The organism is Roseicella aerolata (assembly GCF_020523605.1).
GTDB classification, from domain to species: domain Bacteria; phylum Pseudomonadota; class Alphaproteobacteria; order Acetobacterales; family Acetobacteraceae; genus Paracraurococcus; species Paracraurococcus aerolatus.
Window position 1 is genome coordinate 1 of the sequence record NZ_JAJAQI010000010.1, and the last position, 110,470, is coordinate 110,470.

At 72.2% G+C, this 110,470-nt stretch carries 111 protein-coding genes and 2 pseudogenes (1 of these 113 cut by a window edge); 58 read left to right on the forward strand and 55 right to left on the reverse strand.

The features are described from left to right. Positions 1-60: 60 nt before the first annotated feature. The 4 genes from LHA35_RS08250 to LHA35_RS08265 form a co-directional block, all read right to left on the reverse strand. Positions 61-732 (reverse strand): PAS domain-containing protein, encoded by a 672-nt coding sequence (locus tag LHA35_RS08250; protein ID WP_226606879.1) that lies wholly within the window; start codon positions 730-732, stop codon positions 61-63. Positions 733-850: 118 nt separating this feature from the next. Continuing rightward, positions 851-2,464 (reverse strand): gamma-glutamyltransferase, encoded by a 1,614-nt coding sequence (locus LHA35_RS08255; RefSeq protein WP_226606881.1) that lies wholly within the window; start codon positions 2,462-2,464, stop codon positions 851-853. 37 nt (positions 2,465-2,501) lie between these two features. Further along, entirely contained in the window at positions 2,502-3,155 is a 654-nt protein-coding gene (locus LHA35_RS08260) for a GntR family transcriptional regulator (RefSeq protein ID WP_226606883.1), read from the reverse strand. Between the two features lie 422 nt (positions 3,156-3,577). Continuing rightward, positions 3,578-4,552: a Bug family tripartite tricarboxylate transporter substrate binding protein gene (locus LHA35_RS08265; RefSeq protein ID WP_226606885.1), complete on the reverse strand. Its 975-nt coding sequence runs from the start codon at positions 4,550-4,552 to the stop codon at positions 3,578-3,580. A gap of 204 nt (positions 4,553-4,756) precedes the next feature. Between LHA35_RS08265 and LHA35_RS08270 the strand changes: the two genes are divergently transcribed. After that, positions 4,757-5,206 carry an acyl-CoA thioesterase gene (locus LHA35_RS08270; RefSeq protein WP_226606886.1) on the forward strand — a complete coding sequence of 150 codons (450 nt, stop codon included), beginning with the start codon at positions 4,757-4,759 and terminating at the stop codon, positions 5,204-5,206. A 4-nt stretch (positions 5,207-5,210) separates the two neighbouring features. After that, positions 5,211-5,591, forward strand: coding sequence for a YkvA family protein (locus tag LHA35_RS08275; protein ID WP_226606888.1), 381 nt, complete (start codon positions 5,211-5,213; stop codon positions 5,589-5,591). Positions 5,592-5,636: 45 nt separating this feature from the next. Here LHA35_RS08275 and denD read toward each other — a convergent pair whose 3' ends face one another. Continuing rightward, the gene (gene denD / locus LHA35_RS08280) at positions 5,637-6,647 is read right to left on the reverse strand and encodes a D-erythronate dehydrogenase (RefSeq protein WP_226606890.1); all 1,011 of its coding nucleotides are present in this window, start codon (positions 6,645-6,647) and stop codon (positions 5,637-5,639) included. Positions 6,648-6,734: 87 nt separating this feature from the next. Here denD and LHA35_RS08285 point away from each other — a divergent pair, with 87 nt between their 5' ends. The 7 genes from LHA35_RS08285 (at position 6,735) to LHA35_RS08315 (ending at position 13,796) form a co-directional block, all read left to right on the forward strand. Beyond that, positions 6,735-7,898, forward strand: coding sequence for a diaminopropionate ammonia-lyase (locus LHA35_RS08285; RefSeq protein WP_226606892.1), 1,164 nt, complete (start codon positions 6,735-6,737; stop codon positions 7,896-7,898). A 125-nt stretch (positions 7,899-8,023) separates the two neighbouring features. Further along, positions 8,024-8,284, forward strand: a complete 261-nt coding sequence (locus LHA35_RS08290; protein ID WP_226606894.1) for a hypothetical protein — start codon at positions 8,024-8,026, stop codon at positions 8,282-8,284. Positions 8,285-8,465: 181 nt separating this feature from the next. Then, complete coding sequence (gene ugpB / locus LHA35_RS08295; protein WP_226606896.1) at positions 8,466-9,803, forward strand: sn-glycerol-3-phosphate ABC transporter substrate-binding protein UgpB; 1,338 nt, start codon at positions 8,466-8,468, stop codon at positions 9,801-9,803. Between the two features lie 116 nt (positions 9,804-9,919). Continuing rightward, entirely contained in the window at positions 9,920-10,801 is an 882-nt protein-coding gene (ugpA, locus tag LHA35_RS08300; RefSeq protein WP_226606898.1) for a sn-glycerol-3-phosphate ABC transporter permease UgpA, read from the forward strand. Further along, complete coding sequence (gene ugpE, locus LHA35_RS08305) at positions 10,788-11,675, forward strand: sn-glycerol-3-phosphate ABC transporter permease UgpE (RefSeq protein WP_456316075.1); 888 nt, start codon at positions 10,788-10,790, stop codon at positions 11,673-11,675. The genes ugpA and ugpE overlap by 14 nt, the downstream gene beginning before the upstream one ends. After that, a complete protein-coding gene (gene ugpC / locus LHA35_RS08310; RefSeq protein WP_226606900.1) occupies positions 11,675-12,754 on the forward strand; it encodes a sn-glycerol-3-phosphate ABC transporter ATP-binding protein UgpC in 1,080 nt (359 codons plus the stop codon). The genes ugpE and ugpC overlap by 1 nt, the downstream gene beginning before the upstream one ends. Positions 12,755-12,806: 52 nt before the next feature. Beyond that, positions 12,807-13,796, forward strand: a complete 990-nt coding sequence (locus tag LHA35_RS08315) for a Bug family tripartite tricarboxylate transporter substrate binding protein (RefSeq protein WP_226606904.1) — start codon at positions 12,807-12,809, stop codon at positions 13,794-13,796. Positions 13,797-13,849: 53 nt separating this feature from the next. On the opposite strand, the gene LHA35_RS08320 is transcribed toward LHA35_RS08315, so the two are convergent. Together LHA35_RS08320 and LHA35_RS08325 are read right to left on the reverse strand one after the other, a co-directional pair. Further along, the gene (locus tag LHA35_RS08320; RefSeq protein ID WP_226606906.1) at positions 13,850-15,052 is read right to left on the reverse strand and encodes a glycoside hydrolase family 108 protein; all 1,203 of its coding nucleotides are present in this window, start codon (positions 15,050-15,052) and stop codon (positions 13,850-13,852) included. Between the two features lie 269 nt (positions 15,053-15,321). After that, positions 15,322-16,557 (reverse strand): ABC transporter substrate-binding protein, encoded by a 1,236-nt coding sequence (locus LHA35_RS08325; RefSeq protein ID WP_226606909.1) that lies wholly within the window; start codon positions 16,555-16,557, stop codon positions 15,322-15,324. Positions 16,558-16,770: 213 nt separating this feature from the next. Here LHA35_RS08325 and LHA35_RS08330 point away from each other — a divergent pair, with 213 nt between their 5' ends. The 3 genes from LHA35_RS08330 (at position 16,771) to LHA35_RS08340 (ending at position 19,503) form a co-directional block, all read left to right on the forward strand. After that, the gene (locus LHA35_RS08330) at positions 16,771-17,778 is read left to right on the forward strand and encodes an NAD(P)H-quinone oxidoreductase (protein ID WP_226606912.1); all 1,008 of its coding nucleotides are present in this window, start codon (positions 16,771-16,773) and stop codon (positions 17,776-17,778) included. A gap of 3 nt (positions 17,779-17,781) precedes the next feature. Continuing rightward, complete coding sequence (locus LHA35_RS08335; RefSeq protein WP_226606914.1) at positions 17,782-18,675, forward strand: DMT family transporter; 894 nt, start codon at positions 17,782-17,784, stop codon at positions 18,673-18,675. Positions 18,676-18,738: 63 nt separating this feature from the next. Then, entirely contained in the window at positions 18,739-19,503 is a 765-nt protein-coding gene (locus LHA35_RS08340) for an alpha/beta fold hydrolase (protein WP_226606917.1), read from the forward strand. 126 nt (positions 19,504-19,629) lie between these two features. Here the strand turns inward: LHA35_RS08340 and LHA35_RS08345 are convergent, their stop codons facing one another. The 3 genes from LHA35_RS08345 to LHA35_RS08355 all read right to left on the reverse strand — a co-directional run bounded on the left by LHA35_RS08345 (position 19,630) and on the right by LHA35_RS08355 (position 23,075). After that, a complete protein-coding gene (locus LHA35_RS08345) occupies positions 19,630-20,589 on the reverse strand; it encodes a metallophosphoesterase (RefSeq protein WP_226606920.1) in 960 nt (319 codons plus the stop codon). 457 nt (positions 20,590-21,046) lie between these two features. Next, the gene (locus tag LHA35_RS08350) at positions 21,047-22,279 is read right to left on the reverse strand and encodes an ABC transporter substrate-binding protein (RefSeq protein WP_226606923.1); all 1,233 of its coding nucleotides are present in this window, start codon (positions 22,277-22,279) and stop codon (positions 21,047-21,049) included. Positions 22,280-22,397: 118 nt separating this feature from the next. After that, complete coding sequence (locus LHA35_RS08355; protein WP_408902313.1) at positions 22,398-23,075, reverse strand: DNA-3-methyladenine glycosylase family protein; 678 nt, start codon at positions 23,073-23,075, stop codon at positions 22,398-22,400. Positions 23,076-23,584: 509 nt separating this feature from the next. Here LHA35_RS08355 and LHA35_RS08360 point away from each other — a divergent pair. After that, positions 23,585-24,616: a M4 family metallopeptidase gene (locus tag LHA35_RS08360; protein ID WP_226606929.1), complete on the forward strand. Its 1,032-nt coding sequence runs from the start codon at positions 23,585-23,587 to the stop codon at positions 24,614-24,616. A 48-nt stretch (positions 24,617-24,664) separates the two neighbouring features. Next, on the forward strand, positions 24,665-25,078 hold the full coding sequence (locus LHA35_RS08365; RefSeq protein ID WP_226606931.1) for a protealysin inhibitor emfourin: 414 nt from the start codon (positions 24,665-24,667) through the stop codon (positions 25,076-25,078). Between the two features lie 94 nt (positions 25,079-25,172). Here LHA35_RS08365 and LHA35_RS08370 read toward each other — a convergent pair whose 3' ends face one another. Then, entirely contained in the window at positions 25,173-26,609 is a 1,437-nt protein-coding gene (locus LHA35_RS08370) for a hypothetical protein (protein ID WP_226606934.1), read from the reverse strand. Between the two features lie 47 nt (positions 26,610-26,656). Between LHA35_RS08370 and LHA35_RS08375 the strand changes: the two genes are divergently transcribed. Beyond that, complete coding sequence (locus LHA35_RS08375; protein WP_226606936.1) at positions 26,657-27,058, forward strand: gamma-glutamylcyclotransferase family protein; 402 nt, start codon at positions 26,657-26,659, stop codon at positions 27,056-27,058. 556 nt (positions 27,059-27,614) lie between these two features. Then, positions 27,615-28,157 carry a 2'-5' RNA ligase family protein gene (locus LHA35_RS08380; protein ID WP_226606939.1) on the forward strand — a complete coding sequence of 181 codons (543 nt, stop codon included), beginning with the start codon at positions 27,615-27,617 and terminating at the stop codon, positions 28,155-28,157. 53 nt (positions 28,158-28,210) lie between these two features. Here LHA35_RS08380 and LHA35_RS08385 read toward each other — a convergent pair whose 3' ends face one another. Next, entirely contained in the window at positions 28,211-29,344 is a 1,134-nt protein-coding gene (locus tag LHA35_RS08385; RefSeq protein ID WP_226606941.1) for a M20/M25/M40 family metallo-hydrolase, read from the reverse strand. Between the two features lie 110 nt (positions 29,345-29,454). On the opposite strand from LHA35_RS08385, the gene LHA35_RS08390 reads away from it, so the two are divergent. Further along, positions 29,455-30,414, forward strand: coding sequence for a TauD/TfdA family dioxygenase (locus LHA35_RS08390; protein WP_226606945.1), 960 nt, complete (start codon positions 29,455-29,457; stop codon positions 30,412-30,414). Between the two features lie 123 nt (positions 30,415-30,537). On the opposite strand, the gene LHA35_RS08395 is transcribed toward LHA35_RS08390, so the two are convergent. Continuing rightward, positions 30,538-31,320, reverse strand: a complete 783-nt coding sequence (locus LHA35_RS08395) for a M10 family metallopeptidase C-terminal domain-containing protein (protein ID WP_226606948.1) — start codon at positions 31,318-31,320, stop codon at positions 30,538-30,540. Between the two features lie 399 nt (positions 31,321-31,719). Here LHA35_RS08395 and LHA35_RS08400 point away from each other — a divergent pair, with 399 nt between their 5' ends. Continuing rightward, a complete protein-coding gene (locus LHA35_RS08400) occupies positions 31,720-32,454 on the forward strand; it encodes an aspartate/glutamate racemase family protein (RefSeq protein ID WP_226606952.1) in 735 nt (244 codons plus the stop codon). Positions 32,455-32,863: 409 nt separating this feature from the next. Further along, positions 32,864-34,186, forward strand: a complete 1,323-nt coding sequence (locus LHA35_RS08405; RefSeq protein ID WP_226606954.1) for an ArnT family glycosyltransferase — start codon at positions 32,864-32,866, stop codon at positions 34,184-34,186. 303 nt (positions 34,187-34,489) lie between these two features. Here the strand turns inward: LHA35_RS08405 and LHA35_RS08410 are convergent, their stop codons facing one another. From LHA35_RS08410 to LHA35_RS08430, 5 genes are all read right to left on the reverse strand, one after another. After that, complete coding sequence (locus LHA35_RS08410; RefSeq protein ID WP_226606958.1) at positions 34,490-35,476, reverse strand: Bug family tripartite tricarboxylate transporter substrate binding protein; 987 nt, start codon at positions 35,474-35,476, stop codon at positions 34,490-34,492. Between the two features lie 61 nt (positions 35,477-35,537). Next, on the reverse strand, positions 35,538-36,530 hold the full coding sequence (locus tag LHA35_RS08415; protein ID WP_226606961.1) for a Bug family tripartite tricarboxylate transporter substrate binding protein: 993 nt from the start codon (positions 36,528-36,530) through the stop codon (positions 35,538-35,540). Between the two features lie 4 nt (positions 36,531-36,534). Then, entirely contained in the window at positions 36,535-37,560 is a 1,026-nt protein-coding gene (locus tag LHA35_RS08420) for a Bug family tripartite tricarboxylate transporter substrate binding protein (protein WP_226606964.1), read from the reverse strand. Continuing rightward, positions 37,557-38,549: a Bug family tripartite tricarboxylate transporter substrate binding protein gene (locus tag LHA35_RS08425; protein WP_226606966.1), complete on the reverse strand. Its 993-nt coding sequence runs from the start codon at positions 38,547-38,549 to the stop codon at positions 37,557-37,559. The genes LHA35_RS08420 and LHA35_RS08425 overlap by 4 nt, the downstream gene beginning before the upstream one ends. Then, complete coding sequence (locus LHA35_RS08430; RefSeq protein ID WP_226606968.1) at positions 38,546-38,833, reverse strand: hypothetical protein; 288 nt, start codon at positions 38,831-38,833, stop codon at positions 38,546-38,548. The genes LHA35_RS08425 and LHA35_RS08430 overlap by 4 nt, the downstream gene beginning before the upstream one ends. Positions 38,834-39,026: 193 nt before the next feature. On the opposite strand from LHA35_RS08430, the gene LHA35_RS08435 reads away from it, so the two are divergent. The 6 genes from LHA35_RS08435 to LHA35_RS08460 all read left to right on the forward strand — a co-directional run bounded on the left by LHA35_RS08435 (position 39,027) and on the right by LHA35_RS08460 (position 44,920). Continuing rightward, positions 39,027-40,811 carry a glucan ABC transporter ATP-binding protein/ permease gene (locus LHA35_RS08435; protein WP_226606972.1) on the forward strand — a complete coding sequence of 595 codons (1,785 nt, stop codon included), beginning with the start codon at positions 39,027-39,029 and terminating at the stop codon, positions 40,809-40,811. A 138-nt stretch (positions 40,812-40,949) separates the two neighbouring features. Further along, entirely contained in the window at positions 40,950-41,387 is a 438-nt protein-coding gene (locus LHA35_RS08440; protein WP_226606974.1) for a CBS domain-containing protein, read from the forward strand. Positions 41,388-41,491: 104 nt separating this feature from the next. Further along, a complete protein-coding gene (locus LHA35_RS08445; RefSeq protein WP_226606976.1) occupies positions 41,492-41,758 on the forward strand; it encodes an OmpA family protein in 267 nt (88 codons plus the stop codon). A 120-nt stretch (positions 41,759-41,878) separates the two neighbouring features. Then, the gene (locus tag LHA35_RS08450; RefSeq protein WP_226606978.1) at positions 41,879-42,856 is read left to right on the forward strand and encodes a TRAP transporter substrate-binding protein; all 978 of its coding nucleotides are present in this window, start codon (positions 41,879-41,881) and stop codon (positions 42,854-42,856) included. Between the two features lie 222 nt (positions 42,857-43,078). Further along, positions 43,079-43,612, forward strand: a complete 534-nt coding sequence (locus LHA35_RS08455; protein WP_226606980.1) for a TRAP transporter small permease — start codon at positions 43,079-43,081, stop codon at positions 43,610-43,612. 3 nt (positions 43,613-43,615) lie between these two features. Further along, positions 43,616-44,920 (forward strand): TRAP transporter large permease, encoded by a 1,305-nt coding sequence (locus LHA35_RS08460; RefSeq protein ID WP_226606982.1) that lies wholly within the window; start codon positions 43,616-43,618, stop codon positions 44,918-44,920. 135 nt (positions 44,921-45,055) lie between these two features. Here LHA35_RS08460 and LHA35_RS08465 read toward each other — a convergent pair whose 3' ends face one another. From LHA35_RS08465 to LHA35_RS08505, 9 genes and pseudogenes are all read right to left on the reverse strand, one after another. After that, positions 45,056-45,340 carry a hypothetical protein gene (locus tag LHA35_RS08465; protein ID WP_226607260.1) on the reverse strand — a complete coding sequence of 95 codons (285 nt, stop codon included), beginning with the start codon at positions 45,338-45,340 and terminating at the stop codon, positions 45,056-45,058. Between the two features lie 83 nt (positions 45,341-45,423). Next, the gene (locus tag LHA35_RS08470) at positions 45,424-45,876 is read right to left on the reverse strand and encodes a peptidoglycan-binding domain-containing protein (RefSeq protein ID WP_226606984.1); all 453 of its coding nucleotides are present in this window, start codon (positions 45,874-45,876) and stop codon (positions 45,424-45,426) included. Positions 45,877-46,153: 277 nt separating this feature from the next. Next, positions 46,154-46,447: pseudogene (locus tag LHA35_RS08475) on the reverse strand (VOC family protein); the annotation flags it as partial. 165 nt (positions 46,448-46,612) lie between these two features. Next, positions 46,613-47,287, reverse strand: coding sequence for a CBS domain-containing protein (locus tag LHA35_RS08480; protein WP_226606986.1), 675 nt, complete (start codon positions 47,285-47,287; stop codon positions 46,613-46,615). Positions 47,288-47,455: 168 nt separating this feature from the next. Further along, entirely contained in the window at positions 47,456-47,614 is a 159-nt protein-coding gene (locus LHA35_RS08485) for a hypothetical protein (protein ID WP_226606989.1), read from the reverse strand. A gap of 27 nt (positions 47,615-47,641) precedes the next feature. After that, positions 47,642-47,968: an antibiotic biosynthesis monooxygenase family protein gene (locus LHA35_RS08490; protein WP_226606991.1), complete on the reverse strand. Its 327-nt coding sequence runs from the start codon at positions 47,966-47,968 to the stop codon at positions 47,642-47,644. A 20-nt stretch (positions 47,969-47,988) separates the two neighbouring features. Next, entirely contained in the window at positions 47,989-48,747 is a 759-nt protein-coding gene (locus tag LHA35_RS08495; RefSeq protein WP_226606995.1) for an SDR family NAD(P)-dependent oxidoreductase, read from the reverse strand. A gap of 108 nt (positions 48,748-48,855) precedes the next feature. Then, positions 48,856-50,355 carry a tripartite tricarboxylate transporter permease gene (locus LHA35_RS08500; protein WP_226606998.1) on the reverse strand — a complete coding sequence of 500 codons (1,500 nt, stop codon included), beginning with the start codon at positions 50,353-50,355 and terminating at the stop codon, positions 48,856-48,858. 31 nt (positions 50,356-50,386) lie between these two features. Continuing rightward, positions 50,387-50,989 carry a hypothetical protein gene (locus LHA35_RS08505; protein ID WP_226607002.1) on the reverse strand — a complete coding sequence of 201 codons (603 nt, stop codon included), beginning with the start codon at positions 50,987-50,989 and terminating at the stop codon, positions 50,387-50,389. Positions 50,990-52,195: 1,206 nt separating this feature from the next. Between LHA35_RS08505 and LHA35_RS08510 the strand changes: the two genes are divergently transcribed. From LHA35_RS08510 to LHA35_RS08535, 6 genes are all read left to right on the forward strand, one after another. Continuing rightward, on the forward strand, positions 52,196-53,392 hold the full coding sequence (locus LHA35_RS08510) for a M20 metallopeptidase family protein (protein ID WP_226607005.1): 1,197 nt from the start codon (positions 52,196-52,198) through the stop codon (positions 53,390-53,392). After that, entirely contained in the window at positions 53,389-54,234 is an 846-nt protein-coding gene (locus LHA35_RS08515) for a creatininase family protein (RefSeq protein WP_226607006.1), read from the forward strand. Before LHA35_RS08510 ends, LHA35_RS08515 begins: the two co-directional genes overlap by 4 nt. Continuing rightward, a complete protein-coding gene (locus tag LHA35_RS08520; protein ID WP_226607008.1) occupies positions 54,231-54,482 on the forward strand; it encodes a hypothetical protein in 252 nt (83 codons plus the stop codon). Before LHA35_RS08515 ends, LHA35_RS08520 begins: the two co-directional genes overlap by 4 nt. Further along, positions 54,479-55,468, forward strand: coding sequence for a ketopantoate reductase family protein (locus tag LHA35_RS08525; protein ID WP_226607011.1), 990 nt, complete (start codon positions 54,479-54,481; stop codon positions 55,466-55,468). Before LHA35_RS08520 ends, LHA35_RS08525 begins: the two co-directional genes overlap by 4 nt. Positions 55,469-55,471: 3 nt before the next feature. Then, positions 55,472-56,308 (forward strand): VOC family protein, encoded by an 837-nt coding sequence (locus tag LHA35_RS08530; RefSeq protein ID WP_226607013.1) that lies wholly within the window; start codon positions 55,472-55,474, stop codon positions 56,306-56,308. 129 nt (positions 56,309-56,437) lie between these two features. After that, on the forward strand, positions 56,438-56,650 hold the full coding sequence (locus LHA35_RS08535; protein WP_226607015.1) for a hypothetical protein: 213 nt from the start codon (positions 56,438-56,440) through the stop codon (positions 56,648-56,650). 104 nt (positions 56,651-56,754) lie between these two features. Here LHA35_RS08535 and LHA35_RS08540 read toward each other — a convergent pair whose 3' ends face one another. After that, positions 56,755-57,684: a hypothetical protein gene (locus LHA35_RS08540; protein WP_226607019.1), complete on the reverse strand. Its 930-nt coding sequence runs from the start codon at positions 57,682-57,684 to the stop codon at positions 56,755-56,757. 100 nt (positions 57,685-57,784) lie between these two features. On the opposite strand from LHA35_RS08540, the gene LHA35_RS08545 reads away from it, so the two are divergent. Next, the gene (locus LHA35_RS08545) at positions 57,785-58,357 is read left to right on the forward strand and encodes a cytochrome b (protein WP_226607022.1); all 573 of its coding nucleotides are present in this window, start codon (positions 57,785-57,787) and stop codon (positions 58,355-58,357) included. 171 nt (positions 58,358-58,528) lie between these two features. On the opposite strand, the gene LHA35_RS08550 is transcribed toward LHA35_RS08545, so the two are convergent. Continuing rightward, complete coding sequence (locus LHA35_RS08550) at positions 58,529-58,726, reverse strand: hypothetical protein (protein WP_226607024.1); 198 nt, start codon at positions 58,724-58,726, stop codon at positions 58,529-58,531. A 110-nt stretch (positions 58,727-58,836) separates the two neighbouring features. Between LHA35_RS08550 and LHA35_RS08555 the strand changes: the two genes are divergently transcribed. Both LHA35_RS08555 and LHA35_RS08560 read left to right on the forward strand, forming a co-directional pair. Next, positions 58,837-59,169: a DUF1491 family protein gene (locus LHA35_RS08555; protein WP_226607026.1), complete on the forward strand. Its 333-nt coding sequence runs from the start codon at positions 58,837-58,839 to the stop codon at positions 59,167-59,169. Positions 59,170-59,330: 161 nt separating this feature from the next. Further along, positions 59,331-60,041 carry a response regulator transcription factor gene (locus LHA35_RS08560; protein WP_226607028.1) on the forward strand — a complete coding sequence of 237 codons (711 nt, stop codon included), beginning with the start codon at positions 59,331-59,333 and terminating at the stop codon, positions 60,039-60,041. A gap of 344 nt (positions 60,042-60,385) precedes the next feature. On the opposite strand, the gene LHA35_RS08565 is transcribed toward LHA35_RS08560, so the two are convergent. From LHA35_RS08565 to efp, 5 genes are all read right to left on the reverse strand, one after another. Continuing rightward, positions 60,386-62,044 (reverse strand): peptidoglycan -binding protein, encoded by a 1,659-nt coding sequence (locus LHA35_RS08565; RefSeq protein WP_226607030.1) that lies wholly within the window; start codon positions 62,042-62,044, stop codon positions 60,386-60,388. Between the two features lie 83 nt (positions 62,045-62,127). Then, positions 62,128-63,276, reverse strand: a complete 1,149-nt coding sequence (locus LHA35_RS08570; RefSeq protein WP_226607032.1) for a flagellar motor protein MotA — start codon at positions 63,274-63,276, stop codon at positions 62,128-62,130. A gap of 31 nt (positions 63,277-63,307) precedes the next feature. Further along, on the reverse strand, positions 63,308-63,802 hold the full coding sequence (locus LHA35_RS08575) for an OmpA family protein (RefSeq protein WP_226607035.1): 495 nt from the start codon (positions 63,800-63,802) through the stop codon (positions 63,308-63,310). A 371-nt stretch (positions 63,803-64,173) separates the two neighbouring features. Next, complete coding sequence (locus tag LHA35_RS08580) at positions 64,174-65,043, reverse strand: inositol monophosphatase family protein (RefSeq protein WP_226607037.1); 870 nt, start codon at positions 65,041-65,043, stop codon at positions 64,174-64,176. A gap of 164 nt (positions 65,044-65,207) precedes the next feature. Next, complete coding sequence (gene efp, locus LHA35_RS08585; RefSeq protein WP_226607040.1) at positions 65,208-65,774, reverse strand: elongation factor P; 567 nt, start codon at positions 65,772-65,774, stop codon at positions 65,208-65,210. 1,020 nt (positions 65,775-66,794) lie between these two features. Between efp and LHA35_RS08590 the strand changes: the two genes are divergently transcribed. Beyond that, a complete protein-coding gene (locus LHA35_RS08590) occupies positions 66,795-67,190 on the forward strand; it encodes a hypothetical protein (RefSeq protein WP_226607044.1) in 396 nt (131 codons plus the stop codon). A 516-nt stretch (positions 67,191-67,706) separates the two neighbouring features. Here LHA35_RS08590 and serA read toward each other — a convergent pair. The 7 genes from serA to aroQ all read right to left on the reverse strand — a co-directional run bounded on the left by serA (position 67,707) and on the right by aroQ (position 73,714). Then, positions 67,707-68,954 carry a phosphoglycerate dehydrogenase gene (serA, locus tag LHA35_RS08595; protein WP_226607046.1) on the reverse strand — a complete coding sequence of 416 codons (1,248 nt, stop codon included), beginning with the start codon at positions 68,952-68,954 and terminating at the stop codon, positions 67,707-67,709. A 204-nt stretch (positions 68,955-69,158) separates the two neighbouring features. Then, entirely contained in the window at positions 69,159-70,025 is an 867-nt protein-coding gene (locus tag LHA35_RS08600; protein WP_226607048.1) for a hypothetical protein, read from the reverse strand. Next, positions 70,022-70,699, reverse strand: a complete 678-nt coding sequence (gene aat / locus LHA35_RS08605; protein WP_226607052.1) for a leucyl/phenylalanyl-tRNA--protein transferase — start codon at positions 70,697-70,699, stop codon at positions 70,022-70,024. The genes LHA35_RS08600 and aat overlap by 4 nt, the downstream gene beginning before the upstream one ends. Continuing rightward, entirely contained in the window at positions 70,696-71,070 is a 375-nt protein-coding gene (locus LHA35_RS08610) for a hypothetical protein (protein ID WP_226607054.1), read from the reverse strand. Before LHA35_RS08610 ends, aat begins: the two co-directional genes overlap by 4 nt. Positions 71,071-71,387: 317 nt before the next feature. Continuing rightward, on the reverse strand, positions 71,388-72,743 hold the full coding sequence (accC, locus tag LHA35_RS08615; protein ID WP_226607058.1) for an acetyl-CoA carboxylase biotin carboxylase subunit: 1,356 nt from the start codon (positions 72,741-72,743) through the stop codon (positions 71,388-71,390). A gap of 6 nt (positions 72,744-72,749) precedes the next feature. Beyond that, on the reverse strand, positions 72,750-73,253 hold the full coding sequence (gene accB, locus LHA35_RS08620; protein WP_226607061.1) for an acetyl-CoA carboxylase biotin carboxyl carrier protein: 504 nt from the start codon (positions 73,251-73,253) through the stop codon (positions 72,750-72,752). Further along, entirely contained in the window at positions 73,250-73,714 is a 465-nt protein-coding gene (aroQ, locus tag LHA35_RS08625) for a type II 3-dehydroquinate dehydratase (protein ID WP_226607063.1), read from the reverse strand. The genes accB and aroQ overlap by 4 nt, the downstream gene beginning before the upstream one ends. 151 nt (positions 73,715-73,865) lie before the next feature. Here aroQ and thiS point away from each other — a divergent pair, with 151 nt between their 5' ends. From thiS to LHA35_RS08670, 9 genes are all read left to right on the forward strand, one after another. Further along, positions 73,866-74,078, forward strand: a complete 213-nt coding sequence (gene thiS / locus LHA35_RS29170; RefSeq protein WP_226607065.1) for a sulfur carrier protein ThiS — start codon at positions 73,866-73,868, stop codon at positions 74,076-74,078. Between the two features lie 3 nt (positions 74,079-74,081). Then, positions 74,082-74,891, forward strand: coding sequence for a thiazole synthase (locus LHA35_RS08635; RefSeq protein WP_226607067.1), 810 nt, complete (start codon positions 74,082-74,084; stop codon positions 74,889-74,891). A gap of 172 nt (positions 74,892-75,063) precedes the next feature. Continuing rightward, entirely contained in the window at positions 75,064-76,248 is a 1,185-nt protein-coding gene (locus tag LHA35_RS08640; RefSeq protein ID WP_226607070.1) for a YeeE/YedE thiosulfate transporter family protein, read from the forward strand. Between the two features lie 108 nt (positions 76,249-76,356). Beyond that, positions 76,357-76,659 (forward strand): c-type cytochrome, encoded by a 303-nt coding sequence (locus tag LHA35_RS08645; RefSeq protein WP_226607072.1) that lies wholly within the window; start codon positions 76,357-76,359, stop codon positions 76,657-76,659. A 14-nt stretch (positions 76,660-76,673) separates the two neighbouring features. Then, on the forward strand, positions 76,674-77,960 hold the full coding sequence (locus LHA35_RS08650) for an FCSD flavin-binding domain-containing protein (protein WP_226607075.1): 1,287 nt from the start codon (positions 76,674-76,676) through the stop codon (positions 77,958-77,960). Next, entirely contained in the window at positions 77,957-78,382 is a 426-nt protein-coding gene (locus LHA35_RS08655; RefSeq protein WP_226607078.1) for a thiosulfate oxidation carrier protein SoxY, read from the forward strand. Before LHA35_RS08650 ends, LHA35_RS08655 begins: the two co-directional genes overlap by 4 nt. Positions 78,383-78,386: 4 nt before the next feature. Further along, entirely contained in the window at positions 78,387-78,713 is a 327-nt protein-coding gene (gene soxZ / locus LHA35_RS08660) for a thiosulfate oxidation carrier complex protein SoxZ (RefSeq protein WP_226607080.1), read from the forward strand. A gap of 575 nt (positions 78,714-79,288) precedes the next feature. Beyond that, the gene (locus tag LHA35_RS08665; RefSeq protein WP_226607083.1) at positions 79,289-80,419 is read left to right on the forward strand and encodes a type III PLP-dependent enzyme; all 1,131 of its coding nucleotides are present in this window, start codon (positions 79,289-79,291) and stop codon (positions 80,417-80,419) included. Between the two features lie 268 nt (positions 80,420-80,687). Next, positions 80,688-81,155: an Lrp/AsnC family transcriptional regulator gene (locus tag LHA35_RS08670; RefSeq protein WP_226607085.1), complete on the forward strand. Its 468-nt coding sequence runs from the start codon at positions 80,688-80,690 to the stop codon at positions 81,153-81,155. A gap of 146 nt (positions 81,156-81,301) precedes the next feature. On the opposite strand, the gene LHA35_RS08675 is transcribed toward LHA35_RS08670, so the two are convergent. After that, positions 81,302-82,891, reverse strand: coding sequence for an ABC transporter substrate-binding protein (locus LHA35_RS08675; RefSeq protein ID WP_226607088.1), 1,590 nt, complete (start codon positions 82,889-82,891; stop codon positions 81,302-81,304). A 220-nt stretch (positions 82,892-83,111) separates the two neighbouring features. Between LHA35_RS08675 and LHA35_RS08680 the strand changes: the two genes are divergently transcribed. From LHA35_RS08680 to LHA35_RS08700, 5 genes are read left to right on the forward strand one after another with little or no spacing between them, the layout of a single operon-like run. Then, the gene (locus LHA35_RS08680; RefSeq protein WP_226607090.1) at positions 83,112-84,710 is read left to right on the forward strand and encodes an ABC transporter substrate-binding protein; all 1,599 of its coding nucleotides are present in this window, start codon (positions 83,112-83,114) and stop codon (positions 84,708-84,710) included. Continuing rightward, positions 84,707-85,681 carry an ABC transporter permease gene (locus LHA35_RS08685; RefSeq protein ID WP_226607092.1) on the forward strand — a complete coding sequence of 325 codons (975 nt, stop codon included), beginning with the start codon at positions 84,707-84,709 and terminating at the stop codon, positions 85,679-85,681. The genes LHA35_RS08680 and LHA35_RS08685 overlap by 4 nt, the downstream gene beginning before the upstream one ends. Beyond that, positions 85,678-86,598: an ABC transporter permease gene (locus LHA35_RS08690; RefSeq protein ID WP_226607094.1), complete on the forward strand. Its 921-nt coding sequence runs from the start codon at positions 85,678-85,680 to the stop codon at positions 86,596-86,598. The genes LHA35_RS08685 and LHA35_RS08690 overlap by 4 nt, the downstream gene beginning before the upstream one ends. Further along, a complete protein-coding gene (locus tag LHA35_RS08695) occupies positions 86,595-87,575 on the forward strand; it encodes an ABC transporter ATP-binding protein (protein WP_226607096.1) in 981 nt (326 codons plus the stop codon). The genes LHA35_RS08690 and LHA35_RS08695 overlap by 4 nt, the downstream gene beginning before the upstream one ends. Then, entirely contained in the window at positions 87,572-88,609 is a 1,038-nt protein-coding gene (locus LHA35_RS08700; RefSeq protein ID WP_226607099.1) for an ABC transporter ATP-binding protein, read from the forward strand. The genes LHA35_RS08695 and LHA35_RS08700 overlap by 4 nt, the downstream gene beginning before the upstream one ends. Before the next feature lie 378 nt (positions 88,610-88,987). On the opposite strand, the gene LHA35_RS08705 is transcribed toward LHA35_RS08700, so the two are convergent. The 6 genes and pseudogenes from LHA35_RS08705 to LHA35_RS08730 form a co-directional block, all read right to left on the reverse strand. Continuing rightward, entirely contained in the window at positions 88,988-90,151 is a 1,164-nt protein-coding gene (locus LHA35_RS08705; protein ID WP_226607101.1) for an MFS transporter, read from the reverse strand. A 220-nt stretch (positions 90,152-90,371) separates the two neighbouring features. After that, positions 90,372-91,184 (reverse strand): NAD kinase, encoded by an 813-nt coding sequence (locus tag LHA35_RS08710; protein ID WP_226607250.1) that lies wholly within the window; start codon positions 91,182-91,184, stop codon positions 90,372-90,374. A gap of 175 nt (positions 91,185-91,359) precedes the next feature. Beyond that, a pseudogene (locus LHA35_RS08715) lies at positions 91,360-92,181 on the reverse strand (carbon-nitrogen hydrolase family protein); the annotation flags it as partial. An 86-nt stretch (positions 92,182-92,267) separates the two neighbouring features. After that, positions 92,268-92,657, reverse strand: a complete 390-nt coding sequence (locus LHA35_RS08720) for a hypothetical protein (protein WP_226607103.1) — start codon at positions 92,655-92,657, stop codon at positions 92,268-92,270. A gap of 88 nt (positions 92,658-92,745) precedes the next feature. Next, a complete protein-coding gene (moaA, locus tag LHA35_RS08725; RefSeq protein ID WP_226607105.1) occupies positions 92,746-93,738 on the reverse strand; it encodes a GTP 3',8-cyclase MoaA in 993 nt (330 codons plus the stop codon). A gap of 125 nt (positions 93,739-93,863) precedes the next feature. Continuing rightward, positions 93,864-94,040 carry a DUF3553 domain-containing protein gene (locus LHA35_RS08730; protein WP_226607108.1) on the reverse strand — a complete coding sequence of 59 codons (177 nt, stop codon included), beginning with the start codon at positions 94,038-94,040 and terminating at the stop codon, positions 93,864-93,866. Positions 94,041-94,230: 190 nt separating this feature from the next. On the opposite strand from LHA35_RS08730, the gene LHA35_RS08735 reads away from it, so the two are divergent. The 6 genes from LHA35_RS08735 (at position 94,231) to LHA35_RS08760 (ending at position 100,618) form a co-directional block, all read left to right on the forward strand. Beyond that, positions 94,231-94,842, forward strand: coding sequence for a histidine phosphotransferase family protein (locus tag LHA35_RS08735; protein WP_226607111.1), 612 nt, complete (start codon positions 94,231-94,233; stop codon positions 94,840-94,842). A gap of 143 nt (positions 94,843-94,985) precedes the next feature. Further along, on the forward strand, positions 94,986-97,568 hold the full coding sequence (locus tag LHA35_RS08740; protein WP_226607113.1) for a hybrid sensor histidine kinase/response regulator: 2,583 nt from the start codon (positions 94,986-94,988) through the stop codon (positions 97,566-97,568). A gap of 20 nt (positions 97,569-97,588) precedes the next feature. Next, the gene (locus LHA35_RS08745; RefSeq protein WP_226607116.1) at positions 97,589-98,080 is read left to right on the forward strand and encodes a chemotaxis protein CheW; all 492 of its coding nucleotides are present in this window, start codon (positions 97,589-97,591) and stop codon (positions 98,078-98,080) included. Further along, a complete protein-coding gene (locus LHA35_RS08750) occupies positions 98,077-98,478 on the forward strand; it encodes a response regulator (protein WP_226607119.1) in 402 nt (133 codons plus the stop codon). The genes LHA35_RS08745 and LHA35_RS08750 overlap by 4 nt, the downstream gene beginning before the upstream one ends. 230 nt (positions 98,479-98,708) lie before the next feature. Next, positions 98,709-99,794, forward strand: a complete 1,086-nt coding sequence (cheB, locus tag LHA35_RS08755; protein WP_226607123.1) for a chemotaxis-specific protein-glutamate methyltransferase CheB — start codon at positions 98,709-98,711, stop codon at positions 99,792-99,794. Continuing rightward, entirely contained in the window at positions 99,791-100,618 is an 828-nt protein-coding gene (locus tag LHA35_RS08760) for a CheR family methyltransferase (RefSeq protein ID WP_226607128.1), read from the forward strand. The genes cheB and LHA35_RS08760 overlap by 4 nt, the downstream gene beginning before the upstream one ends. A 186-nt stretch (positions 100,619-100,804) precedes the next feature. Here the strand turns inward: LHA35_RS08760 and ctrA are convergent, their stop codons facing one another. Next, positions 100,805-101,539 carry a response regulator transcription factor CtrA gene (ctrA, locus tag LHA35_RS08765; protein WP_226607131.1) on the reverse strand — a complete coding sequence of 245 codons (735 nt, stop codon included), beginning with the start codon at positions 101,537-101,539 and terminating at the stop codon, positions 100,805-100,807. 138 nt (positions 101,540-101,677) lie between these two features. On the opposite strand from ctrA, the gene LHA35_RS08770 reads away from it, so the two are divergent. Both LHA35_RS08770 and LHA35_RS08775 read left to right on the forward strand, forming a co-directional pair. Continuing rightward, positions 101,678-103,033 carry a FliI/YscN family ATPase gene (locus tag LHA35_RS08770; RefSeq protein WP_226607134.1) on the forward strand — a complete coding sequence of 452 codons (1,356 nt, stop codon included), beginning with the start codon at positions 101,678-101,680 and terminating at the stop codon, positions 103,031-103,033. Continuing rightward, positions 103,023-103,424 (forward strand): flagellar FliJ family protein, encoded by a 402-nt coding sequence (locus LHA35_RS08775; RefSeq protein WP_226607138.1) that lies wholly within the window; start codon positions 103,023-103,025, stop codon positions 103,422-103,424. The genes LHA35_RS08770 and LHA35_RS08775 overlap by 11 nt, the downstream gene beginning before the upstream one ends. Before the next feature lie 39 nt (positions 103,425-103,463). On the opposite strand, the gene hppD is transcribed toward LHA35_RS08775, so the two are convergent. Next, complete coding sequence (gene hppD / locus LHA35_RS08780) at positions 103,464-104,567, reverse strand: 4-hydroxyphenylpyruvate dioxygenase (protein WP_226607141.1); 1,104 nt, start codon at positions 104,565-104,567, stop codon at positions 103,464-103,466. 57 nt (positions 104,568-104,624) lie between these two features. Next, positions 104,625-105,461 carry a phenylalanine 4-monooxygenase gene (gene phhA, locus LHA35_RS08785; RefSeq protein ID WP_226607143.1) on the reverse strand — a complete coding sequence of 279 codons (837 nt, stop codon included), beginning with the start codon at positions 105,459-105,461 and terminating at the stop codon, positions 104,625-104,627. A 114-nt stretch (positions 105,462-105,575) separates the two neighbouring features. On the opposite strand from phhA, the gene LHA35_RS08790 reads away from it, so the two are divergent. After that, positions 105,576-106,049, forward strand: coding sequence for an Lrp/AsnC family transcriptional regulator (locus tag LHA35_RS08790; RefSeq protein ID WP_226607145.1), 474 nt, complete (start codon positions 105,576-105,578; stop codon positions 106,047-106,049). 11 nt (positions 106,050-106,060) lie between these two features. On the opposite strand, the gene LHA35_RS08795 is transcribed toward LHA35_RS08790, so the two are convergent. From LHA35_RS08795 to LHA35_RS08810, 4 genes are all read right to left on the reverse strand, one after another. Then, positions 106,061-107,539 (reverse strand): hypothetical protein, encoded by a 1,479-nt coding sequence (locus tag LHA35_RS08795; RefSeq protein WP_226607147.1) that lies wholly within the window; start codon positions 107,537-107,539, stop codon positions 106,061-106,063. Positions 107,540-107,546: 7 nt separating this feature from the next. Then, positions 107,547-108,512, reverse strand: a complete 966-nt coding sequence (locus LHA35_RS08800) for a DUF6384 family protein (protein ID WP_226607149.1) — start codon at positions 108,510-108,512, stop codon at positions 107,547-107,549. Then, positions 108,505-109,716, reverse strand: coding sequence for a hypothetical protein (locus LHA35_RS08805; RefSeq protein WP_226607151.1), 1,212 nt, complete (start codon positions 109,714-109,716; stop codon positions 108,505-108,507). The genes LHA35_RS08800 and LHA35_RS08805 overlap by 8 nt, the downstream gene beginning before the upstream one ends. Before the next feature lie 121 nt (positions 109,717-109,837). After that, positions 109,838-110,470, reverse strand: the 3' portion of a protein-coding gene (locus LHA35_RS08810; RefSeq protein WP_264185431.1) for a flavin-dependent oxidoreductase. The gene runs 612 nt beyond the window's last position; only the last 633 of its 1,245 coding nucleotides appear in the window; its start codon lies beyond the right edge, outside the window; it ends in the stop codon at positions 109,838-109,840.

The following is a 110,470-nucleotide window of genomic DNA, read 5'->3' on the forward strand; positions in this document are numbered from 1 at the left end:
GCGAAGACAGGTCGGGAAGCCGGTCCATCCCGAGCTTGAATCAAAAGCTCACGGCACACGTCAAGCACTTCCCCAGCGCCAAGCGGCAGGCCCATCGTCACCGGGGGATGAGCAGGTACGCATCCGGTCCTCATAGACCGTCCGCAGCGCACCGTTGCTGGCGGCCATGCCGGACATGCCGAGCCAGCCGATCAGGCCGACCGCCGCCAGGGTGACGGCGCCCGCCGCCATCAGGCGCCCGGTGACGCTGTTGGCGAGGTCCCGCAGCCGCCAGTGCCAGCCCGTTCGCACCAGCTCGCCATCGCGCAGGCCGAAGCTTCGCCCGCCCTCCCGCAGATGCGCATAGGCGGCCTCCGCCGCCGCGACCTCCTCCCGCGCCGGCCTGGTGCGGATGGAGACGTAGCCGGTGACCTGGCCGTTCTCGACCACCGGGGTGACGTTGGCGCGCACCCAGTAGAAATCGCCGCTCTTGCAGCGGTTCTTGACCAGCCCCTCCCAGGGGCGCCCGGCCTTGATGGTGGACCAGAGGTCGCGGAAGGCCGCCTGCGGCATGTGAGGGTGGCGCACAAGGTTGTGCGGCGCCCCCTCCAGCTCCGCCGCGGTGAAACCGCTCACCGCCACGAAGGCGGCATTGGCGAAGCGGATCCGCCCGGCGGTATCGGTTCCGGAAACAAGAACCGTGTCTTCCGGCACGACGACCTCGCGGTCGGTGATCGGCTCGTTCAGCCGCATGAGGCAAAGCTTCCCCGCGCTATGGGTTCCGGCGCGGAAAGCTTGCCGCGGAGCTTCCTAAGAGGCCGTTCACGCCGGCCCGCGTGGCGGCCCGCAACCGCCCGCCGGCCGGCGTCGCTCAGCCCGCCGCCACCGCCGCGCTCCAGGGGCTGGCCGCATCGCTGATGCCGGTCACGCCCTCCGGCCCGCGCCGGATCAGGTTGGGGCAGGCGAAGTTGATCGGCATGACGCCGTGCTCCACCAGCTCGACCTCGCCGGCGCCGCGCAGCGCCTCCAGCACCGCCTCCGGCAGCCGCAGATCGGCGCTGATCCCGCTCGGCCCCGAGACGTCGATCCGCGGATGATGCGCCGCCGCCTCCGGCGCCATGCCGAATTCCGAGACGAAGGAGAGAAGCTGGAAGACCGAGGCCATGATGCGCCGCCCGCCCGAGGCGCCGACCGCGATCTCCGGCTCCGTGCCGCTCGCCGCGATCACCGGGCACATGTTGTTCAGTGGGCGCTTGCCGGGGGCGATGGCGTTCGGCGTGCCCGGGGTCGGGTCGAACCACATGACGCCGTTGTTCATCATGATGCCGGTGCCCGGCAGCATGACGCGCGAGCCCATGGAGGAGAGCAGCGTCGTCGTCATCGCCACCATCAGCCCGTCCTTGTCGCAGACGGTGAGGTGGGTGGTGCAGGAATCCGCCCCCTTCGGCTCGGCATCGCCGAGGCCGGCCAGCCGCTCGGCATAGGCGTCCTGCATGACGCGGCCGAGCCTTGCATACCAGGCGGGGGAGGGCGCGCCGCCGGTCCAGTCGGCATCCGCCATCCCCTCGAGCACGCGCTTCAGGGTCGGCGCCGCGGTCAGGCCGTTGACCAGCATCAGCCTCCGCCCGCGCCAGGGCACGGCGACCGAAGGCAGCACCCGCGCCTTGCAGCCCCGGAGGTCGGCGGCCGAGAGTACGCCGCCCATCGCCTTCACATCGGCGGCGATCTGCGCCGCGATCTCGCCCTCGTAGAAGTCGCGCAGGCCCGCCTGCTGCAGCCGCTCCAGCGTCGCCGGCAACCGGCCGAGGGTGAAGAAGCCGGGGGATCCCTGATAGGGCGGCACCGGCGGCAGGCCGCCCGGCAGGTAGACCCGCGCGCTCTCGGGGTAGAGGCGCAGCACGGCCGCCGAATTGGCCACCTTCAGCGTGGTGTACCAGTCCTGCGGCAGGCCGCGCCTGGCCAGCGCCACGGCCGGGGCCAGCACCTCCCGGATCGGCAGGCGGCCATGCCTCTCATGCAGCAGGGCATAGCCGGCCACGGCAGAGGGGATGACGAAGGAGAGCGGGCCATGGACGTTCCGGTCCCCCTCCACCTCCGGCCAGGGAAAGAGGTCGCGCTTCATCCGCCCGGTCAGCGGGAAGGCCGCGGGATCGAGCCCGGCGGGGGAGACCGGGCCGAAATCGAAGGTCTCGGCCTCCGCCATGCCCGGCTTCATCGCCTGGGCGAAGCCGATGCCGCCGAGGCCGCTGTTCCAGGGCTCCACCGCCGCCAGGGCGAAGGCGGCCGCCACCGCCGCATCGGCCGCGCTGCCGCCCGCGTCGAGCATGGCGGCGCCGGCCTCGGCGGCCGCCTTCACCTGGGAGACGACCATGCCGCCCCGGCCCTGGGCCGCGGGTTTCCGCAACTGCCAGTGCTGGGTGACATGGGGGCTGGGGGAGAAACTCTCCGGCATCTCTCGGGCTCCGGCGAACGGGTTCGCCGACATGCTCCCGCCGCGCCGGGGCGGCGGCAAGCCCCCGTCTTCAGCCGAGCGGCTGCTGCCGGCGCCGCTCGGCGACCAGCGCCTCGAAGTCGAGCTTCGCATGCATCTCGACATGCGCGACGAGGGTCGCGACCGCCTCCACCTCGTCGCCGCGTTCCAGCGCATCGATCAGGGTGTAGTGGTCCTCGCTCTCGGGCGCGCAGTCGTGCAGGTGCAGCGCCAGGCCCCAGACCACGGCGAGCTGCCGGGCGAGGCTCTGCCAGAGCGCCAGCAGCGGGGCATTGCCGGAGGCGCGGCAGAGCTCGGCGTGGAACTCCTCCTCGGCCCGGACGCGCAGCGCCGGGTCATGCGCCCGAGTGGCCTCGGCGAAGGCATCGGCGGCGCGGCGCAGGCGGTCGAAGCGATCGCGCCCGCCGGGCTGCGCCAGGGCTTCCTTCACCGCCAGCGTCTCGAGCGTCAGGCGGACCCGCATCAGGGCGGCGACGCCCCGGTTGGTCACCTGCATCAGCCGCATGCCCTTGTAGGGCGTGCTGACCACGATCCCTTGGCTCTCCAGCAGGCGCAGCGCTTCCCGGACGGGAACGCGGCTGATGCCGAGGTCGCGGGCGATTTCCGCCTCGACCAGCCGGTCATCGGGCAGGAAGATGCCGCGGGCGGCCCCGGCCACGATGGCCTCCGCTGCCTGCTCGACCATGGTCCGTGGCTGCACCGGAACGAGCCGGCGGGCATCGGGCCCGCTTCCTGTAATCGCCACCGACGCGCCGGCACGCGCTCGGTGGTCCCGAACTGCCACAGACATAGCTCCTGTCCACCTCGCGAATGCGCGAAGTCTAAATTCAACTTCCTGGTTTGGGAAGCAATGCCGCGCCCGCGTCAGATCCGGGTTACAACCGGAGCTGCACACGCAACATTTGCTTTCGTCAGGGGAGCGGCAACTTCAGGTTGTAATGTGTAGAGGGGCTGTTAAGAAATCAGCAGCTTCACGCCTTCGCGATTAACTTTGGATACAGTATCGGGTCTATTCGGCACAACGCAGAGCTGTGAATGCCACCCTAGCGGCTACAGCAGAGGCTTGTGGCGGCTTTGCAACAGTGGGTCGGATTCGCCGACATGGCCTCACTCCCGCCAGGGCCGGCGGCCCCAGAGCGCCCGCAGCGCGCCCTCCATCTCCGCGATCATCCCGGCATAGGCGCCGCCGATCAGCGGCCGCAGCGGCATGCCCACGCGCTCCGCCTCCCGCAGGAAGGCCGGTTCGGCCAGCGCCGCCGCGAAGGCCGATTCGAGCCGGGCCCGAATCGGCGCCGGCAGGCCGGGCGTCGCGACGAAGCCGCGGCTCGCTCCGGCCACCAGGTCGAAGCCCTGCTCGCGGAAGGTGGGCACCGCCGGCAGCGGGGCGAAGCGGGCGGGGGCGGCGGTGCCGAGGGCCCGGATCCGCCCTTCCTGCTGCATGGCCAGGCTCTCGCTGATATTGCCGACCAGCAGGTCGATATGCCCGCCCAGCAGCGCCTGGGTCGCCGGCGCGCTGCCGGGGAAGGGCACATGCACCATGGGCGGCGTGCCGGCCCAGTCCTCGAAGGCCAGCATGGCGATATGGTCATCCCCGCCGACGCCGGTGCTGCCATAGGAGAGACGGCCCGGCCGGGCCCGCGCCGCGGCGACCAGGTCGGAGAGGCTCCGCAGCGGCGACTCGCCGGTGACGAAGAAGGCGTTCGGGTCCTCCACCACATTGGCCAGCCAGGTGAACTCCGCGGTGCGGTAGCGGACCGCGCGCTCGATCGGCAGGGCGGGCAGGGCGGGGGCGGTGATGGCGCCCAGCGTGTAGCCATCCGGCGCGGCGTTGAAGATCGCCTCGTTGCCGATCTGCGTGCCGGCGCCGGGGCGGGAGAGCACGACGAATTTCGCGCCGCCGCCGAGATGGGCGCAGACATGCGGCATGATCAGCCGCGCCATGGTGTCGAGCCCGCCGCCGGGCGGGACCGGCACCACGACCTCCAGCGGCCGCTCCCCCGGCCAGGCGGCCCCCTGGGCGCGGCCGAGGGCGGGCGCGGCGAGCAGGCCGAGGCTTGCGATCGTGGCGCGGCGGGTGACCATGGCGCTCCTCCCAGAGCTTCTTCCGGGCGAGCCTGCCCGCCGGCAGCGGCCCGGTTCAAGGAAAAGGCGCGGCACCCCCGGGCCCGGGCGGTCAGGCGCAGGGCGCGCCGGGCCTTGCACCAGGGCGGCGGAATCCGTCGCGTCCCGCCTTCCGGCCGGGCGCCGTCCGCGCGAGATTGCGCCCGACAGCTTCGGGAGAGGGCGATGACGCCGGCGGAACGCACGGAATTCGGGATCGAGGGCGAGTGGCCGGTGCTGCGGCGCCACCGCATCCGCTGGGCGGAATGCGACCAGTATGCCCATGTGAATCACGCGGCCTATCTGACCCTCTGCGAGGATCTCCGCGTCTCCCACTGGGTCGCGCTCGGCGGGAGCTTCGGCCCGGACCGGCCGGGCCCGGTCGTGGCGCAGCTGGAGGCGCGCTATCTCCGCTCCCTCGCCTTCGATGACGAGGTGGCGCTGACGCTCCGCCCCGGCAGCCTGCGGCGGACCAGCTTCACGCATGAATACGCCGTCTGGAAGCAGGGGCTGGTCTTCACCTGCCGGGCGGTGCTGGTGGTGGTACGCAACAACACGGGCGAGAAATTCCCGCTCTCCCCGGAGATGCGGGCGATGCTGATCGCCCAGGGGGCGAGGGAGGAAGGGGCGGCCTGACGCCATGCTGCGGCGGCTGAAGGACTGGGCGCGCATCGTCACGCGCGACGTGCATGCGCTCTGGATCGCGGCGCGGGACCGGCGCACGCCCCGGCTGGCGCGGCTGCTGGCGGTGGCGATCGCCGCCTATGCGCTCTCGCCCATCGACCTGATCCCGGACTTCATCCCGGTGCTCGGCCTGCTGGACGAGGCGGTGCTGCTGCCGCTGGCGATCCTGCTGGTGATCCGGCTGATCCCCCGGCCGCTGATGGCGGAGTTCCGGGCGGCGGCGCTGGCGGCGGAGGCGCGGCCGCGCAGCCGGGCCGGCGCCGCCTTCGTCGTGCTGGTCTGGGCAGCGGCCGCGGCGCTGCTGCTGTGGTGGTTCTGGCCGCGCGCAGCGGGCTGAGCGGCTACAGCGCCACGCTCGGGCCGGTACGGGCGATCTCCGGCATCAGAGCCCGCGCTCGGCCCGGGTCGCCGCCAGGTCGTCCTCGATGAAGCCCTGCACGATCTCCTCCAGGCTTTCCTGCTCGGAGAAGCCGAGCAGCCGGCGCGCCCGCTCGGCGGTGAAGCTCGCCGGCCAGGTGCCGACGATGGCCTCGATCGCCGGGTCGGGCGCGTGCCGCACCTTCGCCCGCGCCTCGGGGCCGGCCACCGCCTCCAGCGCGCTCAGCATCTTGCCGACCGTCGCGCTCCGCCCCGGCGGGTTGATGCCGCGGTCGAGGCCGAGCGGCTTCGTGTCCATCGTCATCGCATGCAGGAACCACTCCACCGCCCGGCGGGGGGAGCAGATCCAGACCGCGAACTCCTCCGGCACCGGCAGATCGGTCTCCAGCCCCAGCAGCGGCTCCCGCAGGATCGCCGAGACGAAGCTGGAAGCTGCCTTGTTCGGCCTTCCCGGGCGGATGATGACGGTGGGCAGGCGGATGTTCACCGCATCCAGGAAGCCCTTGCGGCTGGCATCCTGCAGCAGCAGCTCCCCGATTGCCTTCTCCGCGCCGTAGCTGTTGCCGGGAAGCTGGCGCGCATCATCCTCGAGCCGCGCATCCTGCCCGCCCGAGAAGCTGGCGACCGAGGAGGTGAAGACGACCCGAGGGGGCGCCGCGCCGGAGGCGCGCGGGCCTTGCGTCAGCGCCCGGCAGGCCTGCAGCACGGCCAGCGTGCCATGGACGTTCACGGTCAGGCCGAGATCGAAATCCGCCTCCGCCTGGGCGGAGACCACGGCGGCCAGGTGCACCACCACCTCGGTGCCGGCGGGAATGGCGGCCGTCACCGCCGCCGGATCGGCGATGTTCCCGCCGAGGCAGCGCACCGGGAAGGGCGCCTCGACCGGCGGCGGCGCCTGCAGGTCGAACAGGGTCAGGCCGGTGATCGCCCTGTCCCCCAGCGCGCCGTCCTTCGCCAGGCGGTGCGCCAGCCGGCGGCCGAGAAATCCCCCGCCGCCCAGGATCGTGATCTGCATGGCGTCCCTCCCTGCTCGCGCCGTGGCGCCGGACCCTCATGTCGCGCCTTGGCATCCTCCAGGCAACCGGGTCAAGGTCGCGTCGCCATGACGATTCCCCGCCGCTCCTACAAGCTGCTGCTCAACCGCCATGCCGGGACGCCCGGCGTGGTCGTCCTGCCCGAGGGCGGCTTCCGCCGCGCGAAGGAGGAGATCACCTCCTGGCCCGGCTATGCGCCGACGCCGCTGGTCCCGCTGCCGGAGCTGGCCCAGGCCGCCCGCATCGCCGCCATCCACTGGAAGGATGAGGGCGGCCGCTTCGGCCTCGGCAGCTTCAAGGCGCTGGGCGGGGCCTATGCGGTGATGAAGCTGCTGCAGGCGGAGCTGGCGAAGCGCGGCGTGGCGAATGCCGCGACCTCCGCCGAATTGGCCGAGGGGAGGTACAAGGAGGCGACCGGCGCCATCACCGTGACCTGCGCGACCGACGGCAACCATGGCCGCAGCGTCGCCTGGGGCGCACAGCGCTTCGGCGCGCGCTGCGTGATCTTCGTGCATGAGACGGTCAGCCAGGGCCGGCGCGACGCCATCGCGACATACGGCGCGGAGATCCGGGTGGTGCCGGGCACCTATGACGACGCGGTGCGGGCGGCGCAGAAGACCGCCGCGGCGGAGGGCTGGTTCGTCGTCTCCGACACCTCCTATGCCGGTTACACGGAAGTCCCGCGCGACGTCATGCAGGGCTACCGGCTGATGGCCGAGGAAGCGGCCGAGGCGCTGCCGGAGCCGCCGACCCATGTCTTCATCCAGGGCGGCGTGGGCGGCGCCGCCGCCGCCGTCTCGGTCCAGATGCGGGCGCGCTACGGCGCCAAGGCCCCGAAGCTGGTGGTGGTGGAGCCGGAGAAGGCCGCCTGCCTGCTGGCCAGCGCCGAGGCCGGCCAGCCCACCGCGATCGAGGGGGAGCTGGACACGCTGATGGCCGGCCTCGCCTGCGGCGAGCCGAGCCTGCTGGCCTGGCAGGAGCTGGAGCGGGCGGCCTTCGCCTGGATGGCAGTGCCGGACGAATCGGCGGTGGACTGCATGCGGCTGCTGGCCAGACGCCAGCCGAAGGTGGTGGCGGGGGAGAGCGCCGTTGCCGGCCTCGCCGGGCTGCTGCTGGCGGCGCGCGACCCCTTCGGGCGCTCCGTCCTGGGGCTGGAAGAGGGGAGCCGCGTCCTTCTCTTCGGCACGGAGGGCGCGACCGACCCGGAGCTCTACGCGAAGCTCACCGCCTGACATTCGGCGCTCGCGGCGGCCCGGCCGCGCGGCATGGGCCGCGGGCCAGGACGTCATGAGCCGGACATGAACCCCGCCCGGCCTGCACCGTTGGCCCTTCCCATCATGAGGGAAGGACCGGTGGCATGGCGGACGAGGACAGGCAGCGAATCCAGACCGACGAGGCCGCCAGCCGCGAAGGGGCCGGCGGGATCGGCGCCGCGAAGGGCGGGCGGAGCCCGGACGACCCGCCGAAGCACGGCACGGCCCGGAGCTTCGAGGAGGGCGGCCCGGCCGATCCCTGGGACCCCGACACCACCAGTGACGGCGCCATGGGCGGCGGCGGCGCCGGCGGCGCGGGTGGCGTCACCGGCGGCGCCAGCGGCCGGACCAACAGGCCCGGCTGAGGACCCGGCGGGGCCAGGGGTCTTCCGGCCCCTGGCCGAGGGGGCAGGGGCGGCGGCCCCTCGTCTCCGGGATGTTTGGCGCATCCCCCTTCATCGTTCCGTCTTTTTCCTGTCACATGGGTGAAACACCCGGCGGCTATCGGCCGTCCACCGCAGAACGATCGGGAGACACCACGCCGCCATGCAGCGCCGTACCCTTATGGCCGGGGCCGCCGCCCTCGGCCTCGCCGCGCCCGCGACCATCAAGGCCCAGGGCACCGGCCGCACCCAGATCGAGTTCTGGTACGGCCTCTCCGGCGCGCTCGGTGAGCGAGTCGCCGAGCAGGTGAAGCGCTTCAACGACAGCCAGCAGCGCTTCACGGTGAATGCCAGCTTCAAGGGCAGCTACATCGACACCATGACCGGCGCCATCGCCGCCTGGCGTGCCGGCAACCCGCCCCACATCGCCCAGGTCTTCGAGGTCGGCACCGCCACCATGATGGCCGCCGGCCCGGCGATCCGCCCGGTGCACCAGCTCCTGGCCGAGGCGGGCGTCGAGCTCGACCCGAAGCGCTACCTCGCCGGCGTGCGCGGCTACTACAGCGACACCCAGGGGCGGCTGATCTCCATGCCGCACAACTCCTCCTCGGCGATCATGTGGCTGAATCTCGACGCCTTCGAGAAGGCCGGGCTCTCCACCACCGAGCTGCCGCGCACCTGGCGGCAGGTCCGCGCGGCGGCGGAGAAGATCAAGGCGGCGAATGCGGCGCCCTCGGCCATCACCGGCACCTGGCCGACCTGGATCATGTTCGAGCAGATGGCGGCCATGCACGACATCCCCTTTGCCACCCGCGCGAACGGGTTCGAGGGGATGAACGCGGAACTGCAGCTCACCTCGTCCTTCTTCCAGAAGCACACCGAATTCCTGCTGGGCCTGCAGAAGGACGGTCTCTTCCGCTATGGCGGCCGCGACAACGCCGCCGACCCGCTCTTCCCCGCGGGCGAGGCGGCGATCAGCTTCAACTCCTCGGGCAACCGGGCGCGGGTGGAGCGGGAGGCCAGGTTCAAGTGGATCTCCGTCCCGCTGCCCTACCATGACGACGTGATCCAGGAGCCGAAGAATGGCGTCATCGGCGGCGCCAGCCTCTGGGTCCTCTCGGCCCGCAACCGCACGCCGGAGGAGTATCGCGGCGTCGCGGAGTTCTTCCGCTTCATCAGCGACGTGGACCAGGATCTCTGGTGGCACAAGAACACCGGCTACGTGCCGCTGACCACCGCGGCCTATGAGAAGGGCCGGGCCGAGGGCTACTACCAGCAGAATCCCGGCGCCGATGCCGCCATCCGCCAGCTCTCCCGCGCCGAGCCGACGCCGAACAGCCAGGGCTTCCGCCTGGGCGGCTTCGTCGAGATCCGCAACGTGATCCAGGAGGAGCTGGAGAAGGCGCTGCAGGGGCAGCAGAACGCGGCGCAGGCGCTGGAGAATGCCAACCGGCGCGGCAATGTGGTGCTGCGCAATTTCGAGCGGGCGAACCGGGCCTGAACACCCCCGGGGAGGGCATGCGGGCACCCCGTCGCGCTGGCGCGATGGGGTGCCGGCGCCCGCCCCGGATCCACCCACCAGGGGCCGAAGGGTCCCTGGAACGCGGGAGCTGATCCTTGGATCGCAAGGTCGTCTTCAAGCAACGCCTGCTGCCCTACCTGCTGCTCGCGCCGCAGCTCCTCATCACCATCGTCTTCTTCTTCTGGCCGGCCGGGCAGGCGGTGTGGTTCGCCTTCCTGCGGCAGGACGCCTTCGGCATCCGGACGACCTTCGTCGGCTTCGAGAATTTCGCCGAACTCCTCGCCGACCCGCTCTATCTCGAGACCATCCGCAACACGGCGGTATTCTGCATCGGCGTCACCGCCATCGCCCTGTCGGTCGCCCTGCTGCTGGCCGTGCTGGCGGACCGGCAGATCCGCGGCGCCGGCGGCTACCGGATATTGCTCATCTGGCCCTACGCCATCGCGCCCGCCGTCGCCGCCGTGCTCTGGATCTTCCTTTTCCACCCGCAGATCGGGCTGATCGGGCGGGCGCTGAACGGGGCGGGCATCGCCTGGGACTACAAGCTGAACGGGGACCAGGCGATGCTGATGGTCATCCTCGCCTCCGCCTGGAAGCAGGTCTCCTACAACTTCATCTTCTTCCTCGCGGGCCTGCAGAGCATCCCGAAATCGGTGCTGGAGGCCGCGGCGATCGACGGCGCGCGCTCGGTGCGGCGCTTCTGGACCATCACCTTCCCGCTGCTCTCGCCCACCACCTTCTTCCTGCTGGTGGTCAACCTGGTCTATGCCTTCTTCGACACCTTCGGCGTCATCGACGCGCTCACCAAGGGCGGCCCGGCCAAGGCGACGGAGACGCTGATCTACCGCGCCTATGTGGACGGGCGGGTCAACCTCGATCTCGGCATGTCCTCCGCCCAGTCGGTGGTGCTGATGCTGGTCGTCATCCTCCTCACCGCCATCCAGTTCCGGTTCATCGAGCGCCGTGTCCACTACTGAAGCCACGCAGGGCCTCGCCCTGCCCGCCGAGGCCGCGCCGCCCCGCCGCGCCGGCGGGAGCGACCGGGTGGCGCATGCCATCCTCCTCCTCGGCGTCGTCCTCTTCGCCCTGCCGCTCTGGATCGTCCTCATGGGCTCGACCCATGATGCCGCGACGATCGGCCGGGGCGAGGTGCCGCTGCTGCCCGGCGGCCATGCGGTCGAGAACTACACCGCCGCCTGGCAGCGCGGCGGGGCCGGCGTGCCGGGAGGCCGCATGCTGTGGAACAGCACCGTCATGGCGCTGTCCATCGCCCTCGGGAAGATCGCGATCTCCATCATCTCGGCCTATGCGGTGGTCTTCTTCCGCTTCCCCTTCCGCAAGGCCGCCTTCTGGTCGATCTTCATCACCCTGATGCTGCCCGTCGAGGTCCGCATCTTTCCCACCTTCAAGGTCGTCTCCGACCTCGGCATGGTGAACACCTATGCCGGGCTGATCATCCCCGTCATCGCTTCCGCCACCGCGACGCTGTTGTTCCGCCAGTTCTTCATGACCATCCCGGACGAGTTCGTGGAGGCGGCGAAGATGGACGGCGCCGGCCCCCTGCGCTTCTTCTGGGACGTCGTGCTGCCGCTGTCGCGCACCAACATGGCGGCGCTCTTCGTCATCCTCTTCGTCTATGGCTGGAACCAGTATCTCTGGCCCCTGCTGGTGGCGACCTCCGCCGATGTGGAGACGGTGGTGATCGGCATGGTGAAGATGATCGGTTCGGAAGCGAATACCGAGTGGAACATCGTCATGGCGACCTGCGTGCTGGCCCTGCTGCCGCCGGTTGCCGTGGTGATCCTGATGCAGCGCTGGTTCGTGAAGGGCCTGACGGAGACCGAGAAGTAATGGCAACCCTGGAACTCTCGGCCATCCGCAAGTCCTTCGGCCCGGTCGAGGTGCTGCACGGCGTCGACCTCGCGGTCGCGGATGGCGAGATGATCGTCATCGTCGGCGCCTCGGGCTGCGGCAAATCCACCCTGCTGCGCATCGCGGCGGGGCTGGAGATCCCGAGCCAGGGCCGCGTCCGCATCGCCGGCCGCGACGTCACGGCGCTGGAGCCGGCCGACCGCGACATCGCCATGGTCTTCCAGAACTATGCGCTCTACCCGCATATGTCGGTGGCGCAGAACATGGGCTACGGCCTCAAGATCCGCGGCCTGCCGCGCGCCGAGATCGACCGGCGGGTGCGGGAGGCGGCGGCGCTGCTCGGGATCGAGGCGCTGCTCGACCGCCGCCCGCGCCAGCTTTCGGGCGGGCAGCGCCAGCGCGTCGCCATGGGCCGCGCCATCGTGCGGGAGCCGAAGCTCTTCCTCTTCGATGAGCCGCTGTCCAACCTCGACGCCAAGCTGCGGGTGCAGATGCGCGCTGAGATCCGCCGGCTGCAGCGCCGGCTCGGCGTCACTTCGCTCTTCGTCACCCATGACCAGGTGGAGGCGATGACCCTCGGCGACCGGCTGGTGGTCATGCACCAGGGCCATGCGGCACAGGTGGCGACGCCGATGGAGATCTGGGCGAAGCCGGCCGACACCTATGTGGCGGGCTTCATCGGCAGCCCGGCGATGAACTTCCTGAAGGGGCGCCTGACGGAGGGCGGGCGGGCCGTGGCGCTGGAGGCCGGACCCACCATCCGCTTCGCCGATGGCCCGCGGCCGGGGCCGGAGGGATTGCCGCTGACGATCGGCATCCGGCCGGAGCATGTCCGTGCCGAGGCGGGCGGCCTCGCCCTCACCCTCACGCTCGACCTGGTGGAGCCGCTTGGCTCCGAGGCCGTGCTGCATGGAAGGCTGCCGAACGGGGAGGCGCTGGTGGTGAAGCTCGCCGGGCCCGGCCCGCGCGACGGCACGCTGCCGGTCGCCCTGCCGGCCGAGGCGCTGCACGTCTTTGTGGCGGAAGGCGGCAGGCGGCTCGATCCCGCCGGCGGTTGATCCCCGCCCGGGCTCTCCCATCTGCCCAGGCAACGAAACCGGGGAGAGGTCCATGCATCGCCGTTCGCTGCTGTCGCTTGCCGCTGCCGGGGGCGCCGCGGCGCTGCTGCCCGCCGGGGCGCGGGCCCAGGCCCAGCCCGCCTGGCCGACCCAGCCGGTTCGGCTGGTCGTCCCCTTCGCGGCCGGCGGGCCCACCGACGTCCCGGCGCGCCTCTTCGCGGATGAACTCTCGAAGGTCCTGCCGCAGCGCGTGGTGGTGGAGAACCGCACCGGCGCCGGCGTGGTGGTCGGGACCGAGGCGGTGGCGAAGGCACCAAAGGACGGCCACACCCTGCTCTACAACACCATCGCCCATTCGGTGCTGCGCGCGCTCTTCCCCCGCCTGCCCTTCGATCCCATCACGGATTTCCAGCCCGTGGCGCTGCTCGGCATCATCCCGATGGTGCTGCTGGTCAACAAGGACCTGCCGGCGCAGACCCTGCAGGAGCTGGTGGCGCTCTACCGCGCCAATCCCGGCCGCTACGACTATGGCAGCAGCGGCATCGGTGGCGCAGTGCACCTGGCGACCGAGCTTCTCCTCGCCCGCGCCGGCGGGCTGCAGGTGAACCACGTGCCCTATCGCGGATCGGCCGCCGGGATGCCCGACCTGCTCTCCGGGCGCCTTTCCATGTTCATCGATGTCGCGGCCGGCGGCCTGCCCTACCACCAGCGCGGGGAGGCCCGCGCGCTCGGCATCTCTGCCGACCGCCGCCTGCCGCAGGCGCCGGACATCCCGACCTTCGCCGAGGCCGGCATCACCGGCGCCGAAAGCTACACCTGGCACATGGTGCTGGCCCCCGCCGGCACGCCGGCGCCGGTGGTGCAGGCGATCAATGCCGCGTTCAACCAGGCGGCGGCGCAGGAGCATGTGCGCCGCCGCCTGACCGACCTGACCATGACCGTCCGCAGCGACACCACGCCGGAGACGGCGACGCGGTGGCTGATGGACGAGATCGAGAAATGGGAGGGAACGATCCGCCAGGCCGGCATCCGCGTCGAGTAGCCGGGGCCGAAGGGCGGCCGGGCGGGAGCCCGGCCATCCCCCCGGGGGCGCTGTCAACTGGCCGCCATCAGCAGCGCCTGCCGCCGCACCGCCTCGACGCGGCGGGTCCAGCCGCTGCCGAAGGTGCGGAAGTGCTCCAGCGCCTCGTAATGCGCCTGCCGCGCCCGGGCGAGCGCCTCGATCAGCGGCCGCGCCTCCGCCCGCCGCACCGCCTGCAGCGTGACGGGGCCCACCGCGCCATCTGCCGCGGCCCCGACCGCGCGCTGCAGCATCCGCACCGCGGTCGCCGGCCCGGCATTCACGCCGCAATCGAAGACCATCAGGTCGATGCCGCGCGGCAGGTCCTCGCAGCGCATGACGTTCCAGTAGAGCGCACGGTAGATCTCCTTCGCTTCCTCCCGCGTCAGCGCCCGCACCTCGGCCTCCGTCACCGGCCGGCCACGCCAGGCGGCGAGGCTGCGCTGGGTGATGCCCAGCATGGTCGCGCCGCCCGGATCCGCCGGATGGTTGGCGAAGCCGCCTTCCTTCTCCAGCACCACCTCCAGGCAGAGGTCGAATCGCGTCGGCTGGCCCGGCAGGGCAGGGGCGGCGGGCGCCGCGGCCGCGGGCGGGACCGGCGCCGGCCGGGGCGGGACCTCCGGCTCCGCCACCGGGCGGGGCGGCGCGCCTTGCAACGCGGCGACCAGCCGGTCCTTCTCGCGCGAGCCCTGGCTGGAGCCGAGCCAGAAATTCACCACCGCCGTGAAGCCCGCCACCAGCGCGCCGATCACCACGTTCAGCAGCGTCAGCGCCGTCGGGTCGGCGGTGCCGGGCGGGCTCTGCACCAGCCAGGCGGTGAAGAGGAAGAAGCCGAGCAGCACGATCGCGGAGAGCAGCACCGGGGTCAGCGCCACCACCCCGGCCGGCCAGCCCGGAGCATCGAGCGCCGCCACCATGGTGCCGGAGGCCCGCGCGCGGTCCTCGATCTCGGACCGCAGCCGTGCCAGCAGCGCCTGCCGCTCGGCCTCGGCATCCTGGAACTGGAGGGCGAGGTAGCGTTCCCGGATCTCCTCCAGCCGCTGCCGCAGCGCGCCGGCCTTGCCGGCATCCGCCTGCAGGGCACGGGCGGCGGCCTCCATGTCGTCGGTGCCGGTGATCTCCCGCACCACCTCGGCGACGCGCCCCGCCACCTCGCCGGCACGCCGGCCGCCGAGCAGGGTGGCAAGCTCGGGCACCAGGCTGCCGGCGAGGGAGATCAGCGGGATCAGGGGAAGCATGCGGCTCTCCGTCCGAGGCTGGCCCCGCCCAGGCGCGGAGGCCTTCCTGGGAAGGATTACCCAACCTCGGCGCGCAATTTCAAGGAAATTATTCCTTGTCGGTGGATCGAGAGATGGCGTCCAAGGCGGAACGCAATCCCCTGCGGCTCCGTGGTTTTCGGGCGGAGGCACGCGTCCGGGCGTTCGCGGCCTTCCGCAATCCGATGCAGATCCTTGTTTTCCGAGCAGATCCACGCTTCCGGGCGTTCACGCCCGGCGCGCGATACGCGCTAACCGACCGCCCCCATCTGCGCCCGCAGCGGCGCCATCGCCGCCTCGTTCGGCGCGACCGCCACCTGCTTCCCGCCCTGCCATTGCAGCAGCAGCGGCCGGGCGCGCTGGTTCTGGCCCTTCTCGTCGAAGCGGATGCCCCAGCCATTGGCGGTGCCGCCCTCCGGCAGGTCGGTCGCGGCGAGGGCGGCGCGGATGCGGTCCCGGTCGGGCGCCGCGGCGCGCTGGATGGCATCGAAGGCGGCGCGCGCGCCGACATAGTTGGCCAGGCTGTGGCCCGAGCGCGGCTCGCTGCCGTAGCGCTTGCGGTAGAGTTCGAGGAAGGGCTTCACCCCGGGCGCGAAGCGGTCATTCACCTCGAATTGCGGCACATCGACATTCAGCGTGCCCTCGAAATCCGGGCCGATCGCATGCGCCGTGTCGGTCAGGCTGTAGCCGGCGCCGGCGCCGATCACCATGCGCGGGCGCCAGGCGGCCTCCCGCAACCCGCGATACAGCAGCAGGATGTCGTTCTGGTAGCCGGCATGCAGCAGCACATCGGCGCCGATCCCGCGCAGCCGCTGGATGATCGGCGCCCATTCGGTGCTGCGCAGCGTGTAGCCGAGCTTCTCCGCGAGCGGCAGGCCGCGGGCCTTGAGATGCGCCTCCTCGGCCGTCGCCACCGACTGGCCATAGAGGCTGTCCTCATGCAGCAGGGCGATCTTCAGCGTCTCCGCGGGCAGCGCCCAGGCGGGGGCCAGCAGGTCGGCGATGGCGTCCACCGCCAGCCGCCCGACCTCCGAGGCGCGCGGGCCGGTGCGGAAGAGCAGACGGAAGCCCCGTTCCGTGATCGGGTCGGCGATCGCGCCCAACTCGATATAGGGGATGCCCTGCAGCTCCGCCGCCTGGCTGGCGGCGAAGGCGAGGGGGGAGGCGCAGGTGCCGAAGACGGCGATGCTCCGCTCCGGCCCCATCAGCCGCTTCACCTCCGCCTGGGCCTGGGCGGGATCCGCGGCATCGCCCTTCATCAGCCGGATCGGCCGGCCGAGCAGGCCGCCGATGGCGTTCCGCTCCTCCGCCGCCAGTTCCAGGCCGCGGAAATGCTCGTCCCCGAGCAGGGCGAGCGGGCCGGTGAAGGGAAACAGCGCGCCGAGGCGGGTGCTGTTGCCTTCCGCCTGCTGGGCGAGGGCCGGCCGGGTCGCGGCCGCCACAGCGGCAAGGCCGCCCAGCAGCCTGCGGCGGTCGATGCGGACCATGCCAGAATGCCTTCGCGCGGAGGAGTCGCGCGGATACTCCCTGCGCTGGCGTTGGGGCGCAAGCCCGCTTGGTGGCCTTCGGCGCCCGCTTTGCGATGCTTGACGTCAGGGAGCGGCGCGCGGAACCTCCGCGCCCATCTCTGCCGGTGGCCCGCCCGCCCCAGGCCTTGCCGCGGGAAGCCCGGCGGGCCACGCGCAACCAAGAGGAACGCCATGCCGCCCCTGCCCGAGACCATGACCCTGATCGACCACGGCGCGGGCGGCGCGCCCGAGGTGCTGGTGCCGAAGACCGGCCCGGTGCCGCAGCCCAAGGCCGATGAGGTGCTGATCCGCGTGCTGGCGACCGGCGTGAACCGCCCGGATGTGGCGCAGCGCAAGGGCGAGTACCCGCCGCCCCCGGGCGCGAGCCCGGTGATCGGGCTGGAGACGGCCGGCGAGGTGGTGGCGGCCGGGCCCGAGGCCGGTCCCTGGAAGGTCGGCGACAAGGTCTGCGCCCTGACGAATGGCGGCGCCTATGCCGAATACTGCACGGCGCCCGCGCCGCAATGCCTGCCCTGGCCGGCCGGCTACGATGCCATCAAGGCGGCCGCGCTGCCGGAGACCTTCTTCACCGTCTGGGCCAACCTCTTCGGCCATGGCCGGCTGCAGGCCGGCGAGACGACGCTGATCCATGGCGGCACCTCGGGCATCGGCGTCACCGCCATCCAGCTCGCCAAGGCCTTCGGCGCGACGGTGATCGCGACCGCCGGCAGCGCGGAGAAGTGCGAAGCGATGCGCAGGCTCGGCGCCGACCATGCGGTGAACTACCGAGAGCAGGATTTCGTCGAGGCGGTGAAGCAGGCGACCGGCGGCAGGCTGGCGGATGTGGTGCTGGACATGGTCGGCGCCGAGTATTTCGCGCGGAACCTGCGCTGCCTGGCGATGGACGGCCGCCTTGTCATCATCGCCTTCCTCGGCGGCTTCCAGGCGGAGAAGGTGGATCTCCGCCCGATCATGACGCGCCGCCTGACCGTGACGGGCAGCACCATGCGGCCGCGCACCACCGCGCAGAAGGGCGCGATCGCGGCCGCGCTGCGCGAGAAGGTCTGGCCGCTGCTGGAGGCCGGGACGGTCGCGCCGCCGATCTACAAGGTCTTCCCGCTGCGGGAGGCCGCGGCGGCGCATGCGCTGATGGAGAGCAGCCGGCATATCGGCAAGATCATGCTGAAGGTGGCGGACTGAGCCTTGGGGACCACGACCACCGCCGCGCCGCGCGCCGGCGTGGCGGCGGGGCTGCCCTATCTCGGCGTCTCGGTCTGCCTGTTCGGCGGCGTCTGGCCGGTCACCAAGGCGGCGCTCGTCCATGCGACGCCGCTCTGGTTCGCGCTGAACCGCGCGGGCATGGCGGCGGTCGCCACGGCGCTGCTGCTGGCGGCGCTCGGGCGGCTGCGCTGGCCGGTGCGGGCGGACCTGCCCTGCATTGCCGCCATTGGCCTGCTGCAACTCGGCGTCTTCTTCGCCCTCGCGCATCTCGCGCTCGGCTTCGTGCCGGCGGGGCGCACCGCCATCCTCGCCAATGTCACGGTGTTCTGGCTGATCCCGCTCTCGGTCTGGCTGCTGGGGGAGCGGGTGTCGCGCGGCCAGTGGCAGGCGGTGGTGGTTGGGCTGCTCGGCGTCGGCGTGCTGATGCAGCCCTGGGCCTGGGCAGCGCAGGGGCCGGGGGTGCTGCCGGGCTATCTCATGCTGCTCGCCGCCAGCCTGGCCTGGAGCCTGGCCATCCTCGTCACCCGCCGCCTTCCGCCGCGCCGCCCGGTGATGGAGTTGCTGCCCTGGTGCTTCGCCCTCGGCACGCTGCTGCTGCTGCCGCTGGCGCTGTGGCGGGAGCCGGCGGGCGGCATCGGCGCGGCCGCCTGGCCGCATGCCGCCTTCATCGGTGCCATCGCTGCGCCGGTCGGCACCTGGGCGACCATCGAGGCGGGGCGGCGGCTCTCCGGCATCATGGCCTCGGTCGGGTTCCTGGCCGTGCCGGCGCTCGGTGTCGCCATCTCGAACCTCTGGCTGGGCGAGGCGCTGGGCTGGGACGTGCTGCTGGGCGGGGCGCTGATCGCAGCGAGCGTCGTGCTGGCAGCGCGCGGATAAAGGCGTGCTGGCGGCGCGCGGATAGAGGTGTGCCGACGGCGCGCAGATGAGGGGAGCGTGGTGATGCGGCTGAACCTGGTGGAGGCGGGGGAGGGCGCGCCGCTCGTGCTGCTGCACGGGCTGTTCGGCTCGGCGGGCAATTGGGGCGCGATCCAGAAGCGGCTCTCGGCCACCCGCCGCGTCCTCGTGCTCGACCTGCGCAACCACGGATCCTCCGGCCGCGATGCCGCCATGGACTATGCCGCCATGGCGGAGGATGTCGCGGAGACGCTGCAGGCGCTCGGCGCCGCGCCGGCGGCGGTGCTCGGCCATTCCATGGGCGGCAAGGTGGCCATGGCGCTCGCCCTCACACGGCCCCGGGTCGTGGAGCGATTGGTCGTCGCCGACATCGCCCCGGTCACCTACCCGCCGGCGCTGCGCAGCTATGTCGCGGCCATGCAGGCGGTGGCGCTGCGGCCGGACCTCACCCGGCGGGACGCCGATGCGGCGCTCGCCGAGGCGGTTCCGGAAGCCGGCATCCGCGCCTTCCTCCTGCAGAATCTCCGCTTCGGGGAGGGCGGGCCGGCCTGGCGGCTCGGCCTGGCGGAGATTGCCGCGGCCATGCCGGTGATCGAGGGCTTCCCGGAATTCCCCGGCCGCTACGAAGGGCGCGTGCTGGTGCTGGCGGGCGAGCGGTCCGGCTACATCCGCCCGGCGCATCACGAGCGCATCCGGGCGCTCTTCCCATCGGCGGAATTCGCCACCGTGCCGGGGGCGGGCCACTGGGTGCATGCGGAGAACCCGCAGGGCTTCCTCGCCCTGGTCGAACCCTTCCTGGCGGAGGGATAGGGGCGCGGGGGCCGCTCCGCCCTCCGCCGCAGGCCGTTGTCTGTAGAGCAACCTCACGCTGCGGGGCGTTCACGCCCCTCCGCGATCCGCTCCGGCCGCCGGGCCGCGGGCCGGCCGGCGCGGCCCTCAGGCCTGCGGGCCGCCCAGTTCCACCATCGTCACCTCGGACGGCATGCCGAAGCGCACCGGCAGCATGGAATTCCCGATGCCGCCGGAGACGACGAGATGCCGGCCCTCCTCCTCCACGGCGCCATAGGCATAGCGGTTGCCGTAGCGGCTGGGGACGATCGGGGAGTAGCCGCGGATGCGCACCTGGCCCCCATGGGTATGGCCGGAGAGGGTGACGGCCACGCGGCCGGGCACCTGCGGGAAGATGTCGGGCTCATGCGCCAGCAGGATCGCCGGCGCATCATCGGTGAAGGCGGCGAGCGTCGCCGCCAGGTCATCGGCCCCGCGCAAGGCGCTGCGGTTGCGGTAGGCCCATTGGCTGCCGAGGCCACCCAGCCAGATCGGCCGCCCGTCATGGACCAGCCGCCGCGCCGCGTTGTGCAGGATGGGCAGGCCGGCGGCGGCGAAATCCGCGGCGGCTGCGGGCAGCGGGGCCTCGCCGGCCTGGGCCGCCGGGTCCTCCCACCAGTCATGGTTGCCGAGGACGGCATGCACGCCGAGTGGCGCCCGCAGCCCGGCCAGCACATCGGCCACCTCGCGGAAGCTCGGCCGGTCCGTGACGAAGCGATGATCGGCGAGGTAGTCGCCGAGCAGCACCACCAGATCCGGCTGCATGGCATTGGCCATGGCGACCGCCCGGGCCAGGCGCGGCAGGGGCGTGTGCGGCCCGCCGCAATGCGGGTCGGCGATCAGGGCGATGCTGAGCCGGAGATCGGCCGGCCAGTTGGCCGGCGCCAGCCGGTGCTGCACCACCCGCAGCGCGACGCCCGGCTCATAGCCGAAGGCATAGCCGCCGAGCCCGGCCCCGATTGCGCCGGCGCCGCCGGCCGCCCGCAGCAGGGTCCGCCGCTTCAGCCTGGCCCGCCATCCGATCCGGCTGCTTCCCCCGCGGGCGAAGGCCGCCACATCACCGTCCATGCCTGACCCCGTCTTGCCCATCCGCGCCGCCGGCCTGGAATGCCTGGCAAGCATCGCGCCACGCATGGGGCGCGGTGATGCGGAGGGGCGGAATTGCGACCTCGGGCCAGGGTGGCGCACCGCCATCCCCGGCCTGTCCCCCGCTCTACGCGATCCTTTGCTGCTGGAATCCGAACGGTCCGGACCGGCGCTGGCGAGAGGCGGAGCGCTTCATACAGGCGCCGGTCTCGCGGAGCCACCGGAAGGGCTGGCCGGAGCTGCGCAGGCGGCCTGGGCGGAATGCCGCCGGCGCGGGGTGGCGGCAAGGCATCCCGGCGGCCCCGGGCAGGTCGCGCGGCAACCGAGCGGGGGTGGCGCCTCATGCCTCAGACGCCGGCGGCTCCCCGGGCCTCTGCTTCGCGGCAGGTGCCGCGGCGCGCCTTCGCGCGCCGCAGGTGGAAACCTGATGAGCCAGGCATCATCCCAGCGTGCAGCCGCCCTCGGACAGCGGCCGGAAGGCCTGTTCCGGCGGGGTGGTGGCGACCAGCCTGTAGTAGTCGAAGGGCGCCTGCGACTCCTGCGGCCGCTTGACCTCGAACAGATAGGCGGGGTGGAGCTTGCGGCCATCCACCCGGATGCTGCCGGGGCCGAAGCAGTCGTCATCCGTTGGCATGGCCTTCATCCGCGCCACAGTGTCGCGGCCGCTCTCCTTCGCGCGTGCCGCGCCCATATCGGCGCAGGCCTTCAGGTAGTGCAGCGTCGCGGCATAGCCGCCGGCATTCATCTGGTTCGGGCAGAAGGCGCCGGTCTTGCCCTTCACCCGGTTCCAGAAGGCGCGGGTGCGGTCGTTCAGGTCCCAGTAGAAGCTCTCGGTCAGCCGCAGCCCCTGCGCGGTCTGCAGTCCCATGGTGTGGATGTCGGTGAGATAGGCGAGCATCAGCGCGATCCGCATGCCGCGCCGGCCGAGGCCGAATTCCTGCGCCTGCTTCACCGAGTTCACCGTATCCGCCCCGGCATTGGCGAGGCCGAGCACCTTCGCGCCGCTCGCCTGCGCCTGCAGCAGCAGGCCACCAAAATCCGTGGTCTGCGGGAAGGGATAGCGGACGGCGCCCAGCACCTTGCCGCCGGCCTGCTCGATGAACTGGCGCGCCTCGCGCTCGATCTGGTGGCCGAAGGCGTAGTCGGCGGTGATGAAGAACCAGCTTTCGCCGCCATCCCGCACCATCGCCTGGCTGGTCGCCTTGGCCAGCATGTAGGTGTCGTAGGTCCAGTGGACGGTGTTGGGCGTGCATTGCGCGCCGGTGAGCGCCGCGGTGGAGGCGCCGGAGGCGAGGAAGACCTTGTTCTTCTCCCGTGCGATGCCGGCCACCGCGAGCCCGACCGCCGAGTTGTTGCAGTCCACCACGGCATCCACGTCGCGCTGGTCGAACCATTGCCGGACGGTGTTGACGCCGACATCGGTCTTGTTCTGGTGGTCGGCCTGCAGGATCTCGACGCGCAGCCCGGGCTGGGACTGGCGCATCTCCTCCACCGCCTGCTGCACGCAGGCGAGCGTCGTGGGGCCGGACCAGTCGCGATAGGGGCCGGAGAAATCGGACAACACGCCGAGCCGGATGACGGGCGAGGCCTGCGCGCGGCCGCGCGCGGCGGGCAGGGCGGCCAGGCCGGCGCCGGCCGCGACCAGGCCGCGGCGGGTGAGGGGGTGCTGCATGGACGTGCTCCTCGGGCTTGTTCCGGGCGCGGGCAGGTCCGCGGCCGGCTCTTCTTGGCCCCGAGCATGCGGAACCTCGCCGGGTTTGGGAACCCTGCGCGCCGGTCCCGCCCCGGCCCTATTGCGGCTTGAAGCTGCTGCGCTTCGCGGCATCCGCCGCGCGCCAGAGATACCAGGCGGCGACGCTGCGCCAGGGTGCCCAAGCCTCGCCGATCGTGGCCAGGGCTTTCGGCTTCGGCTGCTCCTCCAGCCCCGCCGCCACCTTCCAGCCCTCCCGCACGCCGAAATCGTCGACCGGCAGCACATCCGGCCGGCCCAGGGTGAAGATCAGCAGCATCTCCACCGTCCAGCGCCCGACGCCGCGGATCGCCACCAGCCGCTCGATCAGCGCCGCGTCGGAGAGGCGGGCGCAGCCCTCCCGCGTCGGCACCAGGCCGCCCACGGCCTTCTCCGCAATGTCGCGGATCGCGGCGATCTTCGCCTGGGAGAAGCCGCAGGCGCGCATCGCCTCGGCCTGCGTTGCCAGCACCGCCTCGGGCGGCGGGAAGGCATGGCCGGGATGCAGCGCAAGGAAGCGGCCGAGGATCGCCTCCGCCGCGCGGCCATGCACCTGCTGGTGGGCAATGGCGCGTACCAGCGCCTCATAGGGTTCGCGCTGCACCGGCGCCAGCGTGCAGGGGCCGATCCGGCGGATCACCGGCTTCAGCACCGGGTCGCGCCGCAGGTGGCGTTCCGCCTTCGCCCAGGCGCCGCTGGCCGGCGCCGGGGGCGCGCCGTTGCCGACGATCTCCACCATCAGCGGCGCTCCGCCCGGCCCGGACATGCGGATTCTCCTGCCGGTGCGGCGCCGGTGGTCGTCATGCGGTGCTCCCCCTCCTCCATCATGCGGCGATCACAGCCTGTCCGGGCGCCGGGCGCCAGCGGCGCGGCGCGCCAGGGCCGGGGCGCGTCACATCCGCTGGAAGGGTGAATGCATGCTTGAGAAGGTAACTTCGGCGGTGCGACACTGCGGAACAACCGTTCCCGGCCCCCCGGCACGGCCAGAGTTTCCGGCCGAAGCGCCGCGGCCCATGACCGGCAAGCCCGGGAGTCCGGCCTGCCATCCGGACCATGGGCCGGAACACGGCGTGGAAGCATGTGCATTCATCAGGGTGACATCGCTTCGCAGATCGGCCCGGGCGAGGGGCCGCTGGTTTCCGGGTTGCCCTCGCGCGGCCACCATGTCACGGCACGATCGGAGGCTCCATGAGCGCCGCCTGCACATGCCACCACCGGCATTCCATTTTCTGCATCCTGCCGCCGCACATGCTCGATGCGATGGCCCGCAACGGCTCCCCCGCCCAGCGCGCCGCCGCGCTCAACACCCTGGCGAGCGACCAGACCTTCCGGGCGCTGCGCGCCAACCTGGCCGGCCGGCCCCTGCCGCTTGCCCGCCGCCGCGGCGCGACCTCGCCGCAGCAGCGGCCAGCCCGCACCATCTACTCCGCGGGGAACAAGGAGGTGCTTCCGGGCCGGATCGTGCGGACGGAGCAGGACGGCCCGACCGGCGACGAGGCCGTGGACGAGGCCTTCGACGGGCTCGGCCAGACCCTCGACTTCTACGCCTCGGCCTTCGACCGCAACTCGATCGACGACGAGGGCATGCCGCTCGACGCCACCGTGCATTACGGGGACAGCTACGACAACGCCTTCTGGGACGGCCGGCGCATGGTCTTCGGCGATGGCGACGCGGAGCTGTTCAACCGCTTCACCATTGCCCTCGACATCATCGGCCATGAGCTGGCGCATGGCGTGACGGAGGATGAGGGCGGGCTGATCTATGCCCACCAGTCCGGCGCGCTGAACGAATCGCTCTCCGACGTCTTCGGCGCGCTCATCCGCCAGTCGCAGCCCGGCCGGCTGCAGACGGCCGAGGAGGCGGACTGGCTGATCGGCACCGGCCTGTTCACCGACCGCGTGCAGGGCAAGGCGCTGCGCTCCATGAAGGAGCCGGGCACGGCCTATGACGATCCGGTCCTCGGCAAGGATCCGCAGCCCGGGCACATGGACCGCTTCGTCAACACCAACCGCGACAATGGCGGCGTGCACATCAATTCCGGCATCCCGAACCGGGCCTTCTACCTCGCGGCGACCGCGCTCGGCGGCCATGCCTGGGAGAAGGCCGGCCGCATCTGGTACGAGACGCTGCGCGACAGCCGGCTGCGGCCGAATACCGGCTTCAGCCGCTTCGCCCGCCTGACCATCGACGTGGCCGGCCGGCTCCACGGCAGCGCCAGCACGGAAAAGGCCGCGGTGGTCCAGGCCTGGTCGGAGGTGGGGGTGCTGCGGACGAGCTGAATGGGGCGCCGCGCCACGGCCGCCCTTGCTGCCCTCGCTTGTATCATCATGCCGCTGCCCGGCTGCGGCGATGCACATGGCCAGGCCGCCGGGACCGCGGCGAGGGACGGAGCGGGCGCCATGGAGATCGAGTTCGAGATGGAAGGCGGGCTGGCCCATATGCCGGGACTGGCCTGCCCCGTGGTCATCGCGCCGGACCGGCTGCCCGAGGCGGAGGCGCAGGCGATCCGCGACCAGGTCGCGGCCGCGCAATTCTTCGACCGGCCGGTGCAGGGCGGCGCGCCGCCAGGCCGCGGCGCTGACCGGCGCAGCTACATCCTCACCATCACCGAGGGCACGCGGCGCCGCACGCTGGTCGTGGCCGAGCCGATCGAGGATGAGGCGCTCCGCTGCCTGGTCCGGCTGATCGAGGTGCAGGCGCGCGCGGCGCGCCGGCGGGGCGCGGGCGGCCAGCCGCCCTGAGGGTGCCGCCGGGCGGCCGGCCGGCGCCGGCCTAGAGCAGATCGCCAGAGGCCGTGAACGACCGAAGGCGTGAATCTGCTCGGAAAACAAGGAGTTACAGCGGATGAGCGTTCAGTTCTGAACGCAATCCGCTGTAGCCGCCCAGCAGCGGGATGGCCGCCCAGCCCAGGGCCAGCACCAGCCCGGCCCAGGGCAGCAGCAGCCGCCAGAGCTGCGCCGGCCGCGTGCCATCGGCCAGCAGGCCGCAGATCATCGCCGTCACGCCGAGGCTGAGCCCGACGCCGGCCGCGCCGGCGAAATTCTGGATGGCCGGCGCGAGGCCCGGCGGCAGGCCGGCCGCGGCGCCCAGCGCGACCTGCACCGGCATCAGTGCGGCGTTGGAGCCGACATTGCTGCCGGTGACGAGGCCGGAGAGCAGCGCGAGGGGCGCCACCGCATAGGGCGCCAGCGGCCCGAGCGCCGCGGCGGCGGCGCCGGCCAGCGAGGCGGCGATGCCGCTGCCGGCCAGCAGCCGCCCGAGCAGCACATAGAGCAGCAGCACGGCCGCCGGCCGGCGCGCCCGGGCCAGCGCCGCGCCGGCCCGCGCCGCCCCGTCCGGCCGCGCCAGCAGCAGCCCGCCCGCGACCAGCCACAGCACCACCGCCACATGGGTCAGCGGCAGGGGCGGATAGTCCGGGAAGGGCCGGAAGGCGGGCGCGCCCTGCCAGAGCCGGGCCACGAGCAGGCAGGCGGTCAGCAGCAGATAGGGCGCCGCGCGGCCGAGCGCGGCGCGCGGGTCGCGCGGCGGGTCTGCCCGCCACAGTGCCCAGAGCATGACCGGCCCCGCCGAGAGGATGCCCGCCAGTTCGAAGGGCAGGGTGGCCGCGCTGAGGACCAGCAGCCCCGCCAGGATGGCCAGCATGGCGGCCTGCACCGTCCGCTCCCGCCCCGGCACGGGCAGGCCGGCCCGGGCCGAGAGCGACCAGAACAGCGGCGCCAGCAGCACCAGCCAGGCCGCCGTCAGCCAGGCGCTGCCGAGCGACAGCACCTGCCCCGGCACCCCGGACAGCGCGGCGCCGAGCGCCGTGCCGGGCCCGAGCCCGCCCCAGGGCACCATGACCAGCGCCAGGAGCGCCAGCGCGCCCGTCGGCGCCCCGCCCAGCCCCATGCGCCGCAGCGCCGAGAGGGCGAAGACGGCACCTACCGCGAAGCCGGTCACGCTCTCGAGGAACACTCCCATCGGCAGGGTCACGGCGAAGACCCGGGCCGGGCTGGGCGCCGGCGCCTCGGCCGCCGTCTCCTCCCGCGTCACCGCGGCATGGAAGAGCAGCCCGCCCGAGATCACCGCGACCGGCTGCAGGCCGAGGTAAAGCCCGCGCAGCGCCTGGTCGGCCAGGAAGCCGGGCAGGGCGGCGGCTTCGGGCAGGGTGGCCAGCACCGCCGGGAGCGCGGCGGCAAGGGCGATGAGGCAGGCGGCGGCCGGGCTGGCGCGCCCGCTGCCGAGCAGGGCCAGGAGCACGACCAGCGGCAGGGCCTGCAGCGCCAGCGTCACCGGCACCGCCTTGCGCCGGTGGCCGGGAGCGGCTTGTCTCCGCCCCGATGTCCGATCTCTACGCCGCCTATGGCAGCAATCTCTGGCACGCGCAGATGGCGGCGCGCTGCCCCGGCGCCACGGTCGCGGGCGCGCTGGTGCTGCCCGGCTGGCGCCTGGCCGTGCGCAAATTCGCGCTGGTCGAGGAAGACCCGGCGGCGGGCTGCCCGATCGGCCTCTGGCGGGTGACGCGGGGCCATCTCGAATCGCTCGACCGGTATGAGGGGCCGCATACCTATGCGCGCCGCCTCATCCCCCTGCCGGATGGGCAGCGGGCCTGGATCTACCTGGAACTGGTGCACCGCCCCGGCCCGCCGGCGGCCGAATATGTCGAGCGGCTGCGGCGCGGCTATGCGGATTTCGGCTTCGACGCCGCACCGCTGGAGGCGGCGCTCGCCCGTGGCGGCTAGAGCAGATCGCCGGAGGCCGTGAACGACCGAAGGCGTGAATCTGCTCGGAAAACAAGGAGCACCAGCGGATGGGCGTCCAGACAGGAACGCGATCCGCTGTAGGGCAGGAGGCGGGGCGGCGTGAACGACCAGAGGCACGACTCTGCCCGGAAAGAACGGGGCTGCAGCGGCTGGGCCTGCGGGCCTGGAGGCATTCCACCGCAAGCGCCGATCGCTGCGGCCGGGCATGGCCGTGGCGTGACGCGCTGGCGCGGCCGGCAGGAAGAAGCCCGTCGCGCGCCGCCCCTGCATGCCTCGCCCCCTCTGCCGTGCCGTGGCCGAAGCCTGCCCGGCGGGTCGGCCCGGCGGCAATCGGTCCGGCAGCGTGCCAGCAGCGCGGCCCACGCATGGCCAAGCGGTGAATTGCCTTCCCGCCCCGCGCCGTGGGATTGCCGCCCCAGCCTGCGGGCGCCCGGTCGGACGATCTCCGGCGGCAAGCGCGGGTCCCTGCAAGTCCGGCCTGCCGCCGGGCGGGCCAAGCCGGAGGCCGACCTGATGCCGCATCGCCGGAGCGCGGATGCCGGAGCCTAGCCCACCGCTGATTCTCACCCTCGGCCTGGATGCAGAGACGCAGTCCTGGCTGGAGGCGCTGCGGCGGACGCATTTCCCGCCGGCGCGCAACCTGGTGCCGGCGCATGTCACGCTGTTCCATGCCTTGCCGGGGGAGGAGGAGGCGGCGATCCGCGCGGCGATCGCCGCCGAATGCGCGGCGCTGCCGCCCTCCCGCGTCCGGGTCGGGCCGCCGCGCTCGCTCGGCCGCGGCGTGGCGCTGGAGGTCGGCGCGCCGGCGATCGCCACGCTGCGCGACCGGCTGGCGGAGCGCTGGCGCTGCTGGCTGACGGCGCAGGACCGGCAGCGCTGGCGGCCGCATGCGACGGTGCAGAACAAGGTCTCGCCGGAGCGGGCGCGGGCGCTTTTCGTCACCCTCTCGGCCGTGCTGCCGGTGCGGGAGGCGCGGGCGGAATCGCTGCTGCTCTGGCGCTATCGCGGCGGCCCGTGGGAGGCGCTGGAGCGCATCCCCTTCACCGCCGAGGTCTATCCACGGGAGGTGATCCTGTGATCGCGCCGGCCCGCCCCCAGGCGGCCCGGCCCGGTCCGGCTCGCGCCGCCTGATCAGGCCAGCTGCAGCAGGCCGGCGATCAGCTTCGCCCGCGGCACCAGGCTGTCGATCAGCAGGTGCTCCTCCAGCGTATGCCCGCCCGCGCCCTGTACGCCGAGCCCGTCCAGCGTCGGGATGCCCATGGCGCCGGTGAAGTTGCCGTCCGAGCCGCCCCCCGCGCTCTGGTGGCTGATGTCGAAGCCGATCTGCTGCGCGATCCGCCGCGCCGTGCCGTAGAGCGCCATCACGCGCTCATCCGGCTCCCAGACCGGCCGCGTCACGCCGCGCGTCACCACCAGCTGCACGTCGTTGCCGGTCGGGCGCAGGGCCAGCATCTTCTCCACCGCCTCGTCCAGGTCCTCCTGCCGCTTGGCCATGGAGAGGCTCTCCGCGTCGCATGTGGTGGCGACGCAGTTCACCCATTGCCCGCCATGGATGACGCCGACGGAATAGGTCACGGCGTCGGAGGTCATCGCCTCGATCGCCACCACCTGGCGGCACATCTCGCGGATGGCGGACCGGCCATCGGCCAGCCGCGCGCCGGCATGGCTCGGCCGGCCGATGGTGCGCAGATTGAAGCGGGCGATGGCGTAGCGGCCTGTCACCACGCCGCCATCCGGTCGCGCCGGCTCCGGCACCAGCACCACGGCATGGCGCGCCGCCTCGGCCTCGATCAGGTCCCGCGTCGAGGGGCTGCCGATCTCCTCGTCGCTGGTCAGCAGCACCGTCACGGGCCGGCTTGTCGTGATGCCCGCCCTGATGAGCTGGCGGATGGCCTCGATGGCGATGAAATTGCCGCCCTTCATGTCGTAGACGCCGGGGCCGTAGAGCCGGTTGCCCTCGCGCTTCCAGGGCAGGTGCTCCAGCGTGCCGATCGGGTGGACCGTGTCCAGGTGGCCCATCACCAGGATGCCCGGCTCATGCGCCTTCGGATGCGGGAAGGTGGCGCGCACACAGTCGCCATAGCCCATGCGGCCGGGGATGGTCTCGACCCGCGCGCCCATCAGCGCTAGGTCGCGCGCGGCGACCGCCATCATGCGGTTCACGGCGGCGGCGTCGAAGGTCGGGCTCTCGCAGTCCACCCAGGCGCGCAGGCCGGGCAGCATCGCCTCGGCATCGAAGGGCAGGTCGAGGGCAGGCGCGGTCATCGGGCTCTCCGGATCGGGCGGCGTCGCCGGAGCCTCCCCCGCCCGCGCCGGCGCATCAAGGGGGTGTCGGCGCTTTCCCCGACCCTGCCGCGGCCTGCTACACTGCGCCCATGACCCCAGCCCCCCGCCTCATCCCACAGGCCGGCCCGTCCGTCTGGACCGGTGCCGCGCTGAACCCGGCCGACTGGATGGTGCCGATCGGCACCGAGGCGGCGGCGGAGCTGGAGGCCGCGCTGGTCGCGCTCGGCGGCCGCGTGCCGGCCGGCCCGGATGATGTCGCGCTGCCCTGCCTCGCGCCGGTGCTGCGGATGGTGGCCGAGCGGCTGGAGCATGGCCGCGGCTTCGTGCTGCTGCGTGGGCTCGATCTCGGCCGCCTTCCCGGTCCGGCCGCGGAGGCGGCGCTGCTCGTGCTCGGCGCCCATCTCGGCATCGCCCTGGCGCAGGATGAGGGCGGCTCGCTGGTCGGGCGCCTGGCCGGGCCCGGCGCCGGCACCGGCGCGCCGGTGCGCTTCCATGCCGATCCGGCGGATGCCGTCGCGCTGCTCTGCCTGCGCCAGCCGCGGGAAGGCGGGCGCGTCACGCTGGTCTCCGCGGCGGCGCTGCACAACGCGCTGCTGAAATCCGACCGTGCGGCGCTTGCCGCCCTGCATGCGGGGCTGCCGCATCGGCATGGCAGGGGCGAGACGCGGCACATCCCGGTCTTCAGCACGGCGAGCGGCAGCTTCGTCGGCCGCTATGACCGCAGCGCCCTGCTGGAGGAGGCGCTGGAGGAGGCGCAGCGCGGCGCCCTGGCCGCGTTGGATGCCGCGGCGGCGGCGCCGGGCCAGGCGCTCTCCCTCGCGCTGCATGCGGGCGACCTGCTGTTCCTCAACCCGCACCTGGTCTGGAAGCAGATGGCCATGGGCGAGGTGCCAGCGGCGGAGGAGGCGGCGCGCGAGCTGCTCCGCCTCTGGCTGGCGACGCCGGGATCACGCGCCCTGCCGGAGAGTTTCGGCGCCGTCTTCGGGACCACCGCGGCCGGCGCCCCGCGCGGCGGCGTGCCGCAGTCCGGCGGGATGGTCGGGGGGTAGGGCCATCGGCGCCTCGCGGCGGATCGGATGCCGTGCCGGAACCGGCGGGGATGGCCTTTCCGCTGCCTGTGGCGGATGGGCGCACCACAGGGCGGATCGGGGCAAGCCCCGGCGGCCAGGCGCTCAGACGAGGATGAAATCGCCCATCTTGAGGGTATGGACCCCGATGAGGTCGATATAGGCATTCGGGCCGCTGGGCACGCCGGGATTGTTGAAGAAGGGTGCCCAGACCTCGACCCGCGTGTGCTCGCCCTGCACCTCCCAGCGCACCTGCAGGCGGCTGGAATCGGTGAACTCGCCCTGGCCCAGATACTCGACGGGCTTGTTGAAGATGCGCGCGAAGCCCGTCAGGTCGAGGCGATCCACGCCGTCCTGGAAGTCGGTGATCACATCGCCCTTGTCGAGGACCGGGAGCTTGGCCTGCGCGTGCAGCCGGCCGAAGGCGAAGACATCCGCCCCGGCGCCGCCGGTCATGGTATCGGTCCCCGTCCCGCCATCGAGATGGTCGTTGCCATGACCGCCACGCAGCAGGTCCCTGCCGCCGCCGCCGAAGAGGTGGTCCTTGCCATGGCCGCCCTCCAGCGTGTCCGCGCCGTCGGACTCGTCCAGATAGGCATGGGGCTTGCCGTCAAGGACGCCTGACCCGTACAGCCAGTCATTCCCATCTCCGCCGCTCAGCCTGTCGGACCCATAGCCGCCGAAGACGGTGTCGTTCCCTTTGCCGCCCTGGATCAGATTGCTGGTCCTGATCTCGAAGCTGTGCGTGCTCTCACCGGGGAAGGGCGGGCGCGGACCGTTCGGGCCGTCACCGTAGATAAGGTCGTTCCCGCTGCCGCCCGATATGATGTCGGACTTGGGCGTTCCCTTGATCTTGTCGTTGCCCTTGGTTCCGAAAATCACGGCCATAATGCTGGATTCCTGCAAATGCGCGGCGATGTCCCGCAGGATTTCTGTATGAGACGGCATGCGGTTCCGCGAATGGCGGTTGCGTGAGCAAACCTATTGCAGGGGCTTGTCTGTGCGCTGACGCACACCGGATGATGCGCCGGCCTTGGTGGTGCCCGCCGGATGAAGAGCTCACCGCGAAGTCGGTCGGGGGCATGGCGAGGCCCGGCCGGTGCGGGCGCCGGGCACGCATCGCGAGAGGGCGGGTGCCGATCGCCAGGCGCATCCGGCATGCCGATATGCGGGGCGCCACCGCGCCCGGCGGGCCATGGCCGGGTGCCCCGGGCTGCTGCACTATCGGCGCGGCGGCGCCCCGACCCTGCATCGCGCCGCCGGGAACGGACCGACGGAGCTGGCGCGATGCGGCTGCTGGTGGCGAATGCCAATACGACCGAGGCGATCACCGAGCTCTGCGCGGCGGCGGCGCGCGGCGCGGCCAGCCCGGGGACGGAGATCGTCCCCGCCACCCCACGCTTCGGTCCTGCGGTGATTTCGACCCGGGCGGAGGGCGTTATCGCCGCGCATGGCCTGCTCTCGCTGCTGGCGCAGCATGCCGGCACGGTCGATGGCGTGCTGCTCGCCGTCTCCCATGACACGGCGCTGGAGGCGGCGCGGCAGCTGCTGCCCTGCCCGGTGGTCGGCATGACGGAGGCCGCCTGCTTCGCGGCCTGCCTGCTCGGCGGGCGGTTCGGCCTCGTCACCATGGGCAGCGTCGATCCCTACCGGGAGCGCATCGCCCAGCACGGCCTCGCCACGCGCATGGCCGCGCTGCGCGGCATCGCGCTGACGCCGCAGGATGCGGTGCGGGACCCGGAGGCGGTGGCCAAGCAGCTCGACGCCGCCATCGCCGAGCTGGTGGCGGAGGGCGCGGATGCCGTGGTGCTGGGCGGCGCAGCGCTGGCCGGCATGGGCCCGCGGCTGCAGCGGGAGGCCCGGGTGCCCCTGCTGGATGGCATTGCCTGCGGCGTGAAGCTGCTGGAGATGCTGGTGGCGCTGCGGGCACCGAAGCCCTCCACCGGCAGCTACGCACCGCCACGCGACCGGGAGAGCCTCGGGCTCGATCCGGCGCTGGCGGCGTTGCTGCGGGGAGAGTGAGGCGGTCACGGCCAGGCGATCCGTGCGGCCAAGCGCGGCGCCTGGGGGCCGCGCCGGCCGAGGGGCGGTTCGTATGCTGCCGCACGCACCGGAATATGAGTGGCGCCCTGGCCCGGTACAGGCGCATTGATGCGGCGCGCGCCCAATGCCGCCCGGTACTGCCCCGGAAGCGACACCGTTGCGGTTCGGTGCGGCCGCCGCTGCGGCGCATCGCCTTGCCCTGGCCGGGCTGACACCCGTCGGGGCGCCATGAGCCGCCGGACAGCGCCTCTCGACAGGCATTCTGCACTGCCTGCCCAGCCAAGGAATCTCCCTGAAGTTGAACCTATTGCTGCCTCCCTCCAGATCCGCCGCCCAGCCCCTGCATCAGATCGGCCCCTGGCTGGATCGGAATACCCGCCTCGCGCTCATGCTCATTCTCCTCCTCGCGCTGCTGCCCGGCGCGATGATGCTGTGGCGGCTGGGGCCCGGCGCCTGGGACACGCCGGGCCTCTGGTCGGAGATCGCGCTGAACCTGGCCAACGGGCGGGGCTATGTGAGCTGCGAGCCGGACTATTTCCCCTTCTGCGCGGCGGCCGATCAGGTGACCGCGGCACGCGAGCCCTTGCCGGTGCTGGTCTTCGCGGCCCTCGCCGGCCTGTTCGGCAACCTGCAGCCGGCCGGGATGATCCTGGCCTGGATGCTGAACCTGCTGATCCTGATCGGCACCTTCTCAATTGCCCGGGAGTTGGGCGGCCCGCGTCCGGCGCTGCTCGCGGCGCTGATCTGGGCGCTCTACCTGCCGGCCGTCCGCATCTTCTATCCGAACATTGCCGGCGATGCCTTCGCGACCCTGAGCGTCACGGGGGCGCTGCTCTTCTTCCTGCGCGCCGCCGCGACCGGCCGCTCGCGCGACTGGATCATCTGCGGCCTGTGCCTGGGCCTCAGCGTGCTCTCGCGTTCCTCCGCCATTATCCTGATCCCGGTCCTGGCGGTCTGTACGCTTATGCTGCGGCGGCCGGGCGGCGGCCCGCTCGCCCGCTCCGCCGGGGCGAGGCTCCGGCCGGCGGTGCTGCTGGTCTGTGCCTCGGTCACGCTGCTGCTGCCCTGGATGGCGCGCAACTACCTGGCCTTCGACCGCGTGGTCATCGGCACCACCCTGGCCGGCTACAATCTCTATCGCCACAACGCGATGCTCCCGACCGGGGATCACCTGAATTATGTCGGCCCGGAGGACGGGCATCGTCTGATGCAGGATCTGCTGGCACGCCGACCGGATCTGCGGGGAACGGAGAACGAGGCGCAGATGGACGCGGTGTATCGGCAGGAAGCCCTGCGCATCATCTCCGACAATCCGGGAAGGTATCTCGGCCTGTCCGCCTACCGGTTCGTGCTCCTGTGGTTCAACTGGGGGGTCGAGGCGACCTACGGCCACAAGCATGCGGACCTTCTGGATGTCGCAACCATGGTCCAGCAGGGCGTGCTGTTGCTCCTCGGCCTGATCGGGGCGCTGGTCGGCGGCTGGCGCGCGCGGCCGCTGACCTTCAGCATCGGCGCCTTCGTCCTGCTGCATCTGGCCGTGATGGGGCGCCTCTATCACCTGATGCCGGTGATGCCGCTGGTCGTCGCCCTGGGCGCGCTCGGGGCCGTCTGGCTGCTGCAGCGGGTGCGGGCGCCACGGCATCCGGTCGCGCTGCCGGTTGCGGGAGGCTCGGAGCAGATCGCGGACGGGCGCCAGGGTTCGGGTGCATGAATCTGCCCGGGAATCGATCTGCTGCAGCGGATTGCGTTCAGTTCTGAACGCAATCCGCCGGTGCCGGCCCGGAACCGGGCCGTTGACGGCGCCGGCCGGGCGTGGTGCGCCGCCCGTGTGGCGCGCACCACGCCCGGGCCTGCCGGCATTCTTGCCGACGGATCCCGTATCGCCCATTCCGGCCAAGGACCTGCGCAACGCATCCGGGGACGGCGGCAAATTCCGGACAACAACTCCCGCGGGCTTGCCAGGGAGAGAGGGCCTGGCCGGCCTGCGTTCCCTGGCCAGGCCGCGACGTCCCGCTCAGTCCAGAGTCGCGCCCGAGATCTTCACCACCTCCGACCACTTCGCGTTCTCGGCGGTGATGAACTGCGCGAAGGCCTCGGGCCCGAGCGGGCGTGGGGCGCTGCCAACCTCGCGCAGCTTGGCCCGCACCGGCTCCTCGGAGAGGGCCTGCAGCAGGGTGGCGGAGAGGCGGTCGATGACCGGCTTCGGCGTCTTCGCCGGCGCCTGCACGCCGAACCAGGCCACCGCCTCGAAGCCGCGCAGGCCGAGATCGGCGCCGGCCTCGGCGACGGTCGGCACCTCCGGCGCGGTGAACCAGCGCTCCTTCGAGGTGACGGCGAGCAGCCGGAGGGCCCCGGACTGGAGATGCGGCAGGTAGGAGGGCAGGTTGTCCACCGCCACCTGCAGCCGTCCGGCCAGGATCTCCGGGATCACGCCGCCGGTGCCGCGATAGGGCACGTGCAGCAGGTCGATCCCCGCGCGGGACTTCAGCAGCTCGGCCGAGAGATGGCCGGAGGTGCCGTTGCCCGGCGTGCCGTAGGTCAGCGCGCCCGGGTCCTTCTTCGCCAGCGCGATCAGTTCGGGCAGCGACTTCGCCGGCACCCCGGCATTCACGATGACGCCGTTCGCCACCTCGTTCACCAGCGCGACCGGCGCCAGGTCCTTCTGCGCGTCGAAGGGCATCCGCTTGTAGAGGAACTGGTTGATGCTGGCGGTGCCGATGGTCGCCATCAGCAGGGTGTGGCCGTCCGGCTCCGCCTTGGCCACCGCATCGGCACCGATATTGCCGCCGGCGCCGGGGCGGTTGTCCACCACCATGGGCTGGCCGAGCATCTCGCCGAGCCGCTCCGCGATGACGCGCCCGGTCACATCCGTGGCGCCGCCGGCCTGGAAGGGGACGATCAGGCGCATCGGGCGGTTCGGCCAGGCCGGCTGGGCGCGGAGCAGGCCGGGCGTGGCGAGGAAGGCGGCGGCGCCCAGCAGGGCGCGGCGGGTCGTGAGCATGGAACGTCTCCGGCTGGGGCGGGCGGGTTACTCCCCGCCGGCCGCAGCCGCAACCCGTGGGTCAGTCCACCGTTGCGCCGGAAATGCGCACCACCTCGGCCCATTTGGCGATTTCGGCGCGGACGAAGGCGGTGAAGGCCTCCGGCGTCGTGCCGCCATCCGGCGTGAGGCCGGGCGGGTCGGCGCCGAGCTCGGCCAGGCGGGCGCGGTAGGACGGTTCCCTGGTCGCGGCATCGATCGCCTCGCCGAGCAGCGTTACGATCCCGCGCGGGGTGCGGGCCGGCGCCTGCACGCCGAACCAGGACGTCGCCTCGAAGCCCGGCAGGCCGCTCTCGGCGACGGTCGGGATATCGGGCAAGGCGGGGGAGCGCTGCGTGCTGGTCACGGCCAGGGCGCGCAGCCGCCCCTCCCGGACATGGCCGATGCAGGACGGGATGTTGTCGCAGCCCACCTCCAGCCGTCCGGCCACCGCCTCCACCAGCATCGGCCCGGCGCCGCGGAAGGGCACGTGGGAGACGGCGATGCCGGCGCGGTGCCTGAACAGTTCCATGGTCAGATGCGGGCTGCCGCCGCTGCCGGCGCTGCCATAGTTCATCGCGCCCGGCCGGGCCTTCGCCAGGGCGATGAATTCCGCAAGGGTCCGCGCCGGCACGGAGGGATGCACGAAGAGGACATTCGGCACCCGCATCAGCAGGCCGATCTCGGCGAAATCGTCCGGCTGCACCGGCATGCGCGCGCCGAACAGCGTGTAGTTGATGCTGCCGGTGCCGACATTGGTGGCGTGCAGGGTGTAGCCGTCCGGCTCGGCACGGGCGACCTGCTCGGCGGCGATGTTGCCGGTGGCGCCGGGGCGGTTCTCCACCGCGACGGGCTGGCCGAGGCGCGGCGCCAGGCGCTCCGCGATCAGCCGCGCCGCGATATCGGTGGTGCCGGCCGGCGGGAAGCCGACGACCAGGCGAATCGGCCGTGCCGGCCAGGGGGCCGCGCCGGTGCCCTGAGCCGACGCGATGCCCGGCAGGAGCAGCGGCGCGGCAAGCAGGGACCGGCGGCGCATGGCGCTACTCCACCTTCGCGCCGCTGCGGCGCACGACATCGGCCCATTTCTCCCGCTCGGCCGCGAGGAAGGTCTCGAACCCCTCCGGTGAGCTGCCGCCATCCGGCGTCAGGCTCGGCAGGTCGGCGCCGAGTTCCGCCATGCGGCTGCGGAAGGCCGGATCCCTGGCCACCGCATCCACCTCCCGGCCCAGCCGGGCGATGACCGGCTTCGGCGTCGCCGCGGGGGCGAGCAGGCCGAACCAGGCCGTCGCCTCGAAGCCGGCGATCCCGGCCTCCTGCATCGTCGGCACGTCCGGCAGCACGGCGCTGCGCGCCGCGCCGGTGGTCGCCAGCGCCCGCAGCTTGCCATCGCGGATGAAGGGCAGGGCGGAGGGGATGTTGTCCATCCCAAGCTCCACCCGCCCCGCCATCAGCTCCGTCAGCATGGGGGCGCTGCCGCGATAGGGCACATGGGTCATCCGCACGCCGGCCTGCAGGGCAAAGAGCTCCGTGCAGATATGCGGGGAGGAGCCGATGCCGGCGGTGCCGTAGTTCAGCCCGCCCGGGCGCTGCTTCGCCAGGGCGACCAACTCGGCCACGCTCTGCACCGGCAGGGAGGGCGGGACCATCAGCACGTTCGGCACGCGCGACAGCAGCCCGACCGCGGCCAGGTCGCCCGGCTTGTAGGGCATGCGGTCGCCATAGACGGCGAAGTTGATCGCGCCGGTGCCGATGGTGGTGAGCAGCAGGGTGTAGCCGTCCGGCTCGGCGCGGGCGACGAATTCGGCGCCGACATTGCCGCCCGCGCCCGGCCGGTTCTCCACCACCACCGGCTGGCCGAGCCGGGCGGAGAGCCGCTCCGCCGCCAGCCGCCCGGTCAGGTCGGTGGTACCGGCCGGGGTGAAGGGAATGACGATGCGCAGCGGGCGGGAGGGAAAACCCTCCTGCGCCCGGCCGGGCAGCGGCAGCGCCAGCAGCGGCGCCGCCAGCGCCGCGCGGCGGGTGAGGCCGCGGCGGCCCCCGTCGCCGCGGCCGGCGCGCGCGCTCATTCGACCGTCGCCCCGGATTTGCGCACCACCTCGGTCCATTTGGCGATCTCGGCGCGAACGAAGGCCTCGAAGGTCTCCGGGGTGGTGCCGCCATCTGGCGTCAGGCCGGGCAGCATGCCGCCGAGATCGGTGATCCTCGCGCGCGTCTCCGGCTCCTTCACCACGGCGTCGATCTCGGCGCCCAGCCGGTCGATGATCGGCTTCGGCGTCTTCGCCGGCGCCTGCACGCCGAACCATGCGGTCGCCTGCACGCCGGGGAAGCCCGCTTCCGCCGTGGTCGGGACATCCGGCAGGGCGGGGGAGCGCGTCGCGGTCGTGACGGCGAGCGGACGCAGCCGGCCGTCCCGCAGATGGCCGATGACGGAGGGCAGGTTGTCCACCGCCACCTCGATCCGCCCCGCGATCACCTCCTGCAGCATGGGGCCGGAGCCGCGATAGGGCACGTGCAGCATGTCGATGCCGGCGACGGTCTTCAGCAACTCCCCGGTGAGGTGCAGCGAGGTGCCGGCGCCCGAGCTGCCGTGGTTCAGCTTGCCCGGTCGCGCCTTGGCATAGTCCACCAGCTCCTTGAGCGTCTTCACCGGCAGGTCGTTGGTGACGAAGATCGCGTTCGGCACCTGCAGCATCAGCCCGGCATGGGCGAAGTCCTCCGGCTTGTAGGGCATCCGCGCGCCGTAGAGGCTGTAGTTGATGGCGCCGGAGGACACGGTGCACATCAGCAGCGTGTAGCCGTCCGGCTCCGCCTTCGCGACCGCGTCCGAGCCGACATTGCCGCCGGCGCCGGGCCGATTCTCCACGATCACCTGCTGGCCGAGGCGCTGGGTCAGCCGCTCCGCCAGGATGCGGGCGGCGATGTCGGTGGTGCCGGCCGGGGTGAAGGGGACGATCAGCCGGATGGTGCGGTTCGGCCAGGCAGTGCCCTGGGCCCGGAGGGCGGGGGCGGCGAGCAGCGTGGCGCTGGCCGCGAGGGCGGCACGACGGGTGATCATGGCGTGGACGTTCTCCCGGTTAGGTCTGGCATGTTGGGATGCGCGGCGGCCCAGTCCACCGCGGCGGCCCATTTCTCGTTCCTGGCCTGTATAGAGACCATGAAGGCGGCGACCGGGCCGCCGGGCAGGGAGGGGGGCGGCAGGTCGGCCGCCCCGTTGGAGGGAAAGGGGATGGGGCGTGGAGCGGGCCGCCGGTCCCGCGGAGGGTCCGGCAGCGCGGCATCCCGGCGCGGCAAGGCGGGCGCGGTGCAGGACGTCACCGCCAGCGCTGCGTGGCCCGGCATCCCCGGCTCTCCTCCCGCCTCCGGGGGAACTCCTGCCCCCCTGGACCGATCACATCCCGTTCCTGCCGCAACGACCAGGGGCTGACAAGGCTTGCCCTGGGCATTGCGCGGCCGGTAGGCAGCGCGCAGGTGAACCCGGTGCGCCGCGCATGACCTGCAAGGCGAGGATCGGGGAAGACAGGGGCGCCGGCGGATGCAACTGGTCAGGCTGTATGGACGGGTCCTGGGTCTTCTGAAGCCCGACAGATGGGTGGCGACCGGCCTGGGCATCGCCAATGTCGCGCTGGCCGGGCTGGTCTTCCTGGAGCCGGTCCTGTTCGGCCGGGTGATCGATGTCCTGACCCGCGCGGCCTTCATGACGCATGAGGCGGTCTGGGCCGAGGCGCTGACGCTGCTCGCTCTGTGGGCGGCGGTCGGCCTGTCGGGCATCGGCGCCAATGTCGCCGTCTCGCTGCTCTCGGACCGCATGGCGCATCGCAACCGGCTGGCGGCGATGAGCCGGTATTTCGAGCATGTGCTCTCGCTGCCGCTGTCCTTCCACGGCGACATCCAGTCCGGACGGCTGATGAAGGTGATGCTGGCCGGGACGGACAACCTGTTCAGCATCTGGCTGTCCTTCTTCCGCGACCACCTCTCGACCTTCATCGCCGCCATCATCCTGATGCCGCTGACGCTCGCCATGAACTGGCGGCTCGGCCTGCTGCTGGTCGGCCTGGTCGTGCTCTTCTCGGTGCTGACCACCCTCATCATCCGGAAGACCGAGACGGCGCAGCACCAGGTGGAGCGGTTCCAGAGCCAGCTCGCCGGCAATGCGCAGGACGCGCTGTCCAATGTCGTCGTGGTGCAGTCCTTCACTCGCCTCAACTCCGAGGCACGGATGTTCGGCGACATCGTGCGGCAGGTGCTGGACCACCAGTTCCCGGTGCTGAACTGGTGGGCCCTGGTCTCCGTGCTGACGCGCGCCGCCAGCACCATCACCACTATCTCCATCTTCGTGCTCGGCACCGTCCTGCACCTGGACGGCAAGGCGACGGTCGGCGAGATCGTCAGCTTCATGGGCTTCGCCAACCTGGTGATCGGCAAGCTGGAGGCGGCGGTCGCCTTCCTCGCCCGCCTGGTCTTCCAGGCGCCGGCCGTCGCCGAGTTCTTCGAGGTGATGGATGCCCAGACCAGCGTGCCGGAGAAGCCGGGCGCGCTGGCCCTCGGCCGGGTGCAGGGGGAGGTCGCCTTCGAGGAGGTGGCCTTCGCCTATCCGGGCGGGCCGCGCATCCTCTCGGACGTCTCCTTCCGCGCGCCGCCGGGGCGGACCCTGGCGCTGGTCGGCCAGACCGGCGCCGGCAAGTCCACCGCCATGGCGCTGCTGCAGCGCATGTGGGACCCGGTCAGCGGCCGCGTGACGATCGACGGCCACGACCTGCGCGACATCACCCTGCACAGCCTGCGGCAGAATATCGGCGTGGTCTTCCAGGAAAGCATGCTGTTCAACCGGACCATCCGGGACAATCTGCTGACCGGCCGGCCGGAGGCGACGCAGGAGGAGATCGAGCGCGCCTGCCAGATGGCCGAGGCGCATGACTTCATCCTCCGCCAGCCGCGCGGCTACGACACCATGGTGGGCGAGCGGGGGGTGAGCCTCTCGGGCGGCCAGCGCCAGCGCCTGGCGATCGCCCGCGCCCTGCTGAAGGACCCGCCCATCCTGATCCTGGACGAGGCGACCAGCGCGCTGGACGCCGCGACCGAGGCGCGGGTGCAGAAGGCGCTGAAGGCGCTGATGGCCGGCCGCACCACCTTCATCATCGCCCACCGCCTCTCCACCGTGCGCGACGCCGATGAGATCATGGTCTTCGATTCCGGCCAGATCGCGGAGCGCGGCACCTTCGACGCGCTGGTCCGCCAGGGCGGCCGCTTCGCCGAGCTGGTGCGGACGCAGCTGACCTCGGCCGAGCCGATGGCGGAGGCGGTGAAGGCGGCGGAGTAGTCCAGCCGGAGCCGGTATGACGCGGTTGCGAGGAGGCTTTTCCTTGCAACCGCACGGCCCGGTGTCGCAGCCTTCCCGCCACGGCCAGGGCAGGGCGGCTCGATGCCGCGCCGGCCCGCCGGCCGGGGAGGGCGGCGCATGATCATCGGCTCGATCCTGAAGACCAAGGGCTCCGAGGTGTTCTCGGTCGGGCCCGAGGACACCATCCTCTCCGTCGCGCGGAGCCTGACCGAGCGCCGGATCGGCGCGGCGCTGGTGCGCGATGCCGGCGGCGCCCTGCTCGGCATCATCAGCGAGCGCGACATCGTCGGCGGCATGGCCTCGCACGGGCCCGGCACCACCGGCCTGAAGGTCGAGGAGTTCATGACCCGCGACCTCGTCACCGTGACGCCGCAGACGCATGTGACCCATGCCCTGGCGCTGATTACCCACCGCCGGGTACGCCACCTGCCGGTCCTGGACGGCGAGGGCAGGCTCTGCGGCATGGTCTCGATCGGCGATCTGGTGAAGGCGCGGATCGACGAGGCGGAACAGGAGGCCGAGGCCCTGAAAGCCTATGTGGCGGCCGCGGGCTGAACCGCCGCAGGCGACGACAGCGCGCCCGCAGGCTTGACCTGCCGCAAGGACGAAGCGGGAGCGGCGTGGTCCGATCCTTCCGACCCGAGATCGGAGGGAGTCACGTGAACCACCACCACCGCAAGGTCCTGCACGCGCTGTTCAGCCACCCCATCAGCGCCAACCTCGACCCGAAGCATGTCCAGGCGGCGCTGCAGGATCTGGGCGCCGAGGTCTCGCATGGCGGGCATGGCCAGATCATCGTGAAGCTGAACGGCCACACCCAGGGCTTCCATGACAGCCGCCACAGCCTCTCGAAGGAGGAGGTGGGGGCGCTACGGAAGTTCCTGACCGCGGCCGGCGTCGATCCGGCGCGCGATCTGCCGCTGTAGCGAATCCCGGCGGGCCGGCCTGGCGCATGGCGGCGCCGGGCTGGCCCGCGGCACGGGGCTTGCCCGGCCGGCCGCAGCCGCGCATTCATCGCGCCGGAGCAAGATCCGGGAGCCCTGCCCATGCCCTTCACCCGTCGTGCCGCGCTCGCGGCGCCTGGCATCCTCGCCCTCTCCGGCGCCGCGCGCGCGCAGACGCGCTGGCAGATGGCGACCCCCTATCCGGACGGGAACTTCCACACCCGCAACATCCGCGAATTCACCGCCGATATCGAGCAGGCAACGGGCGGGAAGCTGGCCGTCACCATCCACAGCAACGCCTCCCTGCTGCCGATGCCGCAGATCAAGCGCGGCGTGCAGACGGGGCAGGTGCAGATGGGCGAGATCCTGCTCGCGGCCTATTCGAACGAGGACACCTTCCTCGAGGTCGATTCGCTGCCCTTCCTGGTGCCCGATCTCGACGGCGCGCGGAAGCTCGCCGGCCTGCAGCGCCCCTATCTCGAGACCCGCTTCGCCCGGCAGGGCCTCTCGCTGCTCTATACCGTGGGCTGGCCGGCGGCCGGCTTCTACACCCAGGCGCCGATCACCAGCCTGGAGATGTTCAGGGGCAGCCGCTTCCGCACCTTCAGCCCGCTGACCAACCGCTTCGCCGCGCTGATTCAGGCCAACCCGGTGCAGGTGCAGCAGGCCGAACTCGCCCAGGCCTTCGCCACCGGCATCGCCACCGCCATGGTCACCAGCGCGCAGACCGGCGTCGATACCTCCGCCTGGGACTATGCCAAGGTCTTCACGCCGGTGAACTTCTCCATGACCAAGAATGCCGTGCTGGTCTCCCGCCGGGCGCTGGAGGGCCTGCCGGCCGATCTGCAGCAGGCGGTCCTGGCCGCGGCGCGCCGGGCGGAGGACCGCGGCTGGCGCCAGGCGAAGGAGGCGCAGGACGCCGCCCAGGCCCGGCTGGCGGAGAAGGGGATGGTGATCGGCGACGTCCCGCCCGAGGTCATGGCGGGGCTGCGGCAGGTCGGCGCCACCATGGCGGAGGAATGGGTCGGCCGCGCCGGGGAGGATGGCCGCAAGCTGCTGGACGCGCTGCGGGCCGGATAGACCCGATCGCCGGGCGCCCGGCGCCAGGAGGGCCGGGCGCCTCGCAGCGCGGCAGTGCCTGCCCAAGCGGTTGGCAGCGGCCGTCGCGCCGCGCCGCTTCGCGCCGGGAGGCCCCCTTGCGTCCCCGTGACGGCGCAGCGCATGGTCGGGGGAACAGGACCGAAGGGGGCTTCCCGCATGCCAACCACCCGCCGCGCCGCGGCCTGCCGGGCTGCCTGACGCATGCGCCGGCTGCTTGATGCGCTCTACGCCGCCGGCGCGGGCCTCGCCGCGCTGTCGCTGCTGACGATCTTCCTCGTCATGATGGCCCAGGTCGTGATGCGGGAGATGCGCCTGCAACTGCCCGCGGCGGACGACATCAGCGCCTATCTCTGCGTCGCCACCACCTTCTTCGCCCTTGCCGCCACCTTCCGCCGCGGCGAGCTGATCCGGGTCAGCATGGGGATCGGCCGCCTGCGCGGCGGCCCGCGCCGGGTGATGGAGGGCCTGGTGCTGGTCCTGGCCGCCGGCATCATGGCCTATGTCACCCGCTGGACCTTCGAGGACATGCTCTTCTCCTGGCAGATCGAGGAAGTGGCGCAGGGCACGGTGGCCATCCCGCTCTGGATTCCGAAGCTGTCCATGCCGCTCGGCGCCGGCCTGCTGCTGGTGGCGATCCTGGACGAGCTGGTGGCGGTCCTGCGCGGCGCGACGCCATCCTATGCGGCGGCGGCCGAGCAGCGCGCCGCGGCCGGCGACTTCTCGGTGGAGTCCTGAGCGATGGACCTCCTCACCTTCGGCCTGCTGCTGCTCGTGCTGCTCTGCCTCCTGCTCGGCGCCGGGCTCTGGATCGCGATGTCGCTCGCCGCGGTCGGCTATGTGGCGATGGCCGCCGTCCACCCGACGCCGGGCCTCTTCCTCGCCTCGGCCTTCTGGGAATCGACCGGGTCCTGGACGCTCGCGGCCCTGCCGATGTTCGTCTGGATGGGCGAGATCCTGTTCCGCACCAGGCTCTCGGAGGAGCTGTTCAACGGCCTCGCCCCCTGGATGCGGCGCGTTCCGGGGCGGCTGCTGCATGTGAACATCCTGGCCTGCGGCATCTTCGGCGCCGTCTCCGGCTCCTCGGCGGCGACCTGCGCCACCATCTCGAAGATCGCGCTGCCCGAGTTGAAGCGCCGCGGCTATGACGAGCGCACGGCGATCGGCAGCCTCGCCACCTCGGGCACGCTCGGCATCCTGATCCCGCCCTCCATCATCATGGTGGTCTATGCGGTCGCGGCCGAGGTCTCGATCATCCGGGTCTTCATCGCCGGCTTCATCCCCGGGCTGATGGTGATGGGGCTGTTCAGCCTCTACATCATCGTCTGGGCGCTGCTGAACCCGGCGAAGCAGCCGGCGCCCGAACCGCGCATGAGCCTCCTCGCCAAGCTGCGGCAGAGCGCGCAGCTGATCCCCTGCCTGCTGCTCATCGCCGGCGTCATCGGCAGCATGGTGATGGGCTTCGCCACCGCGACCGAGGCTGCCGCCTTCGGCGTGCTGGGGAGCCTGATCATGGCCGCGCTGACTGGCAGCCTGACCTGGCACAATTTCATCGACAGCCTGGCCGCGGCCACCCGCACCTCCTGCATGATCATGTTCATCCTGGCCGGCGCCGCCTTCCTGACCAAGGCGATGGCGCTGACCGGCATCCCGGCGGCGCTGGCCCAGGGCGTGGCCGCGCTGGACCTCGGGCCCTACGGCCTCATCGCCATCCTGACACTGGTCTATATCGCGCTCGGCACCTCGCTCGACGGCGTCTCGATGATCGTGCTCACCACCTCCATCGTCATCCCGCTGGTGCAGGCCGCGGGCTTCGACCTGATCTGGTTCGGCATCTTCATCGTGCTGCTGGTGGAGATCGCCCAGATCACCCCGCCGGTCGGCTTCAATCTTTTCGTCATGCAGACCATGACCGGGCGGGAACAGGGGGAGGTCGCGCTGGCCTCGCTGCCCTTCTTCCTGATGCTGGTGGTCACGGTCGCGCTCTGCACCCTCTTCCCGGTGACGCTGGTCACCGGGCTGCCGGAACTGCTGCTGGCGCAGTAGTACCGGCGGAGCAAAGCCTGGCCCGCGGCCACCGCCCGTGCGGCGAAGCCATGCGGGCATAGGTGGGCAGGAAGGTGAAACCTTCCTGCGCGTAGCACGAAGGGGGCGCCGGCGCCCGGCCGGCGCCCGCGCTTCTCAGCGCACCGGGGCGGCGGGCGCCGAGGAGCCGGACGGGGTGGTGGCGCTGGACCCCGTCGTCGCCGGCCCGGTGCCCGCCGCCGGCGCGGTGGAGGTGCCGGTCCCGGCGGTCGAGCCGACATTGCCGACGCCGCTCGCGCCCGTGCCGCCCACGCCGCCGGTGCCGCCGGAGGCGGTCGGGCCGGTGTTGGTCATGCCCGTGCCCGTGCCCGTGCCCGTGCCGCCGGCAGCGGCCGGGCTGGTGTTCGCCGTCGTGCCGGTGCGGGTATCCGTGCCGACCATGCCGCCACCCATATAGGCGCGGTCACGCTCGCTCCCTGCGGTGCCGGTGGTGCTCAGGTTGAGCGCCTGCCGCGTCTCCGCATTCAGTCGGCCAGTGGCCTCCAGGTTGTTGGCGCGCGGAAGTCCCGGACGGCGCTCGCGGTCTGCGGGCCCCAGACGCCGTCCACCGCCACATTGTGGCCGCGCTCGCGCAACTCGCGCTGCGCCTCGCGGACCGAAGCGCCGCTCCGGCCGGTGCGGCCGGCCGTGCGGCCGCTTTCGCCGATATCCGTGCCCGGAACCCGCGCTTCCGGGTTGCTCCAGGGCGGCCGGCCGAGATTGACGTCGCTTGGGGAGGTGGTCGCGCCGGCCACGGCCCCCGCGCCGCCACCGATGGCAGCCCCTGCCAGCGCGCCGACCGGACCGCCCAGCGCCCCGATCCCCGCGCCGGTGGCAGCGCCGGCCGCGGCGCCGCCCGTGGTGCGGTCCGTCGTATTGGTGCCGCAAGCGGCAAGGGTCGCGGCCAGGGCCGCGGCACCGACCAGTGTGCGAATCATCGTCGCCTCCTTGTCGTTCGGCGGGCGATCCATGGCCGTGCTGATGGAGCCGGCCCTCGCCTGCCCGCGCCGACCGGAACGCCCCCGCGCCGATCCGGTTGCGCGGAGGTCCGGCCGGGTATGGAACGTCCCGGTGAGGGTCAGCCGGGGGTGGGCCAGTCGGGCCGGTCGAAGCGCTGGATTTCCAGCAGGTAGCCGGCCGGATCGCGGAAGAAGAATCGCGGAAGAAGAGATGCGTGATGCCCAATGCTGCCGATTCGCGCGGCGGGCCTTCCGTCGCGACACCCCGGGCGGTCAGCCAGGCATGCCAGGCCTCAACCGCCTCGCTCACCAGGGTGAGGACGACGCCGCCCTCCCGCCGCGGATCGCTGGCCTCCCGCGGGCCACGCGCCCGGCAGAGGCCGAGGAAGGCGCGCCCGCCAGGCGCGGCGGCGTAGATGGCGCAACTTCCCTGGTCCTGCACCAGGGGCAGTCGCAGCACCTCCTCGTAGAAGCGGCGGCTGGCGGCCAGATCCTCCGCATAGAGGAAGGTGATCTGCTGCGCCGGCGGTGGGGGTGGCAGGATCGGCATGCCGCAGCATGCCAGGGCGCCGCGTCCCGTGGGCAGGGGGCACGCGGCCCTTTGGCATCATGCGGGCGGCGCCCTGCCCGCGGTCCGGCCCCTTGTCCGGGCAGGCGTGGTGCGCCACCTGAGCGGGTCCGTTCAGGCGGCCTTCTCCCGGCCGGGGCGCCGGCGTCAGACCCAGCGGTTCGGCTTCACATCCGTGATGCGGTCCTCGACCTTCTGCACGCCCGGCACGCTGGCCGCGATCGCGACGAGGCCACGGCGGACGGCGGTGGAGTGGCAGAAGCCGTAGAGCGTGACCGTCCCGCCGGCGACTTCGAAGAACACATAGGGCGCATCCGCCCAGGGCAGCCGGGCGATCTCGGCCGCGACCGCGCTGCGGATGGCATCATCCGTCGTCTCGGTCTCCGGCGAGAGCAGGGCGCGCAACAGATCGGCGCGGGAGAGGATGCCGACCAGCATGCCGTCCTGCACCACCGGCAGCCGCCGGACATTATGCGTCTCGAGCAGGTGAGCGGCGTGCTCGACCGTCACCTCCTCGGTCACCGTCACGGGATGGCGCGTCATGATGTCGCTGGCGGTCGCGCCATGCACCGCGGCATAGCGCGCCGCCGCCTGATCCCGGTCATAGAACAGCGAGCGCAGGAAGCCGGGCTCCGGCGCGTCGCTGGTCGAGAGCCGGCGGATGAGGTCGGCCTCGGAGACGATGCCGAGCAGCATGCCCCAGCTATCGGTGACCGGCACGGCGGAGATGCCCCGATCCGCCAGCAGGCGGGCCACGGCCATCACTGGCGTATCGCCCGGGACCGAAACCACCTTGCGGGTCATGACGTCGCGGACCTTCATGGCACTGCCTTTCATTGCCGGCGGCGGCGGACCTGGCCCACCGCCCATGGCCGCAGACTGCCAGCAAGGCGGGCAGGCTGCCTTGCGCCCGGTCAAACCCTCCGCCAGGGGCCGGCGCGATGTCGAGCCGGTTTCCGCCCGAGGCGCGGCGGCCGGAGGGCCGCGCGCTCAGCGCCGCCGGTGCAGCAGCGCCAGGGCGACCACCACCGCGGCAATCAGGGCGATGCCGACCATCCCCTCGATCACCTGGAAATTCGGCGCGTCGCGCGCGACGAAGAGCGCGGTGATCGCGCCCGCCGCGACCAGGAGCACCCGTGCAAGCCACATCCTTCCGCTCCTTCGGCCGGGGGGGGGCTAGCCCGCCGCCTGCTGCACCAGGGTCTGCACCGATTCGAAGCCCTCGAATTCCGGCGGGCCGAGATAGAGCGGCCTGGTGGTGCCGGCATGGCGGTGGGCCATCCGGAAGGCCTCGGATCTCGTCCAGGCCTCGAAATCCGCCCGTGACCGCCAGACACTGTGGGAGGCGTAGAGGACATGGTCCTCCCGCGCCGGGCCCTTGAGCAGGTGGAATTCGACGAAGCCCGGCACGCCCTGCAGATGGCTGTCGCGCGACCTCCAGAGCGTCTCGAACGCCGCCTCCGAGCCGGGCGCGACGCGGAAGCGGTTCATGGCGATGAACATCGGCCCCTCCCCAGCCGGCATCAGGCGCTGGCGCGCCGCGTGCCGCCATCCACATGGATCACCTGGCCGGTGATGTAGCGCGCGCGGGGCGAGGCCAGGAAGACCGCCAGCACCGCGAGATCCTCCGGCTGGCCGATATAGCCCGCCGGCACCTCCTTCTCCGCCCAGGCGCGGCGGCTCTCCTCATCCGGCATGACGCGGAGGTCGATCTGCTCGGAGCGGATGCGCCCCGGCGGGATGGAGTTCACCGTGATCCCGTCGCGGCCGAGCTGGCGGGACAGCGCCTTGGCCCAGATATGCGTCGCGCCGTTCGGCGCATTGGCCGGGTTGACGTTGAAGGGCTCGTCCGTGCCGGTCAGGTTGATGATGCGGCCGTATTTCCGCGCCTGCATTGCCGGCACCAGCGCATGGGTGATGCGGCGGGCGGCGTGGAAATTGAGCTCCATCGCCTCCTGCCAGACCGCCTCCCCCCCGAGTTCCCCAGGCGGCTGCGGCCGGCTGCCGCCGGCATTGTTGACCAGGATGTCGCAACGGCCGAAGCGGCCGAGCATGGCATCGCGGATGCGCGGCGCGGCCGTCGGGTCGGTGACGTCCTCGGGGATGATCAGCGGCTCGGCCGAGGCGGGCAGCTCGGCCGCCAGGCTCTCCAGCAGTGGCCGGCGCCGGGCGAGGATGCCGAGGCGGCAGCCTTCCCCGGCCAGCATCCGGGCGATGGTGCGGCCGATGCCGGCCGAGGCGCCGGTGACCAGCGCGACCCTGCCCGTGAGTTCCAGGTCCATCCGCAGCCCTCCTGCCTCCCGGTGCCAGCCTGCGTCCGCCCTGGCCAAAAGAAAAGCCGCCCCGGGTCTCCCCGGGGCGGCTTCCTTGTGGTGCTGCGGTGAGGCGGGTCAGCCCGCCATCGCCGCCTCCTTGCCCTTGCGCAGGTTGGGCATCAGCATCGCGGCGAGCGCGATGGCGCCGATCGCCAGCATCGTGGCGCTGATCGGCCGCTCCAGGAACACCATGGGGTCGCCGCGCGAGAGCAGCATGGCGCGGCGCAGATGCTCTTCCATCATCGGGCCGAGCACGAAGCCGATCAGCAGCGGCGCCGGCTCCAGCTTCAGCTTGCTGAACATGTAGCCGACCACCGCGAAGATCGCCGTCGAGTAGACGTCGAAGACGTTGTTGTTGGTGGAATAGGAGCCGATGGCGCAGAAGACCAGGATGGCCGGGTAGAGGAACTTGTAGGGCACCTGCAGCAGCTTCACCCACATGCCGATCATCGGCAGGTTGATGACCAGCAGCATGGCATTGCCGATCCACATGGAGGCAATGAGGCCCCAGAAGAGGTCCGGCTGCGCCTCCACCATGCGCGGGCCCGGCTGGATGCCCTGGATGATCAGCGCGCCGACCATCAGCGCCATGACGGCGTTGGACGGGATGCCGAGGGTCAGCAGCGGGATGAAGCTGGTCTGCGCCGCGGCGTTGTTCGCCGCCTCGGGGCCGGCCACGCCCTCGATCGCGCCGGTGCCGAACAGGTGCCGGCCCTTCGAGACCTTCCGCTCCAGCATGTAGGCGCCGAAGGCGGAGAGCGAGGCGCCGCCGCCAGGCAGGATGCCGAGCACCGAGCCCAGCGCCGTGCCGCGGAGCACGGAGGGGGTGGCGCGCTTCCATTCCTCCCTGGTCAGCCAGAGGCTGCCGACCTTGGTCTTGAGGACGGAGCGGGCCTCCGGCCGCTCGAGGTTCAGGATGATCTCGGCGATGCCGAACAGACCCATGGCGAGCGCCACGAAGCTGACGCCGTCCGAAAGCTCGGGGATGCCGAAGGTGAAGCGCTGCTGGCCGGTCTGCACATCGGTGCCGACCAGGCCGAGCGCCACGCCCAGCCCCACCATGGCGATCGCCTTCACCACCGAGCCCTGCGCCAGCACCGCGGATATGATGAGGCCGAGCAACATGAGCGAGAAGTAGTCGGCCGGGCCGAAGGAGAGCGCGACCTGCGTCAGCAGCGGGCCCGAGCCGGCGACGACGAGGGTGGCGACCGAGCCGGCGAAGAAGGAGCCGAGTGCCGAGATCGCCAGCGCCGCGCCCGCCCGCCCGTTGCGGGCCATCTTGTAGCCCTCGAGCGTGGTGACGACCGAGGAGATCTCGCCCGGCAGGTTCAGCAGGATCGAGGTGGTCGAGCCGCCGTACTGCGCGCCGTAATAGATGCCGGCGAGCATGATGATGGCGGTCGTCGCCGGCTGCCCGAAGGTGATCGGCAGCAGCAGCGAGATGGTGGCGACCGGCCCGATGCCCGGCAGCACGCCGATGGCGGTGCCGATCAGCGCGCCGATCAGCGCGAAGAGAAGGTTCTCGAAGCTCAGCGCGACGCCGAACCCGAAAGCGAGATTGCCTATGATATCCATTATCCGTCGGTCCTTGTGCTGGCGCCGGCGATCAGAACTGCGGCCATACGCTCACGCGGATGTCGAGCTGCTTGATGAAGACCCACCAGCAGAGCGCAAGCAGGAAGACGGTGATGCCGAGTATGCCAAGCGGACGCCTGCGGTGCTCCGGCTCCGCCATGCAGGCGACCAGGATGGTGGCGATCAGCGCCAGCATCAGCCCGCCCTTCTCCAGCAGCAGGCTGAAGACGCAGAGTCCGGCGCAGATCGCGCCGATCGCCCGCCAGCGCAGGGACCAGCAGATGACCACGAAGCCCACGAGCAGGCCGAGCCCGAAGGCGCCATAGTTGGCATCGAAGAAGGAGCTGATCTGCGGTGCCGCCCACATCGCGGCAGTGCCGGCGACGACGGCGAGTGCGATCGACCCGGCATCGAGGCCCGTCCACCGCTCCAGCGGATCCGGCCCGTTGAAGAAGGCGATCGCCAGCACCATGATGCCGAGGAACAGCACGAAGTAGAAGACGAGCATGGGCATGTAGCCCGGCCCCATGCGCCTGGCCGAGCCGAGTGCGTGGTCCTGGTTCAGCCACAGGGCAACGACGGCAAACAATATGAGGACCACGCCCGAGGCGATGTCCTTCGCGTTCAGTTTCATGTAGCGACCCTTCTCGCCTCCCACCCACCCGGGGGAGCGCCCCGGGAAGTGCGTTTCACGTCAACCATGCCGGACCGGCCGCGCCGCCCGCGCCCATGCGCACCTGCAGGGTGCCGCGCGGATGGGCGGCCGCCGGCCATCCATTCCAATCGCCGGAGGCTTGCACCGCCGGCGCCCCTGTCCCGACTTCCGCCGCCGCAACGCGGCAGGGCGGGCGCGCGACCCGGCCCGGACATGCACCGTGGCCACGACGCGCGCCAGGCGCACCGACGCTGCCTCGGACAGGCCGGCGAGCCCCGACGGGCCGAACCAGGCTTCGCTGACCCGGTGGATGAACCCGATCGCGGCAGGTCGGCACAGCCGGGACCGCCGGGTGCCGCGTCTCGGCAGAAATGGCAAGAGCCCGCACCACGCCGCCGCGCAGATCGCCGATCGCGGCGGCCGGGCGTTGCGGTCCGGTCCGGTCCCGGCCGGGGAATCCCTGCGTCACTGCCAAGCCCACGCCGCGAGCGGGCAGGGGCGTCTCCCGCCCTCCGGCGAATGGCACGACCGGAAGAGGGTTGGAGAAAGCGGCGCTGAAGGAGACGCTGCCGGGATCGGGCCGTGCCGCCTGCGGCAGCGGCAACCGCCTGCACGAGGCGGCGGAGCGCGGTGCCGCCGCGAATGGCAGCGGGGGCGCCGTCACCGGCGCGGGATGCAGGACGTCCAGCGCCGCGCCGTGGTGCCGGGGAGAGGGGCCGATGCCATGGTGCGCGCGCTCCGGCATCACCGGCCCGTGGTCGTGCGGCACGGCCCGCACGATCCGCAGGCTGCCGGCCGTCGTGCCGGCGCGGCGGCTGATGCCCGGCACGTGACCGGGCTTCCTCCGGCCCTGCATCGGCAGGCAGCCGACAGGATCGATGATGCCGCCTGGCGCCACGGGAGCCCATGGCCGGACCGTCCGGCCAGCCTGGATCGCGCCTGCCGCCAGGGCATGCGCCGCCGCGGGCAGCGCCAGCATGGCGCCACCGGCCGGGTTGGCTCGGCGCGGCAGGGTTCCAGACATTCTCCTCCCCATTTCGGGTGCTCGGCATATCGCATGGCGGGCCGAGGGGCGGCAAGCCGGCCCACCCCCATGCTGCGCCGCGGAATTCCAGCGGGTGGGGCGCTGGACAGGGCGGGGGCTTCCCGCAATCCTCGCCCGCCTTCCTGCGCGCGGAACCCGTGATGTCGAAGTTGTCCCCGGAACGCCTCACCAATGATCCCGCGACGCGCATCCGCGACGCGGTCGCCGCGATCGAGCCGCGGCTGGTCGAAATCCGCCGCGACATCCATGCCCATCCCGAACTCGGCTTCGAGGAAGTGCGCACGGCGGGCATCGTCGCGGCGGAACTGGCGCGCCTCGGCATCCCGCATCGCACCGGCATCGGCCGCACCGGCGTGGTCGGGGTGATCGAGGGTGGCCGGCCGGGACCGACGCTCGCCATCCGCGCCGACATGGACGCGCTGCCGATCCAGGAGGAGACCGGGCTGCCCTTCGCCAGCACCGTGGCGGGGACCATGCATGCCTGCGGCCATGACATCCACACGACCACGCTGATCGGCGTCGCCGAGGTGCTGCAGGACCTCGCGCCGCAACTGGCGGGCCGCGTCGTCCTGGTCTTCCAGCCGGCGGAGGAGTCGCTGGGCGGCGCCGCCGCCATGGTGGCGGATGGCGTGCTGGAGGGCGTGGACATGGCGCTCGGCTTCCATAACCAGCCGGACATGCCGGTCGGCCGCTTCGGCTATGTGCGCGGCTCAACGCTCGCCGCCGCCGACCGCTTCGACCTGCTGGTGCGGGGCCGGAGCGGCCATGCCGCGCATCCGCACAAATCGGTCGATCCCGTCATCGCGGCCGCCGCCTTCGTCTCCCAGGCGCAGACGGTGGTGAGCCGGGAGATCGACCCGCTGATGCCGGCGGTCGTCACCATCGGCATGATCCATGGCGGCACCGCGCCCAACATCATCCCGGAGACGGTCGAGCTGCGCGGCACTGTCCGCACCCTGCACCGGGAGTCGCGCGACATCGCGGAGGCGGCGCTGAAGCGCCTGGCCGAGGGGTTGGCGGCGATGCACCGCACGAGTTGCACGCTCGGCTACCATCGCGGCGTGCCGCCGCTGATCAATGCCGACAGCGTGCTCGATCCCGCCATCGCCGCGGTGCGGCGCCAGCTCGGCGAGGTGATCGCCGAGGGCAGGCCGAGCATGGGCGCCGAGGATTTCTCCGAGTTCGCCGAGCGGGTTCCCGCCTTCCAGCTCCGCATCGGCAGTGGCGCGCCGGGGCGCCAGGATGCCCTGCACAACGACCGCTACCAGCCGGATGAGCGCTGCATCGGCCTCGGCGTGCAGGCCCTCTCGCGCATCGCCCTGGACATGCTGGCGTGACCGCGCCGTCGGATGACCGGAGCGGAGCGAGCCGCGGAGGTCCGAACCCGCCGGCCGGTCAGCACCGCATCGCGGAGCTGACCGCGCCCGAGGTCGCGCGGCGCCTCGCCGCCGGTGCCGCCGTGCTCTTCCCCATGGGCAGCCTGGAGACGCATGGCCCGCAGGCGCCGATGGGCGACTATCTGCTAGCCGAGGCGATCGCCGACCGCATCGCCGCGGCGGCCGTGGCACAGGGGGCGGATGCGCTGGTGCTGCCCGCCATTCCCTTCGGCGGCGTCGACTACTTCTCCTTCGTCCCGGGCGGCATCGTGCTCTCGCCGGCCACGCTGCAGGCAGTGGTGGAGGAGACCTGCGACAACCTCATCCGCACCGGCACGCGCCGCATCCTCATCCTGAACGGCCATGCCGGCTCGATCGCCCCGGTGGATGCCGCGGCGCGCGCGCTGCGACGGCGGCACGACCTGCTGGTGCCCGCCATGCATCTCTGGCGCATCGCCGGCGCGCTGCATGCCGAACTCGGCGGCAGCCCGGCCAGCTTCGGCCATGGCGGCGATCCGGTCTGGTCGGTCGCGCTGCATCTCCGCCCCGATCTCTGCCGGCCGGAGGCGGCGCGGGAGAAGCAGCCGGTGCCGCCGGTGCTCGGGCTGCCGGTCGCCAATTTCGGCACGGTCCGCGCCGCGGGCGTCGAGATCAACATCCCGATGGAGGTGGAGGAGGTGGCGCCGGGCGGCGTCGCCTGCGCCGACAGCCGTCCCGGCAATGCGGGGCACGGTGCGAGCATCGTGGCGCGGCTGGTCGAGGCCGGGGCCGCCATGGTCACGCAGCTTCATGCGGTGGCATGAGGACCCGTGCCCATCGCACCAGGGCCTGTAGCGGGTTGGCACCGGGCGACCTGCCCGGGGCGCGCAGCGCCGCTCCGGCGAGAGTCTGCCGCTGCCCCGCCATCCTGCGCGCGGCGGAGGCGGGGCGGCCGCTGCGGATCGGGGCGCTGGTCCAGGCCCCGCCCGCGCCGGATACCATGGTCGCGCTCACGACGCGGATCGTGATCGAGGCCGGGCGCCACGCGCCGCAGCCAGGAGGACTGCCATGAAGGTCTGCATTTTCGGCGCCGGCGCGATCGGCGGGCATCTGGCGGGGCGGCTGGCCAAGGGTGGCGCCGATCTCTCGGTGGTCGCGCGCGGGGCCCATCTTGCCGCCATCAGGGAGCGTGGCCTCACCGTCCGCACCCCCGACGGCGTCATCGAGGCGCGGCCGCGCGCCGCGGCCGACCCGGCCGAGCTCGGCCCGCAGGATGCGGTGATCGTCTGCACCAAGGTGCCGGCGCTCGGCGGCGTCGCGCGGGCGATCGGGCCCCTGCTTCGGCCGGAGACGCCGGTCGCCTTCGTCACCAACGGCATTCCCTGGTGGTATTTCGCCAGCCATGGCGGACCGGAGGAAGGGCAGCGGGTGCCCGAGGCGGACCCGGATGGCAGCGTCTGGGACCTGGTCGGACCGCGGCGCGCCATCGGCGGCGTCATCTACTCGGCCTGCCATGTGCCGGAGCCGGGCGTGATCGAGGTGACCAGCCGCGGCAGCAAGCTGCTCCTCGGCGAGCCGGATGGCAGCCGCTCCGACCGGGCGGTGGCGCTGGCGGCGGCGCTCAAGGCGGGCGGCCTGCCATGCAGCGTCAGCCCCGACATCCGCACCGATGTCTGGGCGAAGCTGCTGAACAACCTCTCCAACGGCCCGATCTGCGTGCTGACCCGGCGCAACATGCGCGACACCTTCCGCGACGCGGTGGTGCGGGACGCGGCGGTGCAGGTGGTGCGGGAGGGCATGGCGATCGCCGCCGCCATGGGCCGCCCGGTGCCGGGCGAGGCGGAGGAGCGCGTCACCCTCTCGGCCGATATCCCGCACAAACCCTCCATCCTGCAGGACCTGGAGGCGGGCCGGCCCATGGAGGTGGATGCGCTGTTCCGGGTGGTGCTGCGGCTGGCGCGGGAGCGAGGCGTGCCGGCGCCGATGCTGGAACTGCTGGTGACCATGATGGCCCAGGCGGCCGAGGCGGCCGGGCTCTACCGGCGGGCGGAGGGCTGAGCCTTGGCCCCCGTCCTCGACCACCTCGTCATCGATGTGCGGGACCGGATGGCGGCGGGGGCGGCGCGCATGGCGGCGCTCGGCTTCCAACTCACGCCCCTGGGGAGGCACAGCCTGGGTTCCGCCAACCACCTGGCGGTGTTCGGGGAGGACTATCTGGAACTGCTCGGCACGGATGTGCCGGGCGGGGCGCTGCGGCCCGACATCGCCACCTATCCCGTCGGGCTGAACGGCCTGGTCTTCCGGACGCAGCAGGCCGAAGCGCTGTCGGCCGGCCTGGTCGCGCGCGGCGTGCCCGCCCTGCCGGCGCAGTCCTTCCACCGGCCGGTCGATCTGCCGGATGGCGCGCGGGAGGAGGCGCGGTTCCGGACGGTGCGGCTCGATCGCGGCGCCGGTCTCGACGGCCGGATCTACTGGTGCGAGCACCTGACGCCGCAGCATGTCTGGCGGCCGGAATGGCAGGTCCATCCGAACGGCGCGACCTCCATCGCCCGTGTGCTGATCTCGGCGCGCGACCCGGAGCGGCAGGCCGCCATGTTCCGCCGGATCTTCGGCGAGGCGGCGCTGGGGCAGGGGCCCGGGGGCCGGGTGCTGCTGCCCTGCGGGCCGGTGGTGGTCGAGGTGGCGCCGCATGCGGCCGTCGTGGCCGAACTCGGCGCGGCGGCGCCCGATCCCGCGGGACGTGGCGACCACCTGGTGCTGATCGCCTTCCGGGTGCGGGACCTGGCCGCGGCATCGGCGCTGCTGCGCGCGCAGGGCGTCCTGGCGGAGGCACGGCCCGGCGGGCTGCGCGTGGCGGCCGAGCCCGCCCTGAACGCGACACTCGACTTCCTCGCCTGATCCCTCGCCGCGCCGGCGTGCCGTGTAACAGCGAGAATCTTTCGCCGAATCCACGCAACGAACCATCGATACGGGACGTATCTCCATCATGCCCCGCATGGGCGCGATCCAGGCGGCGGAGACCGGGATATGCCATTGCGCAGCGACGAGATGGAACGAAGCGAGACGAGGCAGGGCCAGGGCCGGCTTCGACCGCGTGACGAGGCGCCGGACCGCGGCGCGAGGATGCGGGAACGCGGCGCCCGCCGCCCGGCGGCGGAGCGGGAAGCGGTGTTCGACATCGCCGATTTCGCCGCCATCGCGCAGTTCGCCGGCATCGTCGCCGGGCGCCGGGCGGGGTAGGGCGGCGACTGCGCGGCCGGCCGCGGGCAGCGCGAAGGGAACACGAAGGGAACCGGCAGGCCGGGCGACATCGCCCGGCGCCCCCGGCGTGATTCCGTCCCGGCTCAGCGCGGCAGGGCCGTCTGGCCCAGCACCCAGCCTTCCCAGCGGCGCACCCAGGGGTCATCAGGCACGAAATCCGGCCGCGCGCCCTCCAGCACGGCGAGGAGCCCGAGCAGGCCGATGACCGAATCGAAGCGGTCCTCGCCGGCCGCATCGGCGCCGAAGCCGGCCTCGACGGCCCCGGCCAGCGCCGGGGAGGGCAGGATGCCGCGCGCCTCCATCACCGCCCGCAGCGCCGGGGCCAGGGCGCGCCGCGCGCCCTCCGCGCGCTTGCTGCCGATGAGCCGCAGCCCGCAATGCCGCAGCGCCTCGGCCGGATAGACCTCGGCCAGCACGGCCCGGCCCGGTGCCAGCAAGGCCCGCAGCCCGCCCTCGAAGGGCCAGAGCCGGATGGGCGCGCCGGCCACGAGGGCCGGCACCAGCCAGTCCCGCCAGGCGGCGATCGCCGCCTTGCCCGACTGGTTGGCGCCGAGCGTCCAGAACAGCGGGGCGCCGGCCGGGCGCTCGGCGGTCGCCCGGTCGCACCAGCGGGAGAGCCCCTGCGGGCCGCCGAGGCCGAGCGCCGCCGCATGCGCGGCCCGGGTCATGCCCGCGACGCCGCGGGCGGGGTAGAAGGGCCGGTCGGGGGAGACCGTCTCCAGCCCGGCATTCACCAGGAAGAAGCCCGGCCGGGCGGCGAGGCCGCGCAGGAAGTCGGGAAAATCCGCCTCGGGCCGGGCCGAAGCATAGTCCCGCGGCAGGCCGAGCGGCAGGTCGAGCCCGAGCGCGACCGGCAGGCCCGGCGCCAGCAGCCGCGGCAGCAGCGCCGCCACATCCCCCACCGGCTCCGGCGCCTCCGCCTGCCACCGCCCGGCCGTGCGGCGCGCCCGGGTCAGCCAGCGCTTGCGCGGGTCGGTGCTCCAATCCGCATGGGCGGCGATCAGGTCACCCATCGCGGCCCTGCGCTGTGGCATGCTGGCGGGACTGGCGCGGCGCGGCCGTCGCCCTGCGGCCGCCGGCGGCGCCGGGGATGCAAGCTGGGAGGAGATCGCGATGGCGACGGTGCAGGAGCCCCGGGTCCCGGCCTCGGCCGTCGCGCCGCCGGGCTATTCCACCCTGTCCAAATGGTTCCACTGGGTCACCGTGGTGCTGCTCGCGACGGCGATGCCGGTCGGCTTCGTCATCAAGCACATCAAGGATTCGGACAAGATGGTGTTCTACGCCATCCATGAATCGGCGGGCCTGACCATCCTGTTCGTCGCGCTGGCGCGGCTGGCCTGGCGGTTGCGCCATCCGCCGCCGCCCCTGCCCGAGCATGTGCCGGTGCCGCTGCGCCGGGCGGCCGCGGCGGTGCATCACAGCCTCTATGTGATGCTGATCCTGCAGCCCTGCCTTGGCTTCCTCATGACCAATGCCTTCGGTTTTCCGCTGCGCGGGGAGACCGCCTATCTCGGCCTGATCGACTTCCCGAAATTCATGGAGGCCCATGAGCCGCTCGCCGAGGTGCTGAAGACGCTCCACACCATCGGCGGCTGGTCGATCCTGGTGCTGCTGGTGCTGCATGTCGGCGGCGTGGTGTTCCACCAGGCGATCCGGCGGGACGGCACGCTGCTGCGGATGGTCTAGGCCGAGGGTCGAAAGGCGGGCCGGTGCGGCGCAGCGGGCCTGGTCTGCCGGCCGCCCCCGGGCTCTCGCCCCCGGATGCCCGGCCGGGCCCGCCCCTGCCGGAGAGGAGCGGTGCCGCAGCGCCGGACGCCCCGCCCGGTGCGATCCTGCATCAGGTCCGTCGCGGTCCCGTCAGAGCGGCTTCTGCGCCTTCTCCAGCAGGCGGGCGAAGAAGCCCGGTTTCTTCGCCGTCGCCTCGACCTTTGGCGTCTTCAACACCTGCGCGCGTTCGGCGGCGGCTTCCTTCTCCTTCTGGGCAAGCCACTTCTCCAGGCTCATCCCCGCCTTGGCGGCCCTTTTCGCCTCATAGGCGCGTTGCGCCTCGGTCATCTTTCGTTGATCCATGGGAACCTCTTCGACGCGGCAGATGTGGCGGAGCCGGCCCGGAGGAGCAAGGCCGGGGCTTGAACGCGGGACCGGTTCAGGCCCCTATGCGCCACATGGAAGCGCGGGTGAAAGCCGGGATCTGGGTCTCGATGGCGTTGCGGCTGGCGGATATCGCCGGGCGCAGCGGGGCGGTCTTGCGGAAGGGCGACCCGGATTCGGGCGGAATCCTGTGCGTCCTGCGGGGGCGGGAGGGACTCGTCGTCCTCAGCCAGGTGCGGGACGCCGAGGGGCGGCCGGCCTGGATGCGCGGCAGCGGCGCCACGCCGGTGGATGAGGAGACGGCCGATGCCTATATCGCAAGGCAGGTGAAACGCGATCCCGATCTGTGGGTTGTGGAGTTTGACGCCCCGGACCTGAAGCCGCCTTTTGAAGGCAAATTGCTGTAACTCCAGAGGTATGCCTCTGGTTCGCAATATTGTGTATGCGATCCAACGCTTCCGTGAGGTGCGTTTCTCGCTTGATGGTTTCAATTCTCTCCAACGGGTTAGGCATCGCGCAGGCTTGCACTGTGCCGGCACCCCGAAACCCATCACGTGTCGGAGGACGCATGGCCACTCCCCGCCCCATCCTGATCGTTGAGGACGATGCCGCCCTGCGGGCCACCCTCGCCGAGCAGATCGCCCAGGAAGGCGACTTCACCGCCGATGAGGCGGAGAGCGCCACCGAGGCCGCGGCGAAGCTCGCCGATGCCGATGCGCGCTACGATGCCATCCTGCTCGATATCGGCCTGCCGGACGGCGATGGCCGCGACTTCTGCGCCAAGCTCCGGCGGGAGGGCCGGAAGATGCCGGTCATCATGCTGACCGGCGCGGATGCGGAGCAGGATGTGGTGCGCGGCCTCGATGCCGGCGCCAACGACTACATCGCCAAGCCCTTCCGCCTGCCGGAACTGCTGGCGCGGGTCCGGGCGCAGCTTCGCGTCTTCGACAATTCCGAGGACGCGGTCTTCACCATCGGGCCCTATTCCTTCCGTCCCTCCGCCAAGCTGCTGCTGGAGCCGGCGCGCAACCGCAAGATCCGGCTGACCGACAAGGAAAGCTCGATCCTGAAGTTCCTCTACCGCGCCGGCGGCAAGCCGGTGCCGCGGCAGGTGCTGCTGAACGAGGTCTGGGGCTACAACAGCGCGGTCACCACCCACACGCTGGAGACCCATATCTACCGCCTGCGGCAGAAGATCGAGCCCGATCCCTCCCATGCCCGGCTGCTGCTGACCGAAGGCGGCGGCTACAAGCTGGACCCGGTGGCGCAGGCACAATAGCGCCGCCCAGGGCAGCAGGACTGGGGCCGCGGCGGAGACGCCGCGGCCCTTTTCCAATTTCAGGCCAGCGATGCCGGGCAGCAGGCATCGGCGGCGGAGGCCACGGATGCGGCCCGCGGCCGATGCCGCGGTGCCGGCGCTGCAGGCGGTGCCGGCGCCTGTGGCCGCATAAGCGTATTCGGATTGATGCGGGACGCGATCATGCCCGGCCACCATGATGCGCGCCGGCATGGCGGCCGCGCATTCCCGCCGCCGATGCCCGCCGGGCCCGGATCCTCATGGCGGCCGGCAGCCTCCCATGCCCGGTGCCTCCCGGGCCGGTCCTGCGCGAGCCGCGGCGGCGATCAGCGGTCGGTCAGCCGCAGCTCGATCCGCCGGTTCCGCGCATAGGCCTCTGGCGTCTCGGCATTGTCCAAGGGCTGGTTGTCGCCGAAGGCGGTCGCCGCCACCCGGTTGGGCGGCAGCCCCTCCGCCATCAGCAATTGCGCGACGGCGATCGCCCGCGCGGCCGACAGTTCCCAGTTCGTCGCATAGCGCGCGCTGCGGATCGGTTGCCGGTCGGCATGGCCGTCCACCCGCAGCAGCCAGTTCACATCCGGTGGGATGCGCTCCGACAGCTCCTTCAGCACCCGCGCGATCTCGCGGATCTGCTGCTGGCCGGCGGGCGAGAGATCCGCGCTGGCGGGCGGGAACAGCACCTCCGACTGGAAGACGAAGCGGTCGCCGACGATCCGCACCTCCGGCCGGTCGCCCAGCACGTCCCGCAGCCGGCCGAAGAAGTCGCTGCGGTAGCGCTGCAGCTCCTCCACCCGCGCCGCGAGCGCCGCGTTCAGCCGGGTGCCGAGCGCCACGATCTGGGCATCCTTGTCGCGGCCGGAGGTCTCGGCCACGTCCAGCGCCGCGGTCAGCCGGGCGAGCTGGCTCCGCAGCTCCTCGATCTGGCGGCTCAGCAGCGCCACCTGGGCGCGCGCACTCTCGGCCAGCCGCACCTGCTCGGTCGCGGCGCGCTCGGCCGCCTGCCGCCGCTCGGCCTCCGCCGCCGCCATGTGCTCGGCCGCCTGGCGCCGCTCCGCCTCGGTCAGCCCGGCCGCCTCGGCCGTGCTGCGGGCCCGCGCTTCCTCGCCCGCGCGCCGGGCCGCCTCCTCCGCCTGCCGCTCCAGCTGGTCGCGCAGGGCCGCCAGCGCCTTCACCTGCTCCGACAGGCGGGCGATATCCGAGAGCCGCGCCTCGATGGTCGCGCGGTCGGCCTGCACCCGGCGGTCGAGCGCCGCCATCTCCGTCCGCATCGCGGCGAGCTGCCGCTGCTCGGCCGCGAGCTGCGCCTGCGCCTCCTGCAACTGCCGCTGCAGCGCGGCCAGCTCCCGCCTTGCCGTCTCCGCCGCGCCACGGCTCTCGGCGAGCTGCCGGTCCAGCTCCACGACCCGCGCCTCGCTCTGCTGCCGCGCCTGGCGCTCGGCCGCCAGGCTGCGGCCGGTCTCGGCCAGTTGCCGCACCGTCTGCGCGGCATCGCCGCCCACGCTCTCGGCCCGCCGCAGCGCCTCGGCCAACTGCTGCTCCAGCGAGGCCAGCCGCTCCGCGCCGCCGCGGCCGGCGAGTTCCAGGTCGGTCAGCCGCGCGGTCAGGCGGTCCCGCTCCGCCTGCGCCGCGTCGCGCTCGGTGCCCAGCCGGTCACGTTCCTCCCGCGCCTCCCGCAGCTGCGCGAACAGCGCATCCCGGGCGGTGGCGGCGGCCCGCAGCTCCTCCGTCGTGCGGGTGAGGGCGCTGCGCAGCTCGGTCGCCTGGCCGCGCTCCAGCGCCAGCATCTCGGCCAGTTCCGCCACCTGGGCGTTCAGCCGGTCCAGCGCCCGGTCGCGGGAGGACAGGGTGACGCTGAGGAAGCCCTGGGCCAGGACGAAGACCAGCAGGACGAAGATGATGACCATGAGCAGCGTGGACAGCGCGTCCACATAGCCGGGCCAGGCATCCAGACCGCCCCCGCGCTGGCGGCGCCGGCCGATGGCCATCTACCGAAGCGGGGGGGCGCTGCCCCCTCGCGCTCCCCCGCCGGAGGTCAGGCGACCCCTGGACCGGCCCGGGTCCGCCCCCATCAGCGCGGGGCCTCCTCGGCCAGCGCCGCGATGGTCCGCGCCACCAGCTTGATCTCGCTGCGCAGCTCGGCGGTGGACTGGGCGCGGCCGTTGACCAGCTCCTCCAACAGGCGCGAGAGATAGATCTCGGTGTTGCGGAGATGGCCGCGGACCACCTCATCCGCCGCCGGCGCGGCCTGCGCATCGGCCAGGCGCTGCAGGACGGGGCCGAGCGCCGCCTGCTGCTCCGCCACCCGCAGCATCAGCGTCTGGCTGGCGCGGATCTGGTCGGTCAGCACCGAGAGCCGCTCGGTCAGCGTCATCATGGCCTGGCTGGTCTGCGCCCGGCCTTCCTCGCCGCGCGCCAGGATGCGCTGCAACTGCTCCAGGTTCTCCGCCGTCTGCTCCAGCAGCGCCTGGACATAGGCCGGGACGCTGCCGCCGCCCTCGCCGCCCACATCCCCCAGCACGCCGGAGGAGAGCCGGGTGATCCCGGCCAGCCATTCCTCCAGCTCGTTGTAGAAGCGGTTCTGCGCCTGCCCCGCCGTCAGGTCGAGGAAGCCCAGCACCAGCGCGCCCGCCAGGCCGAGCATGGAGGTGGAGAAGGCCGTGCTCATGCCCGTCAGCGGCTGCGCCAGCCCGGTCTTCAACTGGTTGAAGAGCTGGTTCAGGTCGCCCGAACCCACCGACATGCCGCCGATCACCTCGGAGACCGAGCCGATGGTCAGCAGCAACCCCCAGAAGGTGCCGAGCAGGCCGAGGAAGATCAGCAGCCCGGTCATGTAGCGCGACAGCTCGCGGCTTTCGTCGAGGCGCGAGGTGATGCCGTCCAGCACGCTCCGCATCGCCGGCGCCGAGAGGCTCAGCCGGTCCGACCGCCGCGCCGCGAACATGCTCGCCATCGGGCCCAGCAGCCGCGGCGCCGGCATGGCCGGGGCGCCGAGGCGGGGGCTGCGGAAATGCTCCAGCCAGTCGACCTCCGGCCGCAGCATCAGCACCTGCCGCAGGTTCCAGATGATGCCGATCCCCAGCACGCCGAGGATGAGGCCGTTCAGCACCGGGTTGCTGGCGAAGGCGTTCGCCAGCTCGGTCCCCAGCAGCGCCGCCACCAGCACCACCACGGCCAGGAAGCCGAGCATCCGCCAGAGATATCGAAGGGGAGGGGTCATCGGCCGAAGCTCATCCGGTCTGGGGGGCGCGTCACGGCGCGGCGCGCCGGAGGCCCGGCGGCTGGACATCGACGGCATCCGTCGCGTCCCCGGTCCGGCCCAGCGGGCGGATATCGATGCGGGTCGCGGGCAGGCCGCCGGCCACCAGCGCCTCCTTCACCGCCACGCCGCGCGCCAGGCTGAGGCGGCGGGCGGCGGAGATGTCGGCCGGGCCGCTGGCCTGGGCCAGCAGCACCACGCGCCCCTCCGGCCCGGCGGCCAGGCGCCGGCCCAGCTCGGCCAGCGCCGGCTCGGCGGTGCGGGGCGGCGCTTCCGCCCCCGGCGAGAAGCGGAGCCGCCAGGCGCCCTCCGGCAGCGCTTCCATTCCCGGCGGCAGGGCGAAGGGCCGCGCGGCGGCCACAGGCGCGGCGGGCGGCGGGGCAGGGGGCGGACGGACGGAGAGATCGACCGGGGCGGGCGGGGCGGGCGCGGGCTCGGCCGGGATGGGACCATCCTCCGGCCGCGCGTCAGCGGTCTGGGCCGGCACCTGGCCGGCCAGCAGCAACGCCCCCAAGAGAAACAGCCCCGGCCGCAGGGCCGCCCGGACTGGCATGATGCCCGACACCCTGGATTCGGCCCCCAATTCCTTGCCCGGCAAGGGTAGGCGATATGGGGGGGCTTGGAAACTCGCAGCCCGCGGCGGTGGAGCCGGCGGGATCAGCCGGCCCGGCAAGGGCCGCGGCCGGCGGATCACCGTAGCGAAGGCGCGGGGCGTTCGCGGCCTGGTACTACAGGCGGGCGAATTGGCGTTCAGTTTTGAACGCGATCCGCTGTAGGTCGCCCGGGGCATCGGCGGAGGACGGGCCGACGCAGGGCGGCAGGCTGGGCCGGATGCCGCGCGGCGCACCCGGCCGGGCGTCAGCCCGCGGCGGGCGGGACCTCGGCGGTGCGGCTGCGGGCAGCGCCGGCGGCGGCGATGCCTTCCTGCACCACCTCCCGCAGCTTCGGCTGCAGGTTGGGATTGCCGGCGACGATGTTGCCCTCTGCATAGGGGTCGCCGCCCTCGGGGTCCGTCGCGAAGCCCCCGGCCTCCTTCACCATGATCAGGCCGGCGGCCATGTCCCACTTCTTGATGCCGAGCTCCCAATAGCCGTCGTAGCGGCCGGCCGCGGTCCAGGCGAGGTCCAGCGCCGCCGAGCCGAAGCGCCGCACCCCGGCCACCTGCGGCATGAGCCGCGCGAGGGTCTGGGTGAACTCCGCCTTGCGCGGCACGCCGGCGAAGGGGATGCCCGTCGCAAACAGCGCCTCTTTCATGTCCTTGCGGCCGGAGACGCGTAGCCGCCGGTCGTTCAGGAAGGCGCCGACGCCCTTCTCCGCCCAGAACATCTCATCGGCCGCCGGATTGTAGATGACGCCGGCCATGATCTCGGACCTGTCGGCATCGATCCGCTTCTCGATCCCGACGCTGACGCACCAGTGCGGGATGCCGTGCAGGAAGTTGCTGGTGCCGTCCAGCGGATCGACCACCCAGCGCCATTCCCAGTCGGCGGCGCCGTGGCTGCCGCTTTCCTCCATCAGGAAGGCGAAATTCGGCCGGGCGCGGGAGAGTTCGGCGCGCAGCGTCTCCTCCGCCCGGATGTCGGCCGCGGAGACGAAATCGCCCGGGCCCTTCACCGAGACCTGGAGCTGCTCGACCTCCCCGAAATCGCGGAGGAGCCGCTTGCCGGCCTTCTGCACGGCATTGACGACGACGTTGAGGGCAGGGGAGAGGCGGGGGGAGGAGGCCATGGCGTTCCCGGCGGGTCTGGATCAGGCGAGGGGCCCGCGTGCAACGCGCGGGACGGGGCCGCGGCACGGCCCCGGGGACAGGCCGGCGGCCGGGGCCGCGGGCCGAACGGGCGCCCCGGACAGGAACCGGAGGCGCCCGCGGTCAGCGAGGCGTGGCGTGGGGCCTACTTCGCCCGCTCGACATAGGAGGCGTCCTCGGTCTTCACCACGATCTTGTCGCCGGCGGTGACGAAGGGCGGGACCATGGTCTTCACGCCGTTGGAGAGGATGGCCGGCTTGTAGGAGGAGGAGGCGGTCTGGCCCTTCACCACCGGGTCGGCCTCGGTCACCTCCAGCACCACCGATTCCGGCAGGGTCATCGCCACCGGCTCGCCCTCGATCAGGCGGACATTCACGGTCATGCCTTCGACCAGGAAGGGCAGGCGGTCCCCCAGGATGTCCTTCGAGACATGCGTCTGCTCGTAGGTTTCCGGGTGCATGAGGACGAGCTGCTCGCCTTCGGCATAGGAGAAGGTGAACTCCTCATCCGCCGTCTCCAGCCGCTCCACCGTATCGGCGGTGCGCCAGCGCTGGTCCTTCTTGGCGCCGGTCTTGACGTTGCGCATCTCCACCTGGATGACGGCGGCGCCCTTCCCCGGGATCATGATGTTCTGCTTGAGGATGGTGTAGCGCTGGCCTTCGAATTCGATGACCATGCCGGCACGCATCTGGTTGGCCTGCATCTTTGCCATGGGTGGGCGACCTGTCCGGGTGGTTGGGAATGAGCGGGCACGCGCCGGGCCCGGTGGGCGCAGCGTGGGCGAAGGGGGCGGGTTGTAGGGGAAGGGGGGCGGGGAGGGAAGGGGGCGAGGCTCAGGCGCCGAGGCGCAGGCTGCGGATCGCCTTGTCGCCCAGCAGGTTCCGGGATTTGGGGTACCGCGAACCGCAGGCCATGCGCTGCGCCTGATCCGCAGGTCGGCATATTTTTCGCGTGCCCACCGCAGGCATGCGGCCCTCATCATGGCCGGCAGCCATTCGTGACGTGTCGAAGGATGTCTCGCAAGGCTACCATCCTGGCGCGGAGCGAGGTCATTCCGAGAGTGTGATGTACCGGCAGCCGCTCAACCTCCCTGGGCGGAATGTTCTTTGCCTGGCTGGAACGCCAGGACCTGCGATACGAACTCGTCAGGGCCAGCCACGCGCCATGGTCCGCGCCACCCAGCGCCACGACCGCGTCGTCACCAACCCGGGCTGGAGGCGAATGTCACCGTTCCGGTCCTCGGCATCACCCTCCCGCTTGCCGGGATCTATGAGGGCCTGAGCTTCCGGTCCCAGCCCCACCTGGTCCCGTCCACCGAAGGTCCGCCCACGGCCTGATCGCCTTTCGGCTTCATCTCCGCGCGAGCCTCCGGAACCCGGCCGCATCGCCCGTGGCATGATCGCCTCAGCGCCGCGTCATTCGGTGGCATGGGGGACCCCGCAGCGCGCCGGAACGAATCTTGCGCGGGCATGATTGCCTTCCACGATGCCGCCGCGCGCTCCCGCCGCTATCCACAGGCGCAACTGCGACGCAAGCCGGAACGGTCCGCGTCCCGTGCCGCTCATGCTGCACCGCCACACGCCGTGCGTGAGTTTCCCTTCGGATCGCACCAGGAACCATCTCTCTTCCGCTCCCCAAGCGACCCGGTCTGAAGTATCATCCCCGCCATGGGGCGCCCTCTGGCCCCTGGAACCGCTGACCAAAAAAGCGAGTGCTTGGGATGGAACGTATCATGAGCCTGCCGGGCATCCGCCCGTTGGCCTTGCCACGCCTGCCGGCCGATTTCTTCGCTGCCCCCCGCGATCCGGCCGCACCCCAGCCCCTGCGCCTGGACTGGCACCGCCGCGGCCCCGGCTTCCGGCTGCAGGGCGATGCCGCCCTGCAGCAGGCCTTCCGCGCCGCCCTCGCCGATTATGACGCGGCCGAGGCGGCGGCGGCCCGCGCCCGCCTCTCCGGCGATATCCGCGGCTTCTTCGCCGCGATGACGGAGACCCACCGCTGCTACGCGGCGCTGGAGGGATTCGACCTGCCGGCCGCCGACCTGGCCCGCCTGCTGGCCCAGTCCCGCCGCCGCGCGAGGGAGGCCGCGCGCCGCGAGCGCCGCGCCCCGGTGGCCGAGGCGGCCTGAGCCACCCTCCGCCAGGCCGGGCCTCCGGCCCGGCCTGGCGTCCCGCCTGGCTGGCGCGCCTGCCGCCGGGCGGACTGCCGGGGCATCCGGTGCCGCATGGCCCCGGCCGCAACCTTCCCGCGAAGACCGCCCTGGCCCGCCGCCTGCGCCGCGCCCGGCCAATCTCATTGCCGCAGCGATCTTGTTCGTGCTATGTTCGCATCACCGGCAAGGAGACCGGCGATGCCCCAGGCGCCCCGCTTCCTTCATCCTTCCTCGAAGGGAGCCCGCGCCGCCGGGGATCTGTTCGAAGCCGCTCGCGCCCGCGCGCTCTGCCGCTTTTCCGCCACGATCCGCCCCGGAGCTTTGTCCGAAACCGCGCGGTGCGCGCCTTGTCGCCGCAAGCTCATGGATCCCAACGGCCCTTCAGCCCTTGGCGGGGCGGCCAGAAGGGGCAGGGACACCCCATCACCGCGCATCGCGCGATCGGGACCCCGCAGCGCCCTTCCAAACCCCCGGGCCGGCGACGCCGGCAGCCTATTCCCGCTCGTAGATCAGCCGCGCCCGCACGGTCCCGGGCAGCGCGCGCAGCTCGCCGAGGATCGCCTCCGCCTGGTCCCGGGCCTCGACGCTCTCCACCACCACGTAACCGAGCTCGCCGAAGGTCTGGTAGTACTGCGCCGCAATGTTGAGGCCCCGCCGGCCGAAGGCTTCGTTGATGCGGGAGAGGACGCCGGGCGCGTCCCGGTGCACATGGGTCCAGCGCGCGCCGGTCGGCCGGGCCGGCAACTGCACCTGCGGGAAGTTCACCGCCCCCATGGTGGCGCCGGTGTCGCTGTACTCGATCAGCTTGCGCGCCACTTCCTGGCCGATGCGGGACTGCGCCTCCTGCGTGCTGCCGCCGATATGCGGGGTCAGGATGACGTTGGGCAGGCCCTGGACGGGGCTCGCGAAGACCTCGCCGTTCCGCGCCGGCTCCTCCGGGAAGACATCGGCGGCGAAGCCCAGCAGGTGGCGGCTGCGCAGCGCCGCCGCCGCCGCCGCCAGGTCCACCAGCGTGCCGCGGGCGTTGTTGATCAGGATGCTGCCGGGCTTCATGGCGGCGATCTCGGCCGGGCCGATCATGCCGATGGTCTCCGGCGTCTCCGGCACGTGCAGCGTCACGATATCGGCCTCGGCCAGCAGCTCGCCGAGCGAGGCGCAGGGCCGGGCATTGCCGTGCGGCAGCTTGGTGGTGTGGTCCCAGTAGATCACCCGCATGCCGAAGGCCTCGGCGAGGACCGAGAGCTGGCTGCCGATATTGCCGTAGCCGACGATGCCCAGGCACCGGCCGCGCACCTCGTAGCTGCCCTCGGCCGATTTGTCCCAGCCGCCCTTATGGGCGGAGCGGGAGCGGTCCGGGATGCCGCGGAGCAGCATCACCACCTCGCCCATGGTCAGTTCGGCGACGGAGCGGGTGTTGGAGAAGGGGGCGTTGAAGACCGGGATACCGCGCAGCCGGGTGGTGTCCAGGTCCACCTGGTTGGTGCCGATGCAGAAGCATCCCACCGCGATCAGCCGGTCGGCCGCTGCCAGCGCCTCCCCCCTGAGCTGGGTGCGGGAGCGGATGCCGAGCATGTGGACACCCTGCAGCGCCTCGGCCAGGGCGGCGCCGTCCAGGGCCTTGGTCAGGCGGGTCACGGTCTGGTAGCCCGCCGCGCTCAGCAGCTCGACGGCGCTGTCGGAAATCCCCTCCAGCAGCAGGACGCGGATGCGGTCCTTGGGGAGGGAGATGCGGTCGGACATGGTGTGCTCCGGGGGGCGGCGGGGGGCCGAGAGCGCGGGTGTCTAGTCCCGATCGGGCGCTGGCGGAAGCGTGAGTTGGCGCAGGGCGGGTTTGCGGCGGGCGGGAGGGCGCGGGTCTTGCTGGTCTTGCTCCGGTGGCGCCGCTGGGGCGGTGGAACTGCCGTTGCGCCCCTTGGGACACCCCCTCCGGTGCGGCGCGGCGGTTCAGCCCGGTGCCGGGCCGGGGCGGGGCGGCAGGTCCCGGGTGCGGTAGCGCGCCACCGCCTGCCCCTCCGGCACCTTCTGGAAGACCAGGAAGTAGCTGTGGTTCTTCCGGGCATGCACCTGCCGCAGCAGGCGCGCCACGCCCGGTCGGTTTGGCCGGACCAGGACGAAGAGATCACGGGCATAGAAGCCGAGCTCAGCCAGCCCGGTCACGATCTGGACATGGGTGAGTTCCTGCCGGTTGGCGCTGACCTCGTCCTGACATTTGACGATGAGGATGCCGTGGTCGCGCAGCACCCGCCGCGCCTCCTTCGCCGCATCCAGGTAGAGGTCGAGCACCGCCTGGTGCCAGCGCCCGCCGCCGGGCGCCTCGCGCCCGCCGCCCGAGGCATAGTAGTCGCGCAGCGCCACATGGCTGCCGAGGCCGCCGCGGGTCTCGGCCTTCGGGCGCAGCAGCCCCTCCATATAGGGCGGGTCGAGCACCAGGGCGTCGATCGCGCCGGTGGCATAGGGCAGGGCGCGGCAATCCGTGCCGGTGGCGAGGTCCGAGGGCAGGACCCGGTAGCGGCCGGGCGGCACCTGCCGCCAGAAGACGCCCTGGCCAAAGGTGACGTCCGCCACCACCGCGCCGTCGGGCACGTGCAGGGCCAGGATCTGCGGGAAAAGCTCGGCATTGCCGCCGGCATGGGCGGAGAGGATGACATCGGCCGTCGCCGTGCCGCCCTGCACGCGCCGGGCCCGGGGCGGGGCGGGGTCGCCGGCCACGGCCGCGCCGGGAAGCGGCGGCGGGGCGGGGCGCGGCCGGCCGGCGGGCGGGCCGTCATCGGCGGCTTCGCCGGGCTCCGGCCCATCCTTGGGGGCGGTCACGCGTCGTCCCGGCCGCCACCGCGCAGGGCGCGGATCTCGGCCTCCAGCGCGGCCGGGTCGGGGGAGGGAAGCCAAGCCGCCTGCGCCATCACCGCCTGGGCCAGGCGGCGCTTGTACTCGGCGCGGGGGATCTCATGCGCGCCGAACTGCGACAGGTGCTCGGTCAGGAACTGGCTGTCGAGCAGGGTGAAGCCGCCGAGGCGCAGCCGCGCCACGAGGTGGACGAGGGCGACCTTGGAGGCGTCGCGGGCGCGGCTGAACATGCTCTCCCCGAAGAAGGCGCTGCCGAGCACGACGCCATAGAGGCCGCCGACCAGGGCATCGCCCTGCCAGACCTCGACCGAATGGGCATGGCCCTGGCGATGGAGGGAGAGGAAGAGGAACTCGATCTCCGGGTTGATCCAGGTATCCTCCCGCCCCGGCGCCGGGGCGGCGCAGCCGGCGATGGCGCCGGCGAAATCGGCATCGGCGGTGACGCGGTAGGGGCCGGAGAGCACGGTGCGCAGCAGGCGCTTCGGCAGGTGGAAGCCCTGGTCGAGGGGGATGACCCCCCGGCGTTCGGGATCGAGCCAGTAGAGCCGATCGCCCCGCCGGCTTTCGGCCATGGGAAAGAGCCCGGCGCGATAGGCGCGGAGCATGAGGTCCGGGGTGATGTCGATCTGCCGGCGGCTCATGCGGCAGTGACCGGAGGAGAAAGGGCGCCGAGAATGGGACCGTTATGGGCCGCGATGGCGCGGTGGCGGGCGTCCGGAGCGCTGCGATCGGCCGCAGGCCCGCCGGTCCGGGCGCAAGGCTGCAGGGGACCGTCCGGCGGCATGGTCACCCGCCCTGCGGCCGCGCCGCGCCATCGGCCGGCGCGATCGGAGGCCAGGCCCGCATCAGTCCCCGGCAGGGCATGCATCCGGTGCTTCCCTGCGATCGCGGCCGTCCACTCCAACTCCGCGGCATCGCTGGCCGGGCAGGCTGCTTCCACCCGGCCGACCAACGCCCCGGCCGCGCAGGCCGGCAGGGGAACACCCAGGTCGAGACGGGCGATCGAGTCCATGCCCGGTCGCGCAGGCGGCGGAGCCGTTCTCACGCATCAGGCACGCCCGGCGGGAGGAACCCCGCCCAGTTCCGCCCCGGCGCATCGGTGCGGCGGACCGGCCTTCGCTGCGTCGTGGAAGCGGGCTGGTCCGCAGCTTCTGCCACCCGCTGCAATTGCGTCACCGGCTCACCCCGAAGGGCGCGTGCGGCCGGTTCCGGCAAGCGCTCCTTCGCCTCGATGATGCGGTGGCTCGACATGCGACGACTATAGCCAGCCCCTGGCCGCACCGCCACGCGCTTGCCGGCCAGTCCCGCCTAACGTCGGGGGGAGCCTGCTCAGCCCGCCGCCATCCGCTTCGCCACGAAGCGTTCCAGCCAATGGATGGTGTAGTCCCCGGCCTGGAATTCCGGATCCTCCATGATGGCGCGGTGCAGCGGCAGGGTGGTGCTGATGCCGTCCACCACCATCTCGGCCAAAGACCGGCGCAGCCGCGCAATCGCCTCGGCCCGTGTCACGCCATGCACCACCAGCTTGGCCACCAGGCTGTCGTAATGCGGCGGCACGCTGTAGCCGGAGTAGAGCGCACTATCCACGCGCACGCCGAGCCCGCCCGGCGCGTGGTAGGTGGTCACCCGGCCGGGGGAGGGCGCGAAGCTGTCGGGGTCCTCGGCGGTGATCCGGCACTCGATGGCATGGCCATGGAAGCGGATCTCCGACTGGTCGTAGCCGAGCGGCTCGCCGGCCGCGACGCGAAGCTGCTCCTTCACCAGGTCGATGCCGCAGACCATCTCCGTCACCGGATGCTCCACCTGCAGCCGGGTGTTCATCTCGATGAAGGCGAACTGCCCGTCCTGCCAGAGGAATTCCAGCGTGCCGGCATTGCGGTAGCCGAGCTCCCGCAGCGCCCGCGTCACCTGGGCGCCGAGCGCGTCGCGCTCCGCCGCGCTCAGCACGGGCGAGCCGGCCTCCTCCACCAGCTTCTGGTGGCGGCGCTGGAGCGAGCAGTCGCGCTCGCCGAAATGCACGACGTTGCCATGGGTATCGGCCAGCACCTGCAACTCGATATGCCGGGGCCGGTCGAGATACTTCTCCAGATACACCGCATCGTCGCCGAAGGCGGCCTTCGCCTCGGTGCGGGCGACGCGCCAGGCCTCCTCCAGCTCCTCCTCGGAGCGCGCGACCTTCATGCCGCGCCCGCCGCCGCCCGCCGCCGCCTTGATCAGCACCGGGTACTTCACCTCGGCCGCGACGGCCCGCGCCTCCTCGACCGAGGCGAGCGCGCCGCGGCTGCCGGGCACCAGCGGCACGCCGAGCCGGCGCATCGCGTCCTTGGCCGCGATCTTGTCGCCCATCATGCGGATGTGCTCGGGGCGCGGGCCGATGAAGGCGAGGCCGTGCGCCTCCACCATCTCGGCGAAATTGGCGTTCTCCGAGAGGAAGCCATAGCCGGGATGCACCGCATCCGCGCCGGTGATGGCGGCGGCCGAGAGGATGGCGGCGACGTTCAGGTAGCTGTCCCGCGCCGGGGCTGGGCCGATGCAGACGCTCTCATCCGCCAGGCGCACATGCATGGCGGCGGCATCCGCGGTGGAGTGCACCGCGACGGTGCGGATACCCATCTCCTGGCAGGCGCGGTGGATGCGCAGCGCGATCTCGCCACGATTGGCGATCAGCACCTTTCCTATGCGCACGCGCGCTTACTCCACCACCATCAGCGGCTCGCCATACTCGACGGGCGTGCCGGTCTCGATCAGGATGCGGGTGACGGTGCCGGCCTTCGGCGCCTTGATCTGGTTGAAGGTCTTCATCGCCTCGATCAGCAGCAGGGTCTGGCCCTGCGCCACCCTGGCGCCCAGCGTGACGAAGGGCGGCTGCCCCGGCTCCGGCGAGAGATAGGCGACGCCGACCATGGGGGAGGCGACGAGGCCCGGATGCTTGGAGAGATCGACCGTCTCCTCCGCCGCGGCCTGCGCCGCCGCGGGCGCGACGGGCACGGGCGCCTGGGCCGGCCCGGGCTGGCCCATCATCGGCGCCGGCCAGGCCATCTGCACGGAGGGGGTGGCAGCCGGGGCCGGCAGGGTGCGGGCCACGCGGATGCGGCTGTCCTTCTCGACCAGCTCGATTTCAGTGAGGTCGGTGTCCTTCAGGATCTGCGCCAGGGCGCGGATCGCCTCGGGGTCGAACTGGATGCCGTTGCTCATTCTTCGTCGTCCGGGTCGCCGGCGCCGACCAGCCCCGCCATCGCCTGCAGCGCGAGCGCATAGCCCTGCACGCCCAGGCCGGCGATGACGCCGGTCGCGGCCTTCGACACATAGCTGTGGTGCCGGAATTCCTCCCGGCGATGGATATTGGTGATGTGCACCTCGATCACCGGCAGCCCGACCGCCAGCAGGGCGTCGAGGAGCGCGATGGAGGTGGTGGTGTAGCCGGCCGGGTTGATCACGATGCCGGCCGCCCGCCCGCGGCATTCCTGCACCCAGGTGACCAGCTCGCCCTCGCCATTGGTCTGGCGGAAATCGATCGCCAACCCCAGCTCCTCCGCCGTCTCGGCGCAGAGCGCCTCGACATCGTCGAGGGTGGCGTGTCCGTATTTCTCCGGCTCGCGCGTGCCGAGCATGTTCAGGTTCGGACCGTTCAGGACGGCAATGAGCGGCGGGGTCACGGCAGGGTGTCCTGTCGGGTGGGGGCGGACGGGCTAGCACGGGCGGATTTCGTGCCGCAAGCGTCGGGGTGCGCCGGCGCCGCCCGGCCATGCGTCCGTTGCCGGGCCGGGTGCCTTGCCGCGGGGCGCCCGCTTCGCCATGTTCCGCCGCATGGAGGATACGATTTCCATCACGGTGAATGGCGAGCCCCGGCAGCTCCGCGGCCCCGCCACGGTGGCCGACCTGCTGGCGCAGATCGGTCTCGACATGCGCAAGGTCGCGGTCGAGCGCAACCTGGAGATCGTGCCCCGCTCCACCTACGCCGCGACGGCCCTGGCGGCCGGCGACCAGCTGGAGATCGTGCATTTCATCGGCGGAGGCTGAGCCATGGACACCATCCCGACCCAGGCGGCCCAGGATGACGGCTGGGAGGTCGCCGGCCTGCGCTTCCGCTCCCGCCTGATCGTCGGCACCGGCCGCTACAAGGACCTCGAGGAGACCGGCCGGGCGATCGATGCCTCGGGCGCCGAGATCGTCACCGTGGCGGTGCGGCGGGTCAATCTCGGCGACCCCTCGGCGCCCATGCTGCAGGATTACGTGGACCCCAAGCGCTACACCTACCTGCCCAACACCGCCGGCTGCTTCACCGCGCAGGACGCGGTCCGCACCCTGCGGCTGGCGCGGGAGGCCGGGGGCTGGAACCTGGTGAAGCTGGAGGTCCTGGGCCCGCCGCCCTTCCTCTACCCCGATATGCGCGCGACCTTCGAGGCGCTGGAGGCGCTGCTGAAGGACGGCTTCCAGGTCATGGTCTATTGCTCGGACGACCCGATCGCGGCCAAGCGGCTGGAGGAGATGGGCGCGGTCGCGGTCATGCCGCTCGGCGCCCCGATCGGCAGCGGCCTCGGCATCCAGAACCCGGTGATGATCCGGGCGATCATCGAGAACGCCAAGGTCCCGGTGCTGGTCGATGCCGGCGTCGGCACGGCAAGCGATGCGGCGATCGCCATGGAACTCGGCTGCGATGCGGTGCTGATGAACAGCGCCATCGCCCATGCCCGGGACCCCGTCCGCATGGCCCGCGCCATGAAGGCGGCGGTGGAGGCGGGGCGGCTGGCCTATCTGGCGGGCCGGATGCCGCGGCAATATGCCGCCGACCCGTCGAGCCCGCTGCATGCCGGGGTGATCGGGCGGAACTGAGCGCCCCGCCTTCGCCGGCGAATCCCTGGTTTCCAAGGACCTTTCGGCCTTTCTGGCGGGTGGTCCCGGAGGGCAGGGGCGACCCCGTCGCACCAAACGCGATGCGGTGCTCCTCGCCCCTTGCGCCGCCCCCTGGACCGCCGCAGATGCGGGGCCGCATTCGGGGGCGGGCATGGAGAGGGCAGGTGGGTCGCGCCGCGCGGCCTGGATCGCGGCATCGCTGCTGGCGGCGGGCACGGCCTGGCTGGCGGCCGGGCAGGGCTGGCGCCTGGGCGCCCTCTGGCTGGTCGGCGCGGCGCTCGGCCTCTCGCTCTACCATGCCACCTTCGGCTTCGCCGGCGCCTTCCGGATATTGCTGGAGGAAGGGCGCGGCGCCGGGCTGCGCGCGCAGATGCTCATGCTGGCCCTGGCCGTGCTGCTGTTCCAGCCGGTGCTGGCGGAGGGCGTGCTGCTCGGCCAGCCGGTGCGCGGCTTTGTCTTCCCGGCCGGCGCCGCGCTCGTCCTGGGCGCCTTCCTCTTCGGCATCGGGATGCAGATCGGCGGCGGCTGCGCCTCCGGCACGCTCTATGCCGCCGGCGGCGCCGGCATCCGCAACCTGCTGACCCTGTTCTTCTTCGTGGCCGGCGCGACGCTCGCCGCCTGGCAGGCGGCGCTCTGGCAGGACTGGCCGGCGCTGCCCGCCCTCTCCCTGCCCGCGAGCCTCGGCCTGTGGCCGGCCATCCTCCTCGCCCTCATCGTCTTTGCCCTGGTCGCCTGGGGCTCGGCCAGGCTGGAGCGGCGCCGGCATGGCCGGGTGGAGCCGATCCTCGGCCGCGGCAGCTTCCTGACCGGCCCCTGGCCGCTCGCCTGGGGCGCGCTGGCCCTGGCCCTGCTGAATTTCGCCACCCTGGCGCTGGCCGGCCGGCCCTGGGCGATCACCTCGGCCTTTCCGCTCTGGGGCTCGCTCGCGGTCGGGGGGCTCGGCTGGGACGAGCCGGTCTTCTGGACCTATTGGGAGGAACCGACCCGGGCCGAGGCGCTGCTGCGGCCGCTCTCGACCGAACGCACCACCGTCATGAATCTCGGCCTCATCCTTGGTGCCGCGCTGGCGGCGGGGCTGGCGGGGCGCTTCCGGTGGGGCTCGCGCATCCCGGCGGGGCAGGTGGCGGGCTCGGTCTTCGGCGGCCTGCTGCTCGGCATCGGCGCGGTGCTCGCCTTCGGCTGCAATGTCAGCGCCTATGTCTCCGGCATCGCCTCGGGCAGCCTGCATGGCTGGGCCTGGATCATCCCCGGGCTGCTCGGCAACTGGGTGGGGCTGCGGCTGCGGCCGCTCTTCGGCCTCGGCCTGCCGCGCCGCACGGCGCCACAATATGCGTGAGATCGGCGTGGAATTTTCCATATTGCATTGAGCGACTGCGGAACATATCTGCCGGGCGAGACAGGATGCGGTGCGCTGCCGTGCCGCCCTGGTGGAGAGCGCAGACCCATGCATCTGTCCCACCCCCTCGGCGCCGCGCTGCTGGCAACCAGCCTGTTTGCCGCAGGCGGCGCGGTGGCCGCCGGTCCGGCGCCGCTGGCCGCGCAGGGCTGCCTCGGCTGCCATGGCCCGAACGGTGCCGGCATCGGCTCCGGCGCGCGGCTCGCGGGCCGGGAGGCGGCGGAGCTGGAATCCATCATGCGCGCCTATCGCGCGGATCAGCGGCAGGGCACGATCATGAACCGCATTGCCCGGGGCTATACCGAGCAGGACATCGCTGCCATTGCGGCTTATTTCGCCGCGATCCGCTGAGGGGGAGGCGCATCGTGACCCACGCCCCGACCCGCCGCGCCGCCCTCGGCGCCACGCTCGGCCTGATCGCATCCCCGCTGGCCGCCCCCGCCCTGTCCCGCGCCCAGGGGCAGGCGCGGCTGCTGGTGATCGGCGGCGGCTTCGGCGGTGCCTCGGCCGCCCGCTTCGCCCGGACCAGCTATCCGGAGCTGCAGGTCACGCTGGTCGAGCCGCTGACCCGCTTCGTCACCTGTCCCTATGGAAATTTGCTGCTCGGCGGCACCCGGCAGATCGGCGACATCACCCATGCCTATGACGGGCTGCGCGCCGCCGGCATCCGCATCCTGCACGACTGGGCGGAGGGCATCGATGCCGGTGCGAAGCGGGTCCGGCTGCGCGGCGGCGAGACGCTGTCCTATGACAAGCTGATCCTCTCGCCCGGCATCGCCATCCGCTTCGGTGCCCTGCCCGGCTATGACGAGGCCGCGGCGGAGGTCTTCCCGCATGCCTGGGTGCCCGGGGATGGCAGCCAGACCCTGCTGCTGCGCCGGCAGCTGGAGGCGATGCCGGATGGCGGCGTGGTCGGGTTCAGCATCCCGCCCAACCCCTTCCGCTGCCCGCCCGGCCCCTATGAGCGGATCAGCATGGTCGCGGCCTATCTCAGGCGCCACAAGCCGCGTTCCAAGATCCTTGCGCTCGACGCCAAGGACGCCTTCAGCAAGCAGGGCCTGTTCCAGGATGGCTGGAAGGCGCTGTACGGCGACATGGTCGAATGGGTGCCGGCCAGCCGGGACGGCAAGGTGGCGCGCGTCGACCCGGCGGCGAAGGTGTTCGAGACCGAGTTCGGCGAGCGCCACAGGCTGGATGTGGGCAATGTCATCCCGCCGCAATCGGCGGCGCGGATCGTGCTCGGGAGCGGGCTTGCCGCCCAGACCGGCTGGGCGGAGGTGGATCCGCGGAGCTTCGCCTCGAAGGCGGCGCCCGATATCCATATCGTGGGCGATGCGATGAACGGGGCGCCCATGCCGAAATCCGGCTACATCGCCAACAACACCGCGAAGCAGGCGGTCGCCAGCGCGGTCGCGGCCCTGCGCGGGGAAGCGCCGCCCGAGGCGGTGTACTTCAACACCTGCTACAGCCATGTCGGGGAAGACTACGGCATCAGCATCGTCGGCATCTTCCGCCCCGGCGCGGGCGGCTTCGTCGAAGTGCCCAATTCGGGCGGCGTCTCCCCCCGCGGCGACCTGCCGGAGCAGCGCCGGTTGGAGGCGATCCATGCCGACACCTGGTATGCCAGCATCACCCGGGACATGTTCGGATGAGGATCGCCCGCCGGCCCCTGCTGCTGACGCTCGCGGCGCTGCCCTTCGGCGCACGGGCTACGCCCTCGCTGGAGGCGGCGATGCGCGAGCTGATCGGCGAGGCGCAGCCGGAGGAGGGGGGCATCGCGCTGCGCCTGCCCGCCACGGCCGAGAATGGCGGCCAGGTGCCGCTGACGGTCGCGGTGGAGAGCCCGATGACGCCGGCCGAGCATGTGGTGCGCATCCACCTGCTGGCGACCCGCAACCCGACGCCCGGCATCGCCAGCTTCCACCTGACGCCGGCGCTGGCGCGGGCGGAGGTGCAGACCCGCATCCGCCTGGCGGAGGACCAGCAGGTGGTGGCGCTGGCCGTCCTGTCCGATGGCAGGGTGCGGCGCGCTGCCGCCGAGACCCGCGTCGTCACCGGCGGCTGCATCGGGTGAGGCCATGAGCGCGCTCCAGCAACCCCGCATCCGCATCCCCCGCTCCGCCCGTCCCGGCGAGGCAATCGAGATCCGCACCCTGATCGAGCACCCGATGGAGAGCGGCATCCGCGGCCGCAGCGAGGGTGCGGTGCCGCGCGACATGCTGAACCGGCTGGTGGTGCGGCTGAACGGGGAGACGGTCTTCGCCGCCGATCTCGGCAACGGCACCTCGGCGAACCCGTACCACGTCTTCCATGTGCGGATGGAGCGGACGGGGGAGTTCGAGTTCCTCTGGACCGATGAGCGGGGCCGCAGCGCCCGCGCCACGGCGCGGGTGACGGTCGGCTGAGGGCCGATCCGTAGCGACCGGGCGGCCGTGTGCCGGCCGCCGGGGTGGGCCTGAAGGCCCGGCAGCCCGCGCCGCCCCGCGGCCAGGGGCGCGCGCGGAGCGGCCTTCTTCAAGGGCGGCCGCTCCTCCACATCCGGAGGAACGAGGGCTGGCCGTTGGATTCCCGGCCGATTCGGGCCCCGGCGCGGTATTCACCCTGAGTCCGGCAAGGGTTCCCAGGGAGTTTCCGGCCGCCGGCCCGGCTTGCTGGAAAAAAATCCGGCCAGGGTCGATTTTCCGCTTTGCAGGGGCAGGGGCGGGGCCTATACGCGCGCCCAGACGCAGTACGCACGTGCCTCTGGCCCCAGGCCCACGGAATTCCGGCGCCCCTCCACAACGGCGCCAGCATAGGGATCACCGCGGCGCAAGGTTTACGCAACGACGTCAAGCGTTCTGGCAACCCCGCCTGGCCCGCCCCGCAAGGGAGGCGATCCGGGCGGCTCACTTGGTCGCTGGTTCGTTCGACCGTTTCGTCAACTTGGGGCCGCCGTTCCCTGGCAGTGGGGGCGGTCCTCGATATTTGGAGAGGGTATGGCATGACCCCGAAGGTCGCCCGCTATCTGCGCGATGTCGCGCCGGCTACCCCGTGCCTCGTCCTCGATGTCGATCGCGTGGAGGAGAATTACCGCCGCCTGATCGCGGCGATGCCGCTGGCGCGCATCTACTACGCCGTGAAGGCGAACCCTGCCGCCCCGATCCTGGAGCGCCTGACCGGCCTCGGCTCCTCCTTCGATGCCGCGAGCCTCGAGGAGGTCGAGGCCTGCCTCGCCGCCGGCGCGCGGCCGGAGGCCATCTCCTTCGGCAACACGGTGAAGAAGGAGAGCGCCATCCGCACGGCCTATGCGGCCGGCGTGCGCATGTATGCCTTCGATTCCGAGGCGGAGCTGAGGAAGCTGGCCCGCAGCGCCCCGGGCGCGCGCGTCTATTGCCGCATCCTGGTCGGCAATGACGGCGCGGAATGGCCGCTGTCGCGCAAGTTCGGCTGCGAGATCGAGATGGCGAAGGAGCTGATGGTGCAGGCGGGCGAGCTCGGCCTCGACCCCTACGGCATCTCCTTCCATGTCGGCAGCCAGCAGACCAAGACCGCGGCCTATGAGGCCGCGATCGGCCGCGTCGCCATGCTGTTCACCGACCTCAAGGAGGCCGGGGTGAACCTGCGCATGGTCAATCTCGGCGGCGGCTATCCCGTGCGCTACCGGCAGGAGGTGCCGGAGATCGACGATTTCGGCGCCGCCATCATGGGCGCCATGGCGGAGCATTTCGGCAATGCCCTGCCGGAGATCGTCATCGAGCCGGGCCGCTTCATCGTCGGCGATGCCGGCGTGGTCAGCTCGGAGGTCGTGCTCGTCTCCCGCAAGGCGAAGGACGATCCGGTGCGCTGGGTGTACCTGGACATCGGGCGCTTCGGCGGCCTGGCGGAAACCGAGGGCGAGGCCATCAAATATGCCTTCCGCACGCCGCATGACGGCACGGCGGATGGCCCGGTGACCATCGCCGGCCCGACCTGCGACAGCACGGACACGCTCTATGAGAAGTCCAACTACCGCCTGCCGCTGGCGCTGGACTGCGGCGACCGGGTCGAGCTGCTTGCGACCGGCGCCTATGTGACGAGCTATGCGAGCCAGTCCTTCAACGGCTTCCGCCCTCTGGCCGAGCATTACGTCTGATCCTGTCCCGCATGAATGCCGCCACATTCATGCGGCCTCAGACACTGGCGACGACCTGGCTGCGCGGCAGTGGCCGCGGGCCGCATTCCGGGACCCCATCGACGTTGCGCAGCAAGGCCGATGGGAACCCGTCGCGGCCCCAGCCGCCGGTGGCGGCTGCAGGCCAGGATCCATGCCGGCGGGAATGACGACCGGCGCCACGGGGATCGCCGCGCCGCACAAAAATCCTTCCGTTCACAAGCGTGGCGCGGGCGCATAAGCTCCCGCCATGGATGAGATTGACCGGAACCTGACCGTCGCCCTGCAGCTCGACGGCAGCGCGGGGCTTGCCGAACTGGCCAAGGTCGCGGGCCTCTCCGTCTCCGCCACCGCCGAGCGGGTGAAGCGCCTGGAGGAGCGGGGGGTGATCCGCGGCTGGCGCGCGGATCTCGACCCGGCGCAGGCGGGCTGCCCGCTGCTGGCGCATGTGCTGGCCGCGGTCGCGCCCGGGCGGGAGGATCTCGGCTTCCGCAAGGCCATGCGGCGGCACGAGGCGGTGCTGGAATGCCACGCAGTGACCGGCGCCTGGACCTATCTGCTGAAGCTCCGCCTCGCCGATCTCGGCGCGCTCGACACCTTCCTGAACGAGGAATTGCGCACCCTGCCCGGCGTGCAGCGGATCGAGACGCTGTTGGCGATCACCACGGTGAAGGAGACCTCGATCCTGCCCGTGGCGCCGGCCGATCCGGAGGAGTAGGGCGGATCGCGGCAGCCCGCGGTTGGCCGGGCGGCCGAATCCGCCCGGATAAACCAGGCGCCGCAACGGAATGGCCTTCAATTGCGAACGCAATCCGCTGCAGCCGGGACGGGGAGAGGCGGCCCGGCGGCCGCCTCCCGCGCCGGTCAGTTCGCCGGCCGCGTCGCCATCGCCGTCGTGCGCTCGTCCATCCGCGCCTCGTAGCGCAGGCCGCGCTTCAGGCCCCAGCTGTTGACGAGTTGGAAGAGCGGGATGATGGCGACCTCATCCATGGCGAGCTTCACCGCCTCCCGCAGCAGCCTCTCGCGCGTGGCGTCGTCGATCGTCGCCGCCGCCCGCTCGGTCAGCGCATCGAGGTCGGGGTTGGAATAGCGGCCGCTGTTGCTCGCGCCCGTCCGCTTCTCGCGGTCGAAGGTGCCGAGGATATTGACCAGCGCATAGCTCGCCTCGCCCGTCACGCTGCCCCAGCCGGAGAGGCGGATGGCGTAGTCCTGGCGGTTGGAGCGCTGCGAGAAGCTCGCCCAGGGCACCGCCTCCACCTCCGTCCGGATGCCGATGCGGCTGAACATCTGCGCTACCGCCTGCGCTGCCTTGCTGTCGTTCGGGTAGCGGTCGTTCGGGCTGTGCAGGGTCATCCGGAAGCCCTGCGGGAAGCCGGCCTCGGCCAGCAGCTTCCTCGCGCCCTCCGGGTCATGGGCGGGCGGCCTGACATCGGGGTTGTAGCCGAAGGTGCCCTCCGGCAGCCATTGTCCGGTCGGCTGGGCGGTGCCCTCCATCACCCGCTCCGCCAGGGCCTGGCGGTTGATGGCCATGGAAAGGGCGCGGCGCACGCGCAGGTCGAGGAAGGGATTCGTCGCCATCGGCTTGCCGTCATTGTCGCTGACGAAGGGCACCTCGCCCCGCCGCGAATGGTCCATCACCAGATAGATCAGCCTGAGGCCCTGCACCTCGGAGACCGTGACCTTGTTGTCCCGCTTCAGCCGGGCGAGGTCGGTCGAGGGCACCTGGTCGATCACATCGACATCGCCGGCCAGCAGCGCGGCGGTGCGGGCGCCGTCATTGCCGATGAAGCGGTAGTTCACCCGCGCCCAGGGCTCGGCGCCGCGGAAATAACCCTCGTTGCGCGCCAGCTCCGTCCGGTCGCCGGGGCGGTAGCCGACGAAACGGTAGGGGCCGGTGCCGATCGCGGCCTTGCCGCTGTTGTAGTCCTCGGTCGCGGCGCCCTCGGCGGCGTGCCGGGCGATGATGGCGACCGAGGCGAGCTCGGTCGGCAGCAGGGGGTGCGGCTTGGCGGTGTGGAAGCGCACCGTCAGCGGATCCACCACCTCCACGCGCTCGATGGCGCGGAGGAAGCCGCCGAAGCCGCCCGGGCTGCCGGGGACATTGGGCGCGCGCCGGATGGTGAAGGCGACGTCCTCGGCGGTGAAGTCCCGGCCGTCATGCCATGTGATGCCGGGGCGCAGCCTGAACTCCCAGACGGTGTCGGAGACCACGCGCCAGCTCTCGGCCAGGCCCGGATAGGGCTGCGCCAAGGCGTCCCGCTCCACCAGCCGGTCGAAGATGTGCATCGAAAGGCTGTTGTTGGGCGAGGCGTTGTAGAAATGCGGGTCGACCGAGGTGACCGAGCCGCCGATGCCGATGTTCAGCACCTCCGTCCCGCGCTGGGCGGCGGCGGGGCCGGCCAGGGCAAGGGCGGCGAGAATGGTGCAGGGCAGGACGGTTCGTCGCATCGGCATCAGTGGTCTCCTTCACGCGACTCAAGCTAGCCGCGGCATGGCGGCGCGCCAAATGCCCCGCTCGCGCAGCCTTGGCTGCCATTCGGCCGGGGGCTGGCGCAGGCTTCGTGAGGAGGGGGGCGGCGGGATGATGCCGTCCCGTTCCGAAGGCAGCCGGGCGGCTGGTCGCCCCATGGGCTGGCTGCTAAACGGGGGGAAACCGGGGCTTCTGGAGACAGCAATGGGCTGGGGTATTCGTGCGGTGCAATGCGCCGCGGTGTTGGCATGTTCGCTGACCGCGGGCGCGGAAGGCCGCGCCCAGACCCTGACGATGGGTGTCGGCGCGCCGGTTACCTCGATCGACCCGCACTACCATCAGCTCTCGCCCAATATCGCCGTCGGCCACATGATCTTCGACGGGCTGACGAGCACCGACGGCAATGCCCGCGTGATCCCGGATCTGGCCGAGAGCTGGCAGGCGATCGACGAGACGACCTGGGAGTTCAGGCTGCGGCGCGGCGTGCGCTTCCACAATGGCAGCGAGTTCACCGCCGAGGACGTCGCCTTCACCTTCCAGCGCGTCCCCAATGTCCCGAACTCGCCTTCCTCCTATGGCATCTACACCCGCCCGATCCGGCAGGTGGAGATCGTGGACAGCCACACCCTGCGGCTGAAGACCGCCACGCCCTACCCGCTGATGCCGACGGATCTGGCCAATGTCATGATCCTCGACCGGGAGACGCATGCGAATGCGACGACCGAGGGCTTCAATGCCGGCCCGATGGCGGTCGGCACCGGGCCCTTCCGCATGGTCAGCCACCGCAACGGCGACCGGATCGAGTTTGAGCGGAACGACGCCTATTGGGGCCAGAAGCCGCACTGGCAGCGCGTGAACTACCGCATGATCACCAATGACGCGGCGCGCACCGCGGCGCTGCTGGCGGGGGATGTGGACTTCATCGACCAGGTGCCGACGAGCGACCTGGCCAAGCTGCGGGCCGACCAGCGCCTGGCGCTGTCCGAGATCACCGGCCTCCGGCTGATCTACCTGTCCTTCGACCATTCGCGGACCGAGGCCTCGCCCTTCGTCACCGACAATGACGGCAGGCCGATCCCGCAGAACCCGCTGAAGGATGCGCGGGTGCGGCGCGCCCTGTCGCTCGCCATCGACCGCGGGGCGATCGTGGAGCGCATCATGGAAGGCGCGGCCATTCCGGCCGGGCAATTCCTGCCGGAAGGCGCCTTCGGCTCCGTGCCGGGCCTCGCCGCGCCGCGCGCGGATGCGGAGGGCGCGCGGAAGCTGCTGGCGGAAGCCGGCTTCCCCCAGGGCTTCCGCATCACGCTGCACGGCCCGAACGACCGCTATCCCAACGATTCCCGCATCATCCAGGCGGTCGGCCAGATGTGGACGCGCATCGGCGTGCGCACGCAGGTGGAGGCGCAGCCCTGGACCACCTTCGTGGCGCGGGCCGGGCGGCAGGAACTCTCCTCCTTCCTGATCGGCTGGGGCACCTCCTCGGGCGAGGCTTCCAACCCGCTGCGCAACCTCACCGCCAGCTTCGACCGGGACAAGGGCTATGGCGCCTCCAACCGCGGCCGCTACTCCAACCCGGAGGTGGACCGCGTGCTGGATGCCGCGATGCGGGAACTGGACGACGCGAAGCGGGAGGCGCTGCTGCAGCAGGCGACCCGCATCGTCTTCGAGGATGTCGGCATCCTCCCGCTGCACATCCAGAAGAACACCTGGGCGATGCGCCGCGGCTTCGCGCATGACGCCCGCGCCGACGAGCTGACCCGGGCGCAGGATGTCCGCCCGGCCGGCGGCGGCGCGACGCGATGACCGTCTTCCTCCTCCGCCGCCTGATCCAGGCGGCGGCCGTGGTGCTGGCCATGTCGCTGTTGGTCTTCCTGGGCGTCTACGCGATCGGCGACCCGGTCGAGATCCTGATCAGCCCGGAAGCCGACCAGATCGAGCGCGAGCGGGCCATCCAGGCCCTCGGCCTCGACCTGCCGCTCTGGCAGCAATACCTGGTCTTCCTCGGCAATGCGCTGCGGGGCGATCTCGGCCGCAGCTTCGTCTTCAATGAACCCGCGCTGCAGCTGATCCTGCAGCGCATGCCGGCGACGCTGGAACTGGCCGTCGGCGCGACCGTCGCGGCGCTGATCATCGGCCTGCCGCTCGGCCTCTATGCCGGGCTGCGGCCGAACTCGACCCTCTCGAAGGGCATCATGGCCGGCAGCATCCTCGGCTTCTCGCTGCCGACCTTCTGGGTCGGGCTGATGCTCATCATGGTCTTCGCGGTCCAGCTCGGCTGGCTGCCCAGCACCGGCCGGGGGGAGACGGTGGAGGTGCTCGGCATGCGCTGGAGCTTCCTGACCGCCAACGGCCTGGCGCATATGGTGATGCCGGCGATCAATCTCAGCCTCTTCAAGATCAGCCTCGTCATCCGCCTCACGCGCGCCGGCGTGCGGGAGACGATGCTGATGGACTACGTGAAATTCGCCCGCGCCAAGGGGCTGAGCCCCACGCGCATCACCATGGTGCATGTCTTCAAGAACATCCTGATCCCGGTGGTGACCGTGGTCGGGCTGGAATTCGGCGGAACCATCGCCTTCTCGGTCGTCACCGAGAGCGTCTTCGCCTGGCCGGGCATGGGCAAGCTGATCATCGACAGCATCAACGTGCTCGATCGGCCGGTGATGGTCGCCTATCTCATGATCATCGTGCTGATGTTCATCACCATCAACCTGATCGTGGACATCACCTATTCCCTGCTCGATCCCCGCGTCCGGCTGGAGGGCAAGGCATGAGCAGCACCACGGCCGGCGCCCCGCCCGCCGCGGCGGCGGCGCGGGTGGAGACGCCCTTCCGGCGCTTCGTCTCGGAATTCGCCGAATCCCGCCTCGCCCTCCTCGGGCTGGTGGTCTTCGCGATCATCGCGCTGGTGGCCATCCTCGCGCCCTGGATCGCGCCGCAGAACCCCTACGACCTCGCCCAGCTCGACATCATGGACGGGCGGCTGGAGCCGGGGAGCGTCGGCGGCTCGGGCATCACCCACTGGCTCGGCACGGATGACCAGGGGCGGGACATGCTCTCCGGCATCATCTACGGGTTGCGCATCTCGCTCACCGTCGGCGCCGGCTCGGCGATCCTCGCCTGCCTCGTCGGCGCCTCGCTGGGGATGCTGGCGGCCTATGCCGGCGGGCGGACCGACAGCCTCATCATGCGGCTGGTCGATCTCCAGCTCTCCTTCCCGGCGATCCTGGCCGCGCTGATGATCCTCGCCTTCCTCGGCAAGGGCATCCTCAATGTCGTCATCGCGCTCGTGGTGGTCGAATGGGCCTATTACGCCCGCACCGTGCGCGGGACCGCGCTGGTCGAGCGCCGGCGGGAATATATCGAGGCGGCGCAGTGCCTGGCCTTGCCGACGCACCGCATCATCTTCCGCCACCTGCTGCCGAACTGCCTGCCGCCGCTGATCGTCGTCGGCACCATGCAGATCGCCCGCGCCATCGCGCTGGAAGCGACGCTCTCCTTCCTCGGCCTCGGTGTGCCGATCACCGAGCCCTCGCTCGGCCTGCTGATCGCCAACGGGTATGAGTACATGCTGAGCGGGAAGTACTGGATCAGCTTCTATCCCGGCATCGCCCTGCTCGTCACCATCGTCTCCATCAACCTGGTCGGCGACCAGTTGCGGGACGTGCTGAACCCGAGGCTGAAGAAGTGACCCCCCCCACCCTGCAGGTGAGGAACCTGCGCACCCACTTCTTCACCCGCGCCGGCGTGGTGAAGGCGGTGGACGATGTCTCCTTCACCGTGGACCGCGGCAAGGTGCTGGGGCTGGTGGGGGAGAGCGGCTCGGGCAAGTCGGTCACCGGCTTCTCGATCCTCGGCCTGGTCGATCCGCCCGGCCGCATCGCCGGCGGGCAGATCCTGTTCAAGGGCCAGGACCTGGCGGGCCTGTCGGAGGAGGCGATGCGCCAGCTCCGCGGCAACCGCATCGCCATGATCTTCCAGGACCCGATGATGACGCTGAACCCCGTTCTGCGCATCGACACCCAGATGATCGAGACGGTGCTGGCGCATGAGAAGGTGAGCCGGGAGGAGGCGCGGCAGCGCGCGCGCGACGCGCTCGGCCAGGTCGGCATCCCGAGCCCGGAGGAGCGGCTGCGCGCCTACCCGCACCAGTTCTCCGGCGGCATGCGCCAGCGCGTGGCCATCGCCATCGCCCTGCTGCACAAGCCGGACCTGATCGTGGCGGATGAGCCGACCACGGCGCTCGACGTCACCATCCAGGGGCAGATCCTGGCCGAGGCGCAGAAGCTCTGCGCCGATTTCGGCACGGCGCTGATCTGGATCACCCATGACCTCTCGGTCGTCGCCGGCCTCGCCGACGACATCGCGGTGATGTATGCCGGCAAGGTGGTGGAGCAGGGGCCGGTCACGCAGGTGCTGGACCAGCCGTTGCACCCCTATACGGTCGGCCTCATCGGCAGCGTGCCCAGCCGCAACAAGCGGGGCGAGCCGCTGCGGCAGATTCCCGGCATGACGCCCAGCCTGCTCAACCTGCCCGCCGGCTGCGCCTTCCGCGCCCGCTGCCCGCGTGCCGAGGCCCGCTGCGCCGAGCCGCCGCCGATGGCCGAGTACCGCCCCGGGCGCCATGCCCGCTGCATCCACCCCTATGAGGAGGCGGTCGCGGCATGAGCGAGGTCCTCGATCCGCCGCGCGCCGCGGCGCAGGCCGGCACGCCGATCATCGAGCTGCGCGGCATCTCCAAGCGCTTCGCCACCTCGCTCGATTTCGCCGGCAAGCTGGCCAAGAAGCTCGGCGCGAAGGTGCGGGAGGATGTGGTCCATGCCGTGGACGGCGTGGACCTTCAGGTCCGCAAGGGCGAGGTGGTCGGGCTGGTCGGCGAGAGCGGCTGCGGCAAATCGACCCTCGGCCGCATGGTGGCCGGCATCATGCCGCCGAGCGCGGGCACGGTGCTCTGGCACGGGCGCGACCTGAAGTCCCTCTCGGCGGCCGAGGCGCGGCAGGCGAAGCTGCGCACGCAGATGATCTTCCAGGACCCCTATGCCTCGCTGAACCCGCGGCTGCAGGTGCAGGAGATCGTCGGCGAGGCGCCGCAGGTCCACGGCCTGGTGCCGCGCGGCGGGCTGGAGACCTATGTGGATGAACAGCTGCGCCGCGCCGGGCTCGATCCCGCGCTGAAGCGCCGCTATCCCCACCAGTTCTCGGGCGGCCAGCGCCAGCGCATCGGCATCGCCCGGGCGCTCGCGGTACAGCCGGACTTCCTGGTCTGCGACGAGGCGGTGGCGGCGCTCGACGTCTCCATCCAGGCGCAGATCCTGAACCTCTTCATGAAGCTGCGGCGGGAGCTCGACCTCACCTACCTCTTCATCTCGCATGATCTCGGTGTGGTGGAGCATCTCTCCGACCGCGTGGTGATCATGTATCTCGGCCGGGTGGTGGAGGAGGCGCCGGCCGAGGAGGTCTTCGCCCGGCCGAACCACCCCTATACCCGGGCGCTGCTGGCGGAAGTCCCGCGGATCGAGGCGCGCAAGCGCGCCTTCGCCGGGGTGAAGGGCGAGATCCCCTCGCCGCTGAACCCGCCCTCCGGCTGCCATTTCCATCCGCGCTGCCCCTTCGCGATGGAGCGCTGCAAGGCCGAGAGGCCGGCGCTGAGGGAGATCGCGCCCGGCCATCGCAGCGCCTGCCACCTGAACGACGCGGCATGAGGCGGGCGGGGGCCGTGCTGCTGCTGCTCGCGCTCGCCGCCTGTGCCGGCGGCGGGACGAGCGGACCCTATCTCGGCGGTTCGCTGGGCGGCAGCATCCGTGAGGATGCCCGCACGCGGTGACGGCGGCTCTGCACCGCGGCCTGGGCCGCGGGCCGCATTCAGGGACCCCATCGACGTTGCGCAGCAACCTCAAGGGGAACCCGCCGCGGCCTCAGCCGCCAAAGGCGGCTCCAGGTCAGGACTTCCGCCGGTCGGCCTGAACACAGCCGGCCACAGGCATCCGGATGGGCCCGGTCCAGGACCGGCGCCCGCCCATCCGCGGTCCTCTTCAGGGTTCCGGACGCCTTGCCGCGCGATCGGTGCTGACCGGCAGGGCTCAGCGCGCCCGCGCCGCCGCCAGGAAGGCCGCCGCGCCGAGCAGCGCAAGCCCGGCCAGCAGCCAGGGCACCGGCCCGTAGCCGCCCGCGCCTTCCCAGATCAGCGCGATCAGCACCGGCGCGGCGGTCCGCGGCAGCACGGTCGCCACGCTCAGCGCGCCGGTGATGGTGCCATAGCCCTCGCGCCCCAGGATCTCGGCGACGCCTGCGGCGCGCACGATGGTCATCAGCCCATCCGCGATCGCCCAGCACAGGGCGTAGAGCACCAGCCAGCCGAGATCCGGCGGCGCCAGCGCCAGGACCAGCATGCCGAAGGGCGTCAGCAGGGTCGCCAGCCGCCCGACGCCGCGCATGGTCACCCGCCCGCCAAGGGAGAACAGCACCAGCCGCGCCGCCACCTGGAAGGGGCCGTGCAGCGCGACGACCAGCAGGACCGAGGCCTCGGGCAGCCCGCGCTCCCGCAGCAGCGGGATGGCATGGGCGCCCAGGCCGATGCCGATGAAGGCATGCGCCGCGAAGCAGGCGGCGAGGCCGAGGAAGGCCGGCCGCCGCACCGCCGCGCGCAGGCTGAAGCCGCCCTGCGTGGCGGTGGCCGCGCGCGGCGGTGCCGCCGGCAGCAGCCAGAGGGCGAGCAGGCCGGGGATCACCTGCAGGGCGGCCAGCGCCAGCAGCGCCCCGCGCCAGCCCAGGCCCGCGATCAGTGCGGCGCCGAGCGGGACGAAGACGGTGCCGGTGAAGCCGGTGATGAAGGTGATGCCGGTGATGGTTCGGTTCGGATCACGCGCCGCGGTCACCACCACCGCCATGGCCGGCCCCCAGAGCGCCGCGGCCTGCGCCAGCCCCATGCCGGCCCAGAGCGCCCAGTACAGCAGGAGGCTCTCCGTGGCCGACCACAGCGCCAGCAGCGCCGCGCCGAGCCAGGCACCCCAGGCCAGCATCCGCCGCCCGCCATGCCGGTCCACATGCTGCCCGACGGGAACGGCGGCGAGGCCGGAGACGAGCAGGGCGAGGGTCAGCCCGGCATTGATCTCCGCCCGCGACCAGCCGAGTTCCGCCTCCATCGGCGCGCCGAAGAGCGGGAAGACGGAGAAGAGGGTGCCCCAGCCGATGGTCTGCCCGATGGCGATGCAGAGGAGGAGGCGGGTATCGGCGGACCAGCTCAAGGGATGGCGGTCCGCATAAAGGGGCCTGCCGGTCTGGAAGGGGCATGGGGCGAGCCCGTATGGCCAGGCCTCATGCCTCGCTCATGACATGCTGGCGCATGTTGTCATGCCTCAAACGCCGGCGGCCCTCCGGGCCTTGGTTTCGCGGCCCTTGCCGTGGCATGCCTTCGCGCGCTCGGCCCGGTCCGCGGGCCGCAGGTCGGGACGTCATAGCCAGTGATCAGACGGTAAACTGTTCCGCGATGATTCGCTCGGACAGCCCATGGTCCGGGTCGAAGAGCAGGGTCAGGCTCACCCCCCGGTCCTCCCGCACCTCCACCCGGCGGACATCGCGCACCTCGGTATAGTCGGCCACGGCCGCGACCGGCCGCTTCTCTGCCTCCAGGATCTCGAACACCACCTCAGCCTCCCCCGGCAGCAGCGCGCCGCGCCAGCGCCGCGGGCGGAAGGCGGAGATCGGGGTCAGCGGCAGCAGGTTGGCGCCCAGCGGCACGATCGGCCCATGCGCCGAGAGGTTGTAGGCGGTGCTCCCCGCCGGGGTGGAGACCAGCACGCCATCGCAGATCAACTCCGGCAGCCGTACCTTGCCATCCACCAGGATGCGCACCTTGGCGGCCTGGCGCGTCTCCCGCAGCAGGGAGACCTCGTTGATCGCCAGCGCCTCGGCGACGCCGCCGATCTCGGTGCTGGCGCGCATGCGCAAGGGGTGCAGCACGGCGGCCTGCGCCGCGGCCAGCCGCTCCTCCAGCCCGTCCTCCCGGAACTCGTTCATCAGGAAGCCGACGCTGCCGCAATTCATCCCATAGACCGGGATGTTGTGGCCGAGCCAGCGGTGCTGCGTCTCCAGCATGCAGCCATCGCCGCCGAGCGAGACGATGGCCGCCGCCTGCTCCGTCGGCACCTCCCCGTAGCGCGCCACCAGCCTTGCCTTGGCGGCGCGCGCCACCTGCGTCGCCGCCGCGTGGAAGGCGATGCGGCCGCGGACATCCTCGGGCCGCAGCGGCGCGGGCTGCGGAAAGGGCAGGGGGGTGATGTCGTTCACGCGGCGCTCACGGCGCGACCGGCCTGCCAGCGCGATCGGGATCCACGCGCCGGGCGGCAGCATCGGGATCCACGCGCCGGGCGGCGCCATCGGGATCCACACGCCTGGCGGCAGCATCGGGATCCACGCGCCTCGCGGCGCCATCGAGATCCACGCGCCTCGCGGCGCGATGCTCCAGCACCGGCATGTCCCGCCGCACCCGCGCCGTCACCGCCCGGTCGATCCGCGCCGTCGCCCAGCCGATGCCGTCCGAGACCTTGGCCACCACATGCCCCCAAGGGTCGGCCACCAGCGAATGGCCATAGACCGAGCGCGCCGCCCCCCGCTCCTCATACTGGCCGGAGGAGGCGGCGGCGAGGATCCAGCACTGGCTCTCGATCGCCCGCGCCCGCATCAGGACCTCCCAATGGTCCTTGCCGGTCTGGAGCGTGAAGTTGGAGGGCACGAAGATCGCCTCTGCCCCCAGTCTGCGCAGCGCCAGGTACTGCTCGGCGAAGCGGATGTCGTAGCAGATGGTGCAGCCGAAGGTGATGCCGCCCGCATCGAAGGTCACAAGCCGGTCGCCCGCGCCGTAGAGCGCGCTCTCGCGATAGCCGGTGCCGTCCGGGCCGGTGATGTCGAAAAGGTGGATCTTGCGGTAGCGGGCGATCTCCCGACCCTCGGGGTCGAAGACAAGGGTTGTGTTGAACAGCTTCTCCCCGCCATCCTCGATGATCGAGCCGCCATGGACATGGATGCCATGGGTCCGGGCGAGGCCGCGCAACAGCTCATAGGCCGGCCCGCCCGGCTCGCCGGAGCCCTCGGGCGGCAAAATCTCCGCCGCCGCGCGCCGGCTGTCCCGCCCGCCGCCCAGATTGGTCCAGGTCTCGGGCAGGGTGACGAGGTTCGGCCGGTCGGCCTCGACCGCCGCCTCGATCAGGCGGCGCGCCTGGTCGAGATTCGCCGCCTTGTCCGAGCCCTGGTTCATCTGGATGACGCTGACGCGCATGCGAGCCGATCCTCCCAATACCGGGCACTCAACCCTGCCGGCGCGGCCGGGGCAAGGCAGGCATGGCCGCGGCCCGCCGGGGGGCCTCAGCGCCGGCGGTCGCCCGGCCAGTCCAGCCGCGGCTCGGCGCGGCCGCCGCGCGGGCTCTCCGGCCAGGCGGGCGGCGGCGGGACGGGGGGCGAGACGCGCGGCGCCTCCTCCACCGCCCGGCTGCGGCCGGGCAGGTCCACCCAGTCATCGGCCGCGGCCCGGCGCGGCGCGCCGGAGAGCTGCAGCGACAGGCTGCGGATCTCGGCCTGGATCTCGTCGAGCTGCGCCTCGATCGAATCGAGCCGGCCCTTCAGCCCGAAGACGCTGAAGGGCATCAGCAGATAGGCAAGGCCGGCGAGCAGGAGGAGAAGCAGGGCGAGCAACCCCGTCCACTCCGGCAGGCCAGGGATGGCGAGCCGCGATGCGAGCTCCTGCAACAGGCCCATGGGGCAATCACCTCGGCTGTCACCCCGCGGGAGAGGGCGGGGCGCTGCAATGATAGGGCATCCGGCCGGGACGGCTGCCCCGGCGGCGTCAGCCGCCGGTCACGCTCATGTGCCGGCCGACCGCGGGGCGGTTATGGCGACGGTCGATGATGAAGTCATGGCCTTTCGGCTTCCGGGCGATCGCCGCCTCGATCGCGGCCCTGAGCGCCGCGTCGTCCACCGAGGGGTCGCGCAGCAGCGGGCGGAAATCCGCCGCATCCTCCTGGCCCAGGCACATGTAGAGCGTGCCGGTGCAGGTGAGCCTGACGCGGTTGCAGCTTTCGCAGAAATTATGGGTCATCGGCGTGATGAAGCCGATGCGCCGCCCCGTCTCCCTCACCGTGTAGTACCGGGCGGGCCCGCCGGTGCGGTAATCCGTGTCCTCCAGCGTCCAGTGCTCGCGCAGCCGCGAGCGGACGAGGGAGAGCGGCAGGTACTGGTCCGTGCGGTCCTCGTTGATCTCGCCCATCGGCATGGTCTCGATCAGGCAGAGGTCGAAGCCATGCTCGCCGCACCAGGCCAGCAGGCGGTCATACTCACCCTCATTCACGCCCTTGAGCGCGACGGCGTTGATCTTGATGGCGAGTCCCGCCGCCTTGGCGGCGAAGATGCCGTCCAGCGTCTTCTCGATCTCGCCCCAGCGGGTCAGCGCCTTGAAGGTGGCCGGGTCCAGCGTGTCGAGCGAGACATTGATGCGCCGGACGCCCGCCGCATACAGATCCCCCGCCATATGGGCGAGCTGGGTGCCGTTGGTGGTGACCGTCAGCTCTCTGAGCCCGCCAGCTCCTATGCGGCCGCCGAGGCTGCGGAAGAGGGAGATCACGTTCTTCCGCACCAGCGGCTCGCCGCCCGTGAGGCGGATCTTCTCGACGCCAAGCCCGATGAAGGCACCGCAGAGCCGGTCCAGCTCCTCGAGCGTCAGCACCTCCCGCTTCGGCAGGAAGGTCATGTCCTCCGCCATGCAGTAGACGCAGCGGAGGTCGCAGCGATCGGTCACCGAGACGCGGAGGTAGGAGATCCGCCGGCCGAACGGATCGATCATGGACGGCATTCCCCGACAGGAAGTGGACGCTTCCGGCCCATTTGGTCCCCAACCCCCTGGCGCCGCAAGTCCCCCGGGCCGGCCCGGGGCGCGGGGCAGCCCCCCTGCCAGGGCGGGACCCGCGGTCAATGTTCCGGCTCGATCACCTCCAGCTCCACCACGGCGGCATTGATCAGCAGCTTGCCGGCATGCTCGAAATTCACGGTGATCCGGTCGCCGATGACGGACTGGACCTGGCCTTCGCCCCAATCCGGCCGCTCCGGATGGCGCACGCGCATGCCGGGTTCGATGAGGCTTGGCACGGGTCTTCCCTGTTCCGTGTGTTGCGTAAGCGGTTCGTTAATGGCCTTTATTCTAGACCGGATCGCCGGCCGGACCGAATGCGCCAGCATCCGGCGCCGGAGAGTGTCACCCACCCGCCGCTGCTGCCGGCGGCGTTCGCGGCCGAACGCCCTCTGCCGCAGCCGGCCCCGCGCCTGACAGGACCGGCCGATGCGCCTGGATGCCCAGCTTGCCCGCCTCCTCTCCGCCCGGCTGTGCCATGATCTCGGCGGCGCGGTCGGCACGCTGTCCGGGACGCTCGACCTGGCGGGTGAGGGCGATGCGGAGATGCTCGGCCTCGCGCGGGATACCGCGGCCGGGCTGCGGGAGCGGCTGCGGCTCTATGCCGCCGCCTGGGGCGGGGCCGCGGAGGATGCCGATGGCGAGAGCCTCGCCCGGCTGCTGCGGAGCGCGCCTGCCTCGCCGCGCGTGCGCTTCCGGCTCGACCACCTGGCCGCGGGCGGGCTGCTGCCCGCCATCCTGGTGCCGCTGGCGCTGAACGCGGCGCTGCTCGGCGCGGAAGCCCTGCCGCGCGGCGGCACGGTCACGCTGGCTGGCTCGGCCGAGGACGGGCTGGTGGTCTGCCCGGAGGGGCATGGCGCCAGCTGGCCGGCCGGGCTGCTGGCCCTGCTCGGCGGCGGCCTGGCGGAGGCGCTGCAGGCAGGGCCGCGCCGCGTGGTCGCGCCGCTGCTGCTCGCCCTGGCGACGGAGGCGGGCTGGACGGTCTCGCTCGCCCATGGCGCAGCCGGGGGCGTGCCGCCCCTGCTGCTCGGCCCGGCCTGAGCCTCGTCCGCTTTACCGAATCTTCGTCCCCGCCGCGCCACTGTGCCGCCCACGCCCCGAAGGTGGCCGCGGCCCAGGCCCGGCGCCCGCCAGGGCCCTGCAACGCGGCATGCCCGGGCCGGGCATCGGAGCGAGGGACAAGGATGGACGACCTGCTCGCTGACTTCCTGACCGAAACGCATGAGGGGCTGGTCGCACTGGACGCGGCGCTGGTGCGGCTGGAGCGCGCGCCCGAGGATGCCGCGACCCTCTCCGAGGTCTTCCGGATCGTCCACACCATCAAGGGCACCTGCGGCTTCCTCGGCCTGTCGCGGCTGGAGGCGGTGGCGCATGCCGCCGAGAACCTCCTCGGCCGCTACCGGGACGGCACGCGGGCGGTGACGCAGCAGGGCGTCTCGCTGATTCTCGGCGCGCTCGACCGCATCCGCGCCATTGTGGTGGGGCTCGAGGCGACGGGCGCCGAGCCGGCGGGCGAGGACGCGCCGCTGATCGCGCAGCTCAATGCCGAGGCAGAGGGGGCCGAGGCAGAGGGGGCCGAGGCGGACGGGCATGCCACGGCCCCGCCCGGGCCGGCGGCGATCGAGACCGATGAGCCGGAGGCCGGGCCCCTGCCGGAGCCCGTGCGCGCGGCCCCCCCGGCCCCGGCCGGGGCGGAGCCGGAGATGGCGCCGGCCGGCGGCGCCACGCCGCCGCAGACCATCCGCGTCTCGGTCGATGTGCTGGAAGACCTGATGATGCTGGTCTCCGAGCTGGTGCTCACCCGCAACCAGCTTCTCCAGCTCGCCCGCAGCCAGGGCGACAGCGCCTTCGCCGTGCCGCTGCAGCGCCTCTCGCACATCACCACCGACCTGCAGGAGGGGGTGATGAAGACGCGCATGCAGCCGATCGGCAATGCCTGGGCGAAGCTGCCGCGCCTGGTGCGCGACCTCGGCGTCGAACTCGGCAAGAAGATCGCGCTCGAGATGCGCGGTGCCGAGACCGAGCTGGACCGCCAGGTGCTGGAGCTGATCAAGGACCCGCTGACCCATATGGTCCGCAACAGCGCGGATCACGGGCTGGAGCGGCCGGAGGAGCGGCTGGCGGCGGGCAAGCCCGAGACCGGCCGCATCATGCTGAAGGCGCGGCATGAGGGCGGGCACATCATCATCGAGATCGGCGATGACGGCCGTGGCCTCAATGCCGAGCGGATCCGCCAGAAGGTCCTTGCCCAGGGCCTGGCGACCGAGGCCGAGCTGGCCGGGATGCCGGAGCGGGAGATCCACCGCTTCATCTTCCGGCCCGGCTTCTCCACCGCCGCCGCCGTCACCGCCGTTTCCGGCCGCGGGGTCGGGATGGATGTGGTGAAGACGAACATGGAGCGGATCGGCGGCACCATCGACATCCGCTCGCGCGAAGGCCTTGGCACCGCCTTCGTCATCAAGATCCCCCTCACGCTCGCCATCGTCTCCGCCCTGATCGTGGAGGCCGGCGGCGAGCGCTTCGCCATCCCGCAGATCGGCGTGGTGGAGCTGGTGCGCGTCGGCGGGGAGGGCACGGCGCAGCTCGAGCGCATCAAGGACGCGCCGGTGCTGCGGCTGCGGGACCGGCTGTTGCCGCTGGTCAACCTCGCCGCGCTGCTGCGGCTCGAGCCGAAGGGCGAGGAGGCGAGCGGCTTCGTCGTGGTGACCCAGGTGGGTGGGCATGTCTTCGGCATCATCGTCGACCGGGTCTTCGACACGGAGGAGATCGTGGTGAAGCCGGTGGCGCCGATCCTGCGCCACGTGACCATGTTCGGCGGCAACACCATCCTGGGCGATGGCAGCGTCATCATGATCCTCGATCCCAACGGGATCGCGCGCGCGACCGGTCTCGGCGCCGAGACCGGAGAGGTGGAGCCGGAGCGGGAGCCGGGACGCCCGGCGCATCTCCTGCAGTCGGATGCGAGCACGGCGCTGCTGCTCTTCCGCGCCGGCGACGCGGCGCCGAAGGCGGTGCCGCTCGGCCTGGTCGCGCGGCTGGAGGTGGTGGAGCGGGAGCGCATCGAGAGCGCGGGCGGAATGCCGCTGGTGCAGTATCGCGGCCGGCTGATGCCGCTGGTCCCGCTCTCCGGCCACTGGGATGCCGGGATGGCGCCGGCGCGCCAGCCGGTGCTTGTCTTCAGCGATGGCGATCGCGCCATGGGACTGATGGTCGATGAGATCCTCGACGTGGTCGAGGCGCGGCTGACGGTGGATGCGGCCGGCGAGCGGCCGGGCTATCTCGGCAGCGTGGTGGTCGCCGGCCGGGTGACCGAGCTGCTGGACACCGCCTGGTGGCTGCGCCAGGGGGGGGAGGACTGGTTCGGCGCGGCGGCGCGGGCGGAAGGCGCGGGGCGGCGCGTCCTGCTGGTCGAGGACAGCGCCTTCTTCCGCAGCCTCGTCGTCCCGGCCCTGGGCGCGGCCGGCTATGTCGTGACCGCCGTCGCGGATGCCGAGGAGGCGCTGCGGCTGCGCGATGCCGGCGCCGGCTTCGACGCAATCGTCTCCGATATCACCATGCCGGGCATGGATGGCTATGCGCTGGCGCGGGCGCTGCGGGACGGCGGGCCCTGGTGCGGCCTGCCGCTGATCGCGCTCACCGGCCGTGCCGGGCCCGAGGATATCGAGCGTGGGCGGGAGGCCGGCTTCACCGACTACGTGGCGAAATTCGACCGGGCGGCGCTGCTGGAGAGTCTGGGCCAGTGCATCACGGCGCCGGTCGAAGCCTGAGCGAGGGGAGAGAGAGAGCAATGCAGCAGAGCATAGCCGCCACGGCCCGCGCCCCCATCGTTCCCCCTGCCCGCGGCCCTGCCGAGGCGGCCGAGGAGGTCTTCCTGACGCTCACTGTGGCCGGCCAGCTCTGCGGCGTGCCGGTGCTCACGGTGCGCGACGTGTTGGGGGTGCAGGCCATCACGCGCATCCCGCTGGCACCGAACGAGGTCGCGGGCAGCCTCAACCTGCGGGGCCGGATCGTGACCGCGATCGACCTTCGCCGCCGGCTCGGCCTGCCGCCGCGCGAGGCCGCCGGCGCAATGAGCGTGGTGGTGGAGCGCGAGGGGGAGCTCTACTCCCTGCTGGCCGATGAGGTCGGCGAGGTGTTGCCCCTGCCCTCGCGGGACCGCGCGCACAACCCGCCGACACTCGATCCGCTCTGGCGCGAGGTCTCGCGCGGCGTGCACCGCCTCGGCGACCGGCTCCTCATCCTGCTCGATGTGGAGCAGGTGCTGGCGATCGGCGCATGAGCCTGGCGGGGGCAGCGCCCGCGACCTGCCTGGTCGTGGATGACAGCCGCGTGGTGCGCAAGGCGGCGCGGCGGATCGTCGAGCGGTTCGGCTTCACGGTGCGGGAGGCGGAGGACGGCGCGCAGGCGCTCGCGGCCTGCCGCGAGGCCCTGCCGGATGCCGTGCTGCTGGACTGGAACATGCCGGTGATGGACGGCATCACCTTCCTCCGTGCCGCGCGCGCGGAATTCGGGCCGGACCGGCCGGTGGTGGTGCTCTGCACAACCGAGGCGGCGCTCGACCGCATCATCGAGGCGCTGGAGGCCGGCGCGCAGGAATACATCATGAAGCCCTTCGACGAGGCGATCCTGCAGGACAAATTCGCCCAGGCCGGGCTGCTGCCAGGGACCACGACGTGAGCGTGCGGCATGATGGCGGCACCGCCGCACCGCCTGCCGCGCCACGCCGGAGGGATGCCAGCGGCCCGAGCCGGTGGCAGCCGGGCCCCGGCCCGCGCGATGAGCGCGCCGACGGGCGCGAGGACCCGCGCGAACTGCGTGGCGGAGCCGCCACCTCCAGCCGTGGCGCCGACATGGCGCATGGCGCACCGGCCCCGGCCGGGCGGGGCTCGCCCTTGCCGCGCCCGGAGATGCGTGCGGCGGAGGCGCCGGTGCGGGTCATGCTGTGCGATGACAGCGCGACCGTGCGCGCCGCGCTCGCCCGCCTGCTGGAAGCCGATCCGGGCATCCGGATCGTCGCCCGCGTGGCGAACGGGCAGGAGGCCGTGACGGCGCTCGCCGGCCTGCCGGCCGCGCTGCGGCCGCAGGTGGTGCTGCTCGACCTCGAGATGCCGGTGATGGATGGCATGACGGCGCTACCGCTGCTGCTGCGGCAGGCGCCGCGGCCGGCGGTGATCGTCGCCAGCGCCCTGACCCAGCGTGGCGCGGCGGCGGCCATGGCGGCGCTGAGGGCCGGTGCCGCCGATTACATCCCGAAGCCCGGCGCGGCCGGCGGCGGGCTGAACGACCCCGGCTTCCGGGCCGAGCTGCTGGCCAAGGTGAAGGGCTGGGCACGCATGGGGGCCGGTCCGCCGGCGCCGCGCGCGGCCGCGCCGCCGCGGCCCCTGCCATTGGTGCCGCTGTCCGGTCTGCGGGCGATCGGCCTCGGCTGCTCGACCGGCGGGCCGCAGGCGCTCGCCGCCTTCGTGCAGGCCCTGGCGCGTCCGCTGCCCGTCCCGGTGCTGGCGGTGCAGCACATGCCGGCCGGCTTCACCACCATGCTGGCGGATCACCTGAACCGGCTCGGCCGGCTGCCTTGCGCCGAGGCGCGGGATGGCGAGGTGTTGCGGCCGGGCCGGCTCTACCTGGCCCCGGGCAACCACCACCTGCTGGCGGAGGCGGCCGGTGCCGGGCTGGTGGCGCGGCTCTCGGACGGGCCGTCGGAGAATTTCTGCCGCCCCGCGGTCGATCCCCTGCTGCGCAGCCTGGTGACAGCCTGCGGCGGGGCGGTGCTGGCGGTGATCCTGACCGGCATGGGACAGGACGGGCTCGCAGGTTGCCGCGCGGTGGCAGAGGGCGGTGGCACGGTGCTGGCGCAGGATGAGGCGAGTTCCGTCGTCTGGGGCATGCCCGGCGCGGTGGCCAAGGCCGGCCTCGCCCGGGCACTGCTGCCGCCGGCGGCGCTGGCCGAACAGGTGCTGGCGCTGGCCACCGGACGGGCGGGGGCGGTCGCATGAACCGGGAAAGCTTCGCTTTCATCGCCGGGCTGGTGAAGAGCCGCTCCGGCCTCGTCCTCACCGCCGAGCAGGGCTACATGCTGGAGACGCGGCTCGGCCCGCTGTTGAAGCGGGAGGGGCTGCCGAGCCTCGACGCCCTGGCCGCCCGGCTGAAGGATCCCCGCGCCGCCACCCTGGCGGAGGCAGTGACCGAGGCGCTCACCACCAATGAGAGCTCCTTCTTCCGGGATGGCAGGCCGTTCGAGCATCTGCGCCGCGCCTTGCCGGCGCTTGCCTCGGCGCGGGCGCCGGGGCTGCCGCTGCGGATCTGGTCGGCGGCCTGCTCCACCGGGCAGGAAGCCTATTCCATCGCCATGATCCTCTCGGAACTGGCCCCGGCCATGGGCGGCCGCCGCGCCGAGATCCTCGGCACCGACATCGCGCAGGAGGTGCTGGCCCGGGCGCGGGAGGGCAGCTTCACTCAGTTCGAGGTGCAGCGCGGCCTGCCGGCGCGGCTGCTGGTGCAGCATTTCCGGCAGGAGGAAGGGCGCTGGCGGGTCGCGCCGGAACTGCGCGCCCTGACCCGGTTCGAGCGTTGGAACCTGCTCTCGGACCTTCGTCCGCTCGGCCGGTTCGACGTGATCTTCTGCCGCAACGTCCTGATCTATTTCGACGCACCGACCAAGACCCGGGTGCTGGAGGCGCTGGCGGCGCAGCTTGCGCCGGATGGCGTGCTCTATCTGGGCGGGGCGGAGACGGTGCTCGGCCTCACCGCGCGGCTGGTCCCGGTTGCGGGCGAACGGGGTGTCTATGAGAAGGCATCGGCCGCGGCGATGGCCGGCTGATCCTGCGCATGGTCCGGCGCAGCGGCGGCTGCGCCGGCGATGCCTGGCGCTGATCGCGGGCCTGCGGCCGCAAGCCCAAACCGCCATCGCGGCGGGGGCGCCGGCCGGGGCTGAAGACCGGGGAGGTCAGGCCCGCCAGCCCGCTTCGCCGATGGGCGCCGCGGGGCCGGCGGGCCGCCCGGGGCCTCACGCCGCCTGCGCGGCCATGGCGGGTACCGGTGCCGCGCCGGGCAGGCGGGTGGTGGCCTCGTTCGGTTCCCGCAGCACATAGCCGCGGCCCCAGACGGTGGCGATCAGGTTCCCGGCCCCGGCCTGGGCCAGCTTCTTGCGCAGCTTGCAGATGAAGACGTCGATGATCTTCACCTCCGGCTCGTCCATGCCCCCATACAGGTGGTTCAGGAAGGCCTCCTTGGTCATGACCACGCCCTTGCGCAGGGTCAGCAGTTCCAGGATGGCGTATTCCTTGCCGGTCAGATGAACCGGCTTGCCGTCCACCGTCACCTCGCGCGAGCCAAGGTTGAGCGTCAGCGGCCCGACCGTCAGGCGCGGCTGGGAGAAGCCCTTGGCCCTGCGGACCACCGCCTGGATGCGGGCGACCAGTTCCTCCCGATCGAAGGGCTTCGTGATGAAGTCGTCGGCGCCGAGGCCGAAGCCCTTCACCTTGGCCTGCGGCCGGGCGAGGCCGGAGAGGATCAGCACCGGCGTCTCCACCCGCGCGGCACGCAGGCGGCGCACGACCTCATACCCCTCCATGTCCGGCAGGACGAGGTCGAGGACGACCACGTCGTAGTCGTAGAGGCGGGCGAGTTCCAGCGCCTCCTCACCCGTATCCACGGCGTCCACGATCATGGCGGCCGCCTTGAGCATGGCGACGATGCCACGGGATGCGGTCAGGTCGTCCTCAACCAGAAGCGCTCGCATCTTGGAACCTTCACACGTCCTACGTGCATAAAATAACACCGAGGCGTGTAGAGTGAAGAAGAAATTCACCGGTTTGGCGTATCATTTTGCGAGACAAATACCTTAGATTTGCTTAAAATTTCCGGGCGGATACAGAACATGCAGGAAATCCAGGCCGTTTGCAGATTGCGGACCGCGGCAGGGGCGCTGGCGCGGCTGCCGCGCGCGGCGATGCACGGCAGGGTTGCATCGGCTGGTGGTGTCGCTTTTTCCGTCGATGGTCTCGCTGCCTGGATCCGGCTCGGCGCGCGGCTGGAACTGGAAGGGAAGGAAGGAGAGACCGTGGTGGGCGAGGTGGTTGCCCTGCGGGACAGCATGGCCACCGCGCTCGCCTTCGCCCCGCTGGAAGGGATCGGGGTCGGCAGCCGTGCCCGCCTCGCCCCGCCCGCCACCCTGCCGGTCGATGAGAGCTGGCTCGGGCGGGTGCTGGATCCGCTCGGCCGGCCGCTCGACGGCCTAGGACCGCTCCGCCCCGGGCCGCTGACCCGGCCGCTGCGCGCCGCCCCGCCGCCGGCGGGGCGGCGGGCGCGGCTCGGCCCGCGGCTCGATCTCGGCGTGCGGGCGCTCGATGCCTTCACCACCTGCCGGCGCGGCCAGCGGCTCGGCCTCTTCGCCGCCTCCGGCGTCGGCAAGTCCACCCTGCTGGCCATGCTCGCCGCCGGCGCCGGCTGCGATGTCGTCGTGCTGGGCCTGGTCGGGGAGCGGGGGCGCGAGCTGCGGGAGTTCCTGGAGGACGATCTCGGTCCCGAGGGCCTGGCGCGCGCGGTGGTGGTCTGCGCCACCTCGGACAGCCCGGCCCTGCTGCGGCGGGAGGCGGCCTATGCCGCCATGACCATCGCCGAGCATTTCGCCGGGCAGGGGCGGCATGTGCTGCTGCTCATGGACAGCGTCACGCGCTTCGCCATGGCGCTGCGCGAGATCGGCCTCGCGGCCGGGGAGCCGCCGGCGACCCGCGGCTACACTCCCGGCGTCTTCGCCGAACTGCCCCGCCTGCTGGAGCGCGCCGGGCCGCGGGAGGAGGGCAATCCCGGCGCCATCACCGGCCTCTTCACCGTGCTGGTCGAGGGCGACGACCATGACGAGCCGGTGGCGGATGCGGTGCGCGGCATCCTGGACGGGCATGTGGTGCTGGACCGGCGGATCGGGGAGGCGGGGCGCTACCCCGCCATCGACGTGCTGCGCAGCCTCTCGCGCACCGTGCCGGGCTGCCTCCTGCCGGCGGAGCGCGAACTGCTGCTGCGCGCCCGGCGCGTGCTCTCGCTGCATGCCGAGATGGCCGACCTGCTCCGCCTCGGCGCCTACCGCGCCGGCACCGACCCGGCGGTGGACGAGGCGATCCGCCTGGCCCCGCGGATCGAGGCCATGCTGGCCCAGGGGAAGGGGGAGGGCGGGACCGTGGAGAGCGCCTTCGCCGCACTCGCCGCGGCGCTGGAGGCATCGCCCGATGGCGCGTGATGCGCTGGAGGCGCTGGCCCGGCTCCGCCGGCTGGAGACCGTGGAGGCCCGCCGGCGGCTCGCCGTGCCGCTGGCGCAGGAGGCGGCGGCGGCCGGACGCCTGGCCGCGGCCGCGGCGGCGCTGCATGCGGAGCATGCGCCGGACAACGCCGCCTGGCGGCTCTGGCTGCCGCGTGGCCTGGCGGAGCACGACCGTGCCGCACTCGCGCATGGTCAGGCGCTGGCGCGGCTGCGGGAGGCGCAGGCGGGCCTCGCCGCCTGCCGCGCTGCCGAGCGCGCGGTCGGGATGCTGCGGGAGCAGCGGGCGGCGGAGGCGCGGCGGCAAGCGCTGCGGGGTGAGCAGGCGCTGCTTGACGAGGCGGCCCAGCGCCCCCGCCTGCCCGATCGATAAGCCCGATCGGCTCCGGCGCCAGTGCGACGCGGGGCGGCGCTACTGCGCCGTCAGCACGCCGCGCCGGATCTGATCGAGCTCGATGCTCTCGAACAGCGCGCGGAAATTGCCCTCGCCGAAGCCCTGGTCGCCCTTGCGCTGGATCAGCTCGAAGAAGATCGGGCCGATGACCGTGCCGGTGAAGATCTGCAGCAGCCGCCCGCCCTCCGGCGTCGGCGCGCCATCGGTCAGGATCCGGTTGCGCCGGAGGCGCTCGATCTCCTCCGCGCCCAGATCCGGCATGCGCTTCGGCAGCAGCTCGTAATAGGTGTCGGGCGTGTCCATGAAGGCGATGCCGCTGGCCCGCATGCCCTCGACGCTCGCAAAGATGTCCTGCGTGCCGAGGGCGATGTGCTGGATGCCCTCGCCCCCGTAGGCGCGGAGGTATTCCTCGATCTGCGACTTGTCGTCGCTGCTCTCGTTGATCGGGATGCGGATCTGGCCGCAGGGGGAGGTGAGGGCGCGCGACTTCAGCCCGGTCAGCTTGCCCTCGATGTCGAAGTAGCGGATCTCGCGGAAATTGAAGAGCTTCTCGTAGAACTGCCACCAGACATCCATGCGGCCGCGATGGACGTTGTGGGTGAGGTGGTCGATCACCGTCAGGCCATGCCCACGGGGGTGCGGATCCACGCCGTCCAGCCAGCGGAAGTCGATGTCGTAGATGCTGCCGCGCGGGCCGTAGCGGTCCACGAAATAGAGCAGGCTGCCGCCGATGCCCTCGATCGCCGGGATGTTCAGCTCCATCGGGCCGACCTTGCCCTCGACCGGCCTGGCGCCGAGCGCGACGGCGCGCCTGTAGGCGGCCGCGGCATCCGCGACGCGGAAGGCCATGGCGCAGGCGGAGGGGCCGTGCACGCGCTGGAAGGCCTGGGCGAAGCTCTCCGGCTCGGCATTCAGGATGAAGTTCACGTCGCCCTGGCGCCAGAGCGCGACCTGCTTGCTGCGATGGAGGGCGACGCGGGCGAAGCCGAGCCTGGTGAACAGCGCCTCCAGCGCCGGCAGGTCGGGGCCGGTGAACTCGACGAATTCGAAGCCATCCGTGCCCATCGGATTGGCCTCGGAGATGATGCCGGCGAAGGGCGTGCGATCGGGCGGGATGTCCATGGCGGTCTCCTTCGGTCTCGGGCGGACGGGATCAGCGCTCCGCGCCTTCCGGCGCTGTCAGGTAATGGGCTGGTCGCCGGGCGCCGCGGCGCCGGGCGGGATCGGCTCGGCATCGCGCGCCGCCTCCAGCAGCGAGGGCAGCTCGCGCATGGCGCCGAACAGCTCGGCATAGCTCTCGATGACGAAATAGGTCGGCTGCAGGTCGTCGATGAAGTAGTCGCTGCGCAGCACGCGGCGCGCGTCGAAGCGCAGGCGGCGGGGCTTGCGGCTCGTCGTCGCATGGACCGTCTCGGCGGAGGAGCTCAGGATGCCGGCGCCATAGGCGCGGATCAGGCCGCTTTCCCGGATCAGGCCGAATTCCACCATGTGCCAGTAGAGCCGCGCCAGCGGCTTGAGCGCGCCGATGCGTGCCGCCCGTTCGCCGAGCCGGCCATAGGCTTCCAGGAAATCGGCGAAGTCGGGCTGGGTCAGCAGCGGCACATGGCCGAAGGCGTCGTGGAAGACATCGGGCTCCACGACATAATCCAGCTCCTCCGGCCTGCGGATCCAGCGCGTGACCGGGAAGTGGCGCTCGGCCAGATGGCCGAAGAAGGCGCCGTCCGGGATCAGCCCCGGCACCGCCACCAGGGTCCAGCCGGTCGCGGCGCGCAGGCGCGAGGAGGTGAGGGCGAAATCCGGGATGCCCTCGGCGAAATCGAGCTGCCGGAGGCCCTCCCGGTAGGCCGCCGCGGCATGCTGCGGCAGCAGCGCCGCCTGGCGGGCATGCAGCGTGCGCCAGGTCGCATGCTCGGCCGGCGTGTAGTCCGCCCAGCGCTGCGGCAGGGTGAAATCGGCGCGGGCGGAGGCGTAATCGCCGCGCAGCCCGGCGGGCAGGTTCTGCAGGCTCCCTTCCATGACGGCCACTCCCTCTTTGCCGTCAAGAATGCCCGAGGACGGGGAGCGGTTTTCGGCGTAATGACTGTTCCGATGCGGTAGGCTTGGGGAAATCCGCTACTTCAAGAGGCCAGCATGGAGAAAATCCCCATTCACCTGGATGCTATAGACCGCCGCATCCTGCGCGCGCTGCAGCGCGACGGCCGCCTGCCGGTGGTCGCGCTGGCGGAGCAGGTCGGGCTCTCGCCCACGCCCTGCCAGCGCCGGGTGAAGCGGCTGGAGGAGGCCGGGGTCATCACCCGCTACGCCGCGGTGCTGGAGCCGCGCCGGCTCGGCCTGCCGCTGCAGGCCTTCGTCATGGTGGCGCTGGAGAGCCATGCGGAGGAGGTGGTGGAGCGCTTCCACAGGGCGCTGGCGGAGCGGCCGGAGGTGCTGGCGGCCTATGCCATGAGCGGCGAGATGGACTACCTGCTACATGTGCTGGCCGCGGATTTCGAGGCCTATGCGGAGTTCGCCCTGAAGGCGCTGCTGCGCATGCCGGGGGTGAAGGAGACGCGGAGTTCCTTCGTGTTGAACGCGCTGAAGCCGCCGGGGGAGGTGCCGGTGTGATCCTCGCCGCGTCAGAACCCGCCGCCCGTCCGGAAGCCGCCGCCCGAGCCGCCCCCCATCGTTCCGCCGGTGCGGAACCCGCCGCCGCCGAAGCCGCCGCCCCTGCCGAAGCCCCCGGGCAAGGGAAGGCGCCCACCGCCCTGGCGCCAGGGCCCGCCGCGATGCCCGCCGCCCCAGGGCCCACTGCTCCAGGGCCCGCCGCCGCCCGAGCCGCTGCCCCAGGGCTCCGGATGCGGCACCCGGTGCCGCTCCAGCCGGTCCCAGAATCCGTCGCGGGAGAGGGTGCCGCGCAGCAACTCGCCGATCAGCACGCCGATCAGCGCGCCGTCCCGGAAGTCCCAGTGGTCGCGGCGATAGCCGCGGCCGCGCATCTCCTCGCGGACCGCCAGCACCTCCCGCGCCCGGCGCCTGGCCTCCGCCGCCAGTTCCCGGGCGCGTGCCAGGGCCTGGTCCAGCCAGGCGCCCTCGGCGGCGGCGGCCTCCAGCCGGGCGACGATCTCGTCATCCTCCCGCATCGGGGTGCGCAGCGCGGCGGCGCGCAGCGATTGCAGGCTCTCGGCCGAGAGCGCCGCCTCCAGCCGGGCGGTCGCCTCGCGCAGCGCCGTGTCCTCCTGGCCGGCGAGCGCCGCGCGCGCGTCCTCGGCCCGGCGTGCGGCAGCCTCCAGCGCGCCCTCGGCCATGTCGAGCGCCTCCCGCGCCGGGGCCAGACTGTCGCCCTCGGGCAGGCCGGCCAGGCGGCGCATGCGCTCGGCCAGCGCCGCCTCGCGCGCCGCCGCCTGTTCGCGCATCGCCTCGGCATGGGAGGCCAGGCGCTCCGGCAGTTCCTCCAGCAGGGCGTAGTTGCGGCGGGCCGGCTCGTAATTGGCGATGCGCGCCACCCAGCCATCCAGCATCCGGGTCAGCGGCCCGGCGCGATAGGCCGCCGTGCCATAGCCGCGGCGCCAGAGATAGGCGAAGAGCGGGTCGTCGAGATAGGGCCGGCCCTTGGTCGCCAGGTCCTGGCGGGCGAAATCCGCCTTCTCCTCCGCATGCTGGGCGATGCGCGCCGCCTCCTCGGCCGCCTCGTGCAGGCGCCGCCAGTCGGGATCCGCCTCGGCCCGTGCCCGGGCCTCGGCGAGCGCCTGCTCCTGCGCCTCCTCCTGTTCGCGCAGCGCGGTGGCGCGGCGGTCGCGCTCGGCCTGGGCGGCGGCCAGCGCCTGCCGCCGCTCGGCCAGCACGGCCTCGGCGGCGCCCGCCGCCTCGCGCCGTGCCTGCAGCAGGGCGCGCACCTGCTCCTCCGCCGCGTCGAGCTGGCCGAGGGCGGCACCGCCGTCGCGCAGCGACTTCGCGCGCAGCCGGGCGAGGTTGCGTAGCGCCTCGGCCTGGGCGGCGCGCACCGCCTCCCGCCGCTGCTGCAGCTCCGCCGCCTCGGCCTCGGCCGCCTGTGCCTCCTGCTCGGCGCGGCGCAGGCCGTCATCGACGCTGTCGAGGAGTTGGAAACCGCTCAGCATGACCGTGTCACCATTTCAGGATGGCGCCGCCGGTGACGGGGATGGACCAGCGCGTCTCCAGCTCCCCGGCGCGCTTCTGGCCCACCACCGGGTCGCCGATCAGTCCGGTGCGCAGCTTCTCCTGCCGCACGCGCTCGAACTCCGCCTCCGGCACGTGCAGGCCCCATTTCGTGACGCGGGCGGTGGTGCCGTCCTCCTCCGAGGTGACGGGCACCTCGACGGGGCGGCCGTCGCGGCCGATCGCCTCGACGATCAGGTAGAAATTGCGCGCCCGCGGATTGGCGTTCGGCACGCGCCAGACGCCGGATTGCTCGCCGGGGCGGGAGACGATGCGCACCTGGTATTCCCGCGCGAGGTCGCGCTGCAATTCCTGCAAGGAGGCAAGGCGCGCCCGCGCATCCGTGAGCGCGCCGGCGCCTGCGGCGGCGCGGCCCTCCGCCAGCAGCCGCGCCGCCCGGTCGCGCGGCTCCGGCAGCGTGGTCGCGGCCAGCACGCGGTCATGCTCCGCCTGCAAGGCGCGCGGCAGGCCCTCCCGCAGCTCCTGCTGCTCGGCGATGCGGGTGCGCTCGGCCGGGAGGTGCACGCCGAACCACCAGCCACCGCCCGCCAGCAGCAGCGCGACCAGCGCAATGCCGGCCGCGCGGCCCCAGCGCGCCCGCGTGACCCAGAGCGTGGCGAGGCTGCGCCGGAAGGAAGGCGGCGTCGGCGTGTAGGTGAAGCGGTGCTGCTCGAGCGCCGCGACGCCCTGGTCGAGGATGCGGTCCGGCACCTCGATCCCCTGGCCGGCATAGATCTCCTGCAGCCGCTGCTTCAGCGCGACGCGGCGGGCATCGCCCTGCAACTCGCGCTCGACCAGCCGCTCGGCATGGCGGAGCGTGTCCACCACATCCATCGCCAGCATGGTCTCGTCCAGCGCCGGTGCGGGCGCCGCCGGGCCGGGCCGCGCCGGTGCCCGGGTGGCGGTGTCAGCCATGCGGCGTCAGGTTCAGCGCGGTACCCTGCTGCGCCAGCCGCGTCATGCGCTGCTTGGCATCCTCGACCGAGCGGCGGATCTCCTCGCTGTTGCGCGTCGCCGCCTCGCGCATCTCGGCGATGATCTCGCGCGCATGCTCCTGATAGTTCACCACGCTGTCCACCAGCTTCTGCACGGCGGCGGCCGAGACGGTCGGGCCGTAGCCGGCGCGCAGCGCCGCCTCCTGTACCTTGCCGCCGATATCGGCCAGCACCTCCAGGCTCTGGTTCACGCCCTTCTTCATGGAATCCAGCGTCTGGGTGCTCTCATGCAGCCCGTGCAGCCCGGCGAAGGAGGCGGAGAGGGCGGTCAGCACCGCCTCGTTGGTCGAGAAGAAGGCAACGGATTGCTGGTAGACCCGCTCCTTCGCCGATGTCGTCTGCACCAGCCGGGCCATGATGACCTCGGAGGTGTTGTAGGAGACGACCAGGTTGTCGGCCAGGTCCTTGCAGATCTGGTAGCGGCCTTCCTCGTTCTGCAAGCCGCGCAGCGCCTCGTCGCGCGCCAGCTCCAGCCTGGCGCGCTCGGCCGGCTCCGCATCGGCCGCGGCATCCACCGCGGCGCCGGCCTGCTCCACCGCGCTCTTGGCGTCGGAAAGCTTGACCACGGCGCTCTGCAGCAGCTCCAGCGCCAGCACCTCCGCCTGCTTCAGCGCGCCGCGGAAGTCGCGATAGGCCTCGAGGATCGCCCGCTCCCGGTCGATATTGCCCTTGGTGTCGCGCGAGACCTCCAGATAGGTCTCGCGGATCCTGCCGAAGCGGGAGGCGATGTCGCCCCGCGTCGCGTTCATCCACATGTTGCGCAGCTTCTCGCGGGTGGAGATCCGGCCGTCGTCCAGCTGGTTCACCATCTCCTTCGCGTCGTCGCGGATGGAGTTGAAGGCGTTGGTGATGGTCTCGTAGCGCTGGGCGATCTCCATGGCGCGGATCTGCTCCCGCACCACCTCGTTGAAGACGGTCGCCTGGTTCAGCACGCGCGCGATGAGGGTGACGCGATCGGGGTCGAGATCGCCGAGCTGCGAGAGCAGGCCGGTGATCGGCGTCGGGTCGACCGCCGGTGGGGGCAGCGGCAGGCCGAGGTCACGCAGGGCGCCCATGGCCTTGTCGAGATAGCGCATGGGCTGCGCCATGGGGGTCTGGCTGCCGGTGCTCTGCGCCTGTTCCATCGGGTCCCTCCTGCCGAGGCGCTCAGATGAGCGCACCGCCGGCCGAAATCCACCCGCCCGGCTTGCCGCGAAGCGCCCGAGGGGTGACGAATTGCAACGGCTGCCGTTCAAACGCGCGGCATCAGGCCGCGCGCGGCACCGACCAGCTCTCGCGCCGGTTCAGCAGCTCCGGGTCGAATCCCGCCAGCTTCTTGTAGTTGCTTGCCGTCTCCTCCAGCTCCTGCCGGCTGATGACGCTGTGAAGATCCGTGAAGCCATCCGGCGCGCGCTGGTGGACGAGTTCCAGCACCAGATCGGGACCGAGGCCGCGATTGGCCGCGACGATCGCCGCCGTCGCCGGGCGCCGCTCCGCCTCATAGGCGGCCAGCCCGTCTTCCCGGCGTGGCTGCATGGCCAGGTGCCAGGCCAGGCGACGCGCATCAAGGATGGCCTGCGACGCGCCGTTCGAGCCGATCGGATACATCGGATGCGCCGCATCGCCCAGCAGCGTCACCCGCCCCTCCGTCCAGCGCGGCAGGGGATCGCGGTCCACCATCGGGAATTCGTACAGCGCCTCCGCCCGGCGCATCAGGTCGGGCACGTCGAACCAGCCGAAATTCCACCTCTCGAAGGCCGGTAGCACATCCTCCAGCCGGCCGGGCCGGTTCCAGTCCTCCCGGTTCCAGACATGGTCCGGCTCGAAGCGGATCTCGGCGATCCAATTGGTCAGGCGCCGGCCGTCCGGCAACGCGGCGATCGGGTAGCAGACGAATTT

Coding starts and splice junctions, on each gene's coding strand:
- LHA35_RS08430 (WP_226606968.1), bottom strand. CDS start 38,833: ATGCCGGGCCACGCAGCGCTGGCGGTGACGTCCTGCACCGCGCCCGCC.
- efp (WP_226607040.1), bottom strand. CDS start 65,774: ATGGCAAAGATGCAGGCCAACCAGATGCGTGCCGGCATGGTCATCGAA.
- LHA35_RS08590 (WP_226607044.1), top strand. CDS start 66,795: ATGAGCCTGCCGGGCATCCGCCCGTTGGCCTTGCCACGCCTGCCGGCC.
- LHA35_RS08680 (WP_226607090.1), top strand. CDS start 83,112: ATGGGCTGGGGTATTCGTGCGGTGCAATGCGCCGCGGTGTTGGCATGT.
- LHA35_RS08540 (WP_226607019.1), bottom strand. CDS start 57,684: ATGGGTGACCTGATCGCCGCCCATGCGGATTGGAGCACCGACCCGCGC.
- ugpC (WP_226606900.1), top strand. CDS start 11,675: ATGGCAACCCTGGAACTCTCGGCCATCCGCAAGTCCTTCGGCCCGGTC.
- LHA35_RS08340 (WP_226606917.1), top strand. CDS start 18,739: ATGCGGCTGAACCTGGTGGAGGCGGGGGAGGGCGCGCCGCTCGTGCTG.
- moaA (WP_226607105.1), bottom strand. CDS start 93,738: ATGATCGATCCGTTCGGCCGGCGGATCTCCTACCTCCGCGTCTCGGTG.
- LHA35_RS08790 (WP_226607145.1), top strand. CDS start 105,576: ATGGAGAAAATCCCCATTCACCTGGATGCTATAGACCGCCGCATCCTG.
- LHA35_RS08770 (WP_226607134.1), top strand. CDS start 101,678: ATGCAGGAAATCCAGGCCGTTTGCAGATTGCGGACCGCGGCAGGGGCG.
- soxZ (WP_226607080.1), top strand. CDS start 78,387: ATGAGCGCGCTCCAGCAACCCCGCATCCGCATCCCCCGCTCCGCCCGT.
- LHA35_RS08805 (WP_226607151.1), bottom strand. CDS start 109,716: ATGGAACAGGCGCAGAGCACCGGCAGCCAGACCCCCATGGCGCAGCCC.
- LHA35_RS08665 (WP_226607083.1), top strand. CDS start 79,289: ATGACCCCGAAGGTCGCCCGCTATCTGCGCGATGTCGCGCCGGCTACC.
- LHA35_RS08290 (WP_226606894.1), top strand. CDS start 8,024: ATGGCGGACGAGGACAGGCAGCGAATCCAGACCGACGAGGCCGCCAGC.
- ctrA (WP_226607131.1), bottom strand. CDS start 101,539: ATGCGAGCGCTTCTGGTTGAGGACGACCTGACCGCATCCCGTGGCATC.
- LHA35_RS08360 (WP_226606929.1), top strand. CDS start 23,585: ATGCTCGATGCGATGGCCCGCAACGGCTCCCCCGCCCAGCGCGCCGCC.
- LHA35_RS08500 (WP_226606998.1), bottom strand. CDS start 50,355: ATGGATATCATAGGCAATCTCGCTTTCGGGTTCGGCGTCGCGCTGAGC.
- LHA35_RS08740 (WP_226607113.1), top strand. CDS start 94,986: ATGGACGACCTGCTCGCTGACTTCCTGACCGAAACGCATGAGGGGCTG.
- LHA35_RS08285 (WP_226606892.1), top strand. CDS start 6,735: ATGACGATTCCCCGCCGCTCCTACAAGCTGCTGCTCAACCGCCATGCC.
- aat (WP_226607052.1), bottom strand. CDS start 70,699: ATGAGCCGCCGGCAGATCGACATCACCCCGGACCTCATGCTCCGCGCC.
- LHA35_RS08435 (WP_226606972.1), top strand. CDS start 39,027: ATGCAACTGGTCAGGCTGTATGGACGGGTCCTGGGTCTTCTGAAGCCC.
- LHA35_RS08690 (WP_226607094.1), top strand. CDS start 85,678: ATGAGCAGCACCACGGCCGGCGCCCCGCCCGCCGCGGCGGCGGCGCGG.
- LHA35_RS08570 (WP_226607032.1), bottom strand. CDS start 63,276: ATGACCCCTCCCCTTCGATATCTCTGGCGGATGCTCGGCTTCCTGGCC.
- thiS (WP_226607065.1), top strand. CDS start 73,866: ATGGAGGATACGATTTCCATCACGGTGAATGGCGAGCCCCGGCAGCTC.
- LHA35_RS08775 (WP_226607138.1), top strand. CDS start 103,023: ATGGCGCGTGATGCGCTGGAGGCGCTGGCCCGGCTCCGCCGGCTGGAG.
- LHA35_RS08375 (WP_226606936.1), top strand. CDS start 26,657: ATGTCCGATCTCTACGCCGCCTATGGCAGCAATCTCTGGCACGCGCAG.
- LHA35_RS08545 (WP_226607022.1), top strand. CDS start 57,785: ATGGCGACGGTGCAGGAGCCCCGGGTCCCGGCCTCGGCCGTCGCGCCG.
- LHA35_RS08385 (WP_226606941.1), bottom strand. CDS start 29,344: ATGACCGCGCCTGCCCTCGACCTGCCCTTCGATGCCGAGGCGATGCTG.
- LHA35_RS08425 (WP_226606966.1), bottom strand. CDS start 38,549: ATGATCACCCGTCGTGCCGCCCTCGCGGCCAGCGCCACGCTGCTCGCC.
- LHA35_RS08655 (WP_226607078.1), top strand. CDS start 77,957: ATGAGGATCGCCCGCCGGCCCCTGCTGCTGACGCTCGCGGCGCTGCCC.
- LHA35_RS08520 (WP_226607008.1), top strand. CDS start 54,231: ATGAGGACCCGTGCCCATCGCACCAGGGCCTGTAGCGGGTTGGCACCG.
- LHA35_RS08380 (WP_226606939.1), top strand. CDS start 27,615: ATGCCGGAGCCTAGCCCACCGCTGATTCTCACCCTCGGCCTGGATGCA.
- LHA35_RS08355 (WP_408902313.1), bottom strand. CDS start 23,075: ATGGTGGAGATCGTCGGCAACGGCGCGCCCCCGGCGCCGGCCAGCGGC.
- LHA35_RS08510 (WP_226607005.1), top strand. CDS start 52,196: ATGTCGAAGTTGTCCCCGGAACGCCTCACCAATGATCCCGCGACGCGC.
- accB (WP_226607061.1), bottom strand. CDS start 73,253: ATGAGCAACGGCATCCAGTTCGACCCCGAGGCGATCCGCGCCCTGGCG.
- LHA35_RS08470 (WP_226606984.1), bottom strand. CDS start 45,876: ATGATTCGCACACTGGTCGGTGCCGCGGCCCTGGCCGCGACCCTTGCC.
- LHA35_RS08260 (WP_226606883.1), bottom strand. CDS start 3,155: ATGGTCGAGCAGGCAGCGGAGGCCATCGTGGCCGGGGCCGCCCGCGGC.
- LHA35_RS08415 (WP_226606961.1), bottom strand. CDS start 36,530: ATGCGCCGCCGGTCCCTGCTTGCCGCGCCGCTGCTCCTGCCGGGCATC.
- LHA35_RS08320 (WP_226606906.1), bottom strand. CDS start 15,052: ATGCTTCCCCTGATCCCGCTGATCTCCCTCGCCGGCAGCCTGGTGCCC.
- LHA35_RS08550 (WP_226607024.1), bottom strand. CDS start 58,726: ATGACCGAGGCGCAACGCGCCTATGAGGCGAAAAGGGCCGCCAAGGCG.
- LHA35_RS08250 (WP_226606879.1), bottom strand. CDS start 732: ATGCGGCTGAACGAGCCGATCACCGACCGCGAGGTCGTCGTGCCGGAA.
- LHA35_RS08450 (WP_226606978.1), top strand. CDS start 41,879: ATGCCCTTCACCCGTCGTGCCGCGCTCGCGGCGCCTGGCATCCTCGCC.
- hppD (WP_226607141.1), bottom strand. CDS start 104,567: ATGGACATCCCGCCCGATCGCACGCCCTTCGCCGGCATCATCTCCGAG.
- LHA35_RS08315 (WP_226606904.1), top strand. CDS start 12,807: ATGCATCGCCGTTCGCTGCTGTCGCTTGCCGCTGCCGGGGGCGCCGCG.
- LHA35_RS08800 (WP_226607149.1), bottom strand. CDS start 108,512: ATGGCTGACACCGCCACCCGGGCACCGGCGCGGCCCGGCCCGGCGGCG.
- LHA35_RS08565 (WP_226607030.1), bottom strand. CDS start 62,044: ATGGCCATCGGCCGGCGCCGCCAGCGCGGGGGCGGTCTGGATGCCTGG.
- LHA35_RS08505 (WP_226607002.1), bottom strand. CDS start 50,989: ATGAAACTGAACGCGAAGGACATCGCCTCGGGCGTGGTCCTCATATTG.
- LHA35_RS08330 (WP_226606912.1), top strand. CDS start 16,771: ATGCCGCCCCTGCCCGAGACCATGACCCTGATCGACCACGGCGCGGGC.
- LHA35_RS08345 (WP_226606920.1), bottom strand. CDS start 20,589: ATGGACGGTGATGTGGCGGCCTTCGCCCGCGGGGGAAGCAGCCGGATC.
- LHA35_RS08525 (WP_226607011.1), top strand. CDS start 54,479: ATGAAGGTCTGCATTTTCGGCGCCGGCGCGATCGGCGGGCATCTGGCG.
- LHA35_RS08610 (WP_226607054.1), bottom strand. CDS start 71,070: ATGGACTCGATCGCCCGTCTCGACCTGGGTGTTCCCCTGCCGGCCTGC.
- LHA35_RS08420 (WP_226606964.1), bottom strand. CDS start 37,560: ATGAGCGCGCGCGCCGGCCGCGGCGACGGGGGCCGCCGCGGCCTCACC.
- LHA35_RS08485 (WP_226606989.1), bottom strand. CDS start 47,614: ATGTGGCTTGCACGGGTGCTCCTGGTCGCGGCGGGCGCGATCACCGCG.
- LHA35_RS08670 (WP_226607085.1), top strand. CDS start 80,688: ATGGATGAGATTGACCGGAACCTGACCGTCGCCCTGCAGCTCGACGGC.
- LHA35_RS08555 (WP_226607026.1), top strand. CDS start 58,837: ATGGAAGCGCGGGTGAAAGCCGGGATCTGGGTCTCGATGGCGTTGCGG.
- LHA35_RS08685 (WP_226607092.1), top strand. CDS start 84,707: ATGACCGTCTTCCTCCTCCGCCGCCTGATCCAGGCGGCGGCCGTGGTG.
- LHA35_RS08255 (WP_226606881.1), bottom strand. CDS start 2,464: ATGTCGGCGAACCCGTTCGCCGGAGCCCGAGAGATGCCGGAGAGTTTC.
- LHA35_RS08465 (WP_226607260.1), bottom strand. CDS start 45,340: ATGGTCGGCACGGATACCCGCACCGGCACGACGGCGAACACCAGCCCG.
- LHA35_RS08405 (WP_226606954.1), top strand. CDS start 32,864: ATGCTCATTCTCCTCCTCGCGCTGCTGCCCGGCGCGATGATGCTGTGG.
- LHA35_RS08645 (WP_226607072.1), top strand. CDS start 76,357: ATGCATCTGTCCCACCCCCTCGGCGCCGCGCTGCTGGCAACCAGCCTG.
- LHA35_RS08580 (WP_226607037.1), bottom strand. CDS start 65,043: ATGGCCTCCTCCCCCCGCCTCTCCCCTGCCCTCAACGTCGTCGTCAAT.
- LHA35_RS08395 (WP_226606948.1), bottom strand. CDS start 31,320: ATGGCCGTGATTTTCGGAACCAAGGGCAACGACAAGATCAAGGGAACG.
- LHA35_RS08350 (WP_226606923.1), bottom strand. CDS start 22,279: ATGCAGCACCCCCTCACCCGCCGCGGCCTGGTCGCGGCCGGCGCCGGC.
- LHA35_RS08735 (WP_226607111.1), top strand. CDS start 94,231: ATGCGCCTGGATGCCCAGCTTGCCCGCCTCCTCTCCGCCCGGCTGTGC.
- LHA35_RS08480 (WP_226606986.1), bottom strand. CDS start 47,287: ATGAAGGTCCGCGACGTCATGACCCGCAAGGTGGTTTCGGTCCCGGGC.
- LHA35_RS08700 (WP_226607099.1), top strand. CDS start 87,572: ATGAGCGAGGTCCTCGATCCGCCGCGCGCCGCGGCGCAGGCCGGCACG.
- cheB (WP_226607123.1), top strand. CDS start 98,709: ATGCGTGCGGCGGAGGCGCCGGTGCGGGTCATGCTGTGCGATGACAGC.
- LHA35_RS08535 (WP_226607015.1), top strand. CDS start 56,438: ATGCCATTGCGCAGCGACGAGATGGAACGAAGCGAGACGAGGCAGGGC.
- denD (WP_226606890.1), bottom strand. CDS start 6,647: ATGCAGATCACGATCCTGGGCGGCGGGGGATTTCTCGGCCGCCGGCTG.
- LHA35_RS08400 (WP_226606952.1), top strand. CDS start 31,720: ATGCGGCTGCTGGTGGCGAATGCCAATACGACCGAGGCGATCACCGAG.
- LHA35_RS08265 (WP_226606885.1), bottom strand. CDS start 4,552: ATGGTCACCCGCCGCGCCACGATCGCAAGCCTCGGCCTGCTCGCCGCG.
- LHA35_RS08635 (WP_226607067.1), top strand. CDS start 74,082: ATGGACACCATCCCGACCCAGGCGGCCCAGGATGACGGCTGGGAGGTC.
- LHA35_RS08560 (WP_226607028.1), top strand. CDS start 59,331: ATGGCCACTCCCCGCCCCATCCTGATCGTTGAGGACGATGCCGCCCTG.
- LHA35_RS08460 (WP_226606982.1), top strand. CDS start 43,616: ATGGACCTCCTCACCTTCGGCCTGCTGCTGCTCGTGCTGCTCTGCCTC.
- LHA35_RS08365 (WP_226606931.1), top strand. CDS start 24,665: ATGCCGCTGCCCGGCTGCGGCGATGCACATGGCCAGGCCGCCGGGACC.
- LHA35_RS08640 (WP_226607070.1), top strand. CDS start 75,064: ATGGAGAGGGCAGGTGGGTCGCGCCGCGCGGCCTGGATCGCGGCATCG.
- LHA35_RS08390 (WP_226606945.1), top strand. CDS start 29,455: ATGACCCCAGCCCCCCGCCTCATCCCACAGGCCGGCCCGTCCGTCTGG.
- LHA35_RS08720 (WP_226607103.1), bottom strand. CDS start 92,657: ATGGGCCTGTTGCAGGAGCTCGCATCGCGGCTCGCCATCCCTGGCCTG.
- serA (WP_226607046.1), bottom strand. CDS start 68,954: ATGTCCGACCGCATCTCCCTCCCCAAGGACCGCATCCGCGTCCTGCTG.
- LHA35_RS08490 (WP_226606991.1), bottom strand. CDS start 47,968: ATGTTCATCGCCATGAACCGCTTCCGCGTCGCGCCCGGCTCGGAGGCG.
- LHA35_RS08675 (WP_226607088.1), bottom strand. CDS start 82,891: ATGCCGATGCGACGAACCGTCCTGCCCTGCACCATTCTCGCCGCCCTT.
- LHA35_RS08275 (WP_226606888.1), top strand. CDS start 5,211: ATGCTGCGGCGGCTGAAGGACTGGGCGCGCATCGTCACGCGCGACGTG.
- phhA (WP_226607143.1), bottom strand. CDS start 105,461: ATGGAAGGGAGCCTGCAGAACCTGCCCGCCGGGCTGCGCGGCGATTAC.
- LHA35_RS08410 (WP_226606958.1), bottom strand. CDS start 35,476: ATGCTCACGACCCGCCGCGCCCTGCTGGGCGCCGCCGCCTTCCTCGCC.
- ugpB (WP_226606896.1), top strand. CDS start 8,466: ATGCAGCGCCGTACCCTTATGGCCGGGGCCGCCGCCCTCGGCCTCGCC.
- LHA35_RS08270 (WP_226606886.1), top strand. CDS start 4,757: ATGACGCCGGCGGAACGCACGGAATTCGGGATCGAGGGCGAGTGGCCG.
- LHA35_RS08495 (WP_226606995.1), bottom strand. CDS start 48,747: ATGGACCTGGAACTCACGGGCAGGGTCGCGCTGGTCACCGGCGCCTCG.
- LHA35_RS08745 (WP_226607116.1), top strand. CDS start 97,589: ATGCAGCAGAGCATAGCCGCCACGGCCCGCGCCCCCATCGTTCCCCCT.
- LHA35_RS08760 (WP_226607128.1), top strand. CDS start 99,791: ATGAACCGGGAAAGCTTCGCTTTCATCGCCGGGCTGGTGAAGAGCCGC.
- LHA35_RS08325 (WP_226606909.1), bottom strand. CDS start 16,557: ATGGTCCGCATCGACCGCCGCAGGCTGCTGGGCGGCCTTGCCGCTGTG.
- LHA35_RS08455 (WP_226606980.1), top strand. CDS start 43,079: ATGCGCCGGCTGCTTGATGCGCTCTACGCCGCCGGCGCGGGCCTCGCC.
- LHA35_RS08440 (WP_226606974.1), top strand. CDS start 40,950: ATGATCATCGGCTCGATCCTGAAGACCAAGGGCTCCGAGGTGTTCTCG.
- LHA35_RS08795 (WP_226607147.1), bottom strand. CDS start 107,539: ATGCTGAGCGGTTTCCAACTCCTCGACAGCGTCGATGACGGCCTGCGC.
- LHA35_RS08750 (WP_226607119.1), top strand. CDS start 98,077: ATGAGCCTGGCGGGGGCAGCGCCCGCGACCTGCCTGGTCGTGGATGAC.